Raw genomic sequence first — 115,343 nt, 5'->3', positions numbered from 1 at the left:
CGAGGTACCCGCCGACCTCGCCTCTCTCGTGGGCAGCGACACCGCCCGCGGTGTGCGAACCGTGGCGGTCCGCACCTCGATCGTGCTGGCCGATGCACCAGCGGACGCCCACGACGCATACCTGCGACTGCACCTGCTCTCACATCGACTCGTCGTTCCCCACGGTGCAAACATGGACGGGGTCTTCGGGAAGCTGTCGAATGTGGTGTGGACCAATTTCGGCCCGTGTGCCGTCGAGGGCTTCGAGCTCACCCGCGCCAAGCTCAGGGTCCGTGGCCAGGTCACTGTCTACGGCATTGACAAGTTCCCCAGGATGGTCGATTACGTTGTGCCGAGCGGAGTCCGGATCGCAGACGCCGGCCGCGTACGCCTCGGCGCGCATCTTGCCGAGGGAACCACGGTGATGCACGAGGGCTTCGTGAACTTCAACGCCGGAACACTCGGACAGTCGATGATCGAGGGCCGGATCTCGGCCGGGGTCATCGTCGGTGACGGGTCGGACGTCGGTGGTGGTGCGTCGACGATGGGCACCCTGTCCGGCGGCGGCAAAGAGATCATCTCTCTCGGCAAGCGTTGCCTGCTGGGGGCCAACTCCGGGTGCGGTATCGCGCTCGGAGACGACTGCGTGATCGAAGCGGGCCTCTACGTGACCGCGGGCACCAAGGTCACCGGACCTGACGGCACCGTGGTCAAGGCGCGGGAGTTGTCGGGCAAGAGCAACATCTTGTTCCGTCGCAACAGCACTACCGGCGCCGTGGAAGTGACCCCGTGGAAGGGCGACGGGATCGAACTGAACGCCGCACTTCACGCGAACTGACGCCCAGATGGTGGTGGGACGGAGTCGACGGTCAGTCGCCTCCGCCACCACCACACCCTGAGCCACAGGAGCTTCCGGAACTGCAAGAACTCCCCGAACTGCACGATCCTGAACTGCTGCACGAGCTGCTCGAGCTGCAGTTGTGTTGGTGCCCCGATCCGCAGCTGTAGTTGTACCCACGCCCCCGGCCAGGAGCCCGATACCGATCGGCCGATCTGGACGAGCGGGAACCGACCACAGCGATGAGGGCGATCAGCGCCCCGCCGGCCAAACACGCGCCGATCACGATCAGAATTGTCATCACCTCGCCCTTCTAACCGCTGCTCCCGCAGCCACCGCCAGAGGTATGAACAGTGCGTTCATGACAACCCCTCCTCGTCGACAACTCTTGGACGCGACCCTGACAGATGCCATGTCGCCGAACCCATTCCGATCACCAGTTCACGACGTCCGCGGTAGCGCACCCAAGCGATCCGACGGACCCCTGCGTACACCTTTTCGACCGCAAGCCAATCCGCTGCCTCGGGGTCCAGATCTTCGCGACGCTCGAGCCACAACGTGAAAGCGGCCACGTCATCATGCGCGCACCCACGAAGGGAGTTCTCTCTACCGAACTGACCGAACCGCGAACGCCAGCGCGGGAGCGCTTCGAGTTGCGGGCCTGCACGCAGCGCCGCCGAAGCTCGCTTCCCGACCAGGATGTCGCTCGTCAGCATCGATCCGACGCGGTCGAAGCCGGCGGGGACCCGGCCTGCGAGTAGGTCACCCACCACCTCGCGTTGACGGGCGGCGAGCGCCGCGCGTTCTCGGTCAAGCGCAGTGGTCGACTTCACGGACCCGGCCTTCCTCGATCGCGGCGTCGATCGCGCGCAAGCCCGGCAACACCGTCTCGGGTCTGATATCCGTGTCACGTTCGAGCATGATCCCGGGAACCCGGACCCGCGCCCGGTGGCATCCCGCCACGAACTGCGTGAGCAACGTCGTCACATCGTCCACCATCGGATCGCCATGGGTGTCCACATATCGACCTTGGCGATAACGCCCGCCTGCGGTGTGCACGTAGGCGATGTGCGACAACGGGAATCGCAGCAACTGTTGTAGCGGATCAGTCCCCTGCGCGACGGCGCTCGAGAAGAGGTTGGCCACGTCCAGGACCAACTGTGCCCCTGTGCGCCGGACGATCTCGGCGAGATAGTCGGGTTCGTCGAACTCATCCTCCGGCCAGGCGATCAGCGCCGCGATGTTCTCCAGTGCCAGCGGTAGACCCACTGCGTCTTGGGCGCGGGAGACGTTGTCGCACAGGACTGTCAACGCCGCGCGTGTTCGGGGAGGCGGCAACAGATGACCGGCTTCCAGGACGTCGCCATGAAGAGGATCGGGCGAGTCGGCGGCCCTGACGAACGCGATGTGCTCGCTGACCACCGGCGACTCGAGTTCACGTGCGAGTTCGGCCAGTCGGCGCAAACGCCCCGGGTCGGGTACATCGGCTCCGGCGAGGCCCAGGCTGACACCGTGCGCCACGATCGTCACTCCTCGGGCGCGCAGATCGATCACTCCGTCCGGCAACGCGCCGGGCGTCATGTTCTCGGCGACCACCTCGGTGAAGCGCAGAGACCCCGCATCCGCGAGATCGCCCAGCAGGTCGGAGATCGGGGCACGCCACGCGATCGATGATCCGGTCAGCTGTGTGCTCATCACGCCTCCTCACCCGGTTCACGAGTGGACGGCGCCGGCCATTCGAATCCCTTGTAGCGGTAGCTGTTTCGACAATCGATCCAGCTGGTTGATCACAGCTTCGCCCAAAGTCGCCGAAATGGGGTAACGGAACGGTCTCAGATTGGCTACAGGTGATATATCTGCAGGTCAGGATGCCAGGCGGGTGGCCGCAGCCGTAATCCGTTCGTCGGTGGCGGTCAGCGCGAACCGTACATGGCGCACGCCACGCGGGCCGTAGAAATCGCCTGGGGCGACGAGGATGCCGCGCTCGGCAAGCCAGTCGACGGTGTCTCGGCACGGCTCGTCCCGGGTCGCCCACAGATACAGACCTGCGGCCGATTCATCGATCCGCAGCCCGGCGCTGCGAACGGCCGCCGCAAGAGTCTCGCGGCGGGCGCGGTAACGTTCCCGCTGGGCGTCCACGTGATGGTCGTCGCCGAGCGCTGCGGCCATCGCCGCCTGCATCGCGTACGGGACCATCAGGCCCGCATGTTTGCGCACGGCCAGCAGCTCCCCGATCAGCGCCGGGTCGCCGGCGAGGAAACCAGCGCGGTAGCTCGCGAGGTTCGACGTCTTGGACAACGAATGGACCGCCAGCAGACCGGTCAGATCACCGTCGGTGACCCGGGGGTCGAGGATCGACAGCGGCTCGTCGTCCCACGCCAGGCCCAGGTAGCACTCGTCCGACACCACGATCGTCCCGCGCTCGCGCGCCCACTGGACGACCTTGCGGAGGTGCTCGAGCCCGAGGACCTTCCCGGTGGGGTTCGACGGCGAGTTCAGGTACAGGAGAGCAGGCGAACTCGGTCCGAGCTGCGTGAGCGAATCAGCGCGAACCGGCTCCGCACCGGCAAGCAGGGCACCGACTTCATATGTGGGATAAGCGATTTCGGGAATCACCACTTGATCGCCCGGTCCGATACCCAGGGTCGACGGCAGACCGGCGATGACCTCTTTGGTGCCGATCACCGGCAAGATCATGGTCTCGTCGAGACCGGGAACCGCGTGCCGACGCGCAAGAGCGGCCACCGCGGCGCTGCGGACCTCGAGTGTCCCGATGGTCACCGGGTAGCCGGGAAAACCCGACGCCTCGGCCAGTGCCGACCGGATCAGCGGATCAACCGGGTCCACCGGCGTTCCCACGGAGAGATCGACGATGCCGTCGCGATGCTCCGTCGCCCGGGCCTTCGCGGCCGCGAGGGTGTCCCAGGGGAAATCCGGAAGCCGCCTGGAAACCGGTTCGCGGCCACGCACCACTGTCATCGGGCAGTCAGTCCTCGGTGTTCATCGGAGGCAGCGCTTTGACGAACGGCGAGTCGTACGCGACCTTCCCCACCTTGCTGGCACCGCCAGGCGAACCGAGATCATCGAAGAAGTCGACGTTGGCGTTGACATACGGTTCCCACTCGTCCGGCACATCGTCTTCGTAGAAGATGGCCTCCACCGGGCACACCGGCTCACAGGCACCACAGTCGACACATTCGTCGGGCTGGATGTAGAGCATCCGTTCGCCCTCATAGATGCAGTCGACAGGGCATTCCTCGACGCATGCCTTGTCCAACACATCAACGCAAGGCTCAGCGATGATATAGGTCACCGACCACCCTCCTCGTCTTCGCTACTCGCGCGTGGGCTGCACGCGCTCAAAAGCGGGCACGCCCTCCACCACAAAAAAGGACGGCAGACTGCCCGCTTGTCGCCTCCTAGTATCCGCGTTGCACATATCAAGTCAAAACCGGGTGAGGCAAGGTGGCCTTTCTACCCGTCAGTCGGGGCCTCGATTGAAATCACGACGGTCCTAACCCTGTGCACTCCGGCGGGCGCAATCCATCCTGGGTGACGTGACCGTGCGCCAGATGCCCCTGTGGAACCGAATGTGTTGTCGCTGACCCAGCGACCACGCACCATTCGACCTTTCCCAGGAGCACCTGTCATGACCTCCACACTGAACCGTCCGCTCTCCACCGCCGCACTACCCACCCACCACCTCCCGACACGGCTGCGACCGGCCGATCTGCTGCGGCTGACCGACCAGAGCGCGAGTGACGTACTCGACGGCCGCCACGACGACCTGCTCCCCAAGTACTGGGACCGGGAAAACCGGTGGGCAACACGTCTGCACTATGACGACGATGTTGACATCTGGCTGATCAGCTGGACACCCGACGAATCAACCGACCTGCACGACCATGCCGGTTCGTTGGGCGCGCTCACTGTGCTGTCGGGCGCACTGACCGAATACCGGTGGACCGGATCCACTCTCCGGGCACGCACTCTCGACGAAGGCGACCAGGCCTCGTTCCCGCTGGGCTGGGTCCACGACGTGGTCCGCAGCCCCACCCGCGAGGTGACCAGCGCGCCGACGCTCAGCGTGCACGCGTACTCACCACCGTTGACCGCGATGTCCTACTACGAAGTCACCGACTCGCAGTCACTTCGCCGGACCAAGACCGTACTCACCGATGGCGGGGCAGCATGAGTTCGCAGTCGCTTCGCCGGACCAAGACCGTACTCACCGACGGTGGGGCAGCATGAGTTCTGTGGCAACACGTCTGACGATCGATGAAATGCTGGCCCGTGCGCGGGAGGGCCTGGTGCGCCTGGAAGCGGCGGACGTGCCGATCGCCGTCGAACAGGGTGGAGTGCTCGTCGACATCCGGCCCGCAGCCCAACGCGCCGCCGAGGGCGAAGTGGACGGTGCCCTCATCATCGAACGCAACGTTCTCGAATGGCGACTCGATCCCACTTCCGACGCCCGCATCACCCAAGCGGTCGACCATGAAGTCCAGTGGATCGTGCTGTGCTCGCAGGGATACACGTCGAGCCTGGCCGCCGCGTCGCTGCAGGAACTCGGCCTCCACCGGGCCACCGACGTGGTCGGAGGATTCGAGGCACTCGTCGAATCCGGGCTGGCCGAGCCTGCCCGTTGACTCGCGGTCAGCTGTTGTGCTGGATCTTCTCCACCGCGGAGTCCGTGGCCCGACGAAGGGCGGAGTGCTCGCCGATGAAATCGGCCACGGCGCCGATGACCGGCAGGGCACCCAGCATCCGCCAGGGTTGACGCGGCGATGGACGACGACCCAATTCACCGACGATGGCACGTGATGTGGCCAGCCTGTCCCACACCGAGGCGTGACCTTCGTCTGCGGACCCATTGCGCAGCAACGCACGCGAATCCAGTTTCCGGCGGCAGAGCACGTGGGCGAGCAGGTCGGTCTGCGCATGACGGTCGTCGATGCCGTATGCCCGTGCGACCGCGCACAGCACGACCGCTTGCTGCACGAATCCGGCGATCACCTGGATCGGCAGCCGATTAGCGATCACGCCGAACACCCCGGGATAGGCCACCAGGGCCGTAGTCACTGTTCCCATACGGCTGACCCACCAGTCTCGGCGCTGATCAGCGGTCCAGCTCTCCCATTTCGCCGTCCCCGGGAAGCCGGAAGCATCGGTGACCTTGACGAGTGAGTCGTCCAACGCCGCAATCAATTTCGCGATTCCCTCGGCGGGCACCTCTGACGCCGAGATGGCCTGCTGTTCGGGTCCCCGGAACGTTCTGTGCTTGATCCCCAGGGGATCGAGGTGCTCCACCGCCCCGAGGGCGGGATCGATCAACTCGGTGGCCGTGTACAACAACCGGGCGACCTCGTGATCACTCAGGTGCTTCGCCGGTGGCAGCGGTAACTTCATGCGGCACTCTCTTTTCGGACGCCGGCGACGATTCGCTCCTGCGCTGGTCGGCCGATTGCTCCAGCGATGGACCGCATCTCTGCGGGTGTCCACGCGAAGCCATGATGCGACCCGGTTGATCGCGCGATGGTCTCCTCGATTGCCGTCCGCCCCAGATCGCTTGCGCCACTTTGCAGCATCAACTGCGCATCCGCCACCCCGAGACCGCGCAGACTGGTTCCGATCGTCGAAATCCGACCGTGCAACATCACACGCGACAGAGCGTGCACTGCCCGACTGTCGCGGATCGTCGGTTTGGTGGCATCCACAGACGGGGCGGGGGCTCCGGCGTGTGAGAACGGAAGCGGCACGAAGTCGATGAATCCCTCGGTGCGGTCGAACATCTCGCGCACCAGGCCCAACTCACGTACCCAGTCGGACGGACCGTCCCCGTGGCCGTAGACCACGGTCGCGGTGGAACGCAGCCCCAACTCATGGGCCACCGAGAGCGCACTTGTCCCCATGATGAGTCCCGCTGCGCCACCGATGTGGTCGAGGCCCGCGTCACGCAGTTCGGCCAGGAGCGTGTGGGCCACCGGCCCGCTCGCACGGACCGCGACGCCGACCGTCTCGGGGACCAGGAGGCTCACGTGCATGAACGGCACCCGCGACTTGATGGCGCGGATGTACTCACAGCACTCTGCGGCGGTGGCGTTGGCGTCGGTTCGAATGCACACCTCATCCACCCCGGCGATCGATGCTTCCCAGGCCCGGTCGGCGACCTCCTCGGCCGACAGAGCCGAGTGGGTGGAGGTCGCACAGTATCGGCAGCCGGGTTCGCACACGGACACGGTGTTGATGATGCGGCTGGAAACGTAGGTGACGTCGTCGCCGACAGTCTGTCGACGTAGCGAATCAGCCAGCGCGACAAGAGCATCGAGATCCTCGCCGTCGGCGTGCGCCAAGGTCAGGTAGTCGTCGGGACTGCAGCCGGCCGGGTCGGCGTGAGCACGGTCCAATGCCGCGCCGAAGTCCGGCACACCCCGAGCCGGGGCTCGGCCCGCCTCGCGGACCACACCCCAAGACCGGCCGCTCGGACGGATGTCGGCGGCCAGGCCGGTCGTCGGATCCGCCACCGCCTGCACGTGGCCCGCGACAGCCGGATCGATCCACGGCGCGCCTTGCAGGACGTAACGCGGCTGCGCAGTGACGCGCTCGGTGAGGGTGTAGCCCGTGGCGGCGGTGATCTCGGCCAGGGATTCCAGATTGGGCCAGGGCCGTTCGGGATTGACGTGGTCGGGCGTCAACGGCGACACACCACCCCAGTCGTCGACGCCCGCCGAGACCAGAGCCGCACACTCGGCAGGAGAGACCAGATTCGGCGGGGCCTGGATTCGCATCCGCGGTCCGAGCACGATGCGCGCCACCGCGACTGCCGCCAGGAACTCCTCGAACTCGGCGTCGGCGACCCCGCGCATCGCGGTGTCGGGCTTGGCCCGGAAGTTCTGGACGATGACCTCTTGGATATTGCCAAAGATGTTGTGTATCTTGCCGATCTCGATCAAGGAGTCGGCACGCTCGGCGAAACTCTCCCCGATTCCGACGAGGATCCCCGTGGTGAACGGTATGGACATCCGGCCGGCGTCGACAAGTACCCGCTTGCGGATCTCAGGGTCCTTGTCCGGACTGCCGTAGTGACAGTTCCCCCGGTCCGTGAAGAGACGCCGTGCCGTGGTCTCGAGCATCATGCCCATCGATGGGGCGACCGGCTTGAGCCGCGACATCTCTGCGGCACTCATCACCCCGGGATTGAGGTGGGGCAGCAGGCCGGTCTCTTCCAGAACCCGTACCGCAGCGGCACGGACATAGTCGAGGGTGGAGCTGTAGCCGCGTTCGTCGAGCCACTGCTGCGCTTCAGGCCACCGGTCTTCAGGCCGGTCCCCCAAGGTGAACAGTGCTTCTTTGCAACCCAATTCAGCGCCCTGCCGGGCGATCTCGACAACCTGGTCGAGTTCGAGGAACATGCCGTGGCCCGCGCGGCTGAGTTTGCCCGGCACCGTGACGAAGGTGCAGTAGTGGCAGCGATCGCGGCACAAGCGTGTGAGCGGGATGAAAACCTTGCGCGAGTAGGTGATCTGGCGGTCGCGTCCTTCTTCTGCGAGCCCGACGTCACGCAGGTCGGCGGCGATGCGACACAACTGCTGCAGCTCATGGCCGCGCACTGCAAGCAACGTGGTGGCCTGGTCCGGGCTGAGGGCGCCTTCGCGGGCTTGCTGCAACGCGTTTTGTACCGCTGCAGACACCTGCCCGTCCGTCTGCGCCTCTGAGGTCAGCTGGTCTGGGGTCACCATCAGATAATGCTCCCCCGCTGCCCGATCATTCCCTGGCCCCCGCGACCGGGGTGGCCTTGCCGGTGTCGGCGGCGGGCAACAGTCCGGCGTACGACACGAATGCGGGAACTCCCACACCCAGCCCCAGCAGGGCGAATGCTCGCCAGTCCTGAGGCATCAGAGCATCACCCCCGGGGCCACTTGCGGTGGCCACGAAGAAGGCGAGACCGAACGCGATGAGAGCACCGAACCGTCCCGTGCTCTCGGTGAGCGTCGCGCAACACCACAGCAGCACACAGTTCGCAGCTGCCGCCACCACGGCGCTGATCGGAACCTGTACGGTGCCGATGGTCAGCTGGAGGAACGCCACCGAGGCGATCCCGACCAGGAATCCGTCCAGCCAGAGGAAAACCAGCAGAGCCCTGCGCATCACAGCCCCCCGAACAGGTCCGGCTCACGGCCTCCCGGCCCCGTAGGCCCCTTGACCCCGGACACCAAGATGTAGTGTTCCTCGGCGAAGATGGGCTGAATGATGTTGTTGGACAACGCGTACTCGGTACCCGACGCTGACACAGTGACCTGTGTCGCATGAGCGGCCAGTGCCCGGACCTTGTGGTCGTACACCTCTCGCACGTCGATGGCCGTCGTGACCTCGGCATCAGGATGACTGGGCAGCTCTCCCGCCAGCGGCATCCGCCAGCCCGAAGGCACCCGCGTCTGCGCAGAGGCCAGCCCATCGGCAAGCGCCGATTCCTCGGTCACCGTCCAGTAGTGCTTGCTCACCGTCCACGGCCCGGTCTCCGACGCTGCCGCGAGCTCGATGGCCCGGGCGCAGATCGCATGCACCTGGATGTGGTCGGGATGTCCGTAGCTGCCCACCGGGTCGTAACCGACGAGGACCTGCGGACGCGTCTGACAGATCAGCTCGGCCAAGACCTCGGCCGGTACGGTCCCGGCGCCGATGAACGCCCGCGGGTGGTCGTTCGACGGCGCCCCTGCCATACCTGAATCACGCCACCGGCCGGCGCCGCCCAGGAACACCGGTGCGAGGGATTCGGCCGCCGGAACGCTCAGCTCCGCCAGGGCCCGGGTCAGTTCGCTGATCCGGTAGCCCCCGAGCTGATCGGCACCGCCGTCTGCGGCCAGACCACTCCACTGTTCCCCGATCACCTCTCCCTCCTCACCCAGCGTGCAGGTGACGACGGTGACCTCGGCTCCGTCGGCCAGGTACTTCGCGATTGTGCCGCCGGTGGTGATGGTCTCGTCGTCGGGATGGGCGTGCACGAACAGCAAACGGTTCAAGGTGAGAGTTCTCTTTTCAATTTCCGGTCTGCTGCTGCCAGCCCGCGGACCCACCGAAGATACCCGTCTGAACCGGCCCGGTGACAGGTGCGCCGGTCACCAGCGGCGATACCGCGGTGGTGAGGACGTCCTGATAGACGGGCAGATACACAGATTGGTCGTCGAGGAGTCGCTGGGCGCCGCGGAGATCCTCGGTCGGGTCGTCGGCCGAGATGGCCCGCGCCGACAGAGCCTGAAGTGCCGGGTCGCACAGACCGGACACGTTGCTGGTGTACCGCGGTTCGGTGCGCTCCTCGGGTGCCTGCGACGAGCTCGACGCCGACTCGGTGGGGCCGGGAGATGGTGTCGCCGACGGGCTGGGACCGGGGTCACCCGAGGCCGATGCCTCCGTGGTCGCCTCGGTACTGAGGCATTCGGTGTTCGATGCCAGTGCGGTGGCGGGCGACTCGCCCGCGCGACTCCAGCCCACGACTATGTCGACCTGACGGCCGGTCAGAGCCGAGCTGTAGAGGTCGGCGGTGGACAGGCTGACGGTCTCGGCACGGATTCCCGAGCGGCCCAGCTGGTCCACGATGTTCGCGGCCGCGGCGCCGGTCCGTGGATCGCCGCTGACCGAGGCAACCCGCACAATGAGGGGTTCACCGTCCCGCTCCACCTGCTGGACGCCCACGGGCAGGCGGGGCAGATCGCCGGCTGGGGTCTGCGGGGTGGATGTGCCCGACACGTCAGACGAACCGGGTGCAGTGGTGGTGGTCTCCGTTGTCGTCGAGCCCGGCCCATCCGACGGGATCGATTCGTCCGACGGGGTCGGCGGCGGTTCGGCCAGTCCCCGGCGATATCCGGCGGCCGATATCCACCCATCGATCTGCTGAGGTGTGGCAACCGTGCGCGGAACCGGGTAATAACCCGGGTCCGACGGTGCGTACACCGAGTTCATGGCCGGCAGCACCTCGGTGTCGTCCGCTCCGGCGTAGGTGACGAGCTGGGTGTCGATGGAACCGAGCACCGCCCGCCGCAGATCCAGATCAGTCATCGAGTCGGTCCGGGTGTTCACCGTGATCCCGAGCGTGCGGGACTGGGCCACCTTCCCGGTCTGGACACCCCCGATGCTGCCGAGGTTGGCGCCCAGGGCCGGCCCGCCGCTGATCGCAGCGACACGCGTGTCGCCTGAGCGCATCGAATCCGCCACCTGGCTGATGGTTCCGGCGCGCCGGAGGGTCAGCCGATCGACGATTGCCGGCTTGAGCCAGAACCGATCGTTGCGGATCATCCGCACCTCGTCGCGGCTGTGGTCGATGCCGCTGATCGTGAAGGGGCCACCGGACGCCGGGAAGCCGCTGTCCATGCCCGATTGGAAGCCGCCGGGAGCGCCCTTGAGCACATGCGACGGAAGGAGGTCGTTGAACAGCTCCCGCCATGCCGGGTACGGCGCCGCGAAGGTCGCGGTGACCTCTTTGCCACCACCCCCACTGCGGACATCGGTGATCAGCCGGTATCCGGCGGGCGCGGTGACGTTGGGTTGACGTGACATCTGCTGCCAGAGGTAGATGAAGTCCTCTGCGGTGATCGGCAGCCCGTCGGACCACTGGGCGTCCTCGTGGATGCGATAGGTGATCGTGAACGGCGCGGTGCCGGTCACCTCCGCGCTGGTGAGCAGAGCCGGGTCCATCACCCATCCCACCCGCGGGCCGTCGGCGACCGGCCGGAATGAACTGGGCAACGTCATCGCCGCGACCGCCGTGGTCACCGCCGACTGGTCCGCGGCGAGGTGCGGGTTGAAGCCGATACCGATCGAGTCGGTGGCGACGTACAGCACCTGGCCTGACGGCTCGGTGGGCTCGGGCGGAACCGAATTGGTCTGCTGCACAGGGGGCGGCGGGTCGGCGACGCACGCCGTGACGAGCATGAGACACGCCGCGACGAGCCCCAAGCACCTCAGCGCGCTGAGCGCCTTGGTGTCCAACCGCGATTGTCCGGCAGCGTCGCCCGTCATCAACTCCCCGTCGTCGATCCTTCGCCCGATGTCAGCTCACACAGCGAGTCAGCTGACGCTCTGGTTGCGGGCCTTGGTCTTCGACCGCTCACGTGCGCGGGTGTTCGAGTCGAGGTTGACCTTGCGCACCCGGACGACCTCCGGGGTGACCTCGACGCACTCGTCGTCGGTACAGAACTCCATCGCGGCCTCGAGCTCGAGTTTGATGGGCTTGGCCAGGGTCTCCATCACGTCGGCGGAGGACTGACGCATGTTGGTCAGCTTCTTCTCCTTGGTGACGTTGATGTCGAGGTCCTCCATGCGCGGGTTGATACCCACGACCATGCCCTCGTACGTGTCGGCACCCGGCTCGACGAAGAACGTTCCGCGATCGGCGAGCTGGATCATCGCGAACGGGGTCACCGTTCCCGCGCGGTCGGAGACCAGCGAGCCGGTGTGGCGGGCGCGGATCTCGCCGGCCCACGGCGCGTAGCCGTCGAACACCGCGTTGGCGATACCGGTGCCGCGGGTCTCGGTCAGGAAGTCGGTCCGGAAACCGATCAGTCCGCGGGAGGGCACGATGAACTCCATCCGAACCCAGCCACTGCCGTGGTTGGTCATGTCGCCCATGCGACCCTTGCGGGCCGCCAGCAGCTGAGTGACCGCACCGAGGTACTCCTCGGGGACGTCGATGGTCAAGTGCTCGAACGGCTCGTGGAGCTTGCCGTCGACCTGCTTGGTGACCACCTGCGGCTTGCCGACGGTCAGCTCGAAGCCTTCGCGGCGCATCTGCTCGACGAGGATGGCCAGCGCGAGCTCGCCACGACCCTGGACCTCCCAGGCATCGGGACGGCCGATGTCGAGGACGCGCAGCGAGACGTTACCGATCAGTTCGCTGTCGAGGCGGTCTTTGACCATGCGAGAGGTGAGTTTGTGGCCCTTGACCCGACCGACGAGCGGCGAGGTGTTGGTGCCGATGGTCACCGAGATCGCCGGCTCGTCGACCGTGATCCGTGGCAGCGCGATCGGGTGATCGATGTCGGCGAGGGTGTCGCCGATCATGATGTCCGGCATGCCGGCGACGGCCACGATGTCGCCGGCGACGGCGACCTCGCCGGGCGTCCGCTCGACACCGACGGTGATCAGGAGCTCGGTGATCTTGGCGCGCTCGGTGACGGGTTCGCCGTTGACCTCACGCAGCCAAGCGACGGTCTGGCCCTTCTTCAAGGTGCCGGCGTAGAGACGGACCAGCGCGAGGCGACCGAGGAAGGCCGACGCGTCGAGGTTGGTGACGTGGGCCTGCAGAGGCGCGTCGAGATCGCCCTTGGGGGCCGGCACGTACGAGAGCAGAACGTCGAAGAGGGCGTCGAGGTTTTCGCCTTCGGGGACGTTGCCGTTCTCGGGCGCCTTCGTGCTGGCGATACCGGCGCGGCCCGAGGCGTAGAGAACGGGCAGGTCGAGGGCCAGTTCGGCGGCCTCGGCTGCTTCGTCATCGACGTCCGAAGCGAGGTCGAGCAACAGATCGTGGCTTTCCTCGACGACCTCGGCGATGCGGGCGTCGGGTCGGTCGGTCTTGTTGACCAGCAGGATCACGGGCAGCGAGGCGGCAAGTGCCTTGCGCAGCACGAAGCGGGTCTGCGGCAGTGGACCCTCGGACGCGTCGACCAGGAGCACAACACCGTCGACCATGGACAGGCCGCGCTCGACCTCACCACCGAAGTCGGCGTGGCCGGGGGTGTCGATGACGTTGATGACCACTTCGGTGCCGTCGGGCTGACGACGGTGCACCGCGGTGTTCTTGGCGAGGATCGTGATGCCCTTTTCCCGCTCGAGGTCGCCGGAATCCATCACACGATCGACGAGTTCGGCGCGTTCCTCGAAAACGCCCGATTGCCGCAGCATCGCATCAACCAGGGTGGTTTTCCCGTGGTCGACGTGCGCAACGATCGCGACGTTGCGGAAATTGGGGGCAGCAGTCACTGAAGTTCTCCGGACGTGAAGTGGGCATGTCAAAAAGGTCGAGCGAGGTGCTCAGACCAATACAGGGTATCCGGTACCCCGGTGAGAGCGCCGTCACAGGACACATCGACCCTAGAATTAAGGTGCTGCTAACCTAACTTTTCCGGGTACGCACCGACGCGAAGAGGTCAGCAGTGGGCAAGAAGAAGGCGTCAGATGTCTGCAGCATGAAGGCGAAAAAGAAGTGCTGCCGATCGTCCACCCGGTGCCTTCGCTGCCCCGTGGTGATCCACAAGATGCAGAAGTTCGCTGATCAGGGCATGTCCAACAAGGAACTCACCAAAGCCCTCAAGAAGGTTCGTTCCCGCGCTGCCTGACGGCCAGCAGTTCGATCAGGTCATCTAGCCAGGCAGCGTCCGCAGGCACGAGTTCACCCCGCGCCGCCATCGACTCGAGTTCCGGGGTCTCGACCCACCGCACGGCCGAGTGTTCCGCCGGCCGGGGCGACCCCTTGATCAGATCAGCGGCCAGCGCCACGAGGACGAGGTCGGCGCGCAACGGTACGGGGTCCCCTAGTTGCCGACCGACTCGTACCTCGATGCCGAGTTCCTCGCCGAGTTCGCGGCGCAGGGCTTGTTCACGGGTCTCCCCCGCCTCGACCTTTCCGCCCGGCAGTTCCCACAACCCGGCGACCTCCGTGGGATAGGTCCGTTGCGCGAGCAGCAGCCGATCATCCCCGATCACTGCCCCGGCGACGACTTCACGCATCGGAGTCTTCCGTGCTGTGTTCGGTGATGACCGCAAGCCGGTGTGCGTCGAGCGCAATCGCCACCCGATCACCCAACGACACCGCAGCGCTGCTCACGGCATCGACATCGATTCCCGCCACCGACAGCCGCACTCGTGTCCCCTCCGGCAGCGACGCCACATGCCGCACCGTTCCGACGGGCGCCGACTGCCCGGCATCGGCAAGCGGTACGGCCGTGACGGCATCCGGCCGAAGCCCTATTCGCACTTGCCCATCGGGAACATCCAGTGCGACCGCACCGAGGTCGCTGTCCAACACACCCGCGCGGACGGTCCCTCGGCAGATGGTTGTGCACCCGATGAACCGAGCGACCCGTTCGTTTCGCGGTGCGCGCCACAACGACGCCGGGTCGTCGTGCTGGATGATCCGGCCCCGGTCCATGACGGCGATGTGGTCGGCCATCAACGCCGCCTCGGTGTGGTCGTGGGTCACCACGATGGTGGGAGTGCCTGTGGCGTCGATGATCTCGGCGATCTCGACGGCGAGCCGTTCTCGAAGTTGCCGATCGAGGGCCGAAAGGGGTTCATCGAGCAACAACAGGCGAGGACGAGGGGCAAGAGCGCGGGCCAGGGCCACCCGCTGCTGCTGCCCACCCGACAACTCGGCGACCTGCCGGTTCCCGTAGCCGGAGAGATCAACCAGGTCCAGCATCTCGGCCACCCGGGCGGCGGTGGCATCTCTACGCCAGCGCCGGGCACGCAATCCGTATCCGATGTTGTCTGCGACGCTGCGCCCGGGCAGCAACTGTCCGTCCTGGAACACCACCCCGAAGTCGCGCCGATGGGTCGCGATCGGCGCAAGATCCGCTCCGTCGAACGTGATCGTGCCGCCGGCCAGCGGTTCCAGGCCGGCGATAGCACGGATGAGGGTGGATTTGCCACATCCCGACGGACCCAGCAGTGCCGTGATGGCCGATCCCTCGGTGCCGATCGACAAGCTGAGGTCGTCGAGGACGGTTTCGGACCGATAACCGACTGTCACAGAGGACAATTGAAGCATCTCAGAACTCGCCTCCCCGTTCTTCGCGGCGGACGACCTCGATCAGGGTGACCACCACCGCAGTCACCACCAGCATCATCACCGAGCAGGCCATCGCGGTCGCGAAGTTGCCCGACCCGGGCCGGGCAAGGGACGAACCGATCAGTACCGGCACCGTCGTGGTGTCGGGACGAGCGACAAAACTGGTCGCCCCGAACTCCCCGAGCGCGATGACAAAAGCGAAACCCGCTGCAGCGCACAGTGCGCGCCTGATGACCGGGAAGTCGACGGTCCACCACACCCGCCACGGACCTGCTCCCAGGGTGGCCGTCGCCTGACGCAGCCGCCTGTCGATCAGACCCATTGCCGGCACGAGGATCCGAATGACCAGTGGGCACGCGATCAGGGCCTGCACCGCGGGCACGATGGCCGGCGAGGTGCTCACCTCCCGCGGCATCGCGGTGAGGACAACGAGGTACCCGAGGCCGACGGTCACCGCGCTGACCCCCAGCGGGAGCATGGTGATCACCGTGGCAGCACTGCCCGACCACCCCCTCGCCCGGGACATGGCAACGGCGCCGGCGAGACCGAGGAGCATCGCGATGACCGTCGCCCACGTCGCACTGACCAGCGAATACCGCATGGTGTCCAGTGGTGTCTGACCGTTCACCGACTCCGACAGCGCCCGGTAACCGTCCAGATTCCAGCCCCCACCCACGGTGGGTCGCACCGAGCGCAGCACCAGGATTGCCGGTGGGGCCAGCAGGATCACCCCGGACACCCCGAGGATCGAGCCGATCACCGGCCATTCACGGCCGCGCGGCCGCCTGCGATATCGCGGAGCAGCTGTCGCGCGGACCCGGCGACCGAGGATCGCGCTGAGCGCGACCACCACCGCGACCACGACGATCTGGACCATCGAGAGCGCAACCGCAGCAGGTAGCTGGAAGAAACCGATTGCCTGCCGGTAGATCTCGGTCTCCAGCGTGTTGAATCGGCCGCCACCGAGTATCAGGATGACCCCGAAGCTGGTCGCGCAGAACAGGAACACCACCGATGCCGCAGAGGCGATGGCCGGGGCCAACGCGGGCAAGGTGATCGTGCGGAACACGCGAACGGGTCCGGCTCCGAGAGTCCGGGCGGCCTGCTCGGAACGAGGATCTATTCCGGACCACACCGACCCGACCGTGCGCACCACCACTGCGACATTGAAGAACGTGTGCGCCAGCAGGATTGCCCAGACCGATGCGGCGAGATCAAGTCCGGCGAGCGGACCGCGATCACCCAGCAGAGCTGAGAACGCTATGCCGACAACAACAGTGGGCGAGACAAAAGGGATGGTGACGAGCACCCTCAGCAGCAGGGCACCTCGGAGTTCATAGGTGGACAGCACCCACGCGAGCGGAAGGCCGATCAGCAGGGTGAGGGCAGTGGACGCGGCCGCCTGCGCGACGGTGAACCACAGCAGATGTGCGGCGTTGGCGCCATCGAGAAGCTGCCACAGGTTCGACGCGGAGCCGTCGGCGAACGCCCGCTCCGCCAAGGCCACGAGTGGCCAGCCGAACATCACCGCCACGAACACCAGCGGGGCGGCGCCCAGAGCCGTCACCGCCACTCGGCCGGCGATGGCCGAATGTGCCGGCCGAGCCGTCGGCACCTCGATCAGCGGCCCATCACGGTGCGCCACTCCTGTTGCCACGCTTCGCGGTTCGTCGCGATCTCGTCGGCGGGCATGGTTGCGGCGGACTCGGGCTCGGGGGCGTGCTGAGCCCAGTCGGCGGGCAGAGGTGTTCCTTCACGGACCGGGTAGACGTACATAGACTCGGGAAGCGCCGCCTGAACGGGCTCACTGATCAAGTAGTCGATGACCTTCTTGGCGCCGTCTTCGTTCGACGCGCCGCGCAGCACGCCGGCGTACTCGATCTGCTCGAAGCAGGTGTCGAGCAAAGCGGTGGTGGTGGGGAGAAACGCGGGCGACGATGCGTAGGAGACGACGATCGGCTTGGAGCCCCTGCCCTCACCCGCGGTGAACTCCTGGTTGTAGGCCTCGGTCCATCCGGGCGCGATGGCCACCTCGTTGTCGCGCAGTCGCTGCCAGTAGCCCTGCCACCCGCCGTTCACCCCATCCGGGTAGGCGGCGATGGTCGCGAGCAGGAATGCCATTCCAGGTGATGACGTGGCGGGATCCATGGCTACGGTCAGCCCGCGGTACCGCGGGTCGGTGAGGTCGGCCAGGTTCCGGGGTGCGGGCAGGTTGCGGTCGGCGAACCAGGTGTTGTCCACGTTCACGCAGACGTCTCCCCGGTCGACGGCGGTGAGCAGGTTGGGGGGCGGCAAGCCGTCGTCGGCGGGTCCGAGCGCGTTGTCGGGGCTGGTGTACTCCATCAGGGCACCGGCGTCGATGACCCGGGACGCGAAGGTGTTGTCGATGCCGTACACGGCGTCGCCGCGAGGCGATCCGGCCGTGAGGGCGACCGAGGAGGACAGCTGACCCGCATCGGCTTCTTTGACCACCTTCAGGGTCAGTCCGGTCTGGTCCTCGAAGGTGGACAAGAGTTCGTCGGGCAGCACAAACGAGTCGTGGGTGAGCAACACCACCTCATCACTGGTGTCCGAGTCGCCACAGGCGCTCAAGGCGGTCGTGGCGACCGCGGCAGCGATCAGCGCTGCTACGAATTGATGTCGTCGACGCATCGAGCCTCCAGAGGTGCGGTGGTGCTGGTCATCAATGATCTAACCAGGCACTCGACGAAGCCCTCTCGCCCAGTGCGCGAGGTCGTGGCCCGAATGACACATAACAATTGTGTCTCCAGCCCCATGAGTCACTCCAGTAACACGCTATGGTCCCCTGGCGACAGAAATCGATTCTCGCGGCGCGTCCCCCTGTTGGCGGGATGGTCACGGAACGGTTACCGTCAGCACGGCGATTTACACACCAGCCGTCAGATCGCGGGCAATCAACGCAAGATGGGACACCACACAGTGCTATTCAGTGAGCCGACAGGTCGCAGCAGCAAGCGTTCACGCAAGCCGTTGCCCAACCTTTCCGCCCGCCGGGTCGTCACGGCCGTCGCGGTTGCCGCCAGCGCTGCGCTCGCACTGCCGGCCACGGCCTCTGCCGCACCGGCCCCGGCGCCGACACCCAAGGTCAGCGAGGCCACACTGCAGTCGCTGGGCGCGTTCGTCCCGGCGATCATCGGTTCGGCCGCGACCCCGGGCCCCGACGGCAAGGTCAATGCCGATCTGATGGCAAACGCCAAGACCCTGGCAGCCGACTCCGGACTGCCGCCGGACCTCGCGAAGATCTGGGATCGTGTCATCAGCTTCCTCGAAGGCACCGGCGGTGGCGGTCCCGCCATTCCCACCGGCCCCGGCGCACCCGTGATCCAGCAATTCCTCTACCCGACCCTGGGCAACGGGTGCATTCCCGGAGGCAACTCCGTGGGCACCGCGCTCGCGACCGCTGGACCGCAGCAGGCACCCGCACCCGGTCCGGCCCGCGGCGAAGCCGGCTTCGTCTACACCAGCCTCGGCACCGGGCCCGCACTGAACAACAAAGAAGCCCCGCTGACCGTGGCCTGGGTCAACATCGACACCGGCAAGACCGGCCAGCAGAGTCTGCAGCGCAACGAGAAGATCAACGTCGCCGAAGGCCCCGGAACCTTCACCACGATCGCGAAAACCGGTAAGGGCCGGGTCATCTCGGCCATCTACGGCAACGTCACCACAAAGACCGAGGGCAAGGTGGTCAGCTGCACCATCATCCCGACCGTCGGCTTGGTGAACATCTAGCCCTCCCCCGCACAGCAACAGGCGCCGACCATCTGGTCGGCGCCTGTTTCTTTTATCATTGCGAACAGTCCCGCCGAGATCCGTTGACCCGCAGGGAAACCGGAACGGTAGCAGTTGCATCACAGGTCGGCGTCGCAGCTTGCCTTCTCCTTGAATCACATGGTTGTGTGTAACAAGCGCACCATTGGCCACATCTGTCACACGGGTAACAGGTGGCCCATCATCTTCTCTTCAAGGGGGAACCATGTCCAGCTCACCAATGCTTCGCCGAGGCGTCGCCGCACTTGCGATCGCAGCGTCCGGGGCGCTGCTGATGCCTGCCCTGGCTTCGGCTGAGCCTGCGGCACCGATCGACACGACCCTCACCGCTCCGAAGCACACCCCCAGCGACGCCGAACTCACCTCGGCGATCGGAACGCTGAAGAAGACCTCGGGAGATCCGACCGCCCTGGCCGCGGCGAAAGCGCTCCTGGGAGGGACAGGTCAGGTGCCGACCGAGGTCGCCGGCACCGCGGCCACACCGGCAGCTGACTCCTCGGACATGTTCGGCCTTCTCGCCGAGGCCAACGAGAGCCTGCGAAAGCTCGGCATCCAGAGCTTCATCAATCCGTCGGCGGCCTTCAACTGCACAGCCCCGACCGAATCCAATCCGCTCGGATTGGTCCCCGCAGTAGGTGGAGCGATTCCGGGCCCCTACTTCCTGCCCGGGCTGAAGCTTCCCGAAGGACTCGACGCCAACCTGATCAAAGACGGTGAGACGCTCTTCGGCTTCTTCCCGGCCGGCATCACTGCCGACGGCGCAGCCACCGGAATGCAGGTTGCCTGGTTCAACGTGAACACCCTCAAGGGCGGTTTCGCGGACATGGCGCCGGTGGGCACGACGATCGTCGACCTGCTGATGAAGAACGTCCCCGCCTCCTTCCCGGCCGCAATCCGCACCGCGATCGCCGAGCGCATCTCGGCTGTTGTGAACAACGTCAGCGTCAAGGGTGCCCGTCTGGCACCGGTGGAGACGGGCAACGGCACAGTGTTGTCCGCAGTCTTCGGCACCGTCCAGAACGGAAACCGCAGCTGCTTCTTCTTCCCGATGATCGGGATCACCCAGGCGTAGCTCGGTATCAGCGTTTTCTTGTAGGAGAAGTCATGAAAAGTGTTCACACACAAGCACTGCGACGGATGGGTGTCAGCGGTCTGACCGTTGCTGCCCTGGCCGCGACCGTGGCCGCCGCGATCGGGACCGGCGTCGCAGCAGCCGCGCCGACCGCCACCTCGGGCACCGTCCACGCCAACATCGGTCTGCCAGACGACCGCTGGGTCACCGGCGCCGGCAGCGCCGACCGCTTCACGTACTGGACCACCGCGGCCGAGAATCGAAGCGAGATCAGCAGTGCCGCGGTGTACCTGCCGAGAGGCACTGCGCCCGAGGGCGGCTGGCCGGTGATCGCATGGGCGCACGACACCGTCGGCCTGGCCGACAAGTGTGCGCCGTCCTGGTCAGGTAAGACCGAGTCCGCCGCCCACTGGAACGACATCACCCCCTGGCTCCGCAAGGGCTATGCCGTGGTCGCCTCGGACTACGCCGGTCTCGGTGTCGAAGGGGCCACGCCGGACCTGCAGGGCGACATCAAGGCACGCAACATCGTCGACGCGGTCAAGGCCGCCCACGACATCACCCCGGACCTGTCCGACGAGTGGATCGTCAACGGAAACGGGAGTGGGGCGACCTCGGCGCTGGCGACTGCGCGCAACGCCATCGCGTGGCAGGGCCCAGAGCTCGACTTCCGGGGCGCGGTGACCACCAGCGTGCCCGCCAACTTGGGCGAACTGGTGCTCAGTGCCGGACCGGGTTTCATCCCCGTGCCGCTGCCCACCGATCTCACCGCCGAGGTGCTCTATGCGATCGCGGGTATCCGCGGCTCGTACCCGGAGCTCAATTTGAACTCCTACCTCAGCACCGAGGGCAAGGCACTCGTGGACAAGGCCCTGAAGGTGTGTTCCGCCGAACTGCAGCGCTCGGTCGCCTCGACCGGACTCAACGAGTTGTTCACCAAGCCGGTCGCGTCGATCCCGAACATCAGGCCTGTTGTCGCCGCCTATCTCGGTGTTCCCGATCGCGGCTACGACAAGCCGGTGTTCATCGGACAGGGTCTGCTCGACACCACGGTTGTGCTGCCGTACACACTCGACTTCATCAACAGGGTGCAGGCGTCGGGGCAGAACGTGACGGTGCGTACGTATCCGTCCGACGGTCAGGGCACGGCTGCGGCCGCGCTATCTGATGCCTCAGGGTTCGTCGCGAAAGTCTTCGCGGGCTGATCCAGACATGCGGGTGTCCGGCTGGAAGTATCCGGAGCGCAAGGCGTTTGCGGTGACCACCGTGTTGGTGGCGGCAGCGGGAGCTGTTCGCCACCGGCCGGTGGTCGCTGTCGTCAAGCCGGCAGCGCTGGGAACGTTGGCGATCACCGTTGCCCGAGGCACGAGGCGACGGGCCCCGGCGGACAACGCATTGCTGGCCGCCACGATCGTCGCCTCGGCAGCCGGCGACTACTTCATGTATCGCGAAGAGTTCGCCGACGGTCCCGGTAAAGACCGGCACATACAGACCGGCGCAACGATGTTCGGCGCGGCACACCTGGCCTACCTGGGTCTGTTCACCCGACACGGTGCCCGGCCGACAGGTCGACGACTGCTCCCCCGGTTCGCGGTGATGAACGAGGTTGCTGCACTGCTGATTTTGAACCAGCCCAGGCTGCTGCCCGTGCTCGGTACCTACGGAGCAGCCTTGTCGGTGATGGCGGCCACGGCCGCCGACCCGTACCTGTCGTCGGGCACACGTGCCGATCCCACCCGCCGACTGGCAACGGGTGGGATCCTGTTCATGCTGTCTGATGCGATCCTGATGAATCGCCGGTACCTGTTGCGCGGCAACCTCCCACGGGCAGTGAGCGAGGCAACCGTGCTGTCGACCTACTTCGTCGCGCAGATGTTCCTGCTCGACGGCGTCGACTCACTGGCCCAGCGGCGCCATGCCGCAGGCATCGTCAGACCGGCGTGATCCCGCCGGCGGGAACGGTCTTGCCCTGCATCGGCATCACCACCCAGAGAGCCAGGTAAACGACCAGCTGCGGCCCCGGCAGCAGGCACGAGACCACGAATGCCACGCGCACCGCATTCACGTCCCAGCCGTACCGTCGTGCGATGCCGGTGCAGACGCCTCCCAGCATCCTGCCCTCGGAAACCCGAACCAATTCGTCCATGTCATTCCTTTCTGTTCAGTCCCCCAGCGACACCGAGCCGCTCTCACCTGTCCCAATGTATGGACGTCGAGCGCGCCTGCCATCGGGGATCGACCCTGATCTTTGTGGCCGACTTCCCTGATTTGCACCTCAGGGAACGCCGCCCGTGTCACGATGGCGAAATGTCGTATGTCCGGGTGGACCATCCCCGCGAACACATTGCCCTGGTGACCTTGGATCGCCCAGAACGCATGAACGCCATGGCATTTGACGTCATGCTTCCATTCAAGGAAAAGCTCGAGGAGATCAGTGCGGACAATGCGGTCCGAGCTGTGATCATCACCGGCGCCGGACGCGGATTCAGTTCAGGCGCCGACCAGAAGTCGGCGGGCAAGATACCCGGCATCGACGGGCTGACCGCCCCCACGATCGCGCTGCGTTCCTTGGAACTGCTCGACGAGACGATCAAGGCGATCCGTCGCATGCATCAGCCGGTGATCGCCGCCGTCAACGGCGCCGCGATCGGCGGGGGGCTGTGTCTGGCGCTGGCATGCGACATCCGCATCGCGGGGGCAGCGGCCTATTTTCGTGCGGCGGGTATCAACAACGGGCTCACCGCAAGCGAATTGGGTTTGAGTTACCTGTTGCCGCGAGCCGTCGGCAGCTCACATGCCGCGGAGATGATGCTGACCGGATGGGATGTCCACGCCGACGAAGCCGCCCGTATCGGGCTGGTGTCGCGAACTGTGCCCGACGCCGACCTGCTCGACGAGTGCTGCCGCCTCGCTGACCGGATCGCCGAATTGTCTCGCCCGGGAATCGAACTGACCAAGAGAACGCTCTGGTCGGGCATGGAGGCCTCGAGCCTCGACGCGCACATGCAGGCCGAAGGCCTCGGCCAGCTCTACGTCCGGTTGCTGACCGCCAACTTCCAAGAAGCGACGGCCGCCCGCAAAGAGGGACGGCCGCCGCTGTTCACCGATTCGCTGTAGCGCTATTTCTCTTTGGCCGCGGCCTTGTCGGCCTTGAGTGCGGCCTCGACATCGCCGAGGGTGTCCATGTCCTCGAGTTCCATGCCCTTGGTCTCGGGAACCTTGAAGTGCACGTAGAAGTACGACACGATCGCGCAGAACGCGAAGAACCCGTAGATCCACGCCAAACCCAGGCGCGAGTTGAGTTCCGGGAAGAGCAGCGAGATGGTGAAGTTCGCGAGCCAGTTCACGCCGGTGCACACGCCGAGCGCCACACCGCGGATCCGGTTGGGGAACATCTCGCCCAGCATCACCCACATGACCGGACCCCACGTGGCAGCGAACGCGACCACGAACAGGTTGGCACCGATCAGGGCGACCACGCCCCAGTTGTCAGGGAGGGTGATGTCGTCGCCCGAGCCCTGCTGCTGGGTGAAGGCCGCGCACGCCAGTATGAGTCCGATGGCCATGCCGACCGAACCGATCAGCAGGAGCTTGCGGCGGCCGATGCGGTCGACGAAGAGGATCGCCCCGAAAGTCATCACCACGTTGACCACGGCGGTGATCACCGACGTCTTGAACGACTCGCTCTCACTGAATCCGACGGACTGCCACAGCGTGGTGGAGTAGTAGAAGATCGCGTTGATGCCGACGAACTGCTGCAGCACCGCGATCCAGATACCCACCCAGACAAGGGGATGCAGGCCGAACGAAGGTCCGCGGATGTCCTTGATCGACACATTGGATTCACGTTTGAGGGTCAGCCGGATCTCTTTGACACGTTCGAGTGGGTTGGGCTCGCCCGTAACCTCGGTGAGGATGCGGGCTGCCTCCTCGTCCAGATTGCTGCCCACCAGATAGCGGGGTGATTCCGGGATGAGCAGGGCCAGAACGCCGTAGACGATGGCCGGGATCACGCCGACCATGAACATCCAGCGCCAGGCCTCGATGCCGAACCACAGGTCGTTCGAGGCACCGCCGGCACTGTCGGCGAGCAGCGCATCCGACAGCAGTGCGACGAAGATGCCCATGGTGATGGCCAGCTGCTGAAGGGATCCGAGTGCACCGCGGTATCGGGCAGGCGCGATCTCGGCGATGTATGCCGGAGCGATCACCGACGCGATACCGATACCGAGGCCGCCGATCACACGCCAGACCAACAGGTCTGGGACCGACCAGGCCAACCCTGTGCCGATGGACGAGGCGATGAACAGCGCGGAGCCGAGCAGCATCACCTTCTTGCGGCCCCAGATGTCCGCGAGCCGACCGGCGAACCAGGCGCCGAGCGCGCACCCGAGAAGTGCGATGGCGACCGCGAAACCCTTCATGAACGAGTTGAGCTCAAAATGTGTGCCGATGGATTCGACAGCGCCGTTCACCACCGAGCTGTCGAAACCGAAGAGGAATCCGCCGACGGCTGCGGCGACGGTCACACCGATGACCTTGGCTACGTGGGCCTCACCCCCGACCGGCCGGCTGGATCTACTGGCTGCACCTGTGGACATCGGGGGTACCCACCTTCCGGACGGCGGTCGGCGATCACCGCCGACGACATACGCCAAGAGCTGACGTTACTCCAGTCATGTCAGGCGAGTTCGCAAGTCCCCGAAAGACAGTCGGTCACAAGTCGGTCACCGGCGAGCGGGGGCCGCACGCGTTTACGTCGCAGCGAGGCAGGGAACTCCAGAGCCCCACCCGCCAGGTGGTCACACCGTTGCAGCGCCACGACAGGTCGACGATTGCGGGTTCATCATGGGCATGAAGGCGAGCGCACCGATCTTCTGGGTCACGACGTAGGCCACGTGGCCACGGCCGGTGGGCAAGGAACCTTCCCAACTGGCCGAACTGACCGACTCCGCTCTCCCCGACCCGGACCGTCCTGTCGAGCATTCAATCACCACCGCGTCACCGGTGATCGGGGTTCGGTGCGACGGGTCCTCGCGCGCGTCGATGTGGGTTGGGTGCCCGGCACTAGACTTCGTGTCCATGACCAGTCTGCACATCACGGGCGACCCGTCCGCCGACGAGTTGCTCAGTACCGATTCCTTCGCGCTGCTGGCCGGGATGTTGCTGGACCAGCAGTTCCCGATGGAGCGAGCATTTGCCGGGCCTGCCAAGGTCAGGGAACGGTTCGGCAGTCTCGACCCAGCCGCGATCGCCGCCGCCGAGCCCGACTCGTTTGCCGACCTGTGTGCCACTCCTCCGGCCGTCCACCGCTACGGCAGGTCGATGGCCGCGCGCCTGCAGGCCCTTGCCACCATCGTGGTGGAACAGTACGGCGGCGACACCGCACGGATCTGGAACGAGGCGGCAGACGGACCGGATCTGGTCAAACGCATCAACGAACTGCCGGGTTTCGGTGCCCAGAAGGCCAAGATCTTCACCGCACTGCTCGCCAAGCAGTGCGGTGTCGCCCCTGCCGGCTGGCAGAAGGCGGTCGGCGACTACAGCAAGGCCGGTTACCGCTCGGTGGCCGACGTGGTGGACGAGGAATCCCTGCAGAAGGTGCGAACCTTCAAGAAGGAGCAGAAGGCAAAGGCCAAAGCAGGGTGAACGGCCACCGGCGTGGAGGGGACGTCTTAGGGTGAACGGCATGGATGCCAGATTGGTGATCGAGCTCCCGACCCGGTTGGGATTCGCGATCGCGGGGGCGGCCCTCTCGGCCGTCGAGGCCAGCGTAGCGGTCAGTCGCATAGCGATCGAAAACGTGCAGCACGAGATCACGGTGGCGTTGGGGGTTTCTCAGGGACCTCCCGGCCGCAGTCCCCTTCAATTGATCGGCCAGGTGGCCGAGCTCCTCGAAGACGACCGCTCATTGGGTCGCGTCCTCGCCAGGGGCGGGCCGTTGGAACGCTTGGTGTCCGAGGACGGACTGGTGAACCGGATGCTGTCCGACGACGGCGTGCTCTATCAGATGACCGAAGACGGTGGACCTCTTGATCGCCTCCTCTCTCGTGGAGGCCCGGTGGACCGCCTCCTCGCCGAGGACGGGATCCTCGCGAAGCTGACAACACCGGGCGGTCTGCTCGATCGTCTCGCCGAAGACGAAGGCTTCATGGACCGGCTTGTCGCCGAAGAGGGTTTGCTCGAGCAACTCCTGGGCGAGAACGGCGCGATCGAACGCACCATCGCCCCCGGTGGGCCGCTCGACCGCTTGACCGAACTCGTCGAGGTGATCGGCGAACTCGCGCCGAACATCCGACAGCTGCAGGTTACCGTCGACCAGCTCAACGACGCTGCCGACGTCCTCGCCCAAGCGGTCACGCCCCTGGGCGAACTGGTCGGCCGATTGCCAAAACGGTTGGTACGCACCAAGAACGGAAGCGACGACCACTGACGGGCGGCGGCCCTAACGGCCGGCAACGATACGGTTCCAGGCGATGGATGCACCCAGGGTTTCCATGTATTCGTCGATGTTCCCGATCGCCGACTCTGCGGAGTGCACACTGATCGCCACCGTGTCGCCGATTCCGTGCACCCCGTGGGTGACGCCCATCGCCGGAGACAGGGCCGGGTAGCCGGCGGTGAACGCAACCGGCGCCCCGCCGAATGTCAGGTCGGCCGGGCCGCGGTTGATGCTCGACACCACCGTGTTCCCGATGACTGTTCGTGCCACCGCCTTCGGATCGAATTGCGTTATGCCCCAGTACAACAAAGGAGCAGGGACCGCCGCGAAGGCCTCGTCGGCTGCCCGCAACGCCGGATGGGCACCACGCGATCGACGACGCATCAGCGCCTCGGCGATCTGCTCGGTTCTTCGTTCCCATGATGCCGTGGTGCTGAACAGTTCGACACCGACGTTCCGGAAGTGGTTGCGGGCGAGGGGTTTTCCCGGTTTGGCGACAGTCAGCTCGGCACCGAGCGTGGCAGTGTCTACACCCTGGCCGGCGAGGTGCTCCGACAACCCCAGCGAGATGGCTGCGAGAGCTCCGACGGTGACGGTGGGCCCCGGAAAGTCGTCGCGGTCACGGACCAGCGTGCGGATCGCGCGGCGACCCTCCGGCCTGTTGTTGGTGGGCAGCGCCGGCCGCACATCGGCCTGCGCGGGCACGGATCCGTCGGCCACGTCCGCGACCAGCCTTCGGTGCGTCACAGCGGCATTCAGCCCACGCAAACCCAGGGAGCCGAGCTGCTTGGGTGTCCGGATCGCCGCGACCGTTGCCGCCCGCACCGTCGAGTAGCCGCTCTCGGGTTTCGCGGCAACGCCGCGGCGCGGTTCTCCGACATCGACGAACAGACTCCTGGCCACGCCCGTCGCACGGCGACCGTCGGCGAGGGCGTGTCCGATCTGCAGGACCACCACTGTCGCCGGTCCCCGGCAGCGGGGAACGTCCCCGACACCCTCGAACACGTGCAGACGCCACACACTGTCGCGGAGATCGAGCTGATCTGCGAACAGATCTTGAACGGCCGCAAGGCAACCCGACCAGGTGGGCTGCGGCAACTGGTGCACTGCGACGTGATCTGGTCCGACCCCGTGACGAACCCAGTACGGGTAGTCGAGAGCACAGCCTGGGTCGGCGACCCGCAATGTCAGATCGATGTTCGACGCCGCGCGCCCGAGCACGTCGTCGATGGCCGACTCGAGGTTGCCGACTTCACCGTCGAAGGCGAACAGCAGGAATTGGTCGTTCGGAACTCGACTCGACATCCAGTACATCTGGGCATCGATGGGTGTCATTCGCTCCATCCGACGAACGTACTTCACCGCCGCGGGCATATCGGGCGCCCATCTGTTGACCCCAACCGTCCGCCCACGTCGGTCGATACAACTTGGCTATTGAACACGTCCATATTTGACTTGGACATGAATGAATAAGCGGCCTACGGTCGATGTATGACCCAGGTCACGCCTGGCGCTGGGCGGCGTGGTCTGGGTCGACGACGCAGGTCGGCCGCGATCGCCATGGCCGAACAAGTACGCACAACAGGTAGGAGTCGGCACATGACGACGACAGAAGATCGCGCGACAGAGCAGGCGCATATGAACACTCTGACCGGGCAGATGATCATCGCGGGCACCTTTGTCACCGGACAGGGCGACACCGTGCACGGGCTCGACCCGGCGACCGGCGACGTCCTCGAACCCGGTTACTCCTACGGGTCCGACAGTGATGTCGACGCCGCATGTGCCGCTGCCGCCGCTGCCTTCGACCGGTATCGGTCGACCACGTCCACCGTCCGCGCCGAATTCCTCGAGGCGATCGCAGAGAACATCGAATCTCTCGGCGACACCCTCGTCGACCGAGCCTGCTCCGAATCAGGTCTACCCCGCCCCAGGATCGCGGGCGAGGTGGGCAGGACCGCAGGACAATTGCGTTTGTTCGCAGGCGTACTGCGAGACGGTGGCTGGAACGGTGCACGCATCGATCCCGCGCAACCCGATCGCACACCGTTGCCGCGCGCCGACATCCGGCAACGCAAGATCCCCCTCGGACCGGTGGCAGTGTTCGGCGCCAGCAACTTCCCCCTCGCATTCTCCGTGGCAGGCGGCGACACGGCCTCGGCTCTCGCCGCCGGCTGCCCGGTGGTCGTGAAGGCACACGACGCTCATCCCGGCACCTCGGAACTGGTCGGTCGCGCCATCACCGAGGCGATCACCCGTACGGGGATGCCTGCCGGAACGTTCTCGCTCCTCTACGGCTCGGGACCGATCCTCGGTACCCGCCTGGTGACAGACCCGAGGATCAAGGCTGTCGGATTCACCGGATCACGTTCTGGCGGAACCGCTCTGGTCGCTGCCGCCGCAGCCCGGCCCGAGCCCATTCCCGTCTACGCCGAGATGAGTTCGGTCAACCCGGTGTTCCTGATGGAGTCCGCCCTGCGGAACCGGGGCACCGACCTCGGGCAGGCATTCGTGGGGTCGTTGACCATGGGTGCCGGGCAGTTCTGCACCAACCCCGGCCTGGTCATCGCCGTGGACGGCCCCGCGCTGAATGACTTCGTGCGGTCTGCGAGCGACGCGATCGCCGCGTCGGCCCCAGCACCGATGCTCACCCCCGGCATCGCGAGGTCCTACGCCGACGGCGTCGAGGCGTTGTCGACCGCAGCGACCGCCGAGGCGAAGGCCCCGACGACCGACCGGCCGAATACGTGCGGTGCCGCTGTCTTCAGCACCGACGCAGACACGTTCCTGGCATCAGAAGTGTTGCAGGAGGAAGTATTCGGCTCGGCCAGCCTGGTGGTCAGATGCGTTGACGCGAACCAGGTACGCGCCGTCGCCGCACGTCTGGAAGGCCAGCTCACCGCAACGGTGCACTGCGACGACGACGACCTCGTGGCGGCGGGCGAGCTGATGAGTGTTCTTGAACTCAAGGCAGGCCGGATCCTGTTCAACGGCTGGCCCACCGGGGTCGAGGTCGGCCACGCCATGGTCCACGGCGGCCCGTATCCAGCGACGTCCGATTCGCGTACCACGTCCGTGGGATCAACTGCCATCGAGCGGTTCCTGCGGCCGGTCGCCTACCAGGACGTCCCACCCGCACTGCTGCCGTCGGCAATCGCCGACGCAACCCCGATCAGCTGTGGCGCCGCATCGACGGCCGCCTCGTCCAAGACTGACCAACCCCACCCATTCAAGGAGAAATCTGATGCTCGACGGAGTTCTGTTCTTTCCCGTCACCCCGTTCACCCCGTCCGGGGATGTGGACTACACCCTGCTTGCCGAGCACCTCGACAAGGGTGTCGCCGCGGGACCCGGTGGGGTATTCGTTGCCTGCGGCACAGGCGAATTCCATGCTCTGGGGCTCGACGAGTTCAGCAAGATCGTCGCAACGGCGGTCGAGGTCGTGGCCGGACGGGTGCCTGTCTTCGCCGGAGCCGGCGGATCGCTGGTCCAGGCAAAGGAATTCGCGCGTAGCGCCGAGGCCGCGGGCGCCGATGGCATCCTGCTGCTACCGCCGTACCTCGTGACGATGCCGCCCGCCGGGCTCGTGGAGTACACCCGCACCGTCGCTGCCGCCACCGATCTACCGCTCATCGTCTACAACCGCGGTTCGGCCGTCTACAACGAGGCTGCCGCGGTCGAGGTGGCGCAGCTGCCCACCGTCATCGGGTTCAAAGACGGAACCGGCGACCTGGACAACGTCGCCCGCATCGTGATGGCCGTCAAGGACGCCCTGGCACCTTCGGGCAAGAACTTCCTGTTCTTCAACGGTCTGCCCACTGCCGAGATCACCCAGCAGGCCTACCGCGCCATCGGCGTCACCCTGTACTCCTCGGCAACCTTCGCGTTTGCCCCTGAGATCGCGCTGGCGTTCTACAACGCCCTGGAGTCCGGGGACGATCAACTCGCAGAAGCTCTGTTGCGCAAGTTCTTCCACCCGCTGGTCCGCCTACGCAACCAGGTCCCCGGTTACGCGGTGTCGATGGTGAAGTTCGGCGTCACGATGGAAGGTCTCGATGCCGGACCGGTTCGCGCACCGCTCGTGCCGCTGACACAGGCGCACCAGCAGGAGCTCATCGAGATCACCGCTGCCGGCCGGGCCGTCCTCGAAGGCGCCCTGTCACCGGCCGTCGCGGTCTGATGCCCACTGGACCGATCCGGATCACCGGCACCCGCATCACACCGGTCGCTTTCGCCGATCCGCCGCTGCTCAACACCGTAGGCGTCCACCAGCCCTTCGCACTCCGGGCGATCATCCAGCTCGACACCGACGCCGGAATCGTCGGGCTGGGCGAAACCTACGCCGACACTGCGCATCTGGCTCGGCTCGAGGCGTCCGCGAAGGCGATCACCGGACACGATGTGTTCGCGCTCAACGCACTGCGAACGACCATCGATGCCACCCTGGGCACGCTGTCGGTCAGCGGCGGGGACGGTGTGGCCGGCATGATCACCACCGCCAGCACCACCGACCGGGTGCTGTCACCCTTCGAGGTCGCGTGCCTCGACATCCAAGGCAAGGCCCTGGGCCGCCCGGTATCTGATCTTCTCGGCGGCGCCGTGCGCACCGCGGTGCCGTTCAGTGCGTACCTGTTCTACAAGTGGGCCGGCCATCCCGGAGCAGACCCCGACGAGTGGGGTGCGGCGCTCGACCCGGAGGGTCTCGTCCGGCAGGCGCAGCGGATGATCGGAACGTACGGATTCAAGGCGATCAAGCTCAAGGGTGGCGTGTTTCCTCCCGAGCAGGAGATCGCGGCGATGAAGGCGCTACGGTCGGCATTCCCCGACCTGCCGCTGCGGCTGGACCCCAACGCGGCGTGGACGGTCGAGACCTCGATCGAGGTGGCGTCCGAACTCGCCGGCGTCGTCGAGTACCTCGAAGACCCGACACCGGGCCTGCAGGGCATGGCCGACGTGGCGGCGGAAGCGAAAACGCCTCTGGCGACCAACATGTGCGTGGTCGCCTTCGACCAGCTCGAACCGTCGGTCCGGCAGAACTCGGTGTCCGTGGTTCTCTCCGACCACCACTATTGGGGTGGCCTGCAACGGTCTCGGTTGCTCGCCGGGATCTGTGAGACCTTCGGTCTGGGCCTTTCGATGCATTCCAACTCGCATCTGGGCATCAGCCTCGCCGCCATGGTCCACCTGGCCGCCGCGACACCCAATCTGTCCTACGCCTGTGACACTCATTGGCCGTGGAAGACCGAGGACGTCGTACGAGCAGGAGCGTTGTCCATCGTCGATGGCGCAGTACCGGTTCCGACTGGTCCGGGACTGGGTGTCGACATCGACGAAGATGCCCTCGCGGCTCTGCACCAGCAGTATCTCGACTGCGGCATCCGGGACCGCGACGACACCGGCTACATGAAAACCATCGACCCGTCGTTCGAGAACACCTGCCCACGCTGGTGAACCCGCTCGTCCGGCGCTGAACCGGCGCGTACATTGATCCACTGGGCCGCTTACGCGCCCAATTCCGATACCGGGAGTGGATCAATGTTCTCGCTGGCTCGCCTCACCTGCTTCATCGCCGTCGCCGAAGAACTTCATTTCGGCCGAGCTGCCGAACGTCTTCACATGACGCAGCCGCCACTGAGCAGGCAGATCCAGCAACTGGAGAACGAGCTCGGGGTGCAACTCGTCGACCGGACCAGTCGTTCGGTCACGCTGACCGCCGCCGGGTCAGCATTTTTGCCCGACGCCCGCCGCATCGTGCGGCTGTCCGAGAGCGCAGTACTGACCGTGCGCCGGGTGCCCGCCGGCGATCTCGGCACGGTCATCATCGGATTCACGGGCGCTTCTGCGCATGCGGTACTGCCCCGGTTGCTCGCCACCGCCCGCGAGGTACTACCCGACGTCAAACTCGTTCTGCGCGAGATGGTCTCTTCCGCCCAGATCGAGTCACTGTCGGGTGGAGAGCTCGACCTGGGGCTCGTGCGCCCCATCATGACCCGCCCAGGTATCAGCAGCCGGCCGATCCATCACGAGCGGCTGATCGCCGCCTTGCCCGCGGATCACGATCTCATCGATGCCGAGCACCTCACCATCGAGGACTTCGACAACCGTCCCGTGGTGATGTACTCCCCCGTCGACGCCCGCTATTTCCACGAATTGCTGATCAGCACGTTCACCATCGTCGGCGCGACACCGCGTTACGTCCAGTACGTCACCCAGGTGCACACCATGCTGGTGTTGGTCAGGTCCGGTCTCGGGATGGCGCTGGTGCCCGAATCAGCCGCCACCATGCACCCTGAGGGCGTCGTCTTCAAAGAGGTGACAGCGGTTCGAGACCGCCCGGTTCAGATGAATGCTGCGTGGCGCCCGGACAATCCGAATCCGGCACTGGCACGGATCATGGAAGACGTTCTACCGCAACGCGAATGGATATGACTTCGAACCGTGAAGCAGTTGTCACACAGCGGAGCGAACCGGGGGTTTGACTGCCGCGACCGGGCACTGCGCGTCGAGCAGAACCCGTTGCATGGCGCTGCCCGTCAGCAACTTGCCAACCGGTGAACGGCGACGGATACCGATCACGATGAGCTCGACATCGTCGCGATACGACGCGTCGATGAGATTGTCGGCGTGAGAGAGGGCCGGGTCGTTTGGCTCGATCGCAAAAACCACATCGGCCGCCCCGGCGGCCTGGCGTGCAGCGTCGAGATCTGATTCGAACTCCGGAGACGATCCGCTGTCGTCCTCGGCGATGACCATCAGATCCGTTCCGCGCATGCGTGCCTCGGCGAAACCGAACGACAACGCACCGCGCCCCTCTGTAGAGGGAACATAGCTCAGCACAACGCTCATGGGCGCGGCCTTCCTTTCGGTTCAGGTTGCAGGACGGCCGTCCTCAGCGTGCCCTGGGCGAGATACTCGTCGAGGTTGGCCAGCGTCAAGGCTTCCATCGCGGCGCGGGTCTCGGTGGTGCCACTGGCGACATGGGGCAGCAGCACCACGTTGTCGAGGCCGACGAGCGCTGCCGGAACATGCGGCTCGTCGGCGAACACGTCGAGACCCGCGCCGGCCAGACCGCCCGACGTGAGCAGGTCGACCAGCGCTTCTTCGTCGACCACGCTGCCCCGCGCCACGTTCACCAGGAAGCCGTTGGGCCCCAGCGCCTCGAGGACATCACGATCGACGAGCTGCCGGGTGTGTTCACCACCTGAGGCCGCCACGACGAGTACGTCCACCGACGCCGCCAGTTCGGCCGGCGACGATGAGTACCGATACGGCGAGCCGACTATCTCGCGGCGGTTGTGGTAGGCAATGCTGCACCCGAAGCCTTTGAGACGCTCGGCAATTGCCGAACCGATGCGGCCGAGTCCGATGATTCCGACTCGGGCGCCGGTCACCTTGCGCGTCAGGCGGAAGTTGCCCTCGCTCGCCCACCGGCCGGCCCGCACGTAGCGGTCCGCGGCAGAGAAACCGCGCAGCGTGTCGATGAGCAGTCCCACCGCAGTGTCCGCAACGCAATCGGTGAGGACGTCCGGGGTGTTGCTCACGCCCACGCCCCGCTTCTGGGCAACCTCGACGTCGGTGGTGTCGTAACCGACGCCGAAGTGGATGATCGCGCCGAGGTTCGGCAACTGCGCCATCAGTGCCGCGTCGACGCCCGTGCGGCCAGAGGTGACAACAGCGGCGACGGCATCGCCCCGAGTGGCGAGGAAGCCCTCTCGGGAACTGTCGTCCGGGAGCAACAACGCTCCGTAGCCGGCTGCCAGGGACTCAGCGAGCGACGGCTTGAGCGGACCGACCTGCAGCACCCGTCCCGCCTGGTCCTCCGAGTCGCGATACTGCTGTGGCGCAGCGCTTTTCGCCGGTCGTGCCGCGACTGGTGCGACATCGGCCATCGTGCCTCCTGACGACAGGGAAAGACCATCATGGTCTTCATCGAGTTACCCGTACGGTAAGCCGCCTCAGGAATACCTGTCCAACTCGTAAATAACATGGACTGATACCCAAACGGCATCACTGGGTTGGTCGCCGAACGGGCTCGGCGACAAGCAATCCGTAATGCGGCAGGTCAGAGGCTATATTGCAGGTGAGTCGTGTCACCAGATGAGACATCCAGTGACGCCCATCACCGACAGAAATGGCGGTTTGCAGGCCTTTTGGCCTGTTGACGCCTCCTCGGGGCACTTCTAGGTTGTGGCTACCGTCACAAACGGTCAGCGTCTCGATCGACGCGATTCACCATCATCAACGGAGGACCCATGCACGCCGCAGCCCCGCAGCCGGCATCCCGACGCCATTCCGTACGGGCGGTCGTCGCCATGGCCGCCGTGGCCGCTCTGGCCACCGGTTGTTCGGTTGCCAACTCGACACAGACCGACGCTGCCGACCCGAACACCCTGCGCATCGTGCTCCCGCAGGAGCCTCCGACGCTCGAGCCGTGCGACGCCTCGCTGACGGCCACGGGTCCCGTGGTCCGGTCCAACATCACCGAGCCGCTCATCGAACGCAATCCCGATACCGGTGACCTCGAGCCGAAGCTGGCCGACTCATGGGAGCAGACCTCTCCCAACACCTGGACGTTCCGAATCCACCAGGGCGTCAGATTCAGCGACGGCACGCCCTTCGATGCCGAAGCCGCCGCCTTCTCCATCAATCGCACGATCAACTCCACGATCGGCTGCGAGGTGGACGGTTACGTGTTCGGTGACGACGAACTGGTCGTCGAAGCAACCGATCCGGCGACGGTGACAGTGACCACCCCCACTCCGGATCCGATTCTGCCGCTGCGTGTCTCGTTCATCGAGATGGTCCCGACCAGTACCGACACCGCAGACAAGGTACGTATCCCGATCGGCACCGGCCCCTACCGGGTCGACTACTGGGATCCGGGGCAAAAGCTGGCTCTCGCGCTCAATCCCGAGTACGCCGGCCCCACCCCGGAGTACAGCCGTGCGGTGTACCAGTGGCGTACCGAGGGCAGCGTGCGCGCAGCCATGGTGACCAACGACGAGGCGGAGATAGCCACCTACCTGGGCCCGGAAGACGGCGCCGGGGACCTGGGTGTCTCGTACCCGAACAACGAGACCACCGCGCTGCGGATGCAGGCGGATGAACCACCGCTCGACGACTACCGGGTACGCGAGGCCATCGACCTGTCGATCAATCGCGACGGGATCATCAAGGCCCTCTTCCGCGGCCTCGGAGATCCGGCGGCACAGCTCGTCGGCCCGAGCATCATCGGGTTCAACGACACGATCTCTGCCACCCCCTACGACCTCAACCGCGCGAAAACGCTTGTGGCCGAGGCCAAAGCAGACGGGGTCCCGGTCGACAAGCAGATCAAGCTCATCGGGCGCACAGGTATGTACCCGAAGATCAACGAGACCATCGAGGTCATCCAGAACTCACTCGACCAGATCGGTCTCAACGTCAAGATCGAGATGATGGACACCTCGGGCCAGATGCTCTATCAGATCCGGCCCTTCCCCGACGAGGGACCGATCCTGCTGATGATCCAGCACGGCAACCAGGCCGGTGATGCCCAGTTCACCGCCGAGCAATACCTGCTGAGCGATGGCTACCAGAGCACCTATGGCACGCCCGAGTTCGACGCCGAGATAGAGACGGCCCAGAACCAGACCGGCGATGCCCGCCAGGGGGCGTTCGCCGCGGTCCTCGCCGACGAACCGAGCAAGATCCGTCAGTACGCCTACCTCGCTCACATGAACGCGGTACTGGCCAAGGCTCCGTCGGTTGCTATCAACCGAACTCGGCAACCGGCGACGAGATGCGACTGGCCGAGATGACCCATGCCACCGCCTCCGGCAACGACTGACCCCGCTTTCCACACCACCTGAAGGAACCTGTCATGACCAGCCCCATGTCCTCGAGAAAGCGGTGAGAGATGTTCGCCTTCCTGCGACGCCGCATGTACACCAGCCTCATCCCTCTGTTGGTCGTGCTCTTCGGTGTCTTCCTGCTCGCCCGACTCACCGGTGATCCCACCAACCTCTACCTCCCGGTGTCTGCGACCCCGGATCAGCGTGCCGAGTTCGCGGCCGAGAACGGTCTCGACAAGCCCGTCTGGAACCAGATGCTCGACTACCTGGGCGGCGTGGTCCACCTGGACTTCGGCGAGTCCCTAAGCACCGGCGAGTCGGCCGCCGAGATGGCCTTGCGGGCATTTCCCGCGACGTTGCAGCTGGCGTTCTTCACCATGTTGCTGGCCATCGTCGGCGCGGTGATCCTGGGTTGCTGGGCGGCTTTCCGGCCCAACTCACTTGCCGACCGCTTCTCGTCGCTGCTGTCGATGACGGCGGCGAGCGTCCCCGACTTCTGGTTCGCCATCACCGGCATCTGGATCTTCGCGGTGGTCCTGGGCTGGCTGCCCACGTCCGGTACGGGCAGCACCCTCTCCTGGATACTGCCGATCGCCACACTGCTGATCAGGCCGCTGGGAGTCCTGACCCAGGTGGTCCGGGGCGCGATGGTGCAGGCGCTCTCCGCGCCGTATGTGCGACTTGCTCGCAGCAAAGGGGCCGGCGACATGCGCGTCGTCACGCACCATGCGCTGCGAAACGCCGCCGCGCCGGCGTTGACCGTGGCGGGCGACCTCGCAGTCGCGCTGGTCAACGGTGCGGTAGTGGTGGAGGCCATCTTCGGTTGGCCCGGCATCGGCAAGCTGATGATCGATTCGATCCTGCAACGCGACTTCGCAGTGCTGCAGGCCGCCGTATTGCTCACCGCTGTCAGCATTTTCATCCTCAACGTCGTCATCGACGCCGGTTACGCGCTGCTGGACGCGCGGGTCCGCGAAAAGGTCAAGGTCTAGGAGAACGTCATGTCGATTGTCACCGGACCGTCCGAGTCCACAGTCACCGATCCCACCGGTTCGCTTGTCGCGCCCACAGACATCACCGGCGATTCCGTTGCCGCAGGCAAGGTTCCGTCCAACAGGATGCCCCTCTGGCGACTGCTGCTGCGGGATCCGATGGCCACGGTCGCCGCAGGCATCCTCGCCTTTGTCCTTCTCGTCGCGTGCTTCGGGCCGTGGCTGGTGGGTAGCGCCGCCACCGATCAGAACCTCGACCAGTCGAATCTGGCCCCGTTCAACCTCGACACCGGCTGGATGAACGTGCTCGGCACCGACCCGCTCGGTCGCAGCATGCTGGCCCGTCTGATCGTCGCCTGTCAGACCACGATGATGGTGGCCCTGCCCGCCGTGGTGATCTCTTGCGTCATCGGTTCGGTGATCGGCATGTGGGCCGGTTACCACCGCGGCTGGCGCGAGACCACCGCGATGCGGGTCGCCGACGTGATCATGAGTTTTCCTTCCCTGCTGCTGGCGGTCGTGGTGCTCTACGTGTTCTCGCCGAGTGCGGCCAATATCGTTCTGGTGCTGGCCTTCACACGCATCCCCATCTATCTGCGTACCGCACGGGCGGAGTCGGCCGAACTGCAGAGCAGGGTCTTCGTCGATGCCGCCCGCACGTTCGGCGCCAGCAGTGGATCGATCATCCGCTCGCATGTCCTGCCTATCCTGCTGCCCACCCTGCTCACCGTTGCCACCCTCGACTTCTGTTTTGTCATGCTGGCCGAATCGTCGCTGAGCTTCCTGGGCATCGGAATCCAGCCCCCGGACATCAGCTGGGGCCTGATGGTGTCGCAGGGACGCACCTACCTGCAGACCGCATGGTGGCTGTCGTTCTTCCCAGGTCTGGCCATCGTGGTGACCACGGTGTCCGCCACGATCCTCGCGGCGTGGGCCCGGATCGCCACTGATCCCGGCCAGCGCTGGCGCCTCACCGTGCCGCGTGCCCGCCGCCGTCTGTTCTCCTCACGAAAGGCAGTCGCATGAGCGCACCAGCCATCGCCGATCCCGGCGCGACCACCGCCGACGAGCGGATTGCCCTGGACGTCACCGACCTGACGGTCGACCTGCGCACTCCCACCGGGGTGGTGCGGGCCGTCGACCACGTCTCGTTTGTCGCCCGCCGCGGCGAGACGCTGGCCCTGCTGGGCGAGTCTGGATGCGGCAAGTCCATGACCGCCCAAGCCCTGGTCGGGCTCTTGGACCCGATCGCGGATGTCACCGATGGCACGGTGATGCTCGGGGACACCAACCTGACGACGGCGAGCAAACGCAAGCGCCGCCAGGTCGCCGGAACCGAATTGGCAATCGTCTTCCAGGACGCACTGACCGCGCTCAACCCCGTGTACACGGTCGGTACCCAGCTCGCCGAGCCGTTCCGTATCCATCGCGGGATGTCTGCGCGGGCCGCCAAACACGAGGCCATCCGGCTGATGGAGCACGTCGGCATCCCCGAGCCCGAGTCGCGTATCGACTCCTACCCCCATCAATTCTCGGGCGGCATGCGCCAACGACTGCTGATCGCGATGGCGGTGGCCCTGAGCCCCAAGGTGCTCCTCGCCGACGAGCCGACGACCGCGCTCGATGTCACCGTGCAGGCACAGATCATGTCCCTGTTGCAGAACCTGCGGGCCGAGTTCGACATGGCGGTCATCTTGATCACCCACGACCTGGCACTGGTGGCCGAGCAGGCCGACCGTGTGGCGATCATGTACGCCGGCAACGTCGTCGAGACCGGGCCGGTCGCCGAGGTGTTCTCCCGTCCGAGACACCCCTACACCAAGGGGCTGCTCGACTCGGTGCCCGTGAACGCCAAACGGGGCGACGATCTCAAGTCCATCGGTGGTACTCCCCCGGACCTGCACTCGATCCCGACCGGGTGCGTGTACCAGGCCCGATGCCCCCTGGCGCAAGACATCTGCGCCACCTCCCGACCTGCACTGAAGTCAATCGCCACCGGCCGTTCCGCGGCATGCCATTTCACCGAGGAGGTCGGCAATGTCTGAGTCCACACAACCGAGGTCGACGGGATCGTCGGTCCTCGAGGTCCGCGACCTCACCAAGACGTTCCGGGTGCCGGCGGGCAAAGACGGCAAGACCGAGCTCAAGGCGCTCGACGGGATCGACCTCGATCTCGCCCCTGGCGAGACGCTGGGTCTGGTCGGTGAATCAGGTTGTGGCAAATCAACTCTCGCCCGCACTCTGATGATGCTGGAGCGTCCCGACGCCGGGACGGTCAGCTGGGATGGCGTCGATCCGTACACCCTCAAAGGCAAGGACATGCTCGCCCTGCGTCGCCGCGTCCAGATGGTGTTCCAGGATCCGTATGCCTCACTCAACGCCCGGATGACGGCCGCCGAGATCATCTCCGAGCCGTGGCGGACCCACAAGACGCTCTACAAGTCCAAGCGAGACAGGGCCGCTCGGGTGCGCGAACTCCTGCATCTGGTGGGTCTACGCCCCAGCGACGAGCACCGCTCACCACAAGAGTTCTCCGGTGGGCAGCGCCAGCGGTTGGGAATCGCCCGAGCGCTGGCTCTCAACCCGTCGGTGGTCATCTGTGACGAGCCGGTGTCGGCACTGGACCTCTCGGTGCAGGCCCAGGTGCTCAACCTGCTGAACGACCTGCAGCAGCAACTCGGCATCTCCTACGTCTTCATCTCGCACGACCTGTCGGTCGTGCGGCACGTGGCCGACCGCGTCGCCGTCATGTATCTCGGTCGTATCGTCGAAACAGGGCCCACCGAACGAGTTTTCGACACACCGATGCACCCCTACACCGAGGCACTGATGTCCGCGGCGCCCACCCTCGACCCCGGAACCCGGCGCACCCGGATCATCCTGGAGGGCGAAGTGCCCTCGCCGCTCAACCCGCCGTCGGGCTGCCGCTTCCGTACTCGTTGCATGCACGCCACTTCCGAATGCGCGGAGTCGGCGCCGCCCGTCGCGACCGACGTTCCACAGAGCAAGTCGATCCGGGCAGCGCTGAGCGGTCCGGCACACGTGGCCGAGTGCTTCCACCCGCGCAACACGGTGTCGCTCGGCATGCCCGCCGCGGTCGGGTGAGCATCGCCGCTCTGGTCGTGATCAGCGTGGCGGTGTTTGCTGCCGCCTGCATGCAGGCATCCATCGGCTTCGGCATGGGTATGCTCGCCGCCCCGATCGTCGCCCTCGTCGACCCATCGCTCATCCCGGGCACGCTGATCATGTCCGCGGTGGTGGTGACGCTGCTCGTGGTGGTCCATGAACGGCAGAGCCTCGACCTCCGGGGCACCGGGTGGGCGCTGGCCGGGCGTGTCCCCGGCACCATCGCGGGGGCATTGCTGCTGATCTTCCTGCCCGAACGCGGGCTCGCGTTGCTGCTCGCGGCCGTGGTGCTGGCCGGTGTAGTCATGGCGACGATGGGCTGGGCGCCACCGCCGCGGCGACGAAACCTCGCGACTGCGGGCGCTGCGTCGGGTCTGCTCGGCACCGCGACCTCGATCGGTGGTCCGCCGATGGCTTTGGTGTTGCAGGGATCAAGCGGCCCCCGGCTGCGCGGGAACATGAGCGCGTTCTTCTTGGTCGGGTCGTTGATGTCCATCGCGGTGCTGGCCGCCGCCGGTGCCATCGAACGGGAGAACGCCGAGATGTTCCTGATTCTCATCCCGGCGATTGTGCTGGGCTACGCGGCCTCTCGATTCGTCAACACATTGCTCGACCCGGTGCGGCTGCGCCGGCTCTCCATCGCCATCTCCTCGGTGGGGGCTGTCCTGCTCATCGGGCAGCAGATCATCTGAAATCACAACAGCGAAAGGCTCCACCATGACGTCATCAGCCACATCGCGATTATCGCGTGGTGCTCCCGCGGTCACCGAGATGCGGGTGATCCCGATCGCCGGCCGCGACAGCATGCTGCTCAACCTGTCCGGGGCACATGCTCCGTTCTTCACCCGGAACCTGGTGATGATCACCGATGCCGACGGGAACACCGGGGTCGGCGAGGTGCCGGGCGGCGAGCCGATTCGTCAGACCCTGTGCGACGCAATCGACATGGTGGTCGGACGCCACGTGGGCGACCACAACGCAATTCTCGGCGACATGCGGCGCGCCTTCGCCGACCGTGACTCGGGTGGGCGAGGCAATCAGACGTTTGATCTTCGCACCACTGTCCACGCCGTCACCGCTGTCGAATCCGCTTTGCTCGACCTGTTGGGCCAACATCTCGGAGTGCCGGTTGCCGCCCTCCTCGGCGACGGCCAGCAGCGTGAGCGCGTGCAGGCACTGGGATATCTGTTCTTCGTCGGCGACCGCACCAAGACGGGACTCGACTACCTCGACGGTTCCGGTGAGTCCGACGACTGGCTTCGACTACGGCACCAGGAGGCGCTGACCCCCGAGGCTGTCGTCGCCCTCGCCGAGGCCGCGCACGATCGTTATGGCTTCTCCGACTTCAAACTCAAGGGCGGGGTTCTCGCCCCCCAGGAGGAAGCGGCCGCGGTGACCGCGCTCGCCGAACGCTTCCCGGCCGCGCGCATCACGCTTGATCCGAATGGCGGCTGGCTGCTCTCGGAGGCGATCGAGACCTGCCGCGGACTGCGCGACGTGCTCGCCTACGCCGAGGATCCGGTCGGACCCGAGGGCGGCTTCTCCGGGCGTGAAGTGATGAGTGAGTTCAAGAGGGCCACCGGGCTGCCCACCGCCACCAACATGATCGCCACCGACTGGCGGGAGTTGGGGCACACCATCCGATCCGGAGCGGTCGACATCCCATTGGCCGATCCCCACTTCTGGACGATGGCCGGATCGGTGCGGGTGGCGCAGCTCTGCGATGTGTGGGGCCTGACGTGGGGATCGCACTCCAACAACCACTTCGACGTCTCACTGGCCATGTTCACCCACGTTGCCGCTGCCGCACCCGGCGACATCACGGCCATCGACACCCACTGGATCTGGCAGGACGGTCAGCGGATCACCAAGGAGCCGTTCGACATCATCGACGGTCACCTCACGGTTCCCGACCGGCCCGGACTCGGTGTCGAGCTCGACATGGACCAGGTCGAGCTCGCACACGAGCTGTACCTCCGCGAGGGTCTGGGGTCCCGCGATGATTCGGTCGGGATGCAGTTCCTGGTACCGGGTTGGAGCTTCGACAGCAAGCGTCCAGCACTGGTTCGGGCATGAGCGATCCATTGGGGCGGATGGTGATCGTCGTCGGCGACCGGAATCTGCTGCCGCATCGTGAGTTGTTCGAGAGCTTGCTGCCTGCCGAGAGTGAGGTCCGGTGGCACCAACGCTTCGACGAGCAGGCGATCGTCAGCGATCTCCCGGCAGCCGATGTGTATGTGGGCGGCAGGTTCACCACAGCAATGGCAACCGCCGCCCCGCGACTGCAACTGGTGCACGTGGCAGGGGCGGGCACCGACAATGTCGCATTCGACGCGCTCGGGCCTCGCACCAAAGTCGCCAACACGTTCCATCACGAGGATTCGATCGCCGAATACGTGTTGTCCACGTCCGTCATGCTGCGCCGTGGTTTCCTCGCCCATGACCGGGCACTCCGCCAAGGAGTGTGGGCGACATCGGTGTACGACGACTCCCTTCCCCAGCCCCTCACCATGCGCGACGCGCACATCGGCTTCGTGGGGTTCGGCCACATCGGATCGAAGAGCTGGAACCTGCTGCGCACGTTGGGCTGCACCGCGTCGGCGGTCACCGGTCGCGGCACCGTCGACGCCGAAGCACAGGGCCTGTCATGGGCGGGCGACGCCGCCGATCTGGGCCGCCTGATGACCGAGTCCGACGTCGTTGTTGTCTCGGCACCGCTGAACGCCCATACGCGAGGAATGATCGGTCGCGCGGAGTTCGAGGCCCTCGGTTCGGATGGAGTCTTGATCAACGTCGGACGGGGGCCACTTGTTGAGCAGCGGGCTCTCTACGATGCCCTCAGCACGAACCATTCGTGCGGCCGCCATCGACGTCTGGTATTCGTACCCCGGCTCGGATGGTCGCGGTGTGCCGGGCGATCTGCCCTTTGCCGAACTCCCCAATCTGCTGATGACGCCACACTCTTCCGGCGTCACGCACGACACTTTCGTGGGACGGGTTCGGGACATCGCCGACAACATCCGCAGACTCGCCCGGGGCCTGACACTGGCTCGCACCGTCCGCTGATCGCGGGCGGTTCACACTGTGGAGTTGTCAATGTTCCATCGCGGTTCCGGCCGTGGGCCGGCTGCGAGTGGGTCTAGCTATCTATCTATCGGCCCAGCAGTTCGGTGTGGTCTTGCAGCTTTGTGCGGTTCGGCCGCCTTCACGCAGCGAGGGTGAGCGTCCTACGGTTGTAGGCCGGCAGGGGTTTTCGCAGCGGATCCACGTCGGCGGGCGGTAGCAGCCATGGGTGTTTGTCTGGCCCCATGACAACGTCCCAGTCCGTACTGTGAACTGCGCGGTGGCAGGTGCGGCACAACAGGCACCCGTTCTCCAGGGTGGTCGGGCCACCTTCTTGCCAGTGAACGATGTGATGGCAGTCGGACCATTCCGCCGGCGCCCCGCATTTCACACAGCACGCGTCCCGGATGATGATCGCCTTGCGCAGCAGCCCGGTGAAGAGGCGGCGTGGTGGGCTCATGTCGATCGGCACCTCTTGGCCGTCCAAGGTCACCGATGTGATGGACGAGTCGCAGGCGAGCGCGGCGGCAGTGGCTTCGGTGATGGGACCCATCCACCGCAACGATGCGCGATCGGGTTCATCGGCCGGAACAGTCACGATCACTTCCGTTCTCGGGGCCGGCGCCGATGTTCGTCCACCACCGCAGTCCAATAGCTGGTGCAGGGCATCGGCTCTGCGCTGCGCTGGGGACCGGCGATCTTCACTTCCGTCGGGCTCCGGGCGCGGCTTGCTCCAGACGTTCAGGGCAGATCGCATCTTCTCTCCCATCACCGCATCGAGATCGAACTTTCCCACGAACCGACCGTCGACAACTGCACAGTCCACAGTGTTCATCGCCGGATTCTCGGACGCCGGGAGCCCACCCGTGTTCCCAGAGATCTGATTTCCGAGCTTGCGCGCGGCCTTGCCCACCTCGTCGGGCGAGGCGCCGGAGATGGCGTGGCTCAACAATTTCCGTTCGATGTCCGCTCGATCCTCAGCAACCATCTCGGAGCCGGCCCGGGCCGCGACGTGCGCGCGCCCCCTGACCACCGCATCAACATGTTCGGTCGACAGGAATCCATCGCGAAAGTAACCGGCGGTGCGATCCAAACCGGTCAGTCCGATCCCGATCCGCAACCACCGTGATGCAACCGCTGGAGCCACCCCATTGGCTTGCAACAACTTCGAGGTGGTGGACCCTGACTTCTTCGCTATCCCCAGCCGTTCGATATGCGCTGCTGCAGCAGACAACTTGCACTCGGTCGCATTGCGAAGGGTGATCAAGTCCTTGATCAGACCCACAACACCCGGTGGGTCATCCGGAACGACCAACCCCATCACATCGTCGACCACGTCGAGAATTCGCATCCTCATACCCCTCCCCAGGGACCCCCACAGCAGTTACGCCCGATCAAACCCTGCGCCAGCTGCCCGATTGATGCCTTCATATTACCGCATTCGAACGCATGTTCGCAAGGGCGGATTGTCACATTTATTCTGTCCAGCAACATCTTTCGCCAACTAGGAGAGCGCACACACCCCGCCGGGCGCAGGCTACCACCAGCTCCGACACCAATCCGCAACAGCAATCCCGGTGGCACCCGTTGCAAATCGATCGCTTCGCAAGCATCGGAAAGGCCCAAGCGTCATCACCATCAAATCCATGGGCCGCCCAGCCAGGGCCGGAAATGATCGAAATCGCCTCGACCGGAGGAGACCAACACAGCTTCACTGAGGTCCTCAGAATCGCTACCCTCACGTCAATCTGTTGCAGCACGCAACGGTCGACAAACTCCTACCGGCACGATTCACCATCACCGGCCGTACTCACACCCGTCGACAAGCGCACAATCCCAGGGCCCCGTCGTCGAAGCGGTGGTGAAGCCATACGCGACTGCCCAATGTGTATAGACGCGAATATCTGAGATCGGTGTCGATCCTGTCAGATATCGCGACGACACGCGGATGAAAGTCGTTGCGCACGTCCGTTGCTCGATCCACTGGGCGGAACACCAGAGAGGACACCAACCGGCTGCTACGTTACCGGTTCGCCAAAGGATCAGACCTGAAAGCCCACAGCGCCGGCGACCTTCGACGAGTGGCCGGCGTGCTCAACCAACGACCCGACCCACCCTCGACTACCAAACATCTGTCTAAGCCTTCGCGGAGCTGATCGACAACGACATCACCCAAGCCGCCTAACCGTGTCGCTGCGGTGACGCGCGAACACTTGACTCCCCACCTCAGCAGAATTAGTGCGTCAGTCTGGCTGCCCACCCACACCTGCGTCCCTCGCCCTGGCCACCGCCTCCGCCCTCGTCCGGGCACGCATCTTGGCCAGGATCTCACTGACCCGGTTGCGAACGGTCTTCTCGGACAGAAACAACCGGCGGGCGATGGCAGCGTTGTCCAAACCCCGGGCCATCAGTTCCAGGACTTCGCGCTCGCGGCTCGTCAGCTCCGGAAAGGCCTGGGGTCCAGCACTGTTCGGGGCCATCGCCGAGAAGAACCCGACCACCTGTTCGGCGACGCGGGGTCCGAAGACGGCCTCCCCCCTGGCGACCGCCGCAATCGTGCGGTGCACATCACCGGCCTCGGCTTCCTTGAGCAGATAGCCTCTGGCGCCGGCCCGCAGGGCTGCGAAGACCGAGTCAGGGTCCTCGCTCATCGTCAGGACCACCACTGCGACGTCCGGATACCTGTCCACCACCCGCGCCGTGGCCGCGAGCCCACCGATACCGGGCATCCGCAAGTCCATGAGCACCACCTGCGGCCGTAGTTCTTCGACGGCCCGGAGCGCCGACTCGCCGTCGGCGGCTTCCCCGACGACCTCGACGTCGTCCATCGCCGACAGCACCGCGAGCATACCTGCGCGAAATAGCGCATGGTCGTCAACCACGAGCACCGATGTCATTGACGCACAGCCTCTCTCGGCACAGCGACAGACGCGATGGGCACCACCAACCGCACCACGGTTCCTCCCCCTTGGGCGGCAAGGTGTTCCACGCGGCCACCCACTTCGGCGGCACGCTGCCGCATGCTCATCAATCCCACGCCAGGTGTCGGCCGGCCTGGCATTCCTCGACCGTTGTCGCTGACCCGGAGTTCGAGATTCTCCTCGCCGCATTCCACGTCGATCCTCACGCGTGACGCCGCGCTGTGGTGCACGACGTTGGTGACCGCTTCGGCGGCGATGGTGTACGTGGCGACCTCCGCGGCCGCAGGCAGTTCACCCATGTCATCAAGCTGCACAACACCTTCGATGGCACCGAGACCGTCCACGAGTTGACGCAGCGCCTGTGCCAGCCCCAGCTGGTCCAGAACCGGTGGCCGCAGACCACGAGACACCGCACGTACCTGGACCACCGCTTCGCGGACCCGGTCCCGGATCCCATCGGCCTTGTGCGCGTGGGCATCATCACCCTTTCGGCGGAGCTCGGCGGCCAGTGCATCCATCTGCAGGGCGATCCCCGCAAGACCCGGGCCCACCCCGTCGTGCAGATCATTGCGCAGCCGTCGTCGTTCCTCTTCCCGGGCCGCGACGATACTGGCACGAGAGTGCTCGGTCTCGGCCACCAGCGACGTGGCATAAGCCATCATCGCTGCGTGTGCCGCGACCTGTTCGAGGAGTCGGCGTTCTTCAGCGCTGAACCCCTCGCCGACGCGCCGCGGTGCGACCTCGAGCTGACCGACTCTGCGTCCCAGCGCAATTGCGTCGATGGTTACCACATGGGCAGGCCGAATCCCTTGTTCGGCCCGCACCACACCGTCGAAGGCCACGTACGGCATACGCAACTCCGTGCGCAATGCGGAGATCAAGTCGGTGAGCGCTGCACGCGGCTCCGACGACAGCGTCACGGCCTCGGAGATCCGCGGCGCAAGAGTGCGGCTGCCGCGCAGTTGCGGGAACCACCAGTTGTCGATGACCCGTTGCAACACGGCGCGGACGGCAAAGGCTCCCAGCACAAGCACCACCACCAGGGCGATTCCGGCTCGGGATCCTGCCAGCTCTGGATCCAGCCGCCACAGCATCAGGCCGCCGCCCGCGGCCACCAGAGCGACCACGAGGACCAGCACGATCGAACGACTCAGGGCGAACTCGGCGTCCACCAGACGAAAACGAAGGGTCGCCGACACAACCGCTACCGGGGGCGCCAGCAGCGCGATGACAAACGCGGCGTTGCCCGGCCCGGTCTCACCGAGCAGGAGCGCCAAGATGAGCGCGCAGGCCATGACGATGCCGCCGACCATGAACCACTGCAACTGCGCCCGCTGCACCCCGACCGCGCGTCGCGTCCGCAACACCAGCGCGACCACCGCGAGCGGCGTCGCCACCGCCAGGCAATAGAACGAACTCACCAACGTCACGTAGTTCAGCGGCTCCAGCACATCAATACCGATGGGGTTCTGCACTGCCGCGTCGACGTCGGCGCGACCTGGAACCACCATTCGCGCGCCGACGGCCGCCATCGCGGCCGAAAGCGCGGAGATCGCCAAGATCTTCTCAGGCCGCGACCCGAATCCGCCCTCCGGGAACATCAGTGTGAGCAGCGGCAACACAATGAAATAGACGCCGAAGCCGAACATCGAAATCCAGTCGGCCACCGCAGAACCCGGCAGCGGCGAGACCTTCGCACTCCAGACGCTGTACTGCCCGAGGAGCAGGTAGACACTGATCAACCCCGTCGCCACCAACAGCCATCCGCAGCGATTGCGCGGCTGGTGCCACAGCAGCACCACACCCGCCACGGGCCACGCCGCACCGAGCACCAGATCGCTCGCGAACATCGGCTCGGCACTCACACGTTCGGTGAGTTCATGGTGGAGCACAAGCGCGCCCACGATGGACGTCACCGCGCCGACCCCGAGCACCAGCGCGATCCGGCGAAGCGCGGAATCACCGATCTTGTCGGCGAGACCGTGGGCGGTAGCTCTCACCAGGTCATCGTGGCACGTCGATTCGCAGAAAACCGCTGCAGACGCGAACTTCCCGGCAACCAGGGACCGGCGTCCCTGTCGACCGGGACACGTCCCCCCAGACAGTTCTGTCATGTCCATTCCCGACAGTTCCGACAACGCGGACGGAAACGGCCCGCACCCCGACACAAAGGAGAACAACGATGACCACACCCACGACCCAGGCACTGACCGACACCACGGAGACGGCGACGAGGGGACGCTGGCCGTGGTTGGGCGTGGCTGCCGGAATCGGCGCATTGGCAGCCACTCTGGCCTTCGATCTCCATCCCGAGTGGGACGAGAACGCGCCCTACAACGCGGACATTGTCGACGATGTCAGTAGCGGCAAAGCCCACGCATCGATCATCACCGGCTATCTCACTGTCGCCCTGCTCCTGGTGCTGGCCGCCGCGTGGAAGCGCCACGTCGAACCCCGCACCCCGTCGAGCACCGCGGCGCGCGTCGTCCCGCTCGGCTTCACCGCATCCGCGGGCGCCCTCTCCCTGGGTTACGGCTGGAAGGGCGCGATGGGCCTGTACAACGGCGGTTCCGAGGACGACGCCTTCGACAAGACGGGTCTGTACGTGCTCTACGTTCTCAACGACTTCGGCTCGTTCATCGGATACCTCGGGGTCACGGTCGCTGCAGGTGCCGTCGCCTGGATGGCCTTCGGCGAGCGTCTGGTCTCTCGCTGGATCGGTGTGGTCAGCGTGCTCGCGGTTCTTCCCGTCATCGCCACCGTCGGCGCATTCGGGCTGCCCGGATTCCCAGGTGTGGTGAGCGGGGTCTGGCTGGTCATCGCGTTCGGTGGGCTCGCGCTGGGAAAGAGCACAATCAACCGGTGAGTGAGGTCGTTCGGCACGGAAAGGGGTCTGAAAATCACTGTTCCTGTCCGGGCGTAGAGTGACCGGCGCCACACTGGTCCGTGAACCCACGGGTCAGGGTGGCGCCGGATACAGCGCTTGTGGCAGACAACAGGCGTGAATCCTCCTACCGCCCACAACGCACAGGAGCCACGGTGACCGTCACTCAGGAACGCGACCGAGATCCCCACATCGATCTCATCCGCACCGATCCCGATCTTCCCCCCGTCGCCATCGTCGACCGAAGTCCGATGACCGTCGGCAAACGCATCATGTTCGCGATCATCGCGATCATCGGGGCGTGCGCCTGGGCGATCATCGCCTTCGTCCGCGGAGAGACGGTCAACGCGATCTGGTTTGTCATCGCGGCACTGTGCACCTACGTGATCGGCTACCGCTTCTACGCGCGCCTCATCGAGATGAAAGTCGTTCGGCCCCGCGACGATCACGCCACCCCGGCCGAAGTCCTCGACAACGCCCAGGACTACATGCCCACCGACCGGCGGGTGTTGTTCGGGCACCACTTCGCAGCCATCGCGGGCGCCGGCCCGCTCGTGGGCCCGGTACTCGCCGCGCAGATGGGCTACCTGCCCGGAACCATCTGGATCATCATCGGCGCAGTATTCGCCGGCTGCGTCCAGGACTACCTGGTGCTGTCGATCTCCACGCGGCGCCGCGGCCGCAGCCTCGGCCAGATGGCCCGCGACGAACTCGGTGACATCGGTGGCTTCGCGGCGATGATCGCCGTATTCGTCATCATGATCATCCTGATCGCGGTCCTGGCACTCGTTGTGGTCAACGCGCTCGCCGAGAGCCCATGGGGTGTGTTCTCGATCGCGATGACCATCCCCATCGCCTTGTTCATGGGGATGTACCTGCGGTTCCTGCGTCCCGGCCGGGTGTCGGAGGTTTCCCTGATCGGCTTCGTGCTGCTGATGTTCGCGATCATCTCCGGCCGATGGGTCGGTGAGTCGAGCTGGGGCGCAGACATGTTCAGCCTCTCGCCGGTATTCCTCAGCTGGGCCATCGTCATCTACGGGTTCGCCGCAGCGGTGCTACCGGTGTGGCTGTTGCTCGCGCCGCGCGACTACTTGTCCACCTTCATGAAGATCGGCACCATCGTGCTGCTCGCGGCCGGCATCGTCATCGCACGACCGGTGATGCAGGCCCCGGCGGTCAGCGAGTTCGCACACAGCGGTCAGGGCCCGGCGTTCGCAGGTTCGCTGTTCCCGTTCCTGTTCATCACCATCGCCTGCGGCGCGCTGTCGGGCTTCCACTCGTTGATCGCCTCGGGTACCACGCCGAAGTTGCTGGAGAAGGAGAGCCAGGCACGCATCATCGGTTACGGCGGCATGCTGACCGAATCCTTCGTCGCCATCATGGCCCTGATCACGGCCTGCATCCTGAACCAGCATCTGTACTTCGCGATGAACGCGCCGAAGGCACTGACCGACGGGACTCCGCAGGGTGCAGCCGACTACGTGAACGGCCTCAATCTCCCCGGGGATCCTGCCACGGCCGCACAATTCGAGCAGGATGCGAAGGCCGTGGGCGAGAGTTCGGTGATCTCCCGAACCGGCGGCGCGCCCACATTGGCGATGGGTATGGCCGACACCATGCAGCGCGCATTCGGCGGGGAGTCGTTGCGTTCCTTCTGGTATCACTTCGCGATCATGTTCGAGGCCCTGTTCATCCTCACCACCGTCGACGCCGGAACCCGTGTCGCCCGGTTCATGCTCTCGGACGCACTGAGCAATGTGAAGGGCGGCAAGCGATTCAAGGATCCGTCGTGGCGACCGGGCGCGTGGCTCTGCACGTTCATCGTTGTCGCGGCGTGGGGCTCGATCTTGTTGATGGGTGTCACCGATCCGCTCGGCGGCATAAACACCCTGTTCCCTCTGTTCGGCATCGCCAATCAGTTGCTCGCGGCCATCGCACTCACGATCGTGCTGGTGATCGTCCTCAAGCGCGGGCTGTTCAAGTGGGCGTGGATTCCCGGCATCCCACTGGCGTGGGACCTGATCGTCACGATGAGCGCCTCGTGGCAGAAGATCTTCTCGAGCAATCCCGCCATCGGGTACTGGCAGCAGCACAGCGATTTCCAGAACGCGAAGGACCGCGGGGAGACCACTTTCAAGACCGCCAAGAATGTCGGCGAGATCGACGCCGTCATCCGGAACACCTTCATCCAGGGCACGTTGTCCATCGTGTTCGCGGTACTCGTCCTGATCGTCGTCATCGCGGCAGCGTTCGTGTGCGTCAAAGCGATTCAGGCAGGAGGACTCCCCACCACGGAGGACACCCCTGTGGAGTCGAAGAGGTTTGCCCCCCGCGGCCTGATCGCCACACCCACCGAAAAGCAGATCGAGCGGGAATGGGCCGAGTTCGAGAAAACCGACAGGGTCTCAACGGCCTCTGCAACGGGTGATCCGAACGGGCACGGTTCGAGCAAGGGAGCGAGGCCGGCCCCGTGATGGACGTACTCCGCCGCGGTTCAGACGCGGTGCGCTGGTACGTGGGAGCGATGATGGGTGACAGCGATTACGCGCGCTACCTCGCCCATCACCGGGCGCGCCACCCGGCCGATGTCCCGATGACCGAGCGCGATTACTGGCGTACCCGGTACCGCGATCAGGACCGGAATCCGCAGGGCCGCTGCTGCTGATCCGTCAGTCCGGCCGGGTGGCGAAAAAACGGGCGAGTTGTTCGGTCCAATATCTGTCGTGTCGCTGCTCGACCGCTCTGCGGGTCACCTGCCGGATCACAACGATTCCGCCTACGCCCACCAGCAGGGCCAGTAGCACCGCGGGTCCCACTCGTGGGATCGGTCCCCCGAAAGCAGCACCGGCCGGTGCCCAGTCGCCGTTCTCGTCGACGGGGATGTCGCGGTTGCTGCCTGCGGGGGTACCTGCCGGTACTGCGATCACACCGTCACGTCGTTGCGACTCCCACTCCCAGTGCGCCCGGACCGCAACGGCCGGGGTACCGATCGTCTGGGCGGTGGCGGGCACGGCCGCCTCATCGGTCACCGCTCGTACCGCCCCCACCGGCTCGGCGATGGGTGACCGTTCGGCCATGTCCCACACCAGGACTCCCGTGAGCACCGACATCATGCAGGCGACCACCACGCACAGCGCCGACACTCGTCGTAGCCTTCGTTCGAACCGATCGACGGGGCGGCTCAGCAGATCCGGGGGCACCTACTCGATTGTCGGGATATCGCGTGTAGGCGCAACCCGGGATCGATCAACGCCAGGCGCCACGCGTGTACTGCGGCGGGTATGGGGCCTCTCGCCAGGTCAGACCCAGTTCGTGCGCCGCGCGCAGTGGCCACGCCGGCTCACGGAGACCAGCTCGGGCCAGCAGTACAGCGTGTGCGGACTCTGCCTCGAGGATCTTCTCCGCCTGCCCCGGCTCGGTGATCAGGCCGACCGCCGCAGTGGGAACACCCGACTGCTCGAGAATGGCCTTGGCGAAGTCGACCTGGTAGCCGGGGCCCACCGGGATGTCTGCCAGGACATTCCCGCCACTGGAGACGTCGATCAGGTCGACTCCCAACGGTTCGACGAGCGCGGCCAGCCGAGCGCTGTCGTCCACCGTCCACCCACCCTCTGTCCAGTCGGTCGCCGAGAGACGCACGAACAGGGGCTTCCCGTCAGGCCACACACGCCGAACGGCTTCGACGACCTCGAGCAAGATCCGGGTGCGGCCTTCGAAATCGCCGCCGTACTCGTCCTCGCGGATGTTCGACAACGGCGAGAAGAACTCGTGGAGCAGGTACCCGTGAGCAGCATGGATCTCGACGACGTCGAAGCCGGCCTCATGTGCCCGGGACGCCGCGGCGGCGAACGCATCGACAACGCCTGCGATGCCATCGCGGGTCAGGGCCGACGGCGTGGCGTAGCCCTCGAATGCAACAGCAGACGGGCCGCTGGTCACCCAACCTCCGTCTGCCTCGGCGATGCTGCCCTCGGCGTCGGCCATCGGGGCGTACGTCGAAGCCTTGCGACCTGCGTGCGCCAGTTGGACGCCGATCGCCGAACCCTGCTCGTGCACGAAGTCCACGATTCGACGCCACCCTGCGGCCTGTTCGTCGTTCCAAATTCCGGCGTCCTGGGGGCTGATCCGCCCGTCGGGCGTGACTGCGGCGGCTTCGGTGAGAATCAGGCCGAACCCGCCGGTGGCCCGGGCGCGAGATGGACCAGGTGCCAGTCCGTGGGCACGCCGTCCTCGGCAAAGCAGCTGTACTGACACATCGGTGCAAGCCAAGCGCGGTTCGCGATGGTCAGATCGCGCAGGGTCATGGGCGTGAAGAGTGCTGGTGTGGTCACGCCACACCTCAACCGCCGAGGCCAGGTGCCGATTCCACGACCCACCCGACCGTGAGATAGGTCTCGCCGGATCATCAGCAAAATCTCACACGTTGCTGCAGGTTGAACACAGGTCCACGGTCTAATCTCGACACAGATGAGTATTCAGATGAAAGCACTGTCGACGATGCTGAGGCTGAACGGGTTGTCCCTCACCAGCACCGCGGAGCGCGCACGCCGACAGATCTACCGGCCGAAGAAGGTCGTGTCGCCCCCGGAACCGATGTACACCTCGCACATCGTCAAACGCCGCTCGATCGGCGGTTTCCGTAGTTACAGCGTCACCCCGCGTCGCGTCCGCCCCCAGACCACGGTGCTGTACTTCTACGGCGGCGCGTACGTCAGCGAGATCAGTGCCCAGCACTGGGCTTTCATAGCGCAGCTGGCCGACGCCGGCATGCGGGTCGAGGTGCCGATGTACGGGCTTGCTCCCCGCTACGACCATCGGGACGCCCTTCCGTTCATCACTGCGGTGTATCAGCGACTGGTGACCGAACACCCCGGGTCGCCCATCGCACTGGTCGGCGATTCCGCCGGCGGCGGCCTGGCGCTGCTGATGGCACAGACCGCGCGTGACCGGAACCTGCGCCCGCCCCAACGCCTCGTTCTCATCTCCCCCTGGCTCGACCTGTCCCTCAGCAATCCCGACATCGCGCGCGTCGAGCGTCACGACCCATGGCTCAATCGGTCCACCTTGGACATGGCCGCACGGGTGTGGGCTCCGGACAAACCTCTGACGCATCCAGAGGTTAGCCCGATGTACGGCGACCTCGGTGGGCTTGCCCCGACGACGGTGCACATCGGCACCCACGACATGTTGTACCCGGATGCCTTGCGATTCCACGAGCAAGCGAGCGCGGCGGGTTCGGAAGTAGAGCTCAACACCTGCCCCTCCGGCCTGCACATCTACCCGCTGACACCGACCCCAGAGGGCCGCGCTGCCACCCGGTTGATCATCGAGACCTTGCAATTTGTCTGACTTCGCCGCGCTGGGCGCATAACCAGCCGAACACGGTTTCGTCACAGCACGATGTCGCAGCGTGGCTGAAGTCTCAACCTCAACTTGAGCTGGATATGTTTGCCGCGACCTGAATGGTGAGTTGTGGCAAGGAGCGACATGCACGCGTGGGGGGCTCCGGCCGCTGAACCGATGGATTCGAGCACGAGACCGACCGTCGGGCGCCGTTGGGCAAGCGCCTGCCGTCTCGCTGTTCCCGCGCTCCTGGCTCTGCTCGTTGTGATGCTCGCGCCGGCGCCGTCCGCGATTGCACAGTCGATCGTGCAGCCGGTGGCGGCCGACCCGACCGTCATCCGCGCGCAAGACGGCCGGTATTACATGTACGCCACCGCCGACGACTGGGGCGATGGCCAGGGCGAGCACAACATGACCGTGTTCACCTCGTTCGACCTGGTGGACTGGAAGTACGTCGGCGATGTGTTCGACGAGGCGCCAGGCTGGCACCCGCCCGGCAGACTCGCCTGGGCCCCGGACATCTCGGAGTCCAACGGCACCTATTCGCTGTACTACGCGCTCTACGACGAGAAAAATCCTTGCATCGGCCTGGCAACCGCGCCGGGCCCGACAGGACCCTGGACAGATCTGGGACATCCGGTGTTCTGTGCGCAGGACGTCGGCGTCGAGGGCACCATCGATCCGTTCCTCTGGGACGACGGAAAGACGAAGACCATGTTCGTCGGCAACTTCCACGGCGTGTACGCGATACCGCTCAACCCGGAGGGAAATGCTGCGGCCGGAGCCCCGGTCCGGGTGGCCGACGACCGGTTCGAAGGCCCCGAGATCATCTTCCGCGACGGCTACTACTACCTGTTCGTCTCGGCAGGTAACTGCTGCAACGGCGCCGACACCGCATACCGAGTTCTTGCCGGCCGTTCGCAGTCGCTCACCGGGCCGTACCTCGACCGCAAGGGCGACGACCTGAACGCCGGCGGCGGCGCGCTCATCCTCGCCGGCAGTCAGGCATGGGCGGGCCCCGGCCACAACACCGTTGTCACCGACGACGCCGGAGCGGATTGGATTGTGTATCACGCCGTTCCACGCGATGACCTTCAGTTGCCCAGTGGCGCCCAGCGACGTGAAGGGATGATCGACCGCATCGTGTGGGCCAACGGCTGGCCGGAGGTCGGCGACGGCTCGCCCGCATCGACGGGGCCGGCGTCTCCGCAGACCAAGCTGCCGGTGCAGGTCCGGCTCTCCCCCGAGACACCGACCGAACTGCCCGAGGGCGGTGGTCCCCTGAACGCGAAGCTGATGGTCTCCGCTCCCGCCGACACACCCTACGTCGGGCAGGTGTGGGTGGATGTGGTGCAACCAGGCAGCGCAACCGGCACAAGCGTTCTCGCACCGATTCCGGTGGACCTCAAACCCGGCCAGACGATGGAACAGACGGTCACATACACGGTTCCATCGGAGGCCCCCGCGGGGATCTATGGCATCTTCGCCTATGCGGGCGCGACCGTCGATGCGCCCGTGGAGTTCGGGACAGTCACGGCCACAAAGGTTGGGAACTCGGTCGGCAGTGGGCTCGCCGGGCTGTCGACGTCACTCGACAACGCTTAGGCCAATCGCCGGGGGCTCACGCGGGCGCGGGCAAGGTCATCCCCCGAGTGGCCATCACCTCTCGCAGGCGAGTGGGATAGTCGGTGATGATGCCGTCTGCACCCGCATCGATCTGTGCGTCCATCACGGCGGGATCGTTGATGGTCCAAGGGATCACGGCCAGCCCGGACTCATGCGCTCGGGCCACGAAGTCCTCGTCGGCCACGAGCGTGTAGCCCGCCGGCGGTACCTGTCCGTCGGGGTACGGGTTCACATAACCGGGCGACAACACCGTCACACCGTCGATCGATGAAGCGCCTTTGATCACATCGCCGCCCACCGCGTCGAAGTCGACCGGGCCGAGCCACTGAGAATCCTTCTTCCAGGTGGTCTCATCCCAGAGCGCCACCAACGGAATGCTCGGCTCCGCGTCGTGCACCAGCGGCAGTGTGCGCCAGTCGAAGCTCTGAATGCTGACCCGGCCAACCATGCCGGCCTCTTTCACCGCCGCCAAGGTGACGTCGACGAACTCCTCCGGTGTCGCCGAGTCTGCCCGCTTCTCCGCTTCGATCTTGGTCTCGATGTTGAACCGCACCGCGTCGGCGCCCCGTGCCTCGACGAGTGTGAACAGTTCTGGCAGAACCGCTATCTTGTTCCCGGCCACCGGCTGCGCTTCGGGGTAGGCGGCGAGCACCTTGTCGCAGTTGAGGGTTCGGATCTGTGCGAGGGTCAGATCGTGGACGAGGTCGCCGACGTACGGGAACTGCGGGTCGCCCGGTGTCGCCGCTGCGGTGTCCGCACATTTGGTCTCGTCAATTTTCGGATCGTGCCAGATGAGCGGCTGGTTGTCCTTGGTCAGCACGATGTCCAACTCGAGGGTGCTGACCCCGAGGGACAGGGCCTGGTCGAACGCATGCAGCGATTCCTCGGCGTATTCGCCGCGTCCGCCGCGATGTGCCTGCAAGTCAAAGGATTTCGACGGCTCCGCATCGGATGCCGATGGCACGGTCGTCGCGCTCTCGGTCGAATCGGTCGAGTCGCTGCCACACGCGACCAGTCCCACCGTCGCGACCATCGCGGCCATCGTTGTCGCCAAGAGATTCTTTCGCACACCCATCCCATCGCCCTGTCGTCTGGTACCGCGAAAACCTAACGCACGGGCGGTTCCAGGGCAGGACGAGCAGATCCGAGTTCATCTCCTGTTGGCGTCGAGTCCTACGCCTGGTCACACGATCGCGGACCGCAACGTTGCCGTCACGTCGTCCGCAGCGGCGGGCCGGCCGAGATGGTAACCCTGCGCATAATCCGCACCGCACGCCCGCAGAGCCTCGAGCTGCTCGGCGGTCTCGACACCTTCGCCCACGACGGTGACGTCGAAAGCCCGTGCCAGTCCCACGATCGCGGACACGATCGCCTCCGGCCGGGCACCCGGAAGATCTGCGATGAACGACTTGTCGATCTTGAAGCACTCGAACACCGGATAGCGATCCAGGTAGTAGATCGAGCTGTGGCCCCTGCCGAGGTCGTCGAGCAACAGGGACACACCCATGTTGTGTAGCTCGGTGAGCGTGCCTGCCACCCTCGCGGTGTCGGACACCCACACCGTCTCGGTGATCTCGAGCCCGAGTGCGGATGCTTCGAGGCCGGTCGCGGCCAGTACCCGTGAGACCACCCGTGGAAAGGCCGGGTCGCGCAACTGCAGCGCACTCACGTTGACCCGGATCGACACCGTGGTGAACTCTCGCCACCTGGCTGCCTGTGCACACGCCTCGGCCAAAGCCCATGTTCCGAGATCTGTTGCCAATCCTGTCCTTTCGGCAACGGCCACGAACTCCACCGGACTGACCGGGCCATGGACCGGATGGTTCCATCTCGCGAGTGCCTCGACCGCGACGATTCGTCCCGACGCGATCTCCACCAACGGCTGGTAGTGCAAGGTGAGCTCGCCGCGTTCGAGCGCCGACCGCAGATCGATGGACAACGACCGGATCCGCTCGGCGTCGTACACGTCGTCATCGTCGTAGACCGCATGGCCACCGGCGCCCATGTCCTTGGCCCGGTACATCGCGAGGTCGGCCCGATGAATCAATTCCCGCCGGGACGAGCCCGGTTCACTGACGGCGACACCGATGCTGGCACTCAACGGCGTCGGCGCACTGCCGTGCGCGTAGGGAGCGCCCAGCAACTCGGTGATGGAATGCGCAATCTGCTGTGCTTCGGCGATGTCGCGCACCTCTTCGCAGAGGATCAGGAACTCGTCGCCTCCGAGACGGGCCACCACATCCTGTTCTCGCACAGCGGTTCTGAGTCGCTGGGCGAACCGAACGAGGGCGAGATCGCCCGCTTCGTGCCCCAGGCTGTCGTTGATGAGTTTGAAATCGTCGACATCCAGGAGCAGCACCGCGACGTGGGTATCGGCGGCCTCTGCCCTTTCGAGGGCTTCGTCGATGCACGCATAGGCCAGAGCGCGATTGGGGAGGTCGGTGAGAGGGTCATGCATGCTGCGCTGGCGCACTTGGCGGTCGAGCTCAATGCGCCGGATGGCCGCGGACAGCACATCTGCCACGGTCTGGAGGAACGTGATGTCGCGATCGGCATAATCGCGCGCGTCGGCACTGTGGACAGAGAGCGCTCCCCACGGCGCAGTCGCACCGGCAATGGGTATGCCGACACCACTACGCAGGCCGTAGCTCTTCATCACCTCGGTGGGAAATCGGGTTTCTGCCAGGCGGTCCGGGCACACCACCACATCGGCAGTGTTCATGGTGTAGCCCATGAGCGAGTGATTGCCCGCGGGCACGTCGAACCCGTCTCCCCGCGGGCCGGTGACCGCCTCGAGGCTCAGGCGTGTGCTGTCGAACTCGTCCACCCGGGTGACCATGGCGGTTTCCACCCCGACCAGCGTCACCGCAGCCGCGGTCGCAGCGGTCAGCAGTTGAGGGAGTTCGGCCTCCAGCGCGAGTCGGCTCAGCTCGGCGACGGCTTTCTGTTCGGCGCCGAACTGAGCTGCAGCGTCGGCGACCTCGCGCAGCCGGCGATCACGTTCGTCTCCTCGGCGACGATCACGGACGATGGTCGCGATCACCGATGGCTGGCCGTCGGACCGCTCCACAACAAAGGTCGTGAGTGTCACCGCGATGCGGGCACGGGTATGAAAATGCTGCAACTCACTGCGACCACGCCAGTACCCCCGTGACCTGAGGTTCTCCTCGACCTCATCCGAGATCGACAAACCCGCCGGAGTGAAGAAGTCTTCCGTGAACAGCTCACGATCCGGCGACTCGTCCAACCCGACCAGTTCCCGGCCGGCGGGATTGACGTACAACACCCGTCCCGAGAACTCGGACAGCACGATCAGGTCGGGAGACAACTCGAGGATCGCGCGCAGTATCTGCGGGTCGTCCACGAATCCGGCCATGCGCCGCCCATCCCTCTCCGACGCGCATGTGACCCTGCGAACGACGATTCCACGGGGCGGGATCGAGCGCGAGCACACCGTGTGCGACTGATCAGATCATCGCACACGCCTAACTCGTTGTTACGGCGCGCGAACCCGCCCCCAGCGGCGCGTTTCAGGCGCCGACGTACGCCGCGAGGTGTTCGCCGGTGAGGGTGGACCGAGCCGCGACGAGATCGGCGGGTGTGCCCTCGAAGACAACCCGGCCACCATCGTGGCCGGCCCCCGGCCCCAGATCGATGATCCAGTCCGCGTGTGCCATCACGGCCTGGTGATGCTCGATGACGATGACCGACTTCCCCGATTCGACCAGCCGGTCGAGCAGGCCGAGGAGATTCTCCACGTCGGCGAGGTGGAGGCCGGTGGTCGGTTCGTCGAGCACGTAGATCCCGCCCTTGCCGGCCATCTGGGTGGCCAGCTTGATCCGCTGCCGTTCACCACCGGACAACGTGGTCAGCGGTTGTCCGAGCTTGATGTAGCCCAGCCCCACGTCGGCCAATCTGTCGAGAATCTTGTGCGCTGCAGGCAGTTTCGCATCACCGTCGCCGAAGAACGCTTCCGCCTCGGCCACCGACATGCCCAGCACTTCGCTGATGTCGCGCCCGCCGAAGGTGTATTCGAGCACCGCGGCCTGGAACCGCTTGCCGTCGCACTCCTCGCAGGTGCTGGCCACCCCTGCCATCATGGCCAGGTCGGAGTAGATGACACCGGCGCCGTTACAGGTGGGGCAGGCGCCCTCCGAGTTGGCGCTGAAGAGCGCCGGCTTGACACCGTTCTCCTTGGCGAACGCCTTGCGGATGGGGTCGAGCAATCCGGTGTACGTTGCCGGGTTGCTCCGCCGCGACCCCTTGATCGGGGCCTGGTCCACCGAGATCACCTCGTCGAGACCGGTCACCGAACCCTGGATGAGTGAACTCTTGCCCGATCCGGCGACCCCGGTGAGGACAACGAGCACGCCGAGGGGGATGTCGACGTCGACCTTCTGCAGGTTGTGAGTATCGGCCCCGCGTACCTCCAGAGCGCCCGACGGTTCACGCACCGCGGACTTCAGCTGCGCCCGGTCGTCGAGGTGATGCCCCGTCAGGGTGTCGCTGGCACGCAATCCCTCCACGGTGCCCTCGAACATCACCTGACCACCTTCGGTGCCGGCGCGCGGACCGAGATCCACCACGTGGTCACCGATCGCAATGGTCTCCGGCTTGTGCTCCACCACCAACACGGTGTTGCCCTTGTCGCGCAGCCGCAGCAGCAGACCGTTCATGCGCTCGATGTCGTGTGGGTGCAGCCCGATCGTCGGTTCGTCGAAGACGTAGGTCACATCGGTCAGGGACGATCCGAGATGCCGGATCATCTTGGTGCGCTGCGCTTCTCCGCCGGACAGGGTGCCTGAGGGACGGTCCAGTGAGAGGTAGCCCAGCCCGATCTCGACGAACGAGTCGAGAGTCTGCTGGAGGTTGGACAACAAGCCGGCCACCGACGGCTCGTCCAGTCCACGGACCCACTCGGCGAGATCGCTGATCTGCATCGCACAGGCATCGGCGATGCTGATCTTGTTGATCTTCGACGACCGGGCCGCTTCACTCAGCCGCGTGCCATCGCATTCCGGACAGGTGGCGAAGGCGACCGCCCGTTCGACAAATGTCCGGATGTGCGGCTGGAGCGCATCGATGTCCTTGGACAGGAACGACTTCTGCATCTGCGGAATCAACCCCTGGTAGGTGAGGTTGATGCCGTCGATCTTGATCTTGGTCGGTTCCCGGTAGAGCAGATCATTCAACTGCTTCTTGGTGAACTTGCTGATCGGCTTGTCGGGGTCGAAATAGCCGCAGCCCCGGAAGATTCGGCCGTACCACCCCTCCATGCTGTACCCGGGAATGGTGATGGCGCCGTCGTTGAGTGACTTGTCGGCGTCGTACAGCGCCGTGAGGTCGATGTCGGACACCGACCCCCGCCCCTCGCAGCGCGGGCACATACCACCGGTGATGCTGAAGGTCCGCTTCTCCTTCGTTTCGCGACCGCCACGCTCGATCGTCACCGCACCGGCGCCGGAGATCGACGCGACGTTGAACGAGAATGCCTGTGGGGAACCGATGTGCGGTTTGCCGAGGCGGCTGAACAGGATTCGGAGCATCGCGTTGGCGTCGGTCGCCGTACCGACGGTGGACCGCGGGTCTGACCCCATTCGCTGCTGGTCGACGATGATGGCGGTGGTGAGACCGTCCATGACGTCGACTTCCGGACGCGCCAAGGAGGGCATGAACCCCTGCAGGAAAGCGCTGTACGTCTCGTTGATCATGCGCTGCGATTCGGCAGCGATAGTGCTGAACACCAGCGAACTCTTGCCCGAACCGGAGACACCGGTGAACACCGTGAGCCTGCGCTTCGGGATCTCCACGCTGATGTCTTTGAGATTGTTCACCCGAGCACCCTGCACGCGGATCAGGTCGTGGGTGTCGGCGATGTGCGGTTCCTGCAGTTGCGGTTTCTTGGTGGTGGCCATGCTGCTCCGGTCTCCATTTGTTGGCGCGACGTCGCGGCAGAGCGCCGACTCAGTCTAGTTTCGTACAGCGTACTGGGTTTCTCTGGTCCTGGGTGCTGGTTGAGGATCAGCGCGGGGTGAGCCGGACAACCGGGCACTTCCCGTCATCACGCGACTTCTTGGATTCGGATCATGTTGCCTGCCGGGTCACGGATCGCGCAGTCCCGGATGCCGTAAGGCTGTTGTGTCGGCTCCTGCACCACCTCGGTGCCGTTTGCCTGCACACGCTCGAACGTGTCGTCCAGGTCTTTGGTGGCGAGCAGCAGGCTGGCATACGTGCCCTTGGCCATCATCTCGGCGATCGTGCGCCGTTCATCGTCGGTGATGCCCGGGTCGGCACCCGGCGGGGTGAGCACGATGTTGACATCGGGCTGACCCTTCGGTCCGACCGTGATCCAGTACATGTCGTTATAGCCGACCTCATTGCGGACCTCGAAGCCGAGGGTGTCCCGATAAAAGGCCTTGGAAGCCTCTGGGTCGGTGTGCGGAAGGAAACTCGAATGAATGTTGATGTCCATGTCGCTCACGCTAGTTGCGACGCGATGCCTTTGGCTTCTCGATTCCTGATCGGTCTGGCCACCTTTTTCGTGACGCAGGACGGCATCCCTGCGGTCTCACCCGCGGCCTCACTCCGGTAGGTGCTCGGCGACATCCCGACCAACTCGGTGAAGCGGGTGCTGAACGTTCCCAGCGATGAACAACCCACGGCGAAACACACTTCGGTGACGTTCAGATCGCCCCGCTGGAGCAGCGCCTTCGCACGCTCGATTCGCCGTGTCATCAGATAGGAGTACGGCGACTCGCCGTAGGCCAGCTTGAACTGGCGACTGAGATGACCTGCCGACATGTTCACCCCTCGGGCGAGGGCTTCGACGTTCAGTGGTTCCGCATACTCGCGGTCGATCCGATCGCGTACGCGTCGCAGCAGAGCAAGGTCTCGAAGGTTCTGCGCTGCGGCGGAGTCGCTGGTCACAAGCGTGATGTTGCCATGTCTGCTCTACCTTGCCCAGCGTTCGCGGCCTTGTTCCCTAGATCGCGGGCGTCTGGCCGCAGATCCAGCCGACGCAGGAGCTGCGCGTTGAGGGCAACCACAACCGTCGAGATCGACATGAGGATGGCGCCCACAGACATCGGCAGCACGAACCCGACCGGGGCCAGCAGTCCAGCAGCCAGCGGCACGGAGATCAGGTTGTAACCGGCTGCCCACCAGAGGTTTTGCTTCATCTTTCGGTAGCCCGCCTTGGACAACTCGATCACCGACACGACCGAACGCGGATCGTCCCCGGCCAGAATGACCCCTGCCGATGCGATTGCGACGTCGGTCCCGGCGCCGATGGCGATGCCGACGTCGGCCTGGGCCAGCGCGGGCGCATCGTTCACCCCGTCACCCACCATGGCGGTCGTGCGTCCGACGCCCTGCAGTTCTTTGACCTTCGACGCCTTGTCCTCCGGCCGAACTCCGGCGAACACGCGGTCGATACCCAGCTCGGTCGCGACCGATCGGGCCACGGCGTCGGCGTCACCGGTGATCATGACAACCTCGATGCCCTGTCGATGTAGTGCCGCAACGGCTTCCCGCGATTCCGGCCTGATGTCGTCGGCCAACTTCAGTGCTCCGACCACCTCGTCGTCGACGAGTACGTGCAGGATGATGGCTCCGTCGGCACGCCAGTTCTCGGCAACCTCGACCTCGGCGCGCTGGTGCCGCTCCAACATGCGCGGGCCCCCGACCCGGACATGCTTCCCTTCCACCGACGCCGACACCCCTTCGGCCGGTGACGCCCGGAACTGTTCGGCCGGGGGAACCTGCAGCTGACGCGCCTTGGCGGCCTCGACGATCGCCTTGCCCAACGGGTGCTCGCTGTCGGACTCCACCGCCGCGGCCACGGCAAGCACGCGGTCTTCAGTCGCCGCGCCCAGTGCGTAGACCGCGACAACAGTCGGCTCCCCTTGTGTCAAGGTGCCGGTCTTGTCGAACAGCACCGCGTCGACCGACCGCATGCGTTCGAGAGCGAGGCGGTCTTTGACCAACACACCTGCACGGGCAGCGCGTTCGGTGGCGATCGCAACCACGAGAGGGATTGCCAGCCCGAGAGCGTGGGGGCACGCGATCACCAGCACGGTGATGGTGCGCACCACCGCGTCGTCGGTGGACCCGAGGACCGACCAGACGATTGCGGTGAGGGCTGCGGCGCCGAGCGCGTACCAGAAGAGCCACGCGGCCGCGCGGTCCGCGAGGCGTTGTGCCCGCGACGACGAGTTCTGCGCCTCGGACACCAGTCGCTGGATACCCGCCAGCGCGGTGTCGTCGCCGATGGCCGTGACGCGAACGCGCAGAGCTGAATCGGTGGCGACGGTTCCGGCCACCACTGCGTCCCCGACCGTCCGGCCGACGGTGCGCGATTCGCCCGTCACCATCGACTCATCGACCTCGGCGGTCCCGTCGATGATCGTTCCGTCGGCCGGCACGCTCGCTCCCGGACGTACGAGAACCACGTCACCGAGACGGAGTTCCGCGGGAGGTACGAGCACCGTGGAGCCACCTTCGACCTTCTCGGCCTCGTCGGGCAACAGTGCGGCCAGCGAGTCGAGTGCCGACGTGGTCTGCGCCAGCGAACGCATCTCGATCCAGTGCCCGAGCAGCATGATGACGATCAGTAGCGCCAACTCCCACCAGAAATCCAGATCATGGTGCAGCACATCGAGGCTCGCGCCCCATGAGGCGACAAACGCGACCGTGATGGCAAGAGCGATGAGCAGCATCATTCCGGGGGCCCGCGAGCGGATCTCGCTGACCGCGCCGCTGAGGAACGGGCGGCCACCCCACACGAACATGACCGTGCCGAGCACCGGCGAGATCCACGAGACGAACTCGTGGTCGGGTAATTCGTAGCCGATGAGCATTGCGAACATGCCCGAGAATCCGACGACCGGGACTGCGAGCGCGAGCATGATCCAGAACAGTCGGCGGAACTGTCCGACGTGATCGCCGTGGCCGGAATGCCCCGCGTGCCCCGCATGACCACCCTGATGGTCCATTCCCTCATGAGCTGCGTGCTGTTCGGCGTGAGCCGAGTGGTTGTGCATCGTGTCCATGTCCCGAATATATACCCCCTAGGGGTATGTGTCGAGGAGTTGTTTCAACAACATAGGCGCTCCCGCCGAAGCCGGAGCGCCTTTGCTGGATCTTTCGATTCCTGTGAACGGTCAGGACTGCAGGAGCGACCTCATGGTGTCGATCTCCTGCTGCTGAGTCGCCGCAATCGTCGTTGCAAGTTGTTTGGCCGCCTGATTTTCACCGTCGGCGACCTCGACGTTTGCCATCTCGATGGCGCCGGCGTGATGTTCGATCATCATGGCCAGCCAGGCCTGGTCGAACTCCGTACCATTTTTGGCCGCCAGGTCATTCATCTCTTGCTCCGACATCATTCCGCTCATGGTGTCGTCGCCGTGATGCATGTCGCCCTGCCCTCCACCTTGTGCGCTGGGATCAGGTTTGCCCCACTGCTTCAACCACTGGGCGAGCTGTTGCATCTCCGGACCCTGAGCCGACTCGATGGCCTCAGCGAGTTGGACGACCTCGGGAGTGGTGGTCCGACCCTCGAGCAGTTGGGCCATCTCCACGGCTTGCGCATGGTGGGGGTACATCATCTGCGCAAACATCACATCGGCATCGTTGAACGCGGCGGCCTGTTCCGAATTCGAGGCCGTCGGAGCGGCAGATGTGGCAGCCGACTGGTGGGACATCGAGCCCATGTCGTGGTCACCGTTGTCAGAACTGCACCCCGCGAAAAGCAGGGTTGCCGAAGCAGCGATGCCGACGAGCGCGAAACCGGTTCGGCGAGAATGTGTTTTGTACATGATTGTTCCTTCGAATGTTGATAGGGATCGGCGTGCGAAATACACACGCCATGACGGGGACTCACCCGCGGGAAACGGGCGGGGGTCCATCAGATCCTCAAGATCGACAACTTTTCGAGGGAGGGCGCGGCCCAGGGTGGGGCGCGCGAGGCGTACCTGCCGTTGCCAGGAACGTGGATTCGCGGTGCGGCGTTCGCGCCTTGGCGTCCGAGTAGCCGCCGCAAGATCAGCAACACCGACGCGACGGTTATCAACGCCATGCAGAGGGCCATGGCTGCATGCGTTGTCCAATGGGTGCCGTCGGCTGCCATCGCCGGCGGGGCCATGGTTGTGTGGCCCGCATGCTCCTGGTGGGTGGTGACTGCGGCATGTGCGCCTGCGACGCCATGCGCCGGTGCGTGCACCATGGGCACCGAGTGCATGAGGAGAACAGCCAGCAACGCTGCAAACGCCGATGCCGCGACAGTGGCCGCTGAGCCGACAAAGGCGGAGCCAGTGCGTTGCGTGCGCGTCATCTCACCCTCCTCGTGTCGGCCGGAGTCGGCTATACCCCCGTAGGGTACCAAAGCAATAGATTTACGTGCCTGCCTGCCGAACTGCAGGTCGGGTGATGGCTTCTTGTCCGGCGCGTGTGTTGATCCAGATCTCGCGGTCACCGATCAGGGTCGCCGTGATGATGCCCAGCGTTTTGAGGTCGTGATGCTCTTTGCAGAGACATTCCAGGTTTGCCTCTATGGTCCATCCACCGGCCAGCGGGTCGGCATAATTGAACGGCACGATGTGGTCGAGTTCGCATCTGTCGGCGGGCACCAGGCACCCCGGATAGCGGCAGTGCCCATCCAACGCACGCACCATCCGAGCCAGTTTCGCTCCAGGCCGATATCGCAACGCACCTGGCGGTGGCACACTCCATCCACCATGCCCATCCTGATCGGGCGGCGCCTTCACTGGCGGCGGCACCCCGAGGGCTTTCTCCCCCAGCACAATCCGGCTTCTGCCATCGAGCGAGTTCATCAACACGGCCGCAATGTCCTCGCGGGCGATAGCCGAGCCGTCCGCGGTGGCGAACAGGTCGAGGAGTCCCGACACTGCCTGCTCCCCGATCGTCACCAACCCTCGCCACCGCGACTTGTCCGCCAACATCCGCGACTGCACACCGTCAAGGGGGCCGTACCCGAGCAGGTACCCCGGATTCGCGGACAACCCGAGGACTGTTGGCAGGTCCACCACCAACTCCGTCCATGCCCGAGGCGCCAGGCGCGCGGGCTTCTGTTCCGAGTCAGTCCCGTCGGACAGATCAGGAGCGGATTCGATCTGCTCATGACCGGTTGCGATCGCGTCCAGCACCGCGTCCACTTGCCCGGCCCGATCATCCGGCGCCATGTCGTCAAGCTGTGCTTTGGCCCGGACCGCTTCCTCCGCAGTGCATGCGGTGATCAGACTGGCCATCCCACCCGCGCGCCGACGTACCACCACCCGCCGGGCCGGATCGACAACGTCGTCATCATCCGCGACATCCGGCTCGAACAACAGCAGATGACGATCCAACTCCTCAGCAAAGACATTGTCGCTCAGCAACATTGCGTCCTCGGCCAGGACGCCATCAAGATCGATCAACGCGTCTCGATACCCCCGAGATGCGCGGTGATACAACGCCTTGAGCTTGCCGACACTCACCTCGCCGGTATCGAAGGCCTCCGCCAATGCCGGCAGGTGGTCCAACAACCGCCGACACCGCAGCAAATGGTCAGCCTGACCTGTGGAGCACCGCCACGCCACCGCGATCTCACACGCCGCCGCCCGAGTGCCGTTCTCGTCGTCATTACTGGAGACATACCGGTAATACTCGAGGCCGTCATCGAGCCGCCGCGCCCATGCCCGGTTCACCTCACGCTCACCAGACTGCACCCGCGACAACAACTCCGACGCCTCAGCGTCCATCGTGGTGGCCCCCGCCCAACTCATGACTCGAATATACGTTCGAGGTCTGACAGTCATTTTGTCGAACGCAATTGATTACACGTTGAAAGCGAAACGTTAGCTGGGCGCAGAATACCGCCTCGACCAGCGGTTCGCCGGTCTAGCCGCGTACTCTCAGCCCCGTTTCAGCCCGGCTACGCGCCACAGTCAATGCCGCCGACTAGCCTTAGCCCGTGATCAAAGACTCGTGCCGCCGCATACGCGAATGGTGGCTTGAGCGAACCGGCAAACAGCAGCTCGGCTACGGATTCACCGCCCTGGCGGTCGTTCTGACGTTGTTGCTCGCCCTGTTGCGCGGCACGACATCGCTGTCCACTGGCTGGGTTCTGTCGCTAGCCATACTGGGCATCCTCGCGCAGGCGGCAAGCGCCTTCTCGTTCGGGAACGTCGGCAAAGCGGATCCATCTCACGCAGAGGCGTCCGTTCGGCACCTGATCAGGCTCAACGTCCGTTCGACGAATACCGCCTTAACCGCCCAGCAACTGTATGAAGCTCCCGACCTATACAACGCTGGCGATCCCCGCGAATCCCTGTCAGAGATCCAAAGACGAATGGGGGTTGTCAGCGCTGAGTTGAGTTGGATTGCCGAGGACGCAGCTGAAGCAATCCACCATTGGGACCAGTTTTTCCCGCAAGCCGTTACCAAGGCAAAAGAAAGAGGTGAACAGATCAATGACCAGCAGCCAGCGGATCATGACAACAGTGGCGCTAGTGGTGAATGAACGCGAATTGATTCTTGATGCGGGAGAGGACGATGGCGTTCAAATCGGTATGCGCTTTGCCGTTCTGGCTGAAAAGGAAGTCGAGTTGGCGTCAGGCAAGGTAGCTACAATCAAGGTGCCAAAGGTGATCGTAAAGGTCACTCGGTTTGAAGGTGCCAACCTGGCGGTCGGTAGGACGTTCAGGACGATCAGGGGTAGGCCTGGCGCTTTCGGGCTCAGCTCAATGGGAACCTTTGACGCCCTGTCCGATTTCGCTGGAACACCCGACCGCAAGGAGATAATTCGATCGCGGCAGAAGGTCCGTCTGTCATCGGAAGAGAGACTTGTAACCCCCGGCGACGAGGCTTTGCAGACTCTGGGAGACGAGTATGCAGACGAGGACTGACGCTGTCGGCTGGTGGCTTTCGGGCCAGTCGGTACCGACTGGGAGAATTGCTGCATGACTACTGAGGAGCCCGCAACAGAGTCCGCGACCCGCGACCCTAACTCGCTTCCGACCAGCACAGATCTATCTGGGCGGTGCCCGCGATGCGATCTGACAAGTAATTTCAACAAGATCCAGATACACGCGCTCTGCAGCGGGATGGTCGGCAATGTTTTGGGACCTAGCGAGCTTGGGGTGGTTCTGCAGTGCCAGGGCTGCCTGGACTATGTACTAGTGGTAGAGGAGGTGACTGAGATTCACGGGCGGACACTCACAACTCGCGGCACTACGTGGTGGCCGACGCCTGGGGTAGACGGTTTGGATGACTCGGTGGACGAGAACGTGGCCGGGGCATACTCCGAGGCGGTTCGTTGCCTTGGCGTACAGGCCCCTCACGCCGCCGCAGCGATGCTACGAACCGCGCTCGCACATATTGTGGAGGACAAGGGTAGTGAGGCTGCAAAAAGCAAGAAGACCCTCTACGACCGCATCGAACAGATGGTTATCGACAAGACCCTGTGGGAATCATTCGGTGTATGGGCAACCCATATTCGCAAGACCGGAAATGCCGGCGCACACGCTGAAAAGTTTGAACCGATCACCATGGGCCAAGCATCCGAGCTCCAGCGATTCGTCCGGCAGCTGATCGAGTTCCTCTACCTCGTGCCTGGACGTTTGGCAAAGGCAATGCCGCCTATACCCAAGGCGGCCAACACTAACCCCTAAGCTGCCGCACGTTTGTCGGTTCGACGTCGTATCACTCGCGAAAGCAGCGCCTAGAGCGTCGGTCAGCTTATCGCTGGCGTCTTCGTAGAGGTGTCCGTAGATGTCCATTGTGATTTTGTAAGAGCTGTGTCCTAGGTGCTCCTGAACTGCTTTCGCGGGTAGGTTCGCCGCGATCAGCAGCGACGCACAGGCATGCCGTAGGTCATGCGCACGAAGCGTCTTCGGTAGCCCGCGCGAGTAGCAGCAGGCTTCCAGTACTTGAGGTAAAAGTCTCGGCCCCAGTGCATCGGCATAGATCCGAACGGCGCGTCTGCGGTCGCGACCGGCGACGGCCACACGTAGCAGTCCGGCCCAAAGGCACCGAGCCCCGCTTGTCGTTCCGCGTGCTTCTGGAGTTCGGCGAGCGACCATCCCCGCCGTCAACGCCACTGTTCGCGTGCGATTGTTCTTCGGCGGCACGATCACCTAATCGTCTCCGCCCAACGTCGACACGCTGTTCCGCACCTTCACGCGGTTTCCAGCCCCGTCCAGCCCCGTCGAGCCCCGAACCGGCCACGGACGACGGACGACGGTCGAACCTACGGCGTACCGAGACCGTCCTAGCGACGGTTTGACCAGCCTCGAGGACGGAATAACCGACCCCGTGACCTCGCCCTTTACGCGTCACATGAAGACGCCTAAACGTTGAAGCGGAACTCCACGACATCACCGTCGGCCATCACGTAGTCCTTGCCTTCCATCCTGACCTTGCCTGCAGCCTTTGCCGCAGCCATCGAGCCGGCGGCGTCGAGGTCGTCGAAGGACACGATCTCGGCTTTGATGAATCCCTTTTCGAAGTCGGTGTGGATGACACCTGCAGCCTTGGGCGCGGTGTCGCCCTTGTGAATTGTCCACGCGCGCGACTCTTTTGGTCCCGCAGTGAGGTAGGTCTGCAGCCCCAGGGTGTGGAATCCCGCGCGGGCCAGCGAATGCAGGCCGGGCTCGTCCTGGCCGATGGAGTCAAGAAGTTCCTGGGCATCCTCGGCGTCGAGTTCGAGTAACTCGCTCTCCACCTTGGCGTCCAGGAACACCGCGTCTGCCGGGGCCACAACAGCTTTGAGTTCAGCGATGCGGTCGGCATCGGTTAGCACGGACTCATCGGCATTGAACACGTAGAGGAACGGCTTGGTGGTCATCAGATGCAGCTCACGGAGTTTCGCGAAGTCCAGCGAGTCCTTCTGTGAGAACAGGGTCTTGCCTTCGTCGAGCACCTTCTGCGCGGCCTGGGCGGCCGCCACGACCTCGACGAGGTCCTTGTTCTTCCGCGAATCCTTCTCGAGCCGCGGCAGCGCCTTCTCGAGCGTCTGCATGTCGGCGAGGATGAGCTCGGTCTCGATCACCTCGATGTCGGACACCGGATCGACCCGGCCGTCCACGTGCACCACATCGTCATCGGCGAACACCCGCACCACCTGGCAGATGGCTTCGGCTTCGCGGATGTTGGCGAGGAACTGGTTACCCATCCCCTCGCCCTCCGACGCGCCCTTGACGATGCCCGCGATGTCGACAAACGACACCGTGGCCGGGAGGATGCGCTCGCTGGAGAAGATCTCCGCGAGCCGGGCCAGCCGCGAGTCGGGCAACTCCACCACACCGATGTTGGGCTCGATTGTGGCGAACGGGTAGTTCGCGGCGAGCACATCGTTGCGGGTCAGCGCATTGAAAAGGGTGGATTTGCCGACGTTGGGCAGTCCGACGATACCGAGGGTAAGACTCACAACCGACCAGTCTAGTTGCCGCCCGGAGCACGTCGGCGCGCCGTACGATCCCCGGCGCCGTGCGAGTGCTTACGTGGGTTCGGGATCGGTGGGCAATTCGCCCTTGGGAACCACCAGATCATCGTCCTCTTCGTCCGCTTCCACCGTCTCGCCGGCGCGGATGGCGATCTGCTCATCGAGGTACCGCAGGATCACCGTGCCGACCGCCGCGACCGGGACCGCCAAGAAGGCACCGACGATGCCGAACAGCGATCCACCGAGTGACACCGACAGCAAGACGATGACCGCATGCATGTTCATCGACCTCGACTGCAGCCACGGCTGCAGCACGTTTCCTTCCAACTGCTGGACGGCCACGATGATGCCCAGCACGATCAGGGCAGTCCACACACCGTTCCCCACCAAGGCCACCAACACCGCCAGAGCGCCGGCCACAAACGCACCGACAATCGGGATGAACCCGCCCATGAAGGTGATGATGGCCAGCGCATACGCAAGTGGCACACCGAGAATCACCAGGCCGAGCCCGATCAGCACGGCGTCGATCAAGCTGACCAGCGCCTGGGTCCGGATGAAGGCACCCAGCGTCGACCACACCCTCGTCATCACCTCTGCGAGGTGCTCGGCGACCGGCTGGCCGCTCGCCCGGCGGAGCACGGCACGAATCGCGGTCCGTCCTTGAGGAAGAAGAACACCAGGAAGATCACCGTGAACAGCGTGATCAGAACAGACGTCGCCGCGGTCACGCCGGAGAAGACACCCGAGGCGATGGTGGCGCTCGAGTCCTGGATGCGGCTGGTGATGGCGTCCACGCCGTCGTTGAGCTGGTCTTCGCTGAACCGGAAGGGCGGACCGTGCAGCCACTCCTGCACCTTCTCGACACCCTCCGTGGCCTGGTTCGCCAGATCGGTGGACTGGTCGACGACGGACGGTGCGATCGCGCTGATCACCCCGGCCACCACCAAAAGCGCGAGAACCAGGACCAGGCCGGCTGCCGCGGCAGGCGCGACACCCTTGGACCGCAACCAACGCACGGGCGGCCACAGCACCGTGCAGACGATGAGCGCAATGGCGATGGGCAGCAGAATCGTCCACAACTTGCCGATGACCCACGCCGCGATCCAGGCGGCGATCGTGATCAAGATGATCCGGAGGCTGTGCTTGGCCGTCCACGCCATACCGTTCCCGATCACCCTGCCGCGGGTGGGGTGCGACCGGCGGCGTGGACCGGTCACGGACTTGGTGACCTTGGGCCGAACTTGCTCCGACGCGTCGTCCGACGGTGTTGTTGCCATGGTGTGATCGTCACATACGACGCCGACCGGGACCGAACTCGACATCGAACGGCTCACAGGATGTCGCCGGTGCTCCGTACGGTTGTCACGAGGAGGTCATCATGCAGTCGATTCGTCGCGAACAGGTTCTTGCTGCCCGGTGGTTCGCTCAGCAACTCGAACGCCCTGAGGCAACCGGCGAGGACTGCGATCTGCTCGACTTCGGAGTGCAGGACACGGGACCCGACGGCGCCCCTTGGGCTTTGACGATCCGGGGGATGTCAGCGGCCGCGATGGATGGTCTCACCGTGGCCTGGACGGTGCGTGGAGCGCCACACTATTACCGGCGGGCCGACCTCGGTGATGTCGCGGTGGCCGTCAGCCCCTACTCGTCACCCGATGCCGCCAAACGGATCTTCGACGCCAACAAGAAGTTCAAGGACGCAGGCGTCGACACCCTGGTGGCTCTGCGCGAGCTGGCCACCACGATGCGCGCCATCGTCACCGACACGATGGTGAAGGGCGAGATGTCGAGCCGGTTGACCACCGAGCTGCCCGAGCACCACCTACGGGACTGCAAACCGTGCGGTGCGGTGCACCCACATGAGCAGACGTTTCGCCTCGCGGCTCTGCAGGCCGGTCTCGAACTGGTCCCGAACACCAGCCCACCGGTGTTGCACAGGGTGAAAGGTCTGCGCCCCAACGAATTCCGTAGGCCTGACGCCGGCGCGTCCCCACAATTCGACCTCATCCGCAACTATCTGCGGTTCTACGGTCCTTCCACGGCCCAAGAGGTGGCGGCGTTTGTGGACGCACCGGTGAAAGAGGTCAAGGCGCACTGGCCCGATGACGTTCTCGATGTCGACGTCGAAGGTCAGGGCAAATCGGCGTTGATCGAGGCGATCGACGTCCTGACCGATCCCCCACAGCCGACGGCTGTCCGGCTCGCCGGACCGTATGACGCTCTACTGCAAGGACGCGACCGAGAGATGCTGGTCCCTGAGGTTGATCGCCGTAAAACCGTGTGGCCGGTCCTGGGTAGACCGGGAGTGATTTTTGCGGCAGCCGAACCGGTGGGCACCTGGCGTCCCGCCAAGGCGGGCAAGAAATTACGGATCAAGGTCGAGCCGTGGGTCCGTCACACCACGAAAGTGCAGAAGGCCATCGCTGTCGAGGCCGAGAGATTGGCGCGGTTTCGCGGCGTCGAACTCGCCGGCATCGACACCGTGGAGTGATGCCCTAGGCGCGTCGACGCTGCAGCCAGCGGAACATCCCGCCGACCGCGTCGAGGTCTTGCTGCACCGGATCCACGTCTTTCGGCTGCGGCAGATCCGTACCCGCGGCGGGCCGGACCGACCCGGCAGAAGCGTTCTTCTCGGCCTCGATCGCCGACCGCACCGACTGTTCGCCGTAGAGACCCATCATGATCTCGACACCCCAGCCGGGAAACTGCGACAACGGCGCCTCTTTGCGTCCCCATCGTGTTACGTACATATTTCCACTCTGGCACGGGTTGGACGTTTTGTCCGCCTTTTCCTGCGCAAAGAGCCTGAAAGTCGACAGTTTCAGGTCAACCGCCACAGCTTCCACGTGATCTGGGACACAGCGTCTCACGCGGGCCGCCAGGCTCGCGTGAGCGGCCCAGAACCCCCGTGACGGCCGCGTCCGATTCCCGCTAGTAAGAGTGCCGGAATACTGCCAGAGTGGTGCCATGCCCACCACCGCGATCAGTGCGAGCCAACTCGACTTCGACCGTTGCTTCCGCGCGCTACAGGCACGCGACGCCCGGTTCGACGGTCAGTTCTTCGTGGCGGTGCGCACCACCGGCATCTATTGCCGGCCATCGTGCCCGGCCATCACGCCCAAGCCTGGCAATGTCTCTTTTGTCCTGACAGCCGCGGCCGCCCAGCAGAACGGCTATCGCGCCTGCCGTCGTTGCCTCCCCGATGCCGTCCCGGGTTCGCCGCGCTGGAACATCAACTCCGACCTTGCCTCGCGTGCCATGCGACTGATCGAGGACGGCATCGTGGACAGGGGCGGGGTGAACGGCCTGGCCCAGCACCTCGGGTACTCCCCACGCCAACTCGGGCGGGTTCTCGGTGAACAGATCGGCGCCGGACCACTCGCCCTGGCCAGGGCCTACCGGGCCACCACCGCGCGGATGCTCATTCAATGCACCACGATGCCGATGTCGGACATCGCATTTGCCGCGGGCTTCGCCAGCATCCGGCAGTTCAACGACACAGTGCGCGAGGTGTTCGCCCAGACGCCCACCGCTCTGCGTGCCAAGGGTGCCACCAACGCACCAGGTGCCACCGGCAGTGCCGTCACACTGAAACTCGCTGTCCGCCAGCCGTTCACTCCACCCTGGTTGCGGTGGTTCCTGTCCGGACACGCCGTGGCGGGTGTGGAGAGCTGGGATGGCCGTATCTACCGACGTTCGATGTCGTTGCCGCACGGGCCGGTGATCGTGGGTCTGGAGATACTGTCCGACCATGTCCGCGCCGACCTCCGGTTGCACGACATGCGCGACCTCGGAGTGGCGGTGCACCGCGTCCGGCAGTTGCTGGATCTGGACGCCGACGTGGCCGCGGCCAACGAGGTCCTCGCGGCAGATCCTGCTCTGGCGCCTCTGATCTCCGAACGCCCGGGCATACGAGCCCCCGGATGTACCGACGCCTTCGAAGTTCTCCTTCGTACGATGATCGGCCAGCAGATCTCCTTACCTGCCGCACGGACCCACGCCGCCAAACTGGTTGCGGCCCTGGGGGAACCTCTGACCGAGCCGGACGGTGACATCACCCACCTCTTCCCCACGGCCGGCGCAGTGGCCGAGCGAGGGATGCAGGTGCTCACCGGGCCGGCCGCCCGCACCTCGGCCATCGTCGACGTGAGCCGAGCCGTAGCCGACGGCCACCTCACCATCCATCCAGGGATGCCGGCAGCGGAGGTGCGTGCCCAGCTGCTCGCCCAACGCGGAATCGGTTCGTGGACCGCGGACTACGTGACGATGCGACTGCTCAACAATCCCGACGTGTTGCTCAGTACCGACCTGGTGCTCAAACGCTCGGCTCAGGACCTGAAGATCGATCTCGGCGCCACCGGACACTGGTCGCCGTGGCGCTCGTACGCATCGATGCACCTGTGGGCCCAAGCCCTCGCACGAACGGTTCCGATGCTGGCGCCCACACCCACCTCCATCCCTGCACCCACAAGAGAGAAGATCTGATGAGTACAGCTGCCTGGTCCACCATCTCGACACCCACCGGACCATTCACCATGATCGTCGACAGCGACGGTCGGGTGCTCGCCTCCGGATGGTCCGACGATCCCGAATACCTCAAAGCCCTTGTCCACAAGTCGATCCGTCCGCTGACATTGGTGGACAAGCCCGATCTGGGTGAGGTCACCACTGCCGCGAAGACCTACCACCAAGGCGACCTGACGGCCATCGACAACATCCCTGTCCGGCAACGATCGGGTGAGTTCCTCGAACATGCCTGGGACGTGCTGCGAGAAGTGCCCGCCGGGTCTCCGGTCAGCTACACGGAGTACGCGGCCCGCAGCGGCAGGCCCGCCGCGATCCGCGCTGCTGCGAGCGCATGTGCCCGCAACGCCGCGGCCCTGTTCGTCCCTTGTCATCGAGTGCTGCGTACCGACAAGACCCTCGGGGGTTTCCGGTACGGCCTCGACGTCAAACGATGGCTGATCGCCCACGAAGAACGGGCCTGAGACCACCGCGCCTCCCCGACGATGTCCGACCCCTGATGCACCATCAACACCATGGGTACCACCGCAGTTCTACTGCTCGTCCTCGCGCTGGTGATCGGATTCGCGCTCGGATGGTTTGTGCACGCCGGCCGATCCAACACCGAAGTGGCTGTCGCGCGGGCGGAGGCCGAAGCCGCGCATGCCAATCACGATCTACTGGTCCGATCGTTGTCGGCAGCCAGCGAGGATGCCGCCCGCCGCCAGTCCGGGGCGATCGGCCAGCAGGTCTCGCACATCGTCGGCCCGCTGCGTGACACGCTCGACTCGCTCGCGGGCGAGCTGCGCCGTACCGAACGCAACCGCATCGCGGCCTATGCGGGCCTTTCCGAACAGGTCACCGGAATGCGCCAGACCACAGCACATCTGGGGTCGCAGGCCGAACAACTGGCCGGAGCGCTGCGTTCCCCACAAGCCCGCGGAAGGTGGGGCGAACTGCATCTCGAGCGCGTGATCGAGGCGGCGGGTCTGCAGCGGCACTGCGACTTCACGACGCAGGCCGCCGGAACCACCAACGACTCGAGCCGCGTCCGGCCCGACCTCGTGGTGCACCTTCCCGGAGGCAAAGACATCGTCATCGATGCGAAAGTGCCGTTGTCGGCATATCTGGAAGCCGCTGACAGCACCGACCCGACCGCACGCGCGCAGGGCTACCGCGCGCACGCCCGCGCTCTGCGCGCCCATGTGCAGCACCTGTCGTCGAAGTCCTATTGGGAATCGGTCGGCAACTCACCGGAGTTCGTGGTGCTGTTCGTCCCGGGTGAGGCCATCTTGGAGATGGCGTGCCGCGCCGATCCAGACCTCCTCGACTTCGGATTCGACCAGAACGTCGTGATCGCCACTCCCACCAATCTGGTTGCCCTGCTCCGAACGATCGCGCTGGGCTGGCGTCAGGAAGCTCTGACCCGAGATGCCCAGCAGATCCACCATCTCGGCAAAGAGCTGTACCAACGCATCGGGATGGTCACCCGCCACCTGGACAAGCTCGGGGGTTCGCTGTCCAAGGCCGTGGACTCCTACAACGGCGCGATCGGCACCATCGATTCACGGATCACCGTCACCGCCCGCAAATTGTCCGAACTCGACGCATTTGCCGACCTCGATGACCTCGCCCCGCCGGTTCCGATCGACTCCCAGCCCAGACGCACCGGTGCCGGGCTGGTCTGACGTGCACCGACCGGCCTTCTTGGAATGGACAAGATGACTTGGAAGGCCCGGTCGCGTGGCTTCCTAGTCATCTTCAAGCCCAGTCCAAGCGGCAGACGCCACAGTGATTCCAGTTCCCTTCAAAACCTGGAGTCAGTCACATGCATGTCAGCCGCGTTCCTCAGACACCGTCATCCGGAACTCTTCGAAGCGCCGGCGTGGTCAGTGGCTGGCTCCTCACCACCGCAGCCGTGGGAGCATTCGCATTCGCGGCCGGAGGCAACGCCGACCATGAGCTGACCGGCCAGGTGATCACACCGGCGGCGGCCGTGGCCGCCAATGTCGAAACCGCGAACACCGGCTCGCTCGGCAGTGTCCTCACACACGCGAAGGTCACCGCGGCCGTCGTGAACGCGACTCGGACCACCGGGCAACAGCCAGGCTGCAGCGGAATCGGGTCGGCCGACCACGTGCGCACCCTGCTGATACGGGAGCGAGCCGTGCAGTCGTCGAACCGGCGCGGACCGCGGACGCTCGCGCGGGCGGCGGACTTCACATGCGCGCACGCGATCACCACGACGTCCACGGGAGCCCGTGTGGGGAGCGTTCCCGGGTCGGGTCTGCCGGGCCGGGCCTCGCTCGACGGCCCCCGTTAGCGATACTCGCCACAATTCGATCCCACGGGTTCGTTACCGGGTTTCTCAGGGTTTACCGGTACGGTCGACATGTGATTTCTGGCCCGCGCTCTCGCTCGGGGGTTCCCCTCGATGAGCAATCCGCACTTCCCACCGCACCCGGGGTTCCGTGGTGGGGCGCGGTGTTGCTCGCCGGTGGCCTGACGGTGTTGGGTGCGGTCCTCGCGCTCGCCGGTGACGAAACCAGCCTCGGGTTCGGATTCCGGGCCCTCTACGTGATCGGCTGCATCGCCGCGGTACTCGCGGTACGCCGACGCGCGCTGTTCACCGCCGTCACACAACCCCCGCTCATCCTGTTCGTCGTCGCGGTGGTGACCCTCTACTTCCTGGTGTCCGACAGTGACTCCGGCGTCAAGCGGCTGATCTTCAACGTGGCTCTTCCGGTTGCCAAGCTCTTTCCTCTGATGGGCTGGACCTTTGTCGCGGTGCTCGCGATCGCCGCGGCGCGAGTGTGGTTCACCCATCCCAAGAAGACAGTCGTCCTCACCAAGAGCGATCGTCGCCCGGCCACGGGTCGACGCCCTGCCGCATCCACGGACACTCCAGCGAGAACCCGTGCGAGCCGATCCGACCAGTCGACGCCACCCGCGGCAACCACCTCGCGGTCGCGAAGTGGCCAAGCGCCTCGCGCGGGCGCCCGATCCACCGAGCCGCGCGACCGCGCTGCGAACCGGGCATCGGATCCGGCCGCGGCCCCTCGCCGCCGCCGGGCTGTTCCGGAAGCCCCCGAGCCTGGTCGTCGGCGCGCATCTACGTACGACCCACCGCCTCCGGGCGCACGGGCTTACCGGGCGCCCGATGATCTGACCGACTCCCCCCGGCTCCGGTACCGCGAACCCAGCTGAGTCCCCCGGTCAGGACGCGACCGCCACCTGGGTTCGAAGCCAGTCGCCGAGGAGTCCTGCCACCGCATCCACCCTGGCCGGCCAATCCATGGCGTGCTCGTCTGCGTCGTCGCTGACAACCTTCACCAGGCGGCACCGCGCCCCGAACTCTTCGGCAGCCCGGGCGATCGCGAAACCCTCCATGTCGACCAGCGCAGCCCGATGCGCCAGCGCATCGCGGTGAGCAGGGTCGGCCACAAAGGTGTCTCCGGTGGCCAGTTCGCTGCCGTCCCCATCAGGCAGCTCGATCCGGTCCACCACCGGGTATCCCATCGCGGTGAGAGCGGCGCTGCTGATGTCGTGCTGGTGCACCACCGAGGGCACATACAGGCCGGCCATCGAATGCCGGAGCGCTCGGCAGTGCCCACGTTGATCACGGTCACCGACGCGGGGTCGGGATGGGCCGCCAACGACCGGGTCACCGCGATCGAAGCGGCGACCTTGCCGATCCCGCAGATGAGCAGCGGCAGATCGGCAGGTACGTAGGCTGCTTCTGATCGGGTGGCCGACACCACCAAGATGTTGCTCAACGCGCAAGTTCCAGCGTGCGACGGGCGGCCCGGCCCAGCTCGACCCCGTAATGCGGACCGTGGCCGGCGGCGTGCACCGCCAGCGGATGTAGCTGGTGCAGCGCAATCCGCTCGCGCCAGCCGGGTTTCAGCGCGTGAGCCTCCTGATACCCGTCGATGACCGCCCCCAATTCCGGACAACCGAACAGCGCCAGCATCGCCAGATCTGTCTCACGGTGTCCGCCGTGCGCGGCAGGATCGATCATCACCACCCCTTTCGATGTCCACATCACGTTTCCGTTCCACAGATCACCATGGATCCGGGCTGGGCGCTCATCGTCGTCGAACGCCCCCGTGGCGATCAACTCGCACGCCGCCCTGGTGTCCGATTCGTCGGCCGCACCGAGGTTTCCCGCAGACACCGCATCGTCGAGAAATGGGAGCACTCGCTGGCGGGCGTAGAAGTCGCCCCACGTGGCGGTCGGGTCTGACGGCATGGGACGCCGGCCGATGAACATTTGGCCGTCGAAATCAGGTGGCCCGCTTCCGAACTGGTCGGCCCCCGCATCATGCATCATCGCCAGAGCGGACCCGAAGTCGCGTGCGGCGGCCTTGCCGGGCGCCGACGTCGCCACCCTGGCCAAGGTGATGTGGTCAGCTCCCACATCCAACACCCGCACGACGGGAGCTCCGGCGGCGGCGAGCCACCGGAGACCGGCCGCCTCGGCCATGAAGAAATCGGGGTGCACTCCGGGCTGATGCTTGCGGTACTCGTCTGCGCTCACCCGTCCAGCGTGCCGGATCACCGTAGGGCGCACTACCATCGCCTCATGACCAGCCTGCAGAAGCGCATCATCACCGAGCTCGAGGTGTCGGACACCATCGACCCCGGAGCAGAAGTGGAACGGCGAGTGGCCTTCCTCAAGAAGTACCTGAAGGCTGCCGGCTCGGCAGGATTCATCCTCGGAATCAGCGGCGGTCAGGACTCCTGCCTCACCGGCAAACTGTGCCAGCTGGCGGTCGAGGGCCTGCGATCAGAAGGAACCGAAGCCACCTTCGTCGCGGTACGGCTTCCCTACGGCGAACAAGCCGATGAAGACGACGCGCAGATCGCATTGACGTTCATCGCGCCCGACCGGTCGGTGGTGTGCAACGTCAAACCAGGATCAGACGCCACTGCCGAGGAAGTCGTCCAGACGATCGGCGAACCGCTCGAAGACCTGGTGCGCGGCAACATCAAGGCCCGCGAGCGCATGGTGCTGCAGTACGCCATCGCCGCCCACGACAACCTCCTGGTGGTCGGTACCGATCACGCGGCGGAGGCCGTCACCGGATTCTTCACCAAGTACGGCGACGGGGGCGTGGACATCACTCCCCTCACCGGGTTGACCAAACGGCAAGGGGCACAGATCCTCCGGCATCTCGGCGCACCCGACTCGGTGACCTCGAAGGTTCCCACCGCCGACCTCGAAGATGATCGGCCTGCGCTGCCGGACGAAGAGGTGCTGGGTGTCACCTACAGCCAGATCGACGACTACCTCGAGGGCCACGAGGTGGACGGTCAGGTGGCCGAACGGATCGAATCACTGTTTCTGCGCACCCGGCACAAGCGAACGGTACCGGTCAGCCCTTTTGACGACTGGTGGACGAGCTAGTATTCGAATCCGACTGCACGGCAAGAGATTCGAGGTTACGACCACTCACTCTTGCCAGCTGGTCGAATCGGTTGTTGGCAATACGCATGACCACCTCGTACGGCAAGGCGAACTTGCGGGCCACCCAGTAACCGAATCGGATGTCCAGCGAGGTGTACACCATGAACTGGTTTTTGCGCACCCCACGCAAAATGGCCTGGGCGGCACGCTCGGGAGAGACGGCCACTTTGTGGAAGTGTTCGATCTGCCGCTGAACCTTCGGGTTGTCCCGGTCGATGCCGGCGATGTCCACGGTGTTGACCAGTGGTGTGTCGACACCGCCGGGGCACACCAGCGAGACCCCGATCTTGTGGCGGCGCAGGTCCATTCGTAGCACCTCGGACACGCCGCGCACGCCGAACTTGCTGGCGCTGTATGCCGCGTGCCAGGGCAGTGCGAGCAAGCCCGCCGCCGACGACACGTTGACGAGATGGCCCCCACGGCCACGGCGCACGATCTGCGGAACGAAACACTCGATGATGTGGATCGGGCCCATCAAGTTGACGTCGATCATCTTCTTCCAGTGACGGTGCTCCAGGTTTTCCACTGTGCCCCAAGCAGATACACCGGCGATGTTCATCACCACGTCCATCACGCCGACCTCGGCGTCCACCTGCTGGGCGAACCGGCGCACCCACTCGTAGTCCGCGACGTCACCGGGACGATGGAACAGGATCTTGCCGTCGGCGCGCTTGATCTCGGCGACTGTCTCGTCGAGATTGTCGGCGGCGATGTCGGTGAGCACGAGCGCTGCACCCTCACGCGCGGCCGCCACGGCAGTGGCTTTGCCGATCCCGCTCCCCGCACCGGTAATCAGGACCCGTTTGCCCTGCAAGGTGGGCACTGGAGCCTTCATCACCAACAGATCTCGAACACTCATGACCCAACCCTACGGGTCACGTCCGTACTCAGATAGGGAGTTTGCCGCCAAACATCTCGTAGACGACCGACAACATCGCCTGCAGTACCTGCGATGCGGCGTCACTTCCCTCGCTCGACAGCAGACCCTCGATGGCCTCGGGATCGTCGGTCTGCGTCAGCTGCCCGAGCAGCGGCAGGATCGCCTGCAGACCACTCAGATCGATTCCCTCACTCTGCTCGGTGGTGGGTGTAGTGGACTGCTGACCGGCCAGAGGCAACTGTGGGAGCCCGATACCCGGCGAGGGAGTCGTGGTGGTCGTCTTCGGTGTGGTCGAAGGCGTGGTTGCCTTCGGGGTGCTCGTCGAGGGTGTCGTCGTCGATCGCGCAGGTGTTGACGGGGTGGTCGCCGACGGCGTGGTGGTGGAAGGTGCGGTCGGGGCGACAGTCGATGCCGCCGGCGTGGTCGGCTGTGTACCGGCGGCGGAGGGCGCGGCCGTCGTCGGCGAGGTTCCGGTCGTCGGCGCCGTAGCGGTGGTAGGCGTGGTGCCCGTGGTGGGGGCGGTCGTGGGGGTCGGTGCGGTGGCACCGGTCAGCAAGTACCTGATGGCGCCGTCGACGATGGCGATGGCGTACTTGAGCTGACCCTCGGCACCCGACAACGCAGCGGCATCAGCCGGGTTCGACAGGTTGCCCAGCTCGGCGAAGACGTCCGGCACCTTCGTCAGGTTGACGGCCGCGATGTCCGCGCGAGTCTGCAGTCCGTCCTGCGCGCCGGCGTAATTCGCGGGTGCAAACCCCGCACTCTTGAACGCGTCACGCATCTGCTCGGCGGCCTTGCGCCCCTTGCCCGACTGCACCTCGTTCACGGCCGCGTCGGGGATGGGCAGTTCGGGGACGATGATGTGGAAGCCACTCTTACCCGCATCGGTGCCGGGTGAGGTCGAGTCCGCATGGATGTTCACGGCCAGGTCGGCGTTCGAGGCGTTGGCCGCGTTGGCCCGCTCATCGATGCACCCTCCCCACCCGGTGTCGTCCTGGCGACTCAGGACAACCTTGGCGCCCTGGCTCTCGAGTCCGGCCTTGACCAGCTGGGTGATGTCCCAGTTGACCTTGTGCTCAGGCACCCCGTCGGGGCTGGTGGCTCCGGTGGTCTGACACGGTTTCGTGCCTCCACGCCCGTCAGGAACCGGTTTGTTCAGGTCGTTGCCCGCAGCCGACCCCTGATGTCCGGGGTCGAGGAAGACAGTCTTGCCTGCCAGCGTGTTCCCTTGTGCCGGTGCAGGTTCGGCATTGGCCGCAGTGGGCATCGCGATCAGGGAGGCCGCAACCGCCAAGGCTGTGAGCCCGGCGACGCGGAGGTTCTTCATGGTCACGGTGTTCCTTTCGAGTACGCCTGAAATCGAGTCCGAGCTCCACCCGATGGGCGCAACATCAGTCACAATATTCACTTCAGTAACAGTCAAGCAGTAGTTGAGACTTTTGGGAAATTGCCGACCTGCAGCTCAGAAACCGTTGTTGGCTTGTGATCTGGTCGATGCGTAACTGTGCGGCGGCACAGGTTGTGACAGGCAGATCCGCAGGTACCCTGCGCTACCGCAGGTAGCGGGTGAGGCTGAGCATGGCCTGCTTGTCGACGTCGCCGTCGGCGCGAGCCTCCAGCAGGACCCGGCGCACCTGCTCCTCGTCGATGCCCACCCCGATGACCACGAGTTCGGTACGCCGTGGCTCGTCTTTCCCCCAGCGCTGGGCGTGGACCGTCACGTAGTTCCCCACGGTGTGCAGGACGTACTTCTGCCGGTGCCCCACCACGTCGAACCAGACGAATCCTTTGATACGGAACACACCCGCAGGGGGTTGTTCGAGAAAGGCCGCCAGCGCCCGCGGGTTCATCGGGGCGCTCTCGGTCACAGACACCGATTGGTAGTCGTGGTGCAGATGACCGCAGTGCTCATCGCCGTCGTCTTCGTCGCCCAGATCCTCGGCCAGCAGCAGCTCGTCGAGACCCAGCTGCCGCGGAGCCTTGTCATCCACGGGCTTCTCGTCAGCATCCAACAGCAGCCCGACGTCGATCGCGGAGTCGCTGGTCGCGACGATCGGCGCGGTGGCGTTTCGCTCGCGTAGCCGTTTGCGCACGGCGTCGACAGACGATTCTTGGGCCAGGTCCACCTTGTTCATCACGATCATGTCGGCGAGCGCAACATGCTGATCGATCTGCGGATGGCGCTCCCGTGTGGCCTCATAATTCGCCGCATCGACAAGGTAGACAAGGCCGCCGTACTCGATTCGCGGATGAGTGCTCGCCGCGACCATCCGCACCAGATTGCGCGGCTCGGCCAGGCCGCTCGCCTCCACCACGATCAGGTCCAGAGCGGCGCGCGGAGTGGTCAGCGCCGAAAAGGTGGCCTCGAGTCCCTCGTCGTCGACCGTGCAGCACATGCAGCCATTGCCGAGCGCCACCGTGCCGTCGACCTGACCCGCCACCAGCATCGCGTCGATGTTCACCGCTCCGAAGTCGTTGACCACCACCCCGATTCGCAGACCGGCCCGATTGCGGAGAAGGTGGTTGAGCAGAGTTGTCTTGCCGGCACCCAGGAACCCCGCGACTATCAGAACAGGAACGGTCGTCATCGCTCCGGTCCGGCGAGGCAGTCGGGGCAGACGACAACGAGGTCTCTGCCGTCGGCGTCGGGATAGTTGGCGACGTTCTTGGTGGCTGCGCCACACTGCGCGCAATGTCCGATGACCTTCGCGTGGTCGGAGAAGTCGACGCTCATCCGTTTGTCGAAGACGTAGAGCGAGCCCTCCCACAAGCCGTCGTCGCCGAATTGTTCGCCGTACCGGACGATTCCGCCATCCAGCTGATAGACCTCACCGAACCCGCGGTTGCGCATCAGCACCGACAGCACCTCGCACCGCACACCGCCGGTGCAGTAGGTCACCACGGGTTTGTCCTTGAGGTGGTCGTAGTCACCGCGCTCGATGACTTCCAGGAAGTCGCGGGTGGTCTGCGTCGGTGGCACCACCGCGTCGCGGAACCGACCGATCTGCGCCTCGATCGCGTTTCGGCCATCAAAGAACACGACGTCGTCTCCGCGGTCCGCAACCAGCTGATGGAGAGCCTCGGGCGTGAGGTGCGCACCCCCGCCGACGACGCCGCTGTCATCGACCTGCACTTCGTCCGGCGCCCCGAATGTGACGATCTCCGGACGCACCTTGACGCTGAGGCGAGGAAAATCGTCGCCGGCGCCGTCGGACCACTTGATGTCTGCACTTTTGAACGCCGGATATGCCCGGGTGCCGCGGACGTAGCGCTTCACCGCGGTGATGTCGCCGCCGACGGTGCTGTTGATGCCGTGCTCGGAGATGATGATCCGGCCCGTCACGCCCGCCGACTCGCATAAAGTTTGCTGCCATAGGCGGATTGCCTCTGGATCGGCCAGCGGCGTGAAGACGTAGAAAAGCACGATCTTGGGTGTCGACACACGGGTAAGGGTACGGACATGTGGAACAGATCGATTGCCGTGGCCATCGCAGCCGTCGCGGCCGCGGTGGTGCTCGGCGGCTGCTTTCCGGAGGACGGCCCCACCCGCACGGAACTGCCGCCCACCGACGAATTGTCCACCGAGCAATCGGCGACCTCCACCACCACGACCACACGGAGCACCACGGCCGGGCGATCACAGGGCTTCACCGTGGCCACCGCGATCAGCACCGCGCCCCGCGTCGACAACAGCATGTATCACCAGGCCGCGCAGACACAGGAGGGTCCGATAGAGGACACCTCGCAGTTTCATTTCGAAACCGCAGACGGTGCGGTCAACTGCTCCACCGTGCAGCGGGACCGGCCAACCCTTGCGTGCGAACCCACCAACCCCGCCGGCGGCTCCACGACCACCCGCGACTACTGCAACTGGGAGGCCGACTACGTTGTCCTCACCGACACCCCCACCCAGGGGACCTGTGCCGACACACCGTGGGTGTGGGTTCGGGGCTCGGTGTTGCCCACGGGCTCCACGATCTCCGTCGGCACCTTCCAATGTCTGAACGACGACTCCGGCCTGTACTGCCTGAACACCCGATCACTCAACGGGTTTGCCCTGCGCGACGGTGAGTACCGCGCCCTGTCCGGCGCCGACCCGGCTCCGGCCGCACTGACCGAAGGCGGCGAGGAATCCACCGCCACACCCGGGCGCTAGCCGGATACACTCGGCACACGAATCGGGCCGCTGCCTGACCAACTCCAGCTGAGCCCGAGCGCTCCAGTCGAGCCTGAAAGGTGACGGCCATGACCTATCCCCCGCCGTACGAGCCACCCTCCAACGATCCGCTGCGCAAACAGGATCCGGGCGCCGGCGACAACCCGCCGCCCGCGGACCCCGGGTTCGGCTACCAGCAGCCCGGATTCGGCCAGCCCGACTACGGTCAGCCCAACTACGGCCAGCAGGGCTACGGCCAGCCGAACTATGGGCAACAGGGCTACGGCCAGCCGAGTTACGGTCAGGTGCCCGGGTTCAACCCCGCGGGGTATCCCTACACCCCCGTCGCCCAGACCAACACCAGTGCGGTCATCTCGCTGGTGCTGGGCATCGGTGCATTTGTGCTCGTGTGCGGCCTGGTCAGCATTCCCGCGGTGATCTTCGGCAACAAGGCGATCAAAGAGATCGACCAATCTCAGGGAACGCAGAGCGGCAAGGGCATGGCCCAGGCCGGACAGATCCTCGGCTGGATCGGAATCGCGATCTCGGTGATCGGGATCATCGGCTTTGTCATCCTGGTCGCGGCAAGCTCCGGATCGAGCTGACCACCGCTACTCAGGCGGTCAGTTACTCGGCAGTCCTGAGAACTCGATGACCGCGATCAGGTCGTCGAGGGCCTGGCAGAGTGCATCGATACGCTCTGCAGTCGTCGGCGCCGACAGAATGCGTAGACGATCGGCCGGGCCGAGACCCAGCCGCACGGCGGTGCCGTAGACCTTCGTCTCCACCGTCTCGTCGTTGTCGAGCGGTTCGATGAGGCGATCGCCGACCGCGATTCCCCGGATCCGCATCAGCGCTTCGGCCAACGAGTCGAGTCGATGGACCACCGGTTGGAGGTCGAGGTTCAGGTCATCGGTCTGCGGCGACGGCCACAGCTCGATGTCGGCCTTCGGATACGGGTCGTCGGGCAGCCACGACCTCACCCGGAATCGTTCGGTACCCACGCACGACAGGTGATAGCGGCCGTCGGGACGTGGACTGCATTCCTCGATGAAGGCAAGTGTGCCGACGTCCACGCGTTCTTCGCCGCCGCCCACCTCGTGGCCTCGCGCGATCAGGACGACGCCAAACGTGTTGTCGCCGTCCGCGGACGTGCAGTCGGCGATCATCGTCCGGTAGCGAGGTTCGAACACCTGCAAGCTCAACGGTTCGCCGGGCAGCAGCGTCATCCCCAGCGGAAACATCGGGTGTGCGCTCATGTCACCCAGCATGCCTGGCTGCCGGCACGTCAGAACACCCGGATCCCGGCGCGTCGCCGCAGCCGCACATCCAACACTTGCGCCCGCATCATCAGCTTCAGCACGGGCGCCACTCGGTCGACCACTGCCACCATCCGCCGGATGTCGTCGAAGGCACGCTGCTGCGCGGGCGACCACCGGAAGCCCATCTCGTCACGGAACGGCTGGGGCAGGCTACCTGTGGTCATGAACAAGTAGGTCTTTCCCAGCGTCAAGTGAAGCAAGGTGCCCACCGGACCCACGTGACCTCGCAGGAAACTGAGGTCCGCGATGGCCAGCAGATGCTCGCGCACCGCAGGGTCGATGTGGATCGACCCGAGCTGCTCCTCCCAGTAGCGCTCGAACTGTTCTCGGTCGGCCGGCCACATGTGCGGTCGCACATTGAGAGTTGTCGCCAATGTGGCGGCGTCTCGGTAAATGGCATCAGCCTGGCCAGGAGGTATGGGTCCGTACAAGAACTCGTATTGGTCGACGAACCAGCGGTACAGGCATGCCGCAACCCAGAGTTGCAGGCGTGGGTCATTGGCGCTGTATTTCACGGGACTGGCTGCCGTGGACACCACTTGGTGGTGAACGGACCGAAGTTGCTCCCGCACGAACTCTTTGTCCTCGTCGTCGCCCATCAACGCGACCGCGAGAAACGAAAAGGTTGTCCGTGCCCGCTTCACGGGGTGGATGAAGACATTCCCGGAGTCGACCCGGCTTTCTCGGACGCCGTGGCCCACAGGCGCCATCGCCAATTGCATGATGATGTTCGCCGTGTTGTTCGCGCTCCCCATGAGGGTCAGCAAATCCGCGGTCTTCGTGGGTGTTCGCACGGTTCCCCCTACTTCAGGTGATGATGCCCGATGTCACCTGTTGTCGGCGGCGAACTCCCGGATCAGCGCCTCGCAGAATGCGGGTAGGTCGTCTGGCTTACGGCTGGTGATCAGCGTGTTCGAACCGGCATTGTCGACAACCACTTCCTCATCGGTCCACTGCCCACCGGCGTTGGTGATGTCGGTGCGCAGGCTGGGCCACGATGTCAGCGTGCGGTCGGACAACACACCGGCCTCGATGAGCGTCCACGGGGCATGACAGATCGCGGCGACCGGTTTGCCCTCGGTGAAGAAGCCGGAGATGAACTTGACGGCTTCGTCGTTCATTCGCAGATTGTCGGGGTTGGCGACACCGCCCGGCAGGACCAACGCGTCAAAGTCTGCCGACGGGACCTCCGCGACCACCTTGTCGACGGCGAATTGGTCAGCTTTGTCGAGATGGTTGAAAGCCTGGATTTGCCCTGATTCAAGGGAGACCAGAGACGGCGTACCGCCCGCTTTCTTGACCGCCTCCCACGGCTCGGTGAGTTCCACCTGCTCGACACCCTCCGGCGCGACCAAGAATGCGATCTTCTGACCACTCAGTTCGTTTGCCATTGCAACCTCCCGGTCAAAGTGTTGTGCACGTGTGCTTTTGGCGCGATCTGCACTCGCCGATCCGGATACCCTGTGCACCTCGCCGACAAACAGGCGACAGAGGGGAAAGTCTCTGCCGATTGGGCCTAGACGTGAGCTACATCACAGTCTTACGGTGGGGCATGGCAACCAAGACATATAGCAAACCAGTGATTCACCATTGTCCAGCCTGCGGCCAGCAGATGGAGGTCGAGGTGAAAGAGTTCCGGACTTTCGGGGGCGACATCCACAAGACCAAGACAGATCCGCATTGCACCAATCCGAATTGCGTCGCCAAACACGATTGAGAGCGACGTTCAGGTCGGTCGAACCAACTTCTACTGACGAGTAGCACCGGCCACACCGGGCTGCGCGAGTACCAGCGGTACGCGAAAGCCCTTGCTGGACTACTCCACACACAATTCAAACCCGTCTCGGGGCCGGGCGATGGACAGCTGCGACTGTAACGGACTGAGAACATGTTCCTATATGGAAATATGACCGACGCACCCGAGACGGAGTCAGAGGTCGACCTCGGTCAACTTCTCCAGCGTGTCTCCAGCGGAGACGAGGCGGCGTTTCGGCGATTGCACGACGCCACCCGAGCACGTCTGTTCGGGGTGATCTACAAGACCGTTCGGGATCTCGGGTACGCCGAGGAAACCCTCCAAGAGGTCTACATCGAGGTATGGCAGAAGGCCGGTCAGTACCAGCCGGAGATGGGTAGGCCGCTGTCCTGGCTCATGATGATCTGCCACCGTAGGGCTATCGACCGGGTGAGGGCAGAAGAACGGCTACGAAAGAAGACCGCGGTCCTCGCGATGTTCTCGGTCGACATCCCGCAGGGCGGAGCCGATGAGCCCCTTCTGCTGCGCGAGGAACACCTTCAGATCCGGCGGCACCTCAGCAAGCTGTCGAGCCGCCAGCGTCAGAGCATCGACATGGTGTATTTCGCCAACCTGACGCACAGAGAGACCGCGAAGCGTCTCGGCATCTTGGTACCGACTCTCAAGACCCGCCTTCGCGATGGGATCCTGCGGCTGAGGTCGCAAATCCACGCCGAGGCGTGATCTCGCCCATCTGATCCGTCGCCTGAGGTTCGGTGCCGGCCCTTCGGGGTACGGAGTGGTCATGGTCAGACCACACACCCCGGAGCGCCCGCGCTGAACGTCGAAATCGTCTACGTGTCGGCCGGCGTCGCACTGCTACTCGCTGCGACCGTTCCCCGACTTTTCCGAGACCGCGCCTTGTCGGCCCCGATGATCGTCCTTGCGATCGGAGCGATCACCGGACTCATCGTCGGGGACACCGGAACCGACCCGGTCTCCCCTCTCTCCCATCCGGCCGTGACCGAGTACCTCACCGAGGCCTGCGTCATCGTGGCGTTGATGGGTGTGGGACTGGCCATCGACCGGCCACTCAACTGGCGCACCTGGAGTTCGACCTGGCGCCTGTTGCTCATCGCGATGCCGCTGTGCATTGCGGGCGTCGCGGTACTCGGTTGGTGGGCCGCCGCCCTCACCCCCGCCGCTGCGGTCCTGCTCGGCGCGGCCCTGGCGCCCACCGACCCAGTGCTGGCCTCAGACGTCCAGGTCGAGGGACCGACCTCGGGCGAGGGTTCCCACCAGGAAGACGATGAGGTCCGGTTCGCGCTGACATCCGAGGCAGGCCTGAACGACGCACTCGCATTTCCGTTCGTATACCTGGCGATATTCCTGGCGACCAAGGGGCCGATCGAGAATTGGATCGTGCCGTGGCTGGCGTGGGAGCTGGTCGGCAAGATCGTGATCGGTGGTCTGGTCGGCTGGTTCGCCGGTGACCTGCTCGGCCGTGGATTCTTTCGTTTCCCGATCAAACACGCGCGGCTGGCCGATCGCGGTGAGCCGATCGTCGCACTGGCCGCAACCTTCGCGGTGTACGGCATCACCGAACTCGTCGGCGGTTACGGCTTCCTGGCGGTGTTCGCCTGCGCACTGGCCATCCGCAACGTCGAACGGTCCAGCGGTTACCACGAGGAGATGCACAGTCTCATCGAACAACTCGAGCACGTCCTGACTTTGGTTGTGCTGCTTCTCGTGGGCGCTGCCCTCACCTCCGGGCTGCTGGCCGAATTGACCTGGGGCGGCGTCTTGGTGGGTGTGGCCCTGGTGTTTGTCATCCGACCCGTGGTCGGGTGGCTGTCGCTGCAGGGTTGCGCCGACCTCGGCCCCAAAGAACGCAGGGCCACCGCGTTCTTCGGGGTCCGGGGCATCGGCTCGATCTACTACCTCGCCTACGCGGTCGCCGAAACCGACCTGCCACAGGCGAACATGCTCTGGGCCACACTGTCTTTCACGATCGTACTGTCGGTGGTGGTGCACGGTGTGAGCGCCGCGAGGGTGATGCGTCTACTCGAAGGCGAACGCGATGACGCTGCCGCCGCGGAACGGGATCCGAAGCAATGAACCACCCCCCGCGGACTCAGGTTCCCTTGACGTTGAGAACCTGACGCAGTTCGAACTCGACGTCCACGAGGTCCTGAGCGTCACGCATGACAACGTCGATGTCTTTGTAGGCCGCCGGGATCTCGTCGATCCAGTCGGGTCCGTGCCGGTATTCGATGCCGACCATCGCCTTGTCCAGATCTGCCTCGGTGAACCGGCGCTTGGCTTCGGTGCGGGAGAACCGGCGACCGGCCCCGTGCGGAGCCGAGCACAAGCCCGCCGAATTTCCCTTGCCGCGCACGACATATGAGCGGGCGCCCATAGAACCGGGGATCACACCACGCACACCCTCGTGTGCATCGATGGCGCCCTTGCGGGTGAGCCACACGTCCTTACCCGCGTGGCGTTCCTGCACGGTGTAGTTGTGGTGGCAGTTCACCGAGTCCGTCTCGATGTCGGCAGGATCGCCGTCGTGGCCGATCCAGTCCGCGAACACCTGCCTGAACCGGTCCATCATCTCCGCGCGGTTCTCGAACGCGAACCGCTGGGCCCACGAGAGTTCGGTCAGGTACGCGTCGAATTGCGGCGACTGCGCCGGCAAGTAGGCGAGATCGGCGTTGGGTAACCCGATATGCCACTGCTTGCACAACTTCTGAGCGATCTTGATGTGCTTTTGCGCGATCTTGTTGCCGACGCCACGCGAACCAGAGTGGAGAAACAACCAGACGCCGCCGGCGTTGTCGATGCACAACTCGATGAAGTGGTTGCCGCCTCCGAGCGAGCCGAGTTGCTCACGCCACTTGGGTGAGTGAGACAGGTCAACCCGGTTGCCCTCCGCATCCGCGGCCAGCAACGCCACCCGTTGCGCGGTGAACGGGAACCGGTCGAGCGAGTGGTTGTAGTTGCCCGGCGACAGTGGGATGGCCGATTCAATCGATGCGCGCAGTGTCGACAGATCGCGGCCTGCGAGGTCGTCCTCGCTGTACCGGGTCCTCAGTGCGATCATTCCGCAGCCGATGTCCACGCCGACCGCTGCGGGGATCACCGCGTCGATGGTGGGGATGACAGTTCCCACAGCAGAACCCTTGCCGGAGTGAGTATCTGGCATGAGGCGACGTGCGGGTGGACAAACGGCATCGACGCGGTCTCTTTCGCCTGCTCGATCGTGTTGTCGTCGATGTGCGAAGCGAACGACAAGAGTTTGAACGAGTCGATACGTCGGGGCTTTCCCGCATTGCTGTCCATATGTCGGACACTATCGCCGGGGTCAAGGCGTTTGTGGCCGACCGAATGCTCGGTGGCCGGTCAGGTGGCCCGCGTCGGCTGATACCGGCGTATCAAGCCGACCACGAGTGCAGCCGCTCCGGCCAATCCGAAGATCACGACCTCGCTGGTCTGGTCTCCGCGCGCGGACTCGCATGCCTGCACTTGGCTGGTGTTGTCGCTGAGCCCGAGACTGTTGGCGGAGTTGTCGCCGAGATACCGATCGGCCAGCGCCCGGGTCAAGTCCTTGGTGGTGTCGCCCAAGTTGAACTCAGCGTCCTTCGCCACCGCCGACGAGTCGTCTTTGAGTGCCCAGCTCCCGCAGCCTGTGCCGTGCGAGTTGTCCACCGGCCAGAACGCGAACGCCGCAGCCACGACGAGCAGTATCGCCGCCGCGATGAGGAACACCCGACCCGGTTGCCCAGATCTCTTCGGCAGATTCACAGCAGCGGGGTCCTTTCACGTACGAACGTCTTCTTTGATTCCTCGTTCATGATCGCAAAGTTGTTACCGGTGGGCTTCGCACGGCCCACAAACGAACAATCCACCTGCCGACGACGTATGTCGTGGACAGGTGGATCATCTTGCTTCAACGGTGGAGCTAAGGGGACTCGAACCCCTGACCCCCACACTGCCAGTGTGGTGCGCTACCAGCTGCGCCATAGCCCCGTATTCGATTTTTGCACCCACGCCAGGTTGTTTGCCCTGGTGCTGCGTGCTCGATCGAAATTACACCATCGGCGCGAACCCGGCCAAATCCGCTGTAGCGGCGACTTCGGCCGGGTTCGTTCCCGGGTTCACCGGGGTGCGATGTTGTCAGTTGTTTGCGCCACCGAGGATCTGATCGACCCAGCCGGTTCCGTTGGTGATGGTGACCTTCTTGCCGTCCTGCAACACGCTGGGAGTTCCGACCTGACCGTCGAGCGCCTTGGCAAGCTGCGTCTGCGACTCGTCGGCGATGGACTCGGCAGCCTGGACCTGAGTGCCGTCGGCGATGCACTGCTGGGTGGCATCCGATGCGCCGACTTCCTTGGCGAACCCGGCCAGCGTCTCATTGTCGTGGTCGTCGCCGCCTTCCTTCGGCTGCACCGCGAAGAGCTTGGAGTGAAACGCGAGTTTCACGTCCTGGTTCTCGGCGTCGGCCACGCACTTCATCGCGCCCGCTGCCCGAGAGCTGTAGTCACCCGACCCCGACTGCTCGTTGAGGAAGGTAAGCATGTGGAACCGCACCTGCAGCTGGCCACTGTTGACGGCGTCGGTGATCGTCTGACCGGATTGCTTCTCCACGCTGGCGCACGCCGGGCATTGGAAGTCCTCGAACATGTCGATGGTGTGCGGAGCCGTCGGGCTGCCCACCACGAAGGTCGCAGAGTTGGACAACACGGCGCTGTCGGCGCCGCCCTTGTTGCGCTGGCTGTTCCAGATGATGCCGCCGATGACCACCGCCGCGATCACCAACACCGCGAGGCCGGCGAGCACATACGTGGTGGTGCTCGATTGCGCCTGGGGCTGGTACTTCGACTTCGCCGTCTTGGGAGCGGGCCGTTTGTTGTTGCTGCTCAATGCTTTTCCTCGGTTGCCATCTCATCATCTACACCCGCGGCCGTCGCGGGGTCATCGTTGTCATCGTCGTGGTCGTCGCGGGCCACCCGTGGTCGCGAGCCCGGGCCGAGCGCCAGGTGGCTTCGCGGGAAAACAATCAACCACGCTGCGAGTGCCAGGAACCCGACATCCCGAAGGATCTCGGTGAGATAGTTCCGCCACGACACATCGGCTTCCCCACCGCCTCCGAAACAACCGCAGTCGATCGTGTAGCCCCGTGCCCACACCGACACGATGGCCGCGATCAGCAGCACCAGCAACACCGCCGAGGCGATGGCCGCCGGACGTACGGCCAACCCGATCAACAGCAGCAGTCCCAACGCGATCTCAGCCATGGGTAGCACCAGCGACACCGCGTACGCGGTCGAATCCGGAAACAGGTGATACGCCTTCACCGCGATCTCGGACTGGTCGGGATCAACCGCCTTGATGCCACCGGCGATCAGCCATACCGCCGCCAAGCCGATACGGACCGGCACGCTCACGACGTATCTCCACACGCGCACCAGCCTAACGACCACCGCCTGAGAGGTCGCTTAGCAAATCAGCAAGCTTCAGACACGTGCGAAGCAGAGGCCGACAGGTGTCGGCCGATACCATCTCGTGGTGACCATTCCAGGTTCCCCGGACCAGACACCGCATCCTGCTGACGTGGGTGTGGAAGAGGTCGGGCACACCCACGCCAACGTGGCAGGCGGTCGACTCCGTGCCGCGACATTCGGCGCGATGGACGGCCTGGTCACCAACATCAGCCTCGTCGCCGGTGTCGGCGCGTCAGGCGCCAGCGGCCACACCATCGTCCTCAGCGGAGTCGCCGGGCTTGTGGCCGGAGCCTTCTCCATGGCCTTGGGTGAGTTCGCCTCGGTCTCCACCCAGAACGAGCAGGTGGACGCGGAGGTAGCTGTCGAGCGTCGTGAGATGCGTAAGCACCCTCAGGAAGAACTGCACGAACTGGTCGAAGCGTTCATCGACATGGGGATGTCGGAGCAGACCGCGACGGCGGCGGCCGCCGAGATCCACCAGGACACCGACAAGGCCGTGAGCCTGCACCTGACGCAGGAACTCGGCGTCGATCCCGATGAGAAGCCGTCACCGAAGGTCGCAGCGGTCTCGTCGTTCGTGATGTTCTCGATCGGCGCGGTGCTCCCGCTCATCCCCTATCTGCTCGGGTTCGAATCGCTCACCGCAGGATTGCTCGTGGGTGCCGCCGGCCTGATCCTGGTCGGTGGGCTGGCTGCCCGGATCACCGGCCGACCGATCTGGAAAGGCGCGCTGCGACAACTCCTTTTCGGTGTCATCGCAGCCGGCGCCACCTATCTCGTCGGATTCGCGATCGGGGTGCCGGCGGGCGGCTGACCCCGTTCACGCACGGCCTTGCGTGTCGCGCTTCGGTTCGAACCGGAGCGGGGCGCACAAGGCCGTGCGGCGTCTAATCTCTCAGCTCGATCCGAGCACACCGTCCACCAGTTCCTGGGCCTCGTTCTGAACCTGAGCCAGATGGTCTGTGCCGTTGAAGGATTCGGCATAGATCTTGTACACGTCTTCGGTACCCGAAGGTCGGGCCGCAAACCACGCGTTCTTGGTGGTCACCTTCAGTCCACCGATCTTTGCGCCGTTACCCGGCGCTTCGGTGAGCACTGCGGTGATCTCCTCGCCGGCCAGCTCGGTCGCCTTGACCTGCTCGGCCGACAGCTTGCCGAGCACCGCTTTCTGCTCGCGGGTGGCCGGGGCGTCGCGACGCGCGTACGCGGGCGACCCGCCGTATTGCTCAGCCAGCTGCGCATACCGTTCGGACGGTGAGATGCCGGTGACGGCAAGGATTTCCGAGGCCAACAGCGCCATGATGATGCCGTCCTTGTCGGTGGTCCACACCTGCCCGTTCTTGCGAAGGAATGACGCGCCCGCGCTTTCCTCGCCACCGAACCCGACCGAACCGTCGAGCAGCCCGGGCACAAACCACTTGAAACCCACCGGGACCTCTACGAGCTGCCTGCCGATCCCCGCGACCACCCGATCGATCATCGACGAGGACACGAGGGTCTTCCCCACTGCCGCATCCTTCGGCCAGTCGGGCCGGTGGGTGAACAGGTAGTCGATGGCAACCGCCAGGAAGTGGTTCGGATTCATCAGGCCGCCGTCGGGAGTGACGATGCCGTGCCGGTCGGAGTCGGCATCGTTGCCGGTGGCGATCTGGAAGGAATCCCGCGCGTCGATCAGCGATGCCATCGCGTTCGCGGAACTGCAATCCATCCGGATCTTGCCGTCGGTGTCGAGGGTCATGAACGAAAACGTGGGATCCACAATGGGATTGACGACAGTCAGTCGTTCCAGCGTGTAACGGGCACCCAGCTCGGCCCAGTACCCAACTGACGCGCCGCCCATCGGATCGGCACCGATACGCACACCGGAGTTCCTGATGATGTCCATGTCGACCACAGAATTGAGGTCGTCCACATAATTGGCGCCGAAGTCATAGGTCCCGTAGAACTCGGACTCCTTGGCCCGCTCGAACGGGATTCGTCTGACGCTGCCCAGACCGCTCTGCAACAACTCGTTGGCGCGAGCGGCGACCTGCGAGGTGATATCGGTGTCGGCAGGCCCACCGTTGGGCGGGTTGTACTTGAAGCCGCCGTCGCGTGGAGGGTTGTGGGACGGCGTCACGACGATCCCATCGGCACTCGGTCCCCCGCCGCGGTTGTGCGTGAGAATCGCATGACTCAACGCCGGTGTCGGAGTGAATCGGTCTTTGTTGTCCACCAGGACACGGACATCGTTGGCCACCAAGACTTCGATGGCCGTCTGCCATGCGGGCAGCGACAACGCGTGGGTGTCGCGTGCGATGAAGAGCGGTCCGGTGATGCCGGCGACGGTGCGGTACTCGACGATCGCCTGGGTGGTCGCAATGATGTGGTCCTCGTTGAACGCACCGTCGAGACTGGAGCCGCGATGGCCCGACGTGCCGAAAACGACTTGCTGGGCCGGGTTTTCCGGGTCAGGCTTTTCCGAGTAGTAGGCGTCGATCACCGCCGACACATCAATCAGATCTTCCGGTAGTGCCAGGGTCCCCGCACGCGGGTGAGCCATTGAAAATCCTTCCGGTTGTCTGCGACCGGCCGGCGGGCGGCGGTCACAATCCTCGGCGTCTTTGACTGGACCATCCGAATTCTGCCACCGATCGCGGTCGCCATGGGGTTGGCGCGGGTTACACTCCTCCCGAACACCGCTCCAAACGTCTGGGCGGACGACCTCGGTCGGGGTGACGGAGGCACATCAATGCGCGTTCACACGTTGTTTCGGCGTGGGCTGGGAGTGAAGGTCGCGGCCGCCGTCTTCGCAACCGCCGCTGCCATCGGGTTCACTGCTGCGCCCGCAAGCGCTGCCCCGTTCATGCCGGCCACCGATTCGGATCCGTTTTATGCAGAGCCTGCGGGCATCGAAGGTGTAGCCAACGGTGACGTGCTCCGAGTGCAATCGCTGCCGAGTCCGTTCCCCGGATCCAGTGCCCAGAAGGTGTTGTTCCGCAGCACCAATTCGCAGGGCGAGCCGATCGCCGCTGTCACGACGGTCATCGTTCCCGACGGCGGGGCCCGCCACGACCTGCTGTCGTATCAGCCGTTCACCAACTCGCTCGGGCCGCAGTGCGCGCCGTCGCATCAGATCTTCCGTGGCGGTTTGCAGGAGCAGCAGCTCATCGGTCTGGCGCTGGCGCGTGGAGTCGCGGTGAACATTCCCGACCACCTCGGACCGACCAGCGCATATGGGGCGGCCCGACTCGGCGGCACCATCACGCTGGACTCCATCAGGGCCGTCCAGTCGAGCCCCGGATTCCGGGTCGGCGATTCTAGCACGGTCCTGGCCGGGTATTCGGGTGGCGCCATGGCCACGGCCTACGCAGGCGTGTTGGCACCCACGTACGCCCCGGACCTCGATCTTGTCGGTCTGTCAGCGGGTGGCACCCCGGTCAATCTCGAGGCAATCGCCCGCACACTGGGTGTGGCCCCGAACCCGTTGTTCGGCCTGGGCTTCGCAGCCTCCCTCGGCCTCGAGCGCGAGTACCCGAACGAGGTGTCGTTGTCTGAGCAACTGAATGGTCGGGGGGTCGCGCTGGCCAACCAGATCCGCAACGCGTGCACCGACCAGATCGTCGATGCCGGCGCCAACATGAAGATCGCCGACGTGGTCAACTCAGGCAGCCTGGCCAACACCCAGGCCGGTGTCGATGCCCTCAACCGCAACAGCGTCCAGATGTTCCCAGGCGCGCCGCGGATGCCGGTGCTGCTCTACCAGGGTGCCGATGATCAGCTCACTCCCACGTCCCGGGTGCTGGCCACCGCTGCACACTGGTGCCGCCAGGGAACGCGGGTACAGACGGTGATCGTCCCCGGTGACCACGGCTCCACCATCGCGTCCGGTGTCCCGATCGCATTGAGCTACCTCAACGACCGCCTGGCAGGGGCGCCGGCACCCAGCACATGCTGATACCCGGTTTGCCGGCGGCGGCGTCGGTCTTGGTGTTGCCCGGTGGCACGGACAACTCCACGACGCCGTTCAGCCGACGCCAACCCGCGCCGATGCGGATGTACCCGTTCACGCTGTCGCTGCGTGCGCTTCCACGAGTGGTGGTTCACCAGGCCGTCTACGACGTCCACGGGTGGAACGGCGAGCAGAACAGTCCCCTCGCTCCGGCCCAAGCCGCCTTGGACCACCTCATCGACGCGCACCCGGATTCCCCGGTGATCCTGGTCGGGCATTCGATGGGCGGCAGGGTCGCCGCGCACCTCGCCGCCGACAAACGGGTGGCCGGCGTTCTCGCCTTGGCGCCATGGTGGCAGCACGCGGATTGGGAGTACATCCACGGCGAGGCACGGGTCTTGGCGCTGCACGGGACTGCCGATCAGCGAACGTATTCGGCCCGGACGGAAAAGGGCATCACCCAACTCCGCGAACGTGGGGTCGACGCCGAGTTCGTGCCGATCGAGGGCGGCGGTCACGCCATGCTCGACCACGTCTGGACGTGGCAATCGACTGCTCTGACCTTCGTCCGCAGTTTCCTGTAGTCGAAGTTCGCGCCACCTACGACGAAACGCCCCGGTTGCAACCGGAGCGTTTCGAAGTGAGCGGCGCGAATTTCGGTCTGAGCGGTCGACCTGAGGGGTCAGCCTGAGTGGTCAGCCGACGTAGTCGAACGTGTCGGGATTCGGGCCGACCCGACCGTCCTCGCCCTTGTCGAGCGCGTCGATCTTGGCAACTGCGTCGCTGTCGAGTTCGAAGTCGAACAGCGCGAAGTTCTCTTGCACCCGCTTGGGGGTCACCGACTTCGGGAAGATGATGTCGCCGCGCTGAATGTGCCAGCGCAACACAACCTGTGCCGGGCTCTTGCTGACCTCGGCGGCCAGGTCGGTGATCACCGGATCGTCGAGAACCTTGCCCTGCGCGATCGGTGACCAGGCCTCGGTCGCGATGCCGTGGTCGCTGCCGTACTTGCGCACGGTGTCGTTGGACAGATACGGGTGAACCTCGATCTGATTGACCGCCGGCACCAGTTCGGTCTCCTTGGCGAGCCGCTCGAGGTGCTCCACCTGAAAGTTCGACACACCCACGGACTTCGAACGGCCCGACTTCGCGAACTCGATCATCGTGTTCCAGGTGGAGACGTAATCGCCGCCGTACTGGGTGGGCAGCGGCCAGTGGATGAGGAACAGGTCGATGTAGTCGAACCCGAGATCGGACAGGGTGGTGTCGAACGCCTTACGCGCAGCATCCGGCTCGTGGAACGAGTTGTTCAGTTTGCTCGTCACGAAGATCTCGTCGCGCGGGATGCCTGAGGCGCGAATGCCTTCGCCCACCTCTTTTTCGTTGCCGTACATCTCTGCGGTGTCGATGTGCCGGTAACCGATGTCGAGTGCCGTCTTGACCGCATCGGCGGTGTCCTCGGGTTTGATCTGGAAGACACCGAAGCCCAGCTGCGGAATGGTGTTCCCGTCGTTGAGAGTGATGTTCGGAACCTGAGTCATCGTCGTACTCTCCTCATTGGTTGTGCCCTGGACACAGAAACGGGGAGAGAACCATTGTTTGGTTCTCCCCCCGTATCCGTGATCTGACGGTGGAGCTGCCGGGAATCGAACCCGGGTCCTTCGCCGTTTCAGCAGGGCTTCTCCGTGTGCAGTTCGCTAAGCCTCTACTCGGATCTCTCGGTCACGCGAACAAGCCGAGATGACGATCCCAGTCGCTGTTTGATGTCCCATTGCGGTCCGCGACCGCCCGCAACGGTTAGCTCTCTGAATGATGCCGGTACCCGGGGCGAGAGCTCACCCGGGCCGACAGACCAGCCGTCGCTTAGGCAGCGAGGGCGTAGTCGCGCTGATTCTTATCGGCGCTTAATTGGTTGCTATGACGCTTACGGTGGTCTCTAGCCTGCACCGACACGCTTCCCCTACCTTGACGCACGCAGTCGAAACCGTTCAGCCCCTCGATAGGTTCCACCGCACCGAAGTACGGCAGACATACATCGTAACAAGCACTGCGGCCCGAATCATTCCCATTTCGATTCGGCCGCAGTGTCGTCACCCTCTCGGGTGCTGTGATCAGGCCGGTTGCACGGCTGTACCGATCACTGCCAGTGCCTCGGCGAGCGGGTCGCGCGAGGTGATCACCTTCTCTGCCGAGTCCAGCACCACGTCGACCACCTCGGGAAGCTGCGGTGCCACCACGCCCACACTCTCGACGACGGCGGTTGCGATCTCGACTGCGTCCGGTGCCTGATCGGCCAACGAAACCGACCCTTGCTCGACCGTCGAATCGAAGGACGCCACCGGAGTGTCGCCAGCCGGCGAGTCGTTCACCGCCGACTCCCGCAACCACGTGCTCACGTATTCCGAGCCCGTACGCCCCGACGAATCGGCAGGCTGGTCGAAATAGCTGACGTGGCTCGGCCCCGGGTACCAGTAGCTGGGTTCGGTTGCCATCGTCACGAGCCCGAGATTGTCGCGGAGGCCGGCCTCCCTCTCGTACTGGAGTCTCGCCTCCCAGGAGACGGGAAGATCCACCACGAAGCCGAGCACTCCGGAGACAGACAGATCGTCCGGGGTGGGCACGGCCACTGATGGCGAACTGTTCTTCTCCACCGCCTGGCCGAGCGATTCCGAACCCGACAGCCAGTCCGGCGTGGCGAGTACGTACGCACCGGTCCGCAGTGCCGTACGGACTAGTGCGTTCCCGAGATCAGACGCAATGCCTGACGGGTCGGTGGTGTCGATGTGCATCTGTTCGGCGATGTTCGCGCCAGTCCGGACCACCTGTGCATCCTCGGGAATCGAGCACGCGAAGTCGCCTGTCTCACAGAGAGATACGACCCGACCGGTGAGCGCACCGAATCCGGCCGATCCAACCGACCCGATGCCACCGCCGACCGCGACCTCAGTGGTACCGGACAACGTGCGAGCCCCGTTCAGGGGTGCCCGAAGACCCGGCGCCCCGGGTACGAGACCCGTACCGGCGGCGCGGTTGGGATCGGAGATCAGGTACACGCCGCGTACCCGGTCGGGCGCCACAGGCCCCCGGTTCTCGCCGATGTCCGCGGCGACCTTGTGTGCGATATCGGCGCCCTGGCTGTAACCGACGATCGCGATGTCGGTGCCCGGTCCGCACTGTGCCCCGATCTGGCGGATCTGGGCGTTGGTGGCCTCGACTCCTCGCGCGGAGGAATCGGCGTAGGTGGTCCCGTCGGCGGTGTAGCCGAAGTCTGCCGGGTACGGAACGTAGGTGGTTTGCATTTTCCCTGGTGGCACCCCACGCCCGGCTTCTTCGATCGTGGGGGCCAGAACTCCGGCCTGCTGGTGCGGGTCCCGGTTGACGCTCGAGTCGAGCGTGCCCGGTACCACCACCACGTGCAGGTCCGGGCAGTCACTTATCGGCCGGGCCGATGCGACCTGCGGTGTGGCGGTCAGCGAGATCGCCGCTGCCGCTACAGCGGCAGCGCCCAGCACAGAACCCCGTAAACGGCGTCTGGCCGGTGAAGAGGTGAGGCCACCGGTGTGGCCTCGCGTTCGATTCATGCTCGGTTGCTCCTGTTTTGACACGCACCACAAAGGGCGACATGTTCTTTACGATGTGCCCGAAAACGGCCGATTGGCCACCCGCATCAACGAGGGCTTTCCAGAAATGACACATGGCGATCATCTGTCATCCGATTGAACGGCGCGCGGCGAGAAAGGCACGCGCACACAAATTGCTGGGCGCGACAGGTGAACGAAATGGTCCACGTCGGCTCAGCACTTGAGGTTTGGGCCACCGAGGCACGTGAATGTGATCTTCATCGCTCAATGCGGTCCGGGGACACGGCGGACCGTGCGATGAGGTAGTTCGTGTCCGCTTGCGGCCGAGCGACTCTCGGCCGGCGCCCGATCACCCGCCGGGCGAAGAGCCATGGCTCTCAACTCAAAAGTCCGGCACAGTGCCCGATCGGCGATTCGAACGGAACCGGTGCGCGCGGACTCACGAACAAATCGCAGAAAAAAGCACGGTGGACAAATAGATGAATTGGCCAAGATCAATTCAGGCGGCGACGCCGAATATGCGGTGGGTGTTTTTAACGCATTCCCTTGACGCGCCGGCCCAATTCACGAGTGACCTCGCGTTCGGCGTCACGGCGGGCCAGATCGTGCCGTTTATCGTGAGCCTGTTTACCGCGCGCCAGCGCCAATTCCACTTTGACCTTGCCATCGCTGAAATACATCGACAGCGGCACCAGGGTCAGGTTGCCGTCACGGATTTTCCCGATCAGGCCATCGATCTCGCGGCGGTGCAGAAGCAGTTTGCGATTGCGGCGGGGAGCATGGTTTGTCCACGAACCGTTGCCGTACTCCGGGATGTGTAGGCCCCGCAACCACACCTCGCCGTTGTCGACGGTGGCGAAGGCATCGACCAGTGACGCCTTGCCATCGCGCAGGCTCTTCACCTCGGTGCCCAGCAACGCGACGCCCGCCTCGTAGGTGTCGAGAATGGCGTAGTTGTGCCGCGCCTTACGGTTCGTCGCAATCGCCTTGCGACCTTTTTCCTTCATCGATTCACCTACCTTCGTCCCGTCTTCATGCGCTTGTGGTGCGCCGAGCTGTTCATTTCACCGAGCCACGCAACACTACACACGCTGCGTCTGGACGTCGCGTGATTTGTCTACCGGCCGAGATCGGCGGTGTCACTCGCGGACGTAGTACCGCAGCGTGCCGTATGCCGTCACGCTCGAGAGCACCACACCGATGATGATCAGCCACGGGGCCACGAACAACACGTCGGCCGTCTGGATCTTGGCCAGGATGTTCACCCCGTAGAGGTCTTGCAGTGCCCGGTCGAAGAACAACGCCTTGGCTCCGAATAGTCCCGCGATGGCCAGCAGTGAACCCACCACGGTCGCGACCACCGCCTCCAGGAGGAACGGCAACTGGGTGTACCAGCGGGTCGCACCCACCAGGCGCATGATGCCCACTTCCGTGCGTCGGGTGTAGGCAGCCACCTGGACAGTGTTGGCGATCAACAAGATCGCGGCGATCGCCTGCACCAACGCGATGGCGAAGGCGGCATTACGTGCCCCGTCGAGGACACTGAAGATCCGTTTGACCAGCTCGCGTTGATCGAGGACGCCGTCCACTCCGTCGGCGTCCTTGAACTGATCGAGGACCGCACCGAACTGATTCGGGTCCGCCATCCTGACCTTGAACGATGCGGGAAGAGTGTTCTCCCGCACCAGCGCGGCGATGTCCGGGTTGTTCGCGAACGTCTTGGTCTTGGCGTCTTTGAACGCCTCGGCGCGGTCGATGTACTGCACCGACTCCACGCCACGGGCAGCTTCGATCTGCTCACGCAGCGGCGCACACGGCGCGGCCTTGCAGTCGGGGTCGGCGTCGGTCACCGGATCGGAGATGAAGATCTGCATCTCCACCCGGTCGAGGAAGATGTCCTGGGTCTTGTCGGCCATCTGCACCACCAGCAACCCGGCGCCGAACATGCCCAGCGTGATTGCGGTGGTGATGGTCATCGCCATGGTCATCGTGACGTTGCGGCGCAGTCCGTTCAGGACCTCGCTCAATATGAAACTCGCGCGCATGTGAGTTCGGGTGTCCTCCCGGTCGGGACTACAGAAGTAGGTGAAGATCGAAGGGTCGCAGTCGGCTCAGCCGCCGAGCCCGTAGACGCCATGGGCGTCGTCACGGGTGAGACGGCCGTTGCTGAACTCGAGCACACGGCGCCGCATCGCATCGACGATCTGGCGGTCGTGTGTTGCCATCACCACCGTGGTCCCGCGTCGGTTCACCCGATCGAGCACCTCGACGATCTCCCGGCTGGTGTCGGGATCCAGGTTGCCGGTGGGCTCGTCGGCGAGCAGCAGCAGCGGCCGGTTCGCGATGGCGCGGGCGATGGCAACGCGCTGCATCTCACCGCCCGACAGCTCGTAAGGCATACGGTCCGCTTTGCCGGACAGCCCGACGTACTCGAGAACTTCCGGAACCACCTTCGACACCGTGCTCTTCGGCTTCCCGATCACCTCGAGGGCAAACGCGACGTTCTCGGCCACCGACTTCTGCTGCAGCAAACGGAAGTCCTGGAAAACACATCCGATGGACTGGCGAAGCTTCGGCACGCGTCTGCCCGGCAATTTGTTCACGTGGAAATCGCCCACATAAACATCACCCGAGGTGGGTTTGTCTTCCTTCAACAGGAGCCGGAAGAAGGTGGATTTACCTGATCCGGAGGGGCCGATGAGAAACGCGAAATCGCCCTTGTCCACCTCGAGAGAAAGATCTCGCAAGGCGGGCCTGGTCGATGCCTTGTATTGCATCGTCACATTCTTGACGCTGATCACGGTCTGCCAGTGTAACCACGGATCCTGGCCATCCGGCTCAGACTTGCCCGGGCCCGGGGACCGAGATCACCTCGCGATGCTGGGGGTGGGGATCTCCAGTCCCGGGATCAGCCCGCCCCGGGGCTGCTCGGTCTGCGTGGGAACCGTGGTCTCGATGGTCGACGAGCTCGAGGGTGGCTCGACCTCCACGGACGACTCGGTGGTCTCGGGTGTGGTCGTCGTAGCGGTTGTTGTCGTCTCCTCGGTGGTCTCCGGAGGCGGCGGTGTGGTGGTGGGGACCTGTTGCTGCCGGCTGGTCGTCGCCTGCGCCTTCTCGTCGTCGAGATTGCTGTAGTACTCCGACCGCTGGCCGTACAGGAGCATGGCGCCGATGAACAGCAACACCAACGCTGCTGTGGTGGTACGAACCCTGCCGCCGAAGAGTGTGCGCGGGATCCGGTGCCACCACGCTGGGCGGTCCTCGGTCTCTGTGGCGGCCGGCGTGGGCGCACCGCCGGCGGGGATGTTCGCCGAGTTCAACGGCTCGTTGTCCGGGTTCTGTTGGTTGTCGGTCATCGGCTTCCCTCCTCGGCTGCGACGGGTGACACGGAATCGGTTTCGATGACGCTGCCCGGGGCCAGTGCGATACCGGCGCGACCGAATGCCCGGACGATGCGCGAGCGGAGGTCGCGGCTCACCTCGAACTGTTTGCCTGGCAGGGTGCGGGCGACGATGCGGACCGTCATGGTGTCCACCTCGATATCGATCACGCCCATCGCGGTCGGCTCGTCGAGCAGCAGATTGCGGGTGCGCGAGTCGGTGAATGCCTGGTGCCCGATCTGGGCGATGAGGTCGTTCACCTTGCTCATGTCGGCACCGATCGGCAACGGGATGTCCACCACCGACCGCGCCCAGTCCTTCGACAGGTTGATGGCCTTGACGATCTGGCCGTTGGGGATCGTGATCATCTCGCCATCGGCGGATCGCAGTTTGGTGATGCGCAGTGTGACGTCCTCCACCGTCCCCTCGGCGGGTTCGGTCGCGCCGACGATGGCCAGGCTGACCACGTCTCCGAATCCGTATTGCTTCTCGGTGATGATGAAGAATCCGGACAGCAGGTCCTGCACGATGCGCTGCGCACCGAAACCGAGGGCCGCACCGAGCACTGTCGCGGGCGCGACGAATCCGGTGATGGGGACGTTGAACTGCCGCACGATGTTGAAGCCGGCGATGATGTACACGATCGCGATCGCCGCCCAGGCGAGGATCTGCGCCACCGAGTGGCGATGCTTGATCGCCTCCGAGCGCACGAGGGCATCGGATTCGGTGAACTGCGAGTCGATACGCGCGGTGATCCGTCCGACCACCCACTGGATAAATCGGGTCGCGAGCAGGGCGCCGAGCACCCAGAGAACGATGGAGAGTCCCTGTAGGGACAGCCATCGGACGAAGCGGCTGGTGCCGGCCGGGGTTTCCGGCGCTGCGGTCACGAGCGCGACGAGGTCTTGCATCAAATCGGGTTGCTCCTCCGGGTCGTGTGTTGGGATCGAGCCAATACCGTCCGGCGCCTACTCGAAGCACGCGGCCGGTGGACACCGGTTCAGGCGGGTGGTGCGGTCAGGCGTTCTGTGCCATCCGCCAGCGAATACCGGATTCGATGAACCCGTCGATGTCGCCGTCGAGAACCGCGGTGGGGTTGTTCACCTCGAACTCGGTCCGTAGGTCTTTGACCATCTGGTAGGGATGCAGCACATATGACCGCATCTGGTTGCCCCAGCTGGATCCGCCGTCTCCCTTGAGGGCGTCCATCTCGGCGCGTTCTTCCTTGCGTTTGCGCTCGAGCAGCTTGGCCTGCAGCACGCGCATGGCGGCTACCTTGTTCTGCAACTGACTCTTCTCGTTCTGACAGGTCACCACGATACCGGTGGGAATGTGTGTCAGACGCACAGCGGAGTCCGTGGTGTTCACCGACTGTCCACCAGGGCCCGATGAACGGTAAACGTCAACGCGCAGTTCAGTTTCCGGGATCTCGATGTGGTCTGTGGTTTCCACCACAGGGAGCACCTCGACCTCCGCGAACGACGTCTGCCTGCGACCCTGGTTGTCGAACGGACTGATCCGCACCAACCGGTGGGTGCCCATCTCGATGGACAACGTGCCGTACATGTACGGCCCCTTGACCGCGAAGGTGGCCGACTTGAGTCCGGCTTCTTCGGCGTAGGAGGTGTCGTACACCTCGACCTTGTAGTTGTGCTTCTCCGCCCAGCGGATGTACATGCGCATCAGCATCTCGGCCCAGTCCGCGGCGTCCACGCCACCCGCGCCGGATCGAATGTTGACCAGCGCGTCACGGTGGTCGTATTCACCCGCCAGCATCGTCTTGACCTCCATCGCCTCGATGTCGGCCCGCAGTGCGATGCGCTCGGCGTCGGCGTCGGCCATCGCCTCGGTCTGGGACGCGCCTTCCTCGGATTCGGCCAATTCGTAGAGGAGTGGCACGTCTTCCAGTCGCTGCCTCAGCTCGGAGACGCGCCGCAGCTCACCTTGGGCGTGGGACAGCTCGCTGGTCACCTGCTGGGCGTGTTCCTGGTTGTTCCACAGCTCCGGATCGGCGGCCTGGTGTTCGAGTTCGCCGATCCGCCGCCGGAGCTCCTCGAGGTCGAGCACCTTCTCCACTGTGGTGAGGGTCGAGTCGAGGGCGTCGAGGTCTGCTGAAACGTCTGGATGCACGGTCACCCAGGCTACCGGTCCTTCGAGACCATGGCGGCGACCGCCGCATCGGCACTCTCGAGGATCAGTGCTTACGCAGGTCCGGACCCGACGCGCCCGGACCACCGCCGATCGACCCGGCGATCTGCCAGGTCGATTCGGCCTTACCCGGTTTGTAGGTGACCGGGACCTGGTCGCCGATCTGCGGCCACGCCGACGACATCGGCATCACGAACCGGCCGTAGACATCGGTCGGCGCTGTGTCCGGCCCGGTGATCGTGCCCGAGACAGTGCAGAAGGCCTGGTGGTTCTTGTCACCTTCGACGGGTTTGTCCGCCACCCCGGTCAGCGTGAGGGTGCCGGGCACCCGATCGGTGAACGCGGCGTTGCCCTCGCGAGGGGCAGCGGCGCCACCGGACCGTCCGCGTTGCCACTGGATCAACAGCACCGCGAGCAACCCGGCGAGCATCAGCGTGATGATGATCGAGAACCACATGAAAATCGCACTCCTGGGGTCGGAAGCGGTCGCCGGTCCGGTCGTTCGCGGCACGCCTGTCGGTTGTCATCAGGTTAGCCGGACGACCTGGCGACAACGGCCGGCAAGCGGGTGTCTGTAGTTTTAGCGTCCATGACCTCGCCGACGCAGTCCGACCTCGACGTGGCGCTGACACTGGCCGACGCCGCCGACGCCATCACCATCGACCGTTTCGGCGCGGTGGATCTGCGCGTCGACTCCAAACCCGATCTGACCCCGGTGTCCGACGCCGACCTCGCCGTCGAGACGACGCTGCGTGAGAGGCTCGCGGACCTGCGTCCCGACGACGCGGTTCTCGGCGAAGAGTTCGGAGGCGAGGCGCAGATCAGCGGTCGCCAGTGGGTGATCGATCCGATCGACGGCACAAAGAATTTCGTGCGCGGGGTGCCGGTGTGGGCCACCCTGGTAGCGCTCCTCGTCGACGGGGTGCCGCAGGTGGGGGTGATCAGCGCGCCCGCTCTCGCGCGCCGGTGGTGGGCTTCGGCGGGCGAGGGCGCGTTCGCGCAGCGCCCGGACGGCTCGGCGCGGCCGATCACGGTGTCGCAGGTGACCGAACTCGACGCGGCGAGCCTCGCGTTCTCGAGCCTGTCGGGGTGGCGCGACCGCGGGATCCGGGATCAGTTCATCGCCTTGACCGACGCTGTCTGGCGGGTCCGCGGTTACGGCGACTTCTACAACTACTGCCTCGTGGCCGAGGGTGCCGTCGACATCACCGCCGAGCCGGAGGTGTCTTTGTGGGACCTCGCGCCGCTGGACATCCTGGTGCGTGAGGCGGGCGGGACGTTCACCTCGCTCGACGGAACGGCCGGCCCCCACGGCGGGAGTGCGATCGCCACGAACGGCGCCTTGCATACGGCCGTTCTCTCCTCGCTACGGCAGGGCGACGGCGCATACTGACACCATGCAGATCACACACTTCGGGCACTCCTGCATCCTGGTCGAACACGACGGCACCACAATCCTTTTCGATCCCGGCAACTTCTCGCACGGGTTCACCGGGCTCACCGGGCTCGACGCCATCCTGATCACGCACCAGCACCCCGATCACGTTGATGTCGCGGCGTTGCCCGATCTGGTCGCCGGTAATCCCGACGCGGTGCTGTACGCGGATCCGCAGACAACCCGTCAGCTGAACGACGACGACGTCGCAGGCTCGTGGACCGCAGCCCACCCAGGCGACGAGTTCGCCGTCGGCGGCCTCACGGCCCGCATCACCGGCGGCACCCACGCGGTGATCCACCCCGACATCCCCACCATCGACAACGTGGCCTACCTGTTGGGCGACGACGCCGGTCGGGCACAACTGATGCACCCCGGGGACTCGCTGTTCGTGCCGGACGTGGAGGTGGACGTGCTGGCCATGCCGACCATGGCGCCGTGGATGAAGATCAGCGAGGCGATCGACTATCTGCGTGCAGTCTCGCCGAGGGTGGCCTTCCCCATCCACCAAGGCCTACTCGGCGATGCGGGCCTCAAGATGCACTACAGCCGGTTGTCCGAGATGAGTGATCCCTCAACCGACTTCATTGTCCTGCCCGGAGAGGACGCGCTCGACCTGACGTGACGGCTCCAGCCGATCACGAGACGTCGGGGAACAGACCACCACCGGCAACCTGGTCGACGACGCGCGCGATTCCGTACGCGATCCACAGGGCGATCACCGCCCAGAGAACGGGATGCCTGACGGCTCGCGCGAGACCGGCCACCGATCGTCGCCGCGCCAGCAGTACGCCGGCGAGCGCAACGAACACCATGGTCGCGGCAAGGCTGATCGGGCCGAAGAAGTTGTAGGCGAAGGCATCAGAGAACTGGCCGTGGGCGGCAGCCGTCCAGCTGCGGGTGAGCCCGCAACCGGGGCAAGGCAGCCCGGTGACCAGTCGTACCGGGCACAGCGTGGGCCCCGATGTGCTGAGAGCTGGGCTGATCAGGAACGCTGCGGCGACCGCACCCAGACCGAGACCGGCGGCAATCCGAACATTCCGTTCGGACTGCCGCCGGTCTGCGGTGGGCGGGGCCGCCACGTCAAGCCATCACTTCAGGGGGACACCGTTGGAGTCGGGGAGCTTGCGCATCGCGATCAAGACTATGTCGATGAGTGTCCAGATGCCGAGGCCACCACAGGTGAGCAGCTTGGCGATACCGAGGCCGGTGTAGCCGAGGTAGAAGCGGTCGATGCCGAGACCGCCGACGAATACGGAGATCAGCAGGGCGGTGAGCCATTCCTTGTCCGAGAACAGGCCGGGCACCTGAGAAACCGGGAACCAGTTGCTCGACTGGGTGCGCACCTGCGTCTCCGGCTTGACCTGTCCGGAGCGGACAAGCCCGGCGAGGTCCTGATACCCCATCGGGCCCTGCTCCTGGCCAAAGATCGAAGCGTAGAAGGTGTCGTTGTACGGGCCGCCCTGCGGCTGGGGTGGCGGTGCCGGATACCCGGGAGGAGGTTGTGTCATGAGGAGCAGGATATGGCACGGCACCGGGCTTCGGCTGGTCCTGGACCATTTTCTGAACATTTGAATGACGGCCGGAGAAAATCCCCGTGAGCTGCGCAAACAATAGTTCGCATTGCTAATCGGTTGGTAGTCGCACCCATCTGTGACCGGCGGCCCGAACGGGCGCGTGACAACCGACCTTACTCAGTAGTAAGGTCCGTGCAGTCCGCTTTCTTACCGACCGGTAAGATCGGTGAGACGCGGTCGTCCGACCGACACCTCACGCCCAACACGTAGAAGACAAGCTGGTGAGAATGAGCACTCATACCGAGCCCCGCGATACCTCCGCTGTGGGCAAGAACCCCCACCGCCGTAGCGCCATCGGAGCAGCGATGCGAGTCCTGACCACGGTGACCGGCTCCGACTTCGCCGACAAGTACAAGATCCGCGAGCCGCTGAACCGCATCGCGTACGAGGGAACCAAGACCGGGTTCAAGACGATTGGCGCCGCAACCCGCGCCTTCTCCCGCGCCCAGGGTGGCGACAAGGCGAAGCGTCTGTCCACCACCCCCAAGGACTACTTCAATCTGTTCCCCGACGACGAACAGAAGATGATCGCGGACACCGTCAAGGAGTTCGCGGGCGAGATCTTGCGCCCGGCAGCCCACGACGCCGACGCCGCAGCCGCAGCCCCACCCGAGATCCTCGCTCGCAGTGCCGAACTCGGCATCACGATGATCAACGTGCCCGAAGAGTTCGAGGGCGCCGCCACCGAGCGTGGCGTGGTCACCAACTCGCTCGTCGCCGAAGCGATGGCTTATGGCGACATGGGCTTGGCACTGCCGCTGCTGGCACCCAGCGGTGTCGCCACCACGCTCACCCAGTTCGGCAGCGACGCGCAGCAGAAGACCTACCTGCCGGACTTCGCGGGCGAGAACGTGCCCCAGGCCGCCGTCGTCATCGCCGAGCCACGCCCGCTCTTCGACGCAATGTCGCTGCAGACCAAGGCAACCCGGGTACCCAGCGGCTACCGCCTCAACGGCGTCAAGTCGTTTGTGCCTGCTGCGGCGTCTTCGGAACTGTTCATCATCGGCGCACAGCTCGATGGCCGCCCCGCCCTGTTCATCGTCGAGTCGAATTCCAAAGGCCTTGTCGTCGAGGCAGATCCAGGCATGGGTGTGCGCGCCGCCGGTATCGGTCGGTTGTTGCTCACCGACGTGACCGTGCCCGCCACCGCATTGCTTGGTGAAGAAGAAGGCGACAGCGCTTTCACCGACTACCGCGACGTGGTCCGGCTCGCTCGGCTCGGTTGGTCCTCGCTGGCAGTTGGTACGGCCCATGCCGTCCTCGACTACGTCATCCCCTATGTGAACGAGCGCGAGGCGTTCGGGGAGCCGATCTCCAACCGTCAGGCCGTCGCATTCATGGTCGCGAACATGGCGACCGAGCTCGATTCGATCCGGCTTGTCACCCTGCGTGGAGCTGCCCGCGCCGAGCAGGGACTGTCTTTCGCCCGAGAAGCGGCGCTGGCCCGCAAGCTCACCGCCGACAAGGGTATGCAAATCGGTTCGGACGGAGTGCAATTGCTCGGCGGACACGGCTTCACCAAGGAACATCCGGTCGAGCGCTGGTTCCGCGATCTGCGCGGTGCGGCCATCGGCGAGGGCATCGTCGTCATCTGACGACCGCTCCCCCATCCGACCCGACACTCTTGCACAGAAAGACATCAAGCCATGGCAATCAATCTCGAACTCCCCCGGAAGCTGCATCAGACGGTCGACCAGGCCCATCAGGCTGCCGCACAGATCTTCCGGCCCATCTCTCGTAAGTACGACCTCCGCGAACACGACTACCCGGTCGAGCTCGACACCCTGGCGAGTCTGTACGACGGACTCAATGAAGCCGGAGCCGCCGGAGCCGGCGCCGACGGCGGACGCAGCCAGCAGAAGAACAAGAAAGAACTGCCCGCAGGCGCAGTCGTCAACGGCGGCAACATGCAGTCGGTGCTCAACACGATGGAAACCTCGTGGGGCGACCTCGGTCTGATGCTGTCGATCCCCTATCAGGGGTTGGGCAACGCCGCCATCGCGGCCGTCGCCTCCGAAGAGCAGCTGAAGAAGTTCGGCAAGGTCTGGGCGTCGATGGCCATCACCGAACCCAGCTTCGGCTCCGACTCTGCCGCGGTCTCGACCACCGCGACCCGGGACGGCGACGACTACATCATCAACGGCGAAAAGATCTATGTGACAGCCGGATCCCGCGCCGACCACATCGTCGTCTGGGCCACAGTGGACAAGAGCGCCGGCCGTGCGGCGATCAAGAGCTTCGTCGTCCCCCGTGAACACGAAGGTGTGACGATCGAGCGTCTCGAACACAAGCTCGGAATCAAGGCTTCCGACACTGCCGCGATCCGTTTCGAGAACTGCCGCGTCCCGGCCGAAAACCTCTTGGGTTCACCGGAAGTCGACACCAAAAAGGGTTTCGGCGGGGTCATGCAGACCTTCGACAACACCCGCCCGATGGTCGCGGGAATGGCGGTCGGTGTGACGCGGGCGGCGCTCGAGGAGCTCCGAACGCTGCTCGAAGAAGCAGGCGTGGACATCGATTACGACAAGCCGGCCAACAACCAGCACGCCGCTGCAGCAGAGTTCATCCGCATGGAATCGGATTTCGAAGCCGCATACCTGCATTCGCTGCGGGCAGCGTGGATGGCCGACAACAAGGAGCCGAACTCCAAAGAGGCTTCGATGTCGAAGGCGAAGGCTGGGCGTACCGTCACCGACGTGACCACCAAGGCCGTGGAACTCGCGGGCAGCCTTGGCTATTCGGAACGCTCCCTTTTGGAGAAATGGGCCCGCGATTCGAAGATCCTCGATATCTTCGAGGGGACCCAGCAGATCCAGAACCTGATCATCGCACGTCGAGTTCTCGGGAAGACGAGCGCCGAACTCAAGTGATCTGATGGACGAAGGACCCCGTCCGCATCGAGGGGTACGGACGGGGTTTTTTGTTGCCTCGGGCAAGGTTTGAGGCATGATCCGCCCGCCCAGAGCATGTGCCACATCACATTTGACCCGTGTCGACGATCACATTTTCTCGAATGCATCCCCGGCCTGTAACGCCTCGAGAACACCGATCTGACCAGCATTGACGACGAAACATCAAGTGCCCGAATCGCACGTCCGTACCCACCACCCCGATGTGACGTCAACGCTTCAAGTACGTAACGTCGCTGAACGTGTCGTAGAAGACGGCAACACGGAAGTCCTGGATACAACGATCCCGCTCGCCTGATGTTGTGGGCAAGCGGCAGAGGAGGAACCATGACCAACATGCGCAAGCTTGCCGCCCGCACGGCGATCGCCGGAGCCCTGACGCTCGCACCCATGGGTGCGTTCGCAGCAACTGCCTCGGCCGAGGGTGCCCACAACTGGGACGCCGTCGCACAATGCGAGAGCGGCGGGAACTGGGCCATCAACACCGGTAACGGCTACTACGGCGGACTGCAGTTCAGCCAGTCGACCTGGGAGCCAATGGCGGCGTCGGCGTTGCGTCGGACGCAAGCCGTGAGGAACAGATCCGAGTGGCCGAGAACGTGCTCGCCTCGCAGGGCGTCGGCGCTTGGCCCGTCTGCGGGCAGTACCTCTACAGCTGACCCCCGCTTAGAACCCTTCTCGCGCCG

At 65.0% G+C, this 115,343-nt stretch carries 103 protein-coding genes, 1 tRNA gene, 1 other RNA gene and 11 pseudogenes (1 of these 116 running past the window's edge); 51 read left to right on the top strand and 65 right to left on the bottom strand.

Annotated elements, in window-relative coordinates; translation table 11 throughout:
- Positions 1 to 817 carry the 3' portion of a 2,3,4,5-tetrahydropyridine-2,6-dicarboxylate N-succinyltransferase gene (gene dapD / locus W823_RS55455; RefSeq protein ID WP_023963290.1) on the top strand. 134 nt of this gene lie to the left of the window's left edge, so the window shows 817 of its 951 coding nt (coding positions 135-951); its start codon lies beyond the left edge, outside the window; its stop codon occupies positions 815 to 817.
- A 359-nt stretch (positions 818 to 1,176) separates the two neighbouring features.
- Here the strand turns inward: dapD and W823_RS56970 are convergent, their stop codons facing one another.
- The 4 genes from W823_RS56970 to fdxA all read right to left on the bottom strand — a co-directional run bounded on the left by W823_RS56970 (position 1,177) and on the right by fdxA (position 4,130).
- Complete coding sequence (locus tag W823_RS56970) at positions 1,177 to 1,650, bottom strand: hypothetical protein (protein ID WP_023963288.1); 474 nt, start codon at positions 1,648 to 1,650, stop codon at positions 1,177 to 1,179.
- The gene (locus tag W823_RS55445) at positions 1,628 to 2,512 is read right to left on the bottom strand and encodes a DUF692 family multinuclear iron-containing protein (protein ID WP_023963287.1); all 885 of its coding nucleotides are present in this window, start codon (positions 2,510 to 2,512) and stop codon (positions 1,628 to 1,630) included. The genes W823_RS56970 and W823_RS55445 overlap by 23 nt, the downstream gene beginning before the upstream one ends.
- A 168-nt stretch (positions 2,513 to 2,680) precedes the next feature.
- Positions 2,681 to 3,796, bottom strand: coding sequence for a succinyldiaminopimelate transaminase (dapC, locus tag W823_RS55440; protein WP_023963286.1), 1,116 nt, complete (start codon positions 3,794 to 3,796; stop codon positions 2,681 to 2,683).
- Positions 3,797 to 3,803: 7 nt separating this feature from the next.
- Complete coding sequence (gene fdxA / locus W823_RS55435) at positions 3,804 to 4,130, bottom strand: ferredoxin (protein ID WP_023963285.1); 327 nt, start codon at positions 4,128 to 4,130, stop codon at positions 3,804 to 3,806.
- Between the two features lie 336 nt (positions 4,131 to 4,466).
- On the opposite strand from fdxA, the gene W823_RS55430 reads away from it, so the two are divergent.
- Together W823_RS55430 and W823_RS55425 are read left to right on the top strand one after the other, a co-directional pair.
- A complete protein-coding gene (locus W823_RS55430) occupies positions 4,467 to 5,012 on the top strand; it encodes a cysteine dioxygenase family protein (protein WP_023963284.1) in 546 nt (181 codons plus the stop codon).
- Between the two features lie 52 nt (positions 5,013 to 5,064).
- Positions 5,065 to 5,463 carry a rhodanese-like domain-containing protein gene (locus W823_RS55425; RefSeq protein WP_031333662.1) on the top strand — a complete coding sequence of 133 codons (399 nt, stop codon included), beginning with the start codon at positions 5,065 to 5,067 and terminating at the stop codon, positions 5,461 to 5,463.
- A gap of 7 nt (positions 5,464 to 5,470) precedes the next feature.
- Here the strand turns inward: W823_RS55425 and W823_RS55420 are convergent, their stop codons facing one another.
- Genes W823_RS55420 through typA form a run of 6 tightly spaced genes read right to left on the bottom strand, consistent with a single transcriptional unit; the run spans position 5,471 to position 13,786 of the window.
- Positions 5,471 to 6,223, bottom strand: a complete 753-nt coding sequence (locus W823_RS55420) for a hypothetical protein (protein WP_023963282.1) — start codon at positions 6,221 to 6,223, stop codon at positions 5,471 to 5,473.
- Entirely contained in the window at positions 6,220 to 8,553 is a 2,334-nt protein-coding gene (cofG, locus tag W823_RS55415; RefSeq protein ID WP_023963281.1) for a 7,8-didemethyl-8-hydroxy-5-deazariboflavin synthase CofG, read from the bottom strand. The genes W823_RS55420 and cofG overlap by 4 nt, the downstream gene beginning before the upstream one ends.
- A gap of 25 nt (positions 8,554 to 8,578) precedes the next feature.
- Positions 8,579 to 8,962: a hypothetical protein gene (locus tag W823_RS55410; protein ID WP_023963280.1), complete on the bottom strand. Its 384-nt coding sequence runs from the start codon at positions 8,960 to 8,962 to the stop codon at positions 8,579 to 8,581.
- On the bottom strand, positions 8,962 to 9,834 hold the full coding sequence (gene mshB, locus W823_RS55405) for an N-acetyl-1-D-myo-inositol-2-amino-2-deoxy-alpha-D-glucopyranoside deacetylase (RefSeq protein WP_031333660.1): 873 nt from the start codon (positions 9,832 to 9,834) through the stop codon (positions 8,962 to 8,964). Before mshB ends, W823_RS55410 begins: the two co-directional genes overlap by 1 nt.
- Positions 9,835 to 9,850: 16 nt before the next feature.
- Positions 9,851 to 11,827 carry an ABC transporter family substrate-binding protein gene (locus W823_RS55400; RefSeq protein ID WP_023963278.1) on the bottom strand — a complete coding sequence of 659 codons (1,977 nt, stop codon included), beginning with the start codon at positions 11,825 to 11,827 and terminating at the stop codon, positions 9,851 to 9,853.
- Positions 11,828 to 11,875: 48 nt separating this feature from the next.
- On the bottom strand, positions 11,876 to 13,786 hold the full coding sequence (gene typA / locus W823_RS55395; protein WP_023963277.1) for a translational GTPase TypA: 1,911 nt from the start codon (positions 13,784 to 13,786) through the stop codon (positions 11,876 to 11,878).
- Positions 13,787 to 13,959: 173 nt separating this feature from the next.
- Here typA and W823_RS0131085 point away from each other — a divergent pair, with 173 nt between their 5' ends.
- A complete protein-coding gene (locus W823_RS0131085) occupies positions 13,960 to 14,142 on the top strand; it encodes a hypothetical protein (RefSeq protein WP_031333657.1) in 183 nt (60 codons plus the stop codon).
- On the opposite strand, the gene W823_RS55390 is transcribed toward W823_RS0131085, so the two are convergent.
- The 4 genes from W823_RS55390 to W823_RS55375 all read right to left on the bottom strand — a co-directional run bounded on the left by W823_RS55390 (position 14,114) and on the right by W823_RS55375 (position 18,245).
- Complete coding sequence (locus W823_RS55390; RefSeq protein WP_023963274.1) at positions 14,114 to 14,533, bottom strand: (deoxy)nucleoside triphosphate pyrophosphohydrolase; 420 nt, start codon at positions 14,531 to 14,533, stop codon at positions 14,114 to 14,116. The genes W823_RS0131085 and W823_RS55390 overlap by 29 nt on opposite strands.
- Positions 14,526 to 15,572, bottom strand: a complete 1,047-nt coding sequence (locus tag W823_RS55385; RefSeq protein WP_023963273.1) for an ABC transporter ATP-binding protein — start codon at positions 15,570 to 15,572, stop codon at positions 14,526 to 14,528. The genes W823_RS55390 and W823_RS55385 overlap by 8 nt, the downstream gene beginning before the upstream one ends.
- A gap of 1 nt (position 15,573) precedes the next feature.
- Positions 15,574 to 17,118 carry an iron ABC transporter permease gene (locus W823_RS55380; RefSeq protein ID WP_081729975.1) on the bottom strand — a complete coding sequence of 515 codons (1,545 nt, stop codon included), beginning with the start codon at positions 17,116 to 17,118 and terminating at the stop codon, positions 15,574 to 15,576.
- Positions 17,119 to 17,213: 95 nt separating this feature from the next.
- Entirely contained in the window at positions 17,214 to 18,245 is a 1,032-nt protein-coding gene (locus W823_RS55375; RefSeq protein WP_023963271.1) for a thiamine ABC transporter substrate binding subunit, read from the bottom strand.
- Between the two features lie 288 nt (positions 18,246 to 18,533).
- Here W823_RS55375 and W823_RS55370 point away from each other — a divergent pair, with 288 nt between their 5' ends.
- The 4 genes from W823_RS55370 (at position 18,534) to W823_RS55355 (ending at position 22,398) form a co-directional block, all read left to right on the top strand.
- The gene (locus W823_RS55370; protein ID WP_031333655.1) at positions 18,534 to 19,343 is read left to right on the top strand and encodes a hypothetical protein; all 810 of its coding nucleotides are present in this window, start codon (positions 18,534 to 18,536) and stop codon (positions 19,341 to 19,343) included.
- 244 nt (positions 19,344 to 19,587) lie between these two features.
- Positions 19,588 to 20,454, top strand: coding sequence for a hypothetical protein (locus W823_RS55365; RefSeq protein ID WP_023963269.1), 867 nt, complete (start codon positions 19,588 to 19,590; stop codon positions 20,452 to 20,454).
- Between the two features lie 32 nt (positions 20,455 to 20,486).
- Complete coding sequence (locus tag W823_RS55360; protein ID WP_051406718.1) at positions 20,487 to 21,659, top strand: lipase family protein; 1,173 nt, start codon at positions 20,487 to 20,489, stop codon at positions 21,657 to 21,659.
- Between the two features lie 7 nt (positions 21,660 to 21,666).
- Positions 21,667 to 22,398: a lysoplasmalogenase gene (locus W823_RS55355; protein WP_023963267.1), complete on the top strand. Its 732-nt coding sequence runs from the start codon at positions 21,667 to 21,669 to the stop codon at positions 22,396 to 22,398.
- On the opposite strand, the gene W823_RS55350 is transcribed toward W823_RS55355, so the two are convergent.
- Positions 22,385 to 22,600 carry a PspC domain-containing protein gene (locus tag W823_RS55350; protein ID WP_023963266.1) on the bottom strand — a complete coding sequence of 72 codons (216 nt, stop codon included), beginning with the start codon at positions 22,598 to 22,600 and terminating at the stop codon, positions 22,385 to 22,387. The genes W823_RS55355 and W823_RS55350 overlap by 14 nt on opposite strands.
- Positions 22,601 to 22,761: 161 nt before the next feature.
- Here W823_RS55350 and W823_RS55345 point away from each other — a divergent pair, with 161 nt between their 5' ends.
- Entirely contained in the window at positions 22,762 to 23,571 is an 810-nt protein-coding gene (locus W823_RS55345; RefSeq protein WP_023963265.1) for an enoyl-CoA hydratase, read from the top strand.
- Positions 23,572 to 23,573: 2 nt separating this feature from the next.
- Here the strand turns inward: W823_RS55345 and W823_RS55340 are convergent, their stop codons facing one another.
- Both W823_RS55340 and W823_RS55335 read right to left on the bottom strand, forming a co-directional pair.
- Positions 23,574 to 25,055, bottom strand: coding sequence for a sugar porter family MFS transporter (locus tag W823_RS55340; RefSeq protein WP_023963263.1), 1,482 nt, complete (start codon positions 25,053 to 25,055; stop codon positions 23,574 to 23,576).
- Between the two features lie 201 nt (positions 25,056 to 25,256).
- Positions 25,257 to 25,538 carry a hypothetical protein gene (locus W823_RS55335; RefSeq protein WP_023963261.1) on the bottom strand — a complete coding sequence of 94 codons (282 nt, stop codon included), beginning with the start codon at positions 25,536 to 25,538 and terminating at the stop codon, positions 25,257 to 25,259.
- Between W823_RS55335 and W823_RS55330 the strand changes: the two genes are divergently transcribed.
- Positions 25,537 to 26,103 (top strand): HhH-GPD-type base excision DNA repair protein, encoded by a 567-nt coding sequence (locus tag W823_RS55330; protein ID WP_023963259.1) that lies wholly within the window; start codon positions 25,537 to 25,539, stop codon positions 26,101 to 26,103. The two genes, W823_RS55335 and W823_RS55330, sit on opposite strands and share 2 nt — an antisense overlap.
- Before the next feature lie 40 nt (positions 26,104 to 26,143).
- Positions 26,144 to 26,887 (top strand): hypothetical protein, encoded by a 744-nt coding sequence (locus W823_RS55325; protein WP_023963257.1) that lies wholly within the window; start codon positions 26,144 to 26,146, stop codon positions 26,885 to 26,887.
- Positions 26,888 to 26,899: 12 nt separating this feature from the next.
- Here W823_RS55325 and W823_RS55320 read toward each other — a convergent pair whose 3' ends face one another.
- Positions 26,900 to 28,240, bottom strand: a complete 1,341-nt coding sequence (locus W823_RS55320; RefSeq protein WP_031333650.1) for a wax ester/triacylglycerol synthase domain-containing protein — start codon at positions 28,238 to 28,240, stop codon at positions 26,900 to 26,902.
- 255 nt (positions 28,241 to 28,495) lie between these two features.
- Here W823_RS55320 and W823_RS55315 point away from each other — a divergent pair.
- From W823_RS55315 to W823_RS55300, 4 genes and pseudogenes are all read left to right on the top strand, one after another.
- Positions 28,496 to 30,111, top strand: a pseudogene (locus W823_RS55315) (aldehyde dehydrogenase (NADP(+))).
- Between the two features lie 29 nt (positions 30,112 to 30,140).
- Entirely contained in the window at positions 30,141 to 31,076 is a 936-nt protein-coding gene (locus W823_RS55310; protein WP_023963253.1) for a 5-dehydro-4-deoxyglucarate dehydratase, read from the top strand.
- Positions 31,076 to 32,347: a glucarate dehydratase family protein gene (locus W823_RS55305; RefSeq protein WP_023963251.1), complete on the top strand. Its 1,272-nt coding sequence runs from the start codon at positions 31,076 to 31,078 to the stop codon at positions 32,345 to 32,347. Before W823_RS55310 ends, W823_RS55305 begins: the two co-directional genes overlap by 1 nt.
- 84 nt (positions 32,348 to 32,431) lie before the next feature.
- Complete coding sequence (locus W823_RS55300) at positions 32,432 to 33,325, top strand: LysR substrate-binding domain-containing protein (RefSeq protein WP_023963249.1); 894 nt, start codon at positions 32,432 to 32,434, stop codon at positions 33,323 to 33,325.
- A gap of 21 nt (positions 33,326 to 33,346) precedes the next feature.
- Here W823_RS55300 and W823_RS55295 read toward each other — a convergent pair whose 3' ends face one another.
- The gene (locus W823_RS55295) at positions 33,347 to 33,742 is read right to left on the bottom strand and encodes a universal stress protein (protein WP_023963247.1); all 396 of its coding nucleotides are present in this window, start codon (positions 33,740 to 33,742) and stop codon (positions 33,347 to 33,349) included.
- The gene (locus tag W823_RS55290; RefSeq protein ID WP_023963245.1) at positions 33,739 to 34,785 is read right to left on the bottom strand and encodes a 2-hydroxyacid dehydrogenase; all 1,047 of its coding nucleotides are present in this window, start codon (positions 34,783 to 34,785) and stop codon (positions 33,739 to 33,741) included. The genes W823_RS55295 and W823_RS55290 overlap by 4 nt, the downstream gene beginning before the upstream one ends.
- Positions 34,786 to 35,208: 423 nt before the next feature.
- On the opposite strand from W823_RS55290, the pseudogene W823_RS55285 reads away from it, so the two are divergent.
- From W823_RS55285 to W823_RS55250, 8 genes and pseudogenes are all read left to right on the top strand, one after another.
- Positions 35,209 to 36,725, top strand: a pseudogene (locus tag W823_RS55285) (ABC transporter substrate-binding protein).
- 69 nt (positions 36,726 to 36,794) lie between these two features.
- Positions 36,795 to 37,721 carry an ABC transporter permease gene (locus W823_RS55280; protein ID WP_023963243.1) on the top strand — a complete coding sequence of 309 codons (927 nt, stop codon included), beginning with the start codon at positions 36,795 to 36,797 and terminating at the stop codon, positions 37,719 to 37,721.
- 9 nt (positions 37,722 to 37,730) lie between these two features.
- Positions 37,731 to 38,747, top strand: a complete 1,017-nt coding sequence (locus W823_RS55275) for an ABC transporter permease (RefSeq protein WP_023963241.1) — start codon at positions 37,731 to 37,733, stop codon at positions 38,745 to 38,747.
- Complete coding sequence (locus tag W823_RS55270) at positions 38,744 to 39,766, top strand: ABC transporter ATP-binding protein (protein ID WP_023963239.1); 1,023 nt, start codon at positions 38,744 to 38,746, stop codon at positions 39,764 to 39,766. Before W823_RS55275 ends, W823_RS55270 begins: the two co-directional genes overlap by 4 nt.
- Positions 39,759 to 40,826: an ABC transporter ATP-binding protein gene (locus W823_RS55265; protein ID WP_023963236.1), complete on the top strand. Its 1,068-nt coding sequence runs from the start codon at positions 39,759 to 39,761 to the stop codon at positions 40,824 to 40,826. Before W823_RS55270 ends, W823_RS55265 begins: the two co-directional genes overlap by 8 nt.
- The gene (locus W823_RS55260; protein WP_023963234.1) at positions 40,823 to 41,539 is read left to right on the top strand and encodes a sulfite exporter TauE/SafE family protein; all 717 of its coding nucleotides are present in this window, start codon (positions 40,823 to 40,825) and stop codon (positions 41,537 to 41,539) included. Before W823_RS55265 ends, W823_RS55260 begins: the two co-directional genes overlap by 4 nt.
- A gap of 25 nt (positions 41,540 to 41,564) precedes the next feature.
- Positions 41,565 to 42,923, top strand: coding sequence for a glucarate dehydratase (gudD, locus tag W823_RS55255; RefSeq protein WP_023963232.1), 1,359 nt, complete (start codon positions 41,565 to 41,567; stop codon positions 42,921 to 42,923).
- 17 nt (positions 42,924 to 42,940) lie between these two features.
- Positions 42,941 to 43,913: pseudogene (locus W823_RS55250) on the top strand (2-hydroxyacid dehydrogenase).
- 139 nt (positions 43,914 to 44,052) lie between these two features.
- Here the strand turns inward: W823_RS55250 and W823_RS55245 are convergent.
- The gene (locus tag W823_RS55245) at positions 44,053 to 45,267 is read right to left on the bottom strand and encodes an HNH endonuclease signature motif containing protein (protein ID WP_023963230.1); all 1,215 of its coding nucleotides are present in this window, start codon (positions 45,265 to 45,267) and stop codon (positions 44,053 to 44,055) included.
- Positions 45,268 to 45,898: 631 nt separating this feature from the next.
- Between W823_RS55245 and W823_RS59185 the strand changes: the two are divergent.
- Positions 45,899 to 46,018: pseudogene (locus W823_RS59185) on the top strand (IS30 family transposase); the annotation flags it as partial.
- 135 nt (positions 46,019 to 46,153) lie between these two features.
- On the opposite strand, the gene W823_RS55240 reads toward W823_RS59185, so the two are convergent.
- Positions 46,154 to 46,807, bottom strand: a complete 654-nt coding sequence (locus tag W823_RS55240) for a response regulator transcription factor (protein WP_023963229.1) — start codon at positions 46,805 to 46,807, stop codon at positions 46,154 to 46,156.
- Positions 46,804 to 48,831, bottom strand: coding sequence for a histidine kinase (locus tag W823_RS55235; protein ID WP_023963226.1), 2,028 nt, complete (start codon positions 48,829 to 48,831; stop codon positions 46,804 to 46,806). Before W823_RS55235 ends, W823_RS55240 begins: the two co-directional genes overlap by 4 nt.
- 182 nt (positions 48,832 to 49,013) lie before the next feature.
- On the opposite strand from W823_RS55235, the gene W823_RS55230 reads away from it, so the two are divergent.
- The 3 genes from W823_RS55230 to W823_RS55220 all read left to right on the top strand — a co-directional run bounded on the left by W823_RS55230 (position 49,014) and on the right by W823_RS55220 (position 52,380).
- A complete protein-coding gene (locus W823_RS55230; RefSeq protein WP_023963224.1) occupies positions 49,014 to 49,697 on the top strand; it encodes a hypothetical protein in 684 nt (227 codons plus the stop codon).
- Between the two features lie 173 nt (positions 49,698 to 49,870).
- Positions 49,871 to 52,189, top strand: a complete 2,319-nt coding sequence (locus W823_RS55225; protein ID WP_023963222.1) for a carbon starvation CstA family protein — start codon at positions 49,871 to 49,873, stop codon at positions 52,187 to 52,189.
- The gene (locus W823_RS55220) at positions 52,189 to 52,380 is read left to right on the top strand and encodes a YbdD/YjiX family protein (protein ID WP_031333644.1); all 192 of its coding nucleotides are present in this window, start codon (positions 52,189 to 52,191) and stop codon (positions 52,378 to 52,380) included. The genes W823_RS55225 and W823_RS55220 overlap by 1 nt, the downstream gene beginning before the upstream one ends.
- Positions 52,381 to 52,384: 4 nt before the next feature.
- Here the strand turns inward: W823_RS55220 and W823_RS55215 are convergent, their stop codons facing one another.
- Both W823_RS55215 and W823_RS55210 read right to left on the bottom strand, forming a co-directional pair.
- Positions 52,385 to 52,915: a hypothetical protein gene (locus tag W823_RS55215; protein ID WP_152538204.1), complete on the bottom strand. Its 531-nt coding sequence runs from the start codon at positions 52,913 to 52,915 to the stop codon at positions 52,385 to 52,387.
- Positions 52,916 to 52,961: 46 nt separating this feature from the next.
- Positions 52,962 to 54,046: pseudogene (locus W823_RS55210) on the bottom strand (NADH:flavin oxidoreductase/NADH oxidase).
- Between the two features lie 136 nt (positions 54,047 to 54,182).
- Between W823_RS55210 and W823_RS55205 the strand changes: the two are divergent.
- A complete protein-coding gene (locus W823_RS55205) occupies positions 54,183 to 55,064 on the top strand; it encodes an alpha/beta hydrolase fold domain-containing protein (RefSeq protein ID WP_023963216.1) in 882 nt (293 codons plus the stop codon).
- A gap of 138 nt (positions 55,065 to 55,202) precedes the next feature.
- A complete protein-coding gene (locus W823_RS55200) occupies positions 55,203 to 56,663 on the top strand; it encodes a family 43 glycosylhydrolase (RefSeq protein WP_023963213.1) in 1,461 nt (486 codons plus the stop codon).
- A 16-nt stretch (positions 56,664 to 56,679) separates the two neighbouring features.
- Here W823_RS55200 and W823_RS55195 read toward each other — a convergent pair whose 3' ends face one another.
- From W823_RS55195 to W823_RS55155, 9 genes are all read right to left on the bottom strand, one after another.
- Positions 56,680 to 57,738 (bottom strand): glycerophosphodiester phosphodiesterase family protein, encoded by a 1,059-nt coding sequence (locus W823_RS55195; protein WP_369792681.1) that lies wholly within the window; start codon positions 57,736 to 57,738, stop codon positions 56,680 to 56,682.
- Between the two features lie 129 nt (positions 57,739 to 57,867).
- Positions 57,868 to 60,060 carry an EAL domain-containing protein gene (locus tag W823_RS55190; protein WP_023963209.1) on the bottom strand — a complete coding sequence of 731 codons (2,193 nt, stop codon included), beginning with the start codon at positions 60,058 to 60,060 and terminating at the stop codon, positions 57,868 to 57,870.
- Between the two features lie 154 nt (positions 60,061 to 60,214).
- Entirely contained in the window at positions 60,215 to 62,599 is a 2,385-nt protein-coding gene (locus W823_RS55185) for an excinuclease ABC subunit UvrA (RefSeq protein ID WP_023963208.1), read from the bottom strand.
- Between the two features lie 146 nt (positions 62,600 to 62,745).
- Positions 62,746 to 63,156 carry a VOC family protein gene (locus tag W823_RS55180; RefSeq protein WP_031333639.1) on the bottom strand — a complete coding sequence of 137 codons (411 nt, stop codon included), beginning with the start codon at positions 63,154 to 63,156 and terminating at the stop codon, positions 62,746 to 62,748.
- 5 nt (positions 63,157 to 63,161) lie between these two features.
- Positions 63,162 to 63,611, bottom strand: a complete 450-nt coding sequence (locus W823_RS55175) for a helix-turn-helix transcriptional regulator (RefSeq protein ID WP_023963203.1) — start codon at positions 63,609 to 63,611, stop codon at positions 63,162 to 63,164.
- Positions 63,608 to 65,734 carry a heavy metal translocating P-type ATPase gene (locus W823_RS55170; protein ID WP_023963201.1) on the bottom strand — a complete coding sequence of 709 codons (2,127 nt, stop codon included), beginning with the start codon at positions 65,732 to 65,734 and terminating at the stop codon, positions 63,608 to 63,610. Before W823_RS55170 ends, W823_RS55175 begins: the two co-directional genes overlap by 4 nt.
- A gap of 111 nt (positions 65,735 to 65,845) precedes the next feature.
- Positions 65,846 to 66,499, bottom strand: coding sequence for a DUF305 domain-containing protein (locus W823_RS55165; protein WP_023963199.1), 654 nt, complete (start codon positions 66,497 to 66,499; stop codon positions 65,846 to 65,848).
- 89 nt (positions 66,500 to 66,588) lie between these two features.
- Complete coding sequence (locus W823_RS55160; protein WP_023963197.1) at positions 66,589 to 67,014, bottom strand: DUF6153 family protein; 426 nt, start codon at positions 67,012 to 67,014, stop codon at positions 66,589 to 66,591.
- A 61-nt stretch (positions 67,015 to 67,075) separates the two neighbouring features.
- Positions 67,076 to 68,464: an HNH endonuclease signature motif containing protein gene (locus tag W823_RS55155; RefSeq protein ID WP_023963195.1), complete on the bottom strand. Its 1,389-nt coding sequence runs from the start codon at positions 68,462 to 68,464 to the stop codon at positions 67,076 to 67,078.
- Positions 68,465 to 68,652: 188 nt separating this feature from the next.
- On the opposite strand from W823_RS55155, the gene W823_RS55150 reads away from it, so the two are divergent.
- The 3 genes from W823_RS55150 (at position 68,653) to W823_RS59180 (ending at position 70,351) form a co-directional block, all read left to right on the top strand.
- Entirely contained in the window at positions 68,653 to 69,201 is a 549-nt protein-coding gene (locus W823_RS55150; protein WP_023963193.1) for a hypothetical protein, read from the top strand.
- On the top strand, positions 69,173 to 69,586 hold the full coding sequence (locus W823_RS55145) for a hypothetical protein (protein ID WP_161634051.1): 414 nt from the start codon (positions 69,173 to 69,175) through the stop codon (positions 69,584 to 69,586). Before W823_RS55150 ends, W823_RS55145 begins: the two co-directional genes overlap by 29 nt.
- 369 nt (positions 69,587 to 69,955) lie before the next feature.
- Positions 69,956 to 70,351 (top strand): DUF4145 domain-containing protein, encoded by a 396-nt coding sequence (locus W823_RS59180; RefSeq protein WP_235189687.1) that lies wholly within the window; start codon positions 69,956 to 69,958, stop codon positions 70,349 to 70,351.
- Positions 70,352 to 70,495: 144 nt separating this feature from the next.
- Here W823_RS59180 and W823_RS59805 read toward each other — a convergent pair.
- The 3 genes and pseudogenes from W823_RS59805 to W823_RS55135 all read right to left on the bottom strand — a co-directional run.
- Positions 70,496 to 70,762 (bottom strand): annotated as a pseudogene (locus W823_RS59805) (hypothetical protein); the annotation flags it as partial.
- A gap of 266 nt (positions 70,763 to 71,028) precedes the next feature.
- Positions 71,029 to 72,108, bottom strand: coding sequence for a redox-regulated ATPase YchF (gene ychF, locus W823_RS55140; protein WP_023963187.1), 1,080 nt, complete (start codon positions 72,106 to 72,108; stop codon positions 71,029 to 71,031).
- 69 nt (positions 72,109 to 72,177) lie between these two features.
- Positions 72,178 to 73,403, bottom strand: a pseudogene (locus W823_RS55135) (AI-2E family transporter).
- Between the two features lie 101 nt (positions 73,404 to 73,504).
- Between W823_RS55135 and W823_RS55130 the strand changes: the two are divergent.
- Positions 73,505 to 74,617, top strand: a complete 1,113-nt coding sequence (locus W823_RS55130; protein WP_023963185.1) for a DNA glycosylase AlkZ-like family protein — start codon at positions 73,505 to 73,507, stop codon at positions 74,615 to 74,617.
- A gap of 4 nt (positions 74,618 to 74,621) precedes the next feature.
- Here W823_RS55130 and W823_RS57580 read toward each other — a convergent pair whose 3' ends face one another.
- Positions 74,622 to 74,876, bottom strand: coding sequence for a hypothetical protein (locus W823_RS57580; protein WP_062798692.1), 255 nt, complete (start codon positions 74,874 to 74,876; stop codon positions 74,622 to 74,624).
- Positions 74,877 to 75,093: 217 nt separating this feature from the next.
- Between W823_RS57580 and W823_RS55120 the strand changes: the two genes are divergently transcribed.
- From W823_RS55120 to W823_RS56965, 5 genes are all read left to right on the top strand, one after another.
- Positions 75,094 to 76,611: an AlkA N-terminal domain-containing protein gene (locus tag W823_RS55120; protein ID WP_031333632.1), complete on the top strand. Its 1,518-nt coding sequence runs from the start codon at positions 75,094 to 75,096 to the stop codon at positions 76,609 to 76,611.
- Positions 76,611 to 77,114 (top strand): methylated-DNA--[protein]-cysteine S-methyltransferase, encoded by a 504-nt coding sequence (locus W823_RS55115; RefSeq protein ID WP_023963179.1) that lies wholly within the window; start codon positions 76,611 to 76,613, stop codon positions 77,112 to 77,114. The genes W823_RS55120 and W823_RS55115 overlap by 1 nt, the downstream gene beginning before the upstream one ends.
- A 51-nt stretch (positions 77,115 to 77,165) precedes the next feature.
- Complete coding sequence (locus tag W823_RS55110) at positions 77,166 to 78,317, top strand: DNA recombination protein RmuC (RefSeq protein ID WP_023963177.1); 1,152 nt, start codon at positions 77,166 to 77,168, stop codon at positions 78,315 to 78,317.
- Between the two features lie 140 nt (positions 78,318 to 78,457).
- On the top strand, positions 78,458 to 78,952 hold the full coding sequence (locus W823_RS55105) for a hypothetical protein (RefSeq protein WP_152538201.1): 495 nt from the start codon (positions 78,458 to 78,460) through the stop codon (positions 78,950 to 78,952).
- Positions 78,953 to 79,023: 71 nt separating this feature from the next.
- Positions 79,024 to 79,836, top strand: a complete 813-nt coding sequence (locus tag W823_RS56965; RefSeq protein WP_023963173.1) for a DUF6542 domain-containing protein — start codon at positions 79,024 to 79,026, stop codon at positions 79,834 to 79,836.
- A gap of 9 nt (positions 79,837 to 79,845) precedes the next feature.
- Here W823_RS56965 and W823_RS55095 read toward each other — a convergent pair.
- Both W823_RS55095 and W823_RS55090 read right to left on the bottom strand, forming a co-directional pair.
- Positions 79,846 to 80,405: pseudogene (locus tag W823_RS55095) on the bottom strand (nucleosidase).
- Positions 80,402 to 81,208 carry a fructosamine kinase family protein gene (locus W823_RS55090; RefSeq protein WP_038254717.1) on the bottom strand — a complete coding sequence of 269 codons (807 nt, stop codon included), beginning with the start codon at positions 81,206 to 81,208 and terminating at the stop codon, positions 80,402 to 80,404. The pseudogene W823_RS55095 and the gene W823_RS55090 overlap by 4 nt, the downstream one beginning before the upstream one ends.
- A gap of 6 nt (positions 81,209 to 81,214) precedes the next feature.
- On the opposite strand from W823_RS55090, the gene nadE reads away from it, so the two are divergent.
- Positions 81,215 to 82,039, top strand: coding sequence for an ammonia-dependent NAD(+) synthetase (nadE, locus tag W823_RS55085; RefSeq protein WP_023963169.1), 825 nt, complete (start codon positions 81,215 to 81,217; stop codon positions 82,037 to 82,039).
- On the opposite strand, the gene W823_RS55080 is transcribed toward nadE, so the two are convergent.
- The 4 genes and pseudogenes from W823_RS55080 to W823_RS0131045 form a co-directional block, all read right to left on the bottom strand.
- Entirely contained in the window at positions 82,008 to 82,958 is a 951-nt protein-coding gene (locus tag W823_RS55080) for an SDR family oxidoreductase (protein WP_023963167.1), read from the bottom strand. The two genes, nadE and W823_RS55080, sit on opposite strands and share 32 nt — an antisense overlap.
- A gap of 556 nt (positions 82,959 to 83,514) precedes the next feature.
- Positions 83,515 to 84,306, bottom strand: a pseudogene (locus W823_RS59800) (N-acetylmuramoyl-L-alanine amidase); the annotation flags it as partial.
- Positions 84,307 to 84,529: 223 nt separating this feature from the next.
- Positions 84,530 to 85,567: a GTP-binding protein gene (locus W823_RS55070; protein ID WP_023963163.1), complete on the bottom strand. Its 1,038-nt coding sequence runs from the start codon at positions 85,565 to 85,567 to the stop codon at positions 84,530 to 84,532.
- On the bottom strand, positions 85,564 to 86,421 hold the full coding sequence (locus W823_RS0131045; protein ID WP_031333624.1) for a rhodanese-related sulfurtransferase: 858 nt from the start codon (positions 86,419 to 86,421) through the stop codon (positions 85,564 to 85,566). The genes W823_RS55070 and W823_RS0131045 overlap by 4 nt, the downstream gene beginning before the upstream one ends.
- Positions 86,422 to 86,439: 18 nt before the next feature.
- Between W823_RS0131045 and W823_RS0131040 the strand changes: the two genes are divergently transcribed.
- Together W823_RS0131040 and W823_RS59405 are read left to right on the top strand one after the other, a co-directional pair.
- A complete protein-coding gene (locus W823_RS0131040) occupies positions 86,440 to 87,135 on the top strand; it encodes a hypothetical protein (protein WP_031333622.1) in 696 nt (231 codons plus the stop codon).
- 89 nt (positions 87,136 to 87,224) lie between these two features.
- On the top strand, positions 87,225 to 87,740 hold the full coding sequence (locus tag W823_RS59405; protein WP_023963159.1) for a DUF4190 domain-containing protein: 516 nt from the start codon (positions 87,225 to 87,227) through the stop codon (positions 87,738 to 87,740).
- 18 nt (positions 87,741 to 87,758) lie between these two features.
- On the opposite strand, the gene W823_RS55060 is transcribed toward W823_RS59405, so the two are convergent.
- The 3 genes from W823_RS55060 to W823_RS55050 are packed head-to-tail and all read right to left on the bottom strand — an operon-like array spanning position 87,759 to position 89,848.
- Positions 87,759 to 88,394 (bottom strand): LON peptidase substrate-binding domain-containing protein, encoded by a 636-nt coding sequence (locus W823_RS55060; protein WP_031333620.1) that lies wholly within the window; start codon positions 88,392 to 88,394, stop codon positions 87,759 to 87,761.
- Between the two features lie 29 nt (positions 88,395 to 88,423).
- Positions 88,424 to 89,251: an oxygenase MpaB family protein gene (locus W823_RS55055; RefSeq protein WP_023963156.1), complete on the bottom strand. Its 828-nt coding sequence runs from the start codon at positions 89,249 to 89,251 to the stop codon at positions 88,424 to 88,426.
- A gap of 33 nt (positions 89,252 to 89,284) precedes the next feature.
- Positions 89,285 to 89,848, bottom strand: a complete 564-nt coding sequence (locus W823_RS55050; RefSeq protein WP_023963154.1) for a type 1 glutamine amidotransferase domain-containing protein — start codon at positions 89,846 to 89,848, stop codon at positions 89,285 to 89,287.
- Positions 89,849 to 90,363: 515 nt separating this feature from the next.
- Between W823_RS55050 and W823_RS55045 the strand changes: the two genes are divergently transcribed.
- Both W823_RS55045 and W823_RS55040 read left to right on the top strand, forming a co-directional pair.
- The gene (locus W823_RS55045; protein WP_023963150.1) at positions 90,364 to 90,936 is read left to right on the top strand and encodes a sigma-70 family RNA polymerase sigma factor; all 573 of its coding nucleotides are present in this window, start codon (positions 90,364 to 90,366) and stop codon (positions 90,934 to 90,936) included.
- 105 nt (positions 90,937 to 91,041) lie between these two features.
- Positions 91,042 to 92,310 (top strand): sodium:proton antiporter, encoded by a 1,269-nt coding sequence (locus W823_RS55040; protein ID WP_255326464.1) that lies wholly within the window; start codon positions 91,042 to 91,044, stop codon positions 92,308 to 92,310.
- Between the two features lie 16 nt (positions 92,311 to 92,326).
- Here the strand turns inward: W823_RS55040 and W823_RS55035 are convergent.
- From W823_RS55035 to W823_RS0131025, 5 genes and pseudogenes are all read right to left on the bottom strand, one after another.
- Positions 92,327 to 93,534 (bottom strand): annotated as a pseudogene (locus W823_RS55035) (RtcB family protein).
- Positions 93,535 to 93,594: 60 nt separating this feature from the next.
- Positions 93,595 to 93,996, bottom strand: a complete 402-nt coding sequence (locus W823_RS55030) for a hypothetical protein (RefSeq protein ID WP_152538200.1) — start codon at positions 93,994 to 93,996, stop codon at positions 93,595 to 93,597.
- Between the two features lie 152 nt (positions 93,997 to 94,148).
- A tRNA-Ala gene (locus W823_RS55025) sits at positions 94,149 to 94,221 on the bottom strand.
- Positions 94,222 to 94,368: 147 nt separating this feature from the next.
- A complete protein-coding gene (locus tag W823_RS55020; RefSeq protein ID WP_023963144.1) occupies positions 94,369 to 95,115 on the bottom strand; it encodes a thioredoxin domain-containing protein in 747 nt (248 codons plus the stop codon).
- Positions 95,112 to 95,654: a MauE/DoxX family redox-associated membrane protein gene (locus W823_RS0131025; RefSeq protein WP_051406723.1), complete on the bottom strand. Its 543-nt coding sequence runs from the start codon at positions 95,652 to 95,654 to the stop codon at positions 95,112 to 95,114. Before W823_RS0131025 ends, W823_RS55020 begins: the two co-directional genes overlap by 4 nt.
- A gap of 106 nt (positions 95,655 to 95,760) precedes the next feature.
- Here W823_RS0131025 and W823_RS55015 point away from each other — a divergent pair, with 106 nt between their 5' ends.
- Positions 95,761 to 96,510, top strand: coding sequence for a VIT1/CCC1 transporter family protein (locus W823_RS55015; RefSeq protein ID WP_369792680.1), 750 nt, complete (start codon positions 95,761 to 95,763; stop codon positions 96,508 to 96,510).
- Positions 96,511 to 96,591: 81 nt separating this feature from the next.
- Here W823_RS55015 and pgm read toward each other — a convergent pair whose 3' ends face one another.
- Positions 96,592 to 98,238, bottom strand: coding sequence for a phosphoglucomutase (alpha-D-glucose-1,6-bisphosphate-dependent) (gene pgm / locus W823_RS55010; protein ID WP_023963138.1), 1,647 nt, complete (start codon positions 98,236 to 98,238; stop codon positions 96,592 to 96,594).
- Between the two features lie 189 nt (positions 98,239 to 98,427).
- On the opposite strand from pgm, the gene W823_RS55005 reads away from it, so the two are divergent.
- Together W823_RS55005 and W823_RS55000 are read left to right on the top strand one after the other, a co-directional pair.
- The gene (locus W823_RS55005) at positions 98,428 to 99,633 is read left to right on the top strand and encodes a lipase family protein (RefSeq protein WP_051406722.1); all 1,206 of its coding nucleotides are present in this window, start codon (positions 98,428 to 98,430) and stop codon (positions 99,631 to 99,633) included.
- Positions 99,627 to 100,211: an alpha/beta hydrolase gene (locus tag W823_RS55000; RefSeq protein WP_023963134.1), complete on the top strand. Its 585-nt coding sequence runs from the start codon at positions 99,627 to 99,629 to the stop codon at positions 100,209 to 100,211. Before W823_RS55005 ends, W823_RS55000 begins: the two co-directional genes overlap by 7 nt.
- A gap of 111 nt (positions 100,212 to 100,322) precedes the next feature.
- Here the strand turns inward: W823_RS55000 and W823_RS54995 are convergent, their stop codons facing one another.
- The 10 genes from W823_RS54995 to W823_RS0131020 form a co-directional block, all read right to left on the bottom strand.
- Positions 100,323 to 101,168: an aldo/keto reductase gene (locus tag W823_RS54995; RefSeq protein WP_023963132.1), complete on the bottom strand. Its 846-nt coding sequence runs from the start codon at positions 101,166 to 101,168 to the stop codon at positions 100,323 to 100,325.
- 87 nt (positions 101,169 to 101,255) lie between these two features.
- Positions 101,256 to 101,623: a transfer-messenger RNA gene (gene ssrA, locus W823_RS57575) on the bottom strand.
- Positions 101,624 to 101,738: 115 nt separating this feature from the next.
- Positions 101,739 to 103,208, bottom strand: coding sequence for a cutinase family protein (locus tag W823_RS54990; protein WP_152538199.1), 1,470 nt, complete (start codon positions 103,206 to 103,208; stop codon positions 101,739 to 101,741).
- Positions 103,209 to 103,741: 533 nt separating this feature from the next.
- Positions 103,742 to 104,215 (bottom strand): SsrA-binding protein SmpB, encoded by a 474-nt coding sequence (smpB, locus tag W823_RS54985; protein WP_023963127.1) that lies wholly within the window; start codon positions 104,213 to 104,215, stop codon positions 103,742 to 103,744.
- 132 nt (positions 104,216 to 104,347) lie between these two features.
- Positions 104,348 to 105,253: a permease-like cell division protein FtsX gene (gene ftsX, locus W823_RS54980; protein WP_023963125.1), complete on the bottom strand. Its 906-nt coding sequence runs from the start codon at positions 105,251 to 105,253 to the stop codon at positions 104,348 to 104,350.
- Positions 105,254 to 105,319: 66 nt separating this feature from the next.
- Positions 105,320 to 106,009, bottom strand: a complete 690-nt coding sequence (ftsE, locus tag W823_RS54975) for a cell division ATP-binding protein FtsE (RefSeq protein WP_023963123.1) — start codon at positions 106,007 to 106,009, stop codon at positions 105,320 to 105,322.
- A 66-nt stretch (positions 106,010 to 106,075) separates the two neighbouring features.
- Positions 106,076 to 106,564: a hypothetical protein gene (locus W823_RS54970; RefSeq protein ID WP_023963121.1), complete on the bottom strand. Its 489-nt coding sequence runs from the start codon at positions 106,562 to 106,564 to the stop codon at positions 106,076 to 106,078.
- Positions 106,561 to 107,499, bottom strand: a complete 939-nt coding sequence (locus W823_RS54965) for a mechanosensitive ion channel family protein (protein ID WP_023963119.1) — start codon at positions 107,497 to 107,499, stop codon at positions 106,561 to 106,563. Before W823_RS54965 ends, W823_RS54970 begins: the two co-directional genes overlap by 4 nt.
- Before the next feature lie 106 nt (positions 107,500 to 107,605).
- Positions 107,606 to 108,718 carry a peptide chain release factor 2 gene (gene prfB, locus W823_RS54960; protein WP_031333609.1) on the bottom strand — a complete coding sequence of 371 codons (1,113 nt, stop codon included), beginning with the start codon at positions 108,716 to 108,718 and terminating at the stop codon, positions 107,606 to 107,608.
- A 64-nt stretch (positions 108,719 to 108,782) separates the two neighbouring features.
- Positions 108,783 to 109,193, bottom strand: a complete 411-nt coding sequence (locus W823_RS0131020; protein ID WP_038254730.1) for a hypothetical protein — start codon at positions 109,191 to 109,193, stop codon at positions 108,783 to 108,785.
- A 132-nt stretch (positions 109,194 to 109,325) separates the two neighbouring features.
- Here W823_RS0131020 and hisN point away from each other — a divergent pair, with 132 nt between their 5' ends.
- Positions 109,326 to 110,129 (top strand): histidinol-phosphatase, encoded by an 804-nt coding sequence (hisN, locus tag W823_RS54955; protein ID WP_023963113.1) that lies wholly within the window; start codon positions 109,326 to 109,328, stop codon positions 110,127 to 110,129.
- A 4-nt stretch (positions 110,130 to 110,133) separates the two neighbouring features.
- Complete coding sequence (locus W823_RS54950; protein WP_023963111.1) at positions 110,134 to 110,796, top strand: MBL fold metallo-hydrolase; 663 nt, start codon at positions 110,134 to 110,136, stop codon at positions 110,794 to 110,796.
- A gap of 13 nt (positions 110,797 to 110,809) precedes the next feature.
- On the opposite strand, the gene W823_RS54945 is transcribed toward W823_RS54950, so the two are convergent.
- Positions 110,810 to 111,253 carry a DUF2752 domain-containing protein gene (locus W823_RS54945; RefSeq protein WP_023963109.1) on the bottom strand — a complete coding sequence of 148 codons (444 nt, stop codon included), beginning with the start codon at positions 111,251 to 111,253 and terminating at the stop codon, positions 110,810 to 110,812.
- Between the two features lie 9 nt (positions 111,254 to 111,262).
- Complete coding sequence (locus W823_RS0131015; RefSeq protein ID WP_030164392.1) at positions 111,263 to 111,682, bottom strand: NINE protein; 420 nt, start codon at positions 111,680 to 111,682, stop codon at positions 111,263 to 111,265.
- Positions 111,683 to 111,975: 293 nt separating this feature from the next.
- On the opposite strand from W823_RS0131015, the gene W823_RS54940 reads away from it, so the two are divergent.
- The 3 genes and pseudogenes from W823_RS54940 to W823_RS54930 all read left to right on the top strand — a co-directional run bounded on the left by W823_RS54940 (position 111,976) and on the right by W823_RS54930 (position 115,316).
- Positions 111,976 to 113,343: an acyl-CoA dehydrogenase family protein gene (locus tag W823_RS54940; RefSeq protein WP_023963105.1), complete on the top strand. Its 1,368-nt coding sequence runs from the start codon at positions 111,976 to 111,978 to the stop codon at positions 113,341 to 113,343.
- A 51-nt stretch (positions 113,344 to 113,394) separates the two neighbouring features.
- A complete protein-coding gene (locus tag W823_RS54935) occupies positions 113,395 to 114,618 on the top strand; it encodes an acyl-CoA dehydrogenase family protein (protein ID WP_023963103.1) in 1,224 nt (407 codons plus the stop codon).
- Positions 114,619 to 114,984: 366 nt separating this feature from the next.
- A pseudogene (locus W823_RS54930) lies at positions 114,985 to 115,316 on the top strand (transglycosylase family protein).
- Positions 115,317 to 115,343: the final 27 nt, after the last annotated feature.

Source organism: Williamsia sp. D3 (assembly GCF_000506245.1).
In the GTDB taxonomy this organism is placed as follows: Bacteria; Actinomycetota; Actinomycetes; order Mycobacteriales; family Mycobacteriaceae; genus Williamsia; species Williamsia muralis.
Note: the sequence above shows the minus strand (reverse complement) of the source record. Positions and strands in the feature narration are given on the sequence as shown.

Coding starts and splice junctions, on each gene's coding strand:
- W823_RS55445 (WP_023963287.1), bottom strand. CDS start 2,512: ATGAGCACACAGCTGACCGGATCATCGATCGCGTGGCGTGCCCCGATC.
- dapC (WP_023963286.1), bottom strand. CDS start 3,796: ATGACAGTGGTGCGTGGCCGCGAACCGGTTTCCAGGCGGCTTCCGGAT.
- W823_RS55430 (WP_023963284.1), top strand. CDS start 4,467: ATGACCTCCACACTGAACCGTCCGCTCTCCACCGCCGCACTACCCACC.
- W823_RS55425 (WP_031333662.1), top strand. CDS start 5,065: ATGAGTTCTGTGGCAACACGTCTGACGATCGATGAAATGCTGGCCCGT.
- W823_RS55420 (WP_023963282.1), bottom strand. CDS start 6,223: ATGAAGTTACCGCTGCCACCGGCGAAGCACCTGAGTGATCACGAGGTC.
- cofG (WP_023963281.1), bottom strand. CDS start 8,553: ATGGTGACCCCAGACCAGCTGACCTCAGAGGCGCAGACGGACGGGCAG.
- W823_RS55410 (WP_023963280.1), bottom strand. CDS start 8,962: ATGCGCAGGGCTCTGCTGGTTTTCCTCTGGCTGGACGGATTCCTGGTC.
- W823_RS55400 (WP_023963278.1), bottom strand. CDS start 11,827: ATGACGGGCGACGCTGCCGGACAATCGCGGTTGGACACCAAGGCGCTC.
- W823_RS55390 (WP_023963274.1), bottom strand. CDS start 14,533: ATGCGTGAAGTCGTCGCCGGGGCAGTGATCGGGGATGATCGGCTGCTG.
- W823_RS55385 (WP_023963273.1), bottom strand. CDS start 15,572: ATGCTTCAATTGTCCTCTGTGACAGTCGGTTATCGGTCCGAAACCGTC.
- W823_RS55380 (WP_081729975.1), bottom strand. CDS start 17,118: ATGTTCGGCTGGCCACTCGTGGCCTTGGCGGAGCGGGCGTTCGCCGAC.
- W823_RS55375 (WP_023963271.1), bottom strand. CDS start 18,245: ATGCGTCGACGACATCAATTCGTAGCAGCGCTGATCGCTGCCGCGGTC.
- W823_RS55365 (WP_023963269.1), top strand. CDS start 19,588: ATGTCCAGCTCACCAATGCTTCGCCGAGGCGTCGCCGCACTTGCGATC.
- W823_RS55360 (WP_051406718.1), top strand. CDS start 20,487: ATGAAAAGTGTTCACACACAAGCACTGCGACGGATGGGTGTCAGCGGT.
- W823_RS55355 (WP_023963267.1), top strand. CDS start 21,667: ATGCGGGTGTCCGGCTGGAAGTATCCGGAGCGCAAGGCGTTTGCGGTG.
- W823_RS55350 (WP_023963266.1), bottom strand. CDS start 22,600: ATGGACGAATTGGTTCGGGTTTCCGAGGGCAGGATGCTGGGAGGCGTC.
- W823_RS55345 (WP_023963265.1), top strand. CDS start 22,762: ATGTCGTATGTCCGGGTGGACCATCCCCGCGAACACATTGCCCTGGTG.
- W823_RS55340 (WP_023963263.1), bottom strand. CDS start 25,055: ATGTCCACAGGTGCAGCCAGTAGATCCAGCCGGCCGGTCGGGGGTGAG.
- W823_RS55330 (WP_023963259.1), top strand. CDS start 25,537: ATGACCAGTCTGCACATCACGGGCGACCCGTCCGCCGACGAGTTGCTC.
- W823_RS55335 (WP_023963261.1), bottom strand. CDS start 25,538: ATGGACACGAAGTCTAGTGCCGGGCACCCAACCCACATCGACGCGCGC.
- W823_RS55325 (WP_023963257.1), top strand. CDS start 26,144: ATGGATGCCAGATTGGTGATCGAGCTCCCGACCCGGTTGGGATTCGCG.
- W823_RS55320 (WP_031333650.1), bottom strand. CDS start 28,240: ATGGAGCGAATGACACCCATCGATGCCCAGATGTACTGGATGTCGAGT.
- W823_RS55310 (WP_023963253.1), top strand. CDS start 30,141: ATGCTCGACGGAGTTCTGTTCTTTCCCGTCACCCCGTTCACCCCGTCC.
- W823_RS55305 (WP_023963251.1), top strand. CDS start 31,076: ATGCCCACTGGACCGATCCGGATCACCGGCACCCGCATCACACCGGTC.
- W823_RS55300 (WP_023963249.1), top strand. CDS start 32,432: ATGTTCTCGCTGGCTCGCCTCACCTGCTTCATCGCCGTCGCCGAAGAA.
- W823_RS55295 (WP_023963247.1), bottom strand. CDS start 33,742: ATGAGCGTTGTGCTGAGCTATGTTCCCTCTACAGAGGGGCGCGGTGCG.
- W823_RS55290 (WP_023963245.1), bottom strand. CDS start 34,785: ATGGCCGATGTCGCACCAGTCGCGGCACGACCGGCGAAAAGCGCTGCG.
- W823_RS55280 (WP_023963243.1), top strand. CDS start 36,795: ATGTTCGCCTTCCTGCGACGCCGCATGTACACCAGCCTCATCCCTCTG.
- W823_RS55275 (WP_023963241.1), top strand. CDS start 37,731: ATGTCGATTGTCACCGGACCGTCCGAGTCCACAGTCACCGATCCCACC.
- W823_RS55270 (WP_023963239.1), top strand. CDS start 38,744: ATGAGCGCACCAGCCATCGCCGATCCCGGCGCGACCACCGCCGACGAG.
- W823_RS55265 (WP_023963236.1), top strand. CDS start 39,759: ATGTCTGAGTCCACACAACCGAGGTCGACGGGATCGTCGGTCCTCGAG.
- gudD (WP_023963232.1), top strand. CDS start 41,565: ATGACGTCATCAGCCACATCGCGATTATCGCGTGGTGCTCCCGCGGTC.
- W823_RS55245 (WP_023963230.1), bottom strand. CDS start 45,267: ATGAGGATGCGAATTCTCGACGTGGTCGACGATGTGATGGGGTTGGTC.
- W823_RS55240 (WP_023963229.1), bottom strand. CDS start 46,807: ATGACATCGGTGCTCGTGGTTGACGACCATGCGCTATTTCGCGCAGGT.
- W823_RS55230 (WP_023963224.1), top strand. CDS start 49,014: ATGACCACACCCACGACCCAGGCACTGACCGACACCACGGAGACGGCG.
- W823_RS55220 (WP_031333644.1), top strand. CDS start 52,189: ATGGACGTACTCCGCCGCGGTTCAGACGCGGTGCGCTGGTACGTGGGA.
- W823_RS55205 (WP_023963216.1), top strand. CDS start 54,183: ATGAGTATTCAGATGAAAGCACTGTCGACGATGCTGAGGCTGAACGGG.
- W823_RS55200 (WP_023963213.1), top strand. CDS start 55,203: ATGCACGCGTGGGGGGCTCCGGCCGCTGAACCGATGGATTCGAGCACG.
- W823_RS55190 (WP_023963209.1), bottom strand. CDS start 60,060: ATGGCCGGATTCGTGGACGACCCGCAGATACTGCGCGCGATCCTCGAG.
- W823_RS55185 (WP_023963208.1), bottom strand. CDS start 62,599: ATGGCCACCACCAAGAAACCGCAACTGCAGGAACCGCACATCGCCGAC.
- W823_RS55180 (WP_031333639.1), bottom strand. CDS start 63,156: ATGGACATCAACATTCATTCGAGTTTCCTTCCGCACACCGACCCAGAG.
- W823_RS55170 (WP_023963201.1), bottom strand. CDS start 65,734: ATGGACACGATGCACAACCACTCGGCTCACGCCGAACAGCACGCAGCT.
- W823_RS55165 (WP_023963199.1), bottom strand. CDS start 66,499: ATGTACAAAACACATTCTCGCCGAACCGGTTTCGCGCTCGTCGGCATC.
- W823_RS55160 (WP_023963197.1), bottom strand. CDS start 67,014: ATGACGCGCACGCAACGCACTGGCTCCGCCTTTGTCGGCTCAGCGGCC.
- W823_RS55155 (WP_023963195.1), bottom strand. CDS start 68,464: ATGAGTTGGGCGGGGGCCACCACGATGGACGCTGAGGCGTCGGAGTTG.
- W823_RS55145 (WP_161634051.1), top strand. CDS start 69,173: ATGACAACAGTGGCGCTAGTGGTGAATGAACGCGAATTGATTCTTGAT.
- W823_RS55130 (WP_023963185.1), top strand. CDS start 73,505: ATGCAGTCGATTCGTCGCGAACAGGTTCTTGCTGCCCGGTGGTTCGCT.
- W823_RS57580 (WP_062798692.1), bottom strand. CDS start 74,876: ATGTACGTAACACGATGGGGACGCAAAGAGGCGCCGTTGTCGCAGTTT.
- W823_RS55120 (WP_031333632.1), top strand. CDS start 75,094: ATGCCCACCACCGCGATCAGTGCGAGCCAACTCGACTTCGACCGTTGC.
- W823_RS55115 (WP_023963179.1), top strand. CDS start 76,611: ATGAGTACAGCTGCCTGGTCCACCATCTCGACACCCACCGGACCATTC.
- W823_RS55110 (WP_023963177.1), top strand. CDS start 77,166: ATGGGTACCACCGCAGTTCTACTGCTCGTCCTCGCGCTGGTGATCGGA.
- W823_RS55105 (WP_152538201.1), top strand. CDS start 78,458: ATGCATGTCAGCCGCGTTCCTCAGACACCGTCATCCGGAACTCTTCGA.
- W823_RS55090 (WP_038254717.1), bottom strand. CDS start 81,208: ATGGTAGTGCGCCCTACGGTGATCCGGCACGCTGGACGGGTGAGCGCA.
- nadE (WP_023963169.1), top strand. CDS start 81,215: ATGACCAGCCTGCAGAAGCGCATCATCACCGAGCTCGAGGTGTCGGAC.
- W823_RS55080 (WP_023963167.1), bottom strand. CDS start 82,958: ATGAGTGTTCGAGATCTGTTGGTGATGAAGGCTCCAGTGCCCACCTTG.
- W823_RS55070 (WP_023963163.1), bottom strand. CDS start 85,567: ATGACGACCGTTCCTGTTCTGATAGTCGCGGGGTTCCTGGGTGCCGGC.
- W823_RS0131040 (WP_031333622.1), top strand. CDS start 86,440: ATGTGGAACAGATCGATTGCCGTGGCCATCGCAGCCGTCGCGGCCGCG.
- W823_RS59405 (WP_023963159.1), top strand. CDS start 87,225: ATGACCTATCCCCCGCCGTACGAGCCACCCTCCAACGATCCGCTGCGC.
- W823_RS55060 (WP_031333620.1), bottom strand. CDS start 88,394: ATGAGCGCACACCCGATGTTTCCGCTGGGGATGACGCTGCTGCCCGGC.
- W823_RS55050 (WP_023963154.1), bottom strand. CDS start 89,848: ATGGCAAACGAACTGAGTGGTCAGAAGATCGCATTCTTGGTCGCGCCG.
- W823_RS55045 (WP_023963150.1), top strand. CDS start 90,364: ATGACCGACGCACCCGAGACGGAGTCAGAGGTCGACCTCGGTCAACTT.
- pgm (WP_023963138.1), bottom strand. CDS start 98,238: ATGGCTCACCCGCGTGCGGGGACCCTGGCACTACCGGAAGATCTGATT.
- W823_RS55005 (WP_051406722.1), top strand. CDS start 98,428: ATGCGCGTTCACACGTTGTTTCGGCGTGGGCTGGGAGTGAAGGTCGCG.
- W823_RS55000 (WP_023963134.1), top strand. CDS start 99,627: ATGCTGATACCCGGTTTGCCGGCGGCGGCGTCGGTCTTGGTGTTGCCC.
- W823_RS54995 (WP_023963132.1), bottom strand. CDS start 101,168: ATGACTCAGGTTCCGAACATCACTCTCAACGACGGGAACACCATTCCG.
- W823_RS54990 (WP_152538199.1), bottom strand. CDS start 103,208: ATGAATCGAACGCGAGGCCACACCGGTGGCCTCACCTCTTCACCGGCC.
- smpB (WP_023963127.1), bottom strand. CDS start 104,215: ATGAAGGAAAAAGGTCGCAAGGCGATTGCGACGAACCGTAAGGCGCGG.
- ftsX (WP_023963125.1), bottom strand. CDS start 105,253: ATGCGCGCGAGTTTCATATTGAGCGAGGTCCTGAACGGACTGCGCCGC.
- W823_RS54970 (WP_023963121.1), bottom strand. CDS start 106,564: ATGACCGACAACCAACAGAACCCGGACAACGAGCCGTTGAACTCGGCG.
- W823_RS54965 (WP_023963119.1), bottom strand. CDS start 107,499: ATGCAAGACCTCGTCGCGCTCGTGACCGCAGCGCCGGAAACCCCGGCC.
- W823_RS0131020 (WP_038254730.1), bottom strand. CDS start 109,193: ATGTGGTTCTCGATCATCATCACGCTGATGCTCGCCGGGTTGCTCGCG.
- hisN (WP_023963113.1), top strand. CDS start 109,326: ATGACCTCGCCGACGCAGTCCGACCTCGACGTGGCGCTGACACTGGCC.
- W823_RS54950 (WP_023963111.1), top strand. CDS start 110,134: ATGCAGATCACACACTTCGGGCACTCCTGCATCCTGGTCGAACACGAC.
- W823_RS0131015 (WP_030164392.1), bottom strand. CDS start 111,682: ATGACACAACCTCCTCCCGGGTATCCGGCACCGCCACCCCAGCCGCAG.
- W823_RS54940 (WP_023963105.1), top strand. CDS start 111,976: ATGAGCACTCATACCGAGCCCCGCGATACCTCCGCTGTGGGCAAGAAC.
- W823_RS54935 (WP_023963103.1), top strand. CDS start 113,395: ATGGCAATCAATCTCGAACTCCCCCGGAAGCTGCATCAGACGGTCGAC.